This window comes from Paraburkholderia lacunae (assembly GCF_003353175.1).
Taxonomy (GTDB): Bacteria; Pseudomonadota; Gammaproteobacteria; order Burkholderiales; family Burkholderiaceae; genus Paraburkholderia; species Paraburkholderia lacunae.
Genome location: NZ_QHKS01000011.1, coordinates 57006 through 169970 on the forward strand (window position 1 = coordinate 57006; position 112965 = coordinate 169970).

Here is a 112965-nt window from a genome sequence, read left to right on the forward strand (position 1 = left end):
GGGGCGAAGCTCAGGAAGATGTGGGATTGAGGGGCGGTTCCCGGTCCCCGCGTCATTCAAGGCCGTCTTGACGTGGCCTCCTGCACCCGGCAACCGCTGCGGCCGCGCTCAGTTGCAGCTGGCTATCCCAGCCGCCGTTAGCGCGACTGCCGTTGCTGCTGATGCGGCGCCGGGCGCGGCGGCACGAAGAAGTTGCGCAGCCACGCGGCGAGGCGCGAGAACACGTCATACGGTTCTTCGACAAAAATTTCCGGCTTCAGCAGGCGCAGATATTCCATGATCTGCTGCGCTTCCTGCTTCTGGAACGAGCCGTGCGAAATGCCCAGGCGCAGCAGCCCGCGCAGTTCGCCGAGCTTTTCGCGCGCGGTGCTGCCCACGCTCGTTTCGCACGCCACCTTGGCTTCGTAGACGCGCTGCCGCAGCGATTCCACCAGCCGCCAGGCCGGCGTCTGCATGATTTCCTCGAGCGCCTGAATGTCCTGCACCGCACCTTTGATCTGCGCTGCCAGCGGATCGATCAGCACGGCGTCGCCTTCCGCTTCCTTGACGATCGCGGCCGCCCACTCGCGGCACTGCTTGGCCAGCTCTTCCGGCGTCCATTCCGAACGCGCCGCAAAACCGAAGCCGAATTCGCCCGCCTGTTGCATCAGGATCGCGACGACGTCCGGGAATTCCTTGTCCAACGTGCGTTTCGCCCACGCGTATTGGCCGCCCTGCAACATCCGCTTCACCGCGTGTTCGGTCAGCGGCACCATATTGTCGAGCAGCTTGGCGCGCAAGAAATCCTCAAACGACGGCGTCGCGAACTGCGGGTCGAGCTTCAGCGATACCCGCAGAAAAGCGTCGAAGTCCTTGCGCAGCGTCGCAAGGGTTTCGTCTTTGAGCGTGAGGGTGATTTGACCCATGTGTTATCCCGTTTGGTCCTGCCGCGCTGCATCGTCATGCCGTCCGTTCGCACACGGACCCTGTGAGACGCGACGCCAATGCCGGCGCGGTTGACTCCTGCCTGTTGCCGCGTAACCAGCGGGACGCATCCCGACGAGCGGACCTCGACTCAATAACGGCGGATTCAGGGAAAACTTAAGGGTGCGCGGACGATCGGCGGCGGCTATGGCGGGATGCGCCACCCGCTGCACGCCTTTCGCGGCGGGTGGCGCCGATGCTGCCTTCGACGACGCCGTCGGCGCTCATTTAAGCACGACGCACTGCCAGACAAAAAAGACTGTCAGGCCGGCCGCGATGGTTAGCAGCGGCCGCCGCGTCAGCGCGCTGACCACGATGGCGGCCAGCGCGCCGACGAGTTGCGGATTGCGCCAGGTCAGCTCGGCACCGTTGCCGTGCGGCGAGACCGCCATCGGCACGATGATCGCGGTCAACACGGTGACGGGCACGAAGCCGAGCGCGGTGCGCACGAACGGCGAAAACGCTAGCCGGTCGCCGAGCACGAAAACGGCGGCCCGGATCACCCACGTGATGACCGCCATGCCGAGGATCAGAACGACATAGCTCATCGCGCCGCCTCCGCGGTTTTCCGCTGATGTCGTTGGCGGGACTCCGACATCGACAGCAGAACCCCGACCGCGACGCCCGCGAACACCGCGCCGAGCAGCCCGAGCTTGTATGGCCATGTCTGCCAGAGGAACGCCAGCGCGCCTGCCGTCACGGCGGCGGCGAGATAGCGCAGTGCGACGAGTTGCGGCACGACGATGGCGATGAAGGTTGCGACCATCGCGAAATCGAGCCCGAGCGATTGCAGGCCCGGAAAGGCCGCGCCGAACAGCAGGCCGGCGACGGTCCAGAGCTGCCAGTTCAGATACATGGCCAGACCCGCGCCGAAGAAATAGTGCGGGCCGACCGTGCCGGGCGTGCGATGCCGGTAGTGTTCCCACGCGACCGCGAAGACTTCGTCGGTGAGCAGCGCGCCGAGCGCCCAGCGCCAGCGTGCAGGCAGATGCGCGACGTGCGGCGCGAGTGTCGCGCTATATAGCACGTGGCGCAGATTGACGACCAGCGTGGTCGCCCAGATCACCGCAAAACTGGCGTGACCGGCGATCAGGCCGAGTGCGATGAACTGCGCGGAGCCGGCGAACACGACCAGCGACATCAACTGGCCATGCCATAGATGCAGCGGGCCGGACGCGACCAGCGTGCCGAAGATCACGCCGAACGGTGCCGCGCCGACCATCATCGGAATGATGTCGCGCGCGCCGGCGGTGAATTCTTTCAAGTGGCCTGAGCTCGCGGGCTGGCCCGAGATGGGATGAGTCAATCTTGCCTCCTGGATTCGGGAAGCATAGCGGGCAGGCCGGCGGCGGGGCTTGTACGTTCTTGCGGTGGCGAAACTGGATGTCTTATCGGGTGGCGCGGCAGCCGGTCGGGGCTCACGGACGACGGCGCTGCGGGAGGCGGGGAGGGGTGCTCATGTAGTGCGGCTAGAAGGAGCCGCCCACAGGCTTGGCCGTGGGGGGCATGGCTGGCCGGGTCAAAGGCGCGCGGCGACAAGTCTCGTCACGCCAGACGGTGTTGCCTCAGCTGCCCTGCCAGCGTCCCGGCGGCACGCCGAACATGCGCCGGAAATGCCGCGTGAAATGGCTCTGGTCCGTGAAGCCGCTGGCCGCGGCGATGTCCGTCACGGAAACGCCGGCGCGCAACGGCGCCAGCGCGCGTTGCAGGCGCACCTGATTGCGCCACGCATGCGGCGGCAGACCGGTGGTTTGGGTAAAAAGGCGGGCGGCGTGAAATGGCGACAGTCCCGCTGCGTGCGCGACTTCGGCCAGCGTGACTTGCGCCGTCAGATCGCCCGTCAGGCGCTCTTTCATGGTTGCGACGCGGGCGTCGTCAGCGGCGGCGCGCGACGGCTCCGGCTGCGTCTGCGAGTAGCGGACCAGCAGCGTGGACAAAGCGTCGAGCATCGCGGCTTCGGCGGCGAGCGGATCGTCGCCGGCTTCCAGCAGACGATGCGCGCGCGCAAGCCGCTGCGCCAGATCGGGATCGCGGATCACGCCCGGCGCGAACCACGGCAACGCTTGCGGCCGGCCGGCAACCTCATTGGCGAGCGCGTGGATGAAGTCGATCGGCGCATACATCACGCGGTACCGCCAGCCCGCTTCCACCGCCTTCGAGCCGGTATGCAACTCGCCGGGATTGATGATCGGCACGCTGCCCGCTTCGGCGACATAATCCGCGCCGCGATACCGATAGCCTTCAGCACCCGCGACGATCACGGGGATCGTGTACGCGTCGTGCCAATGCGCCGAGAACTCGTGATCGTGATATTCGGCCGTGAGCAGGTCCGCGCCGGGCAGGAGCGGCGTGCGCCAGTAGCGGGCGGAATCCTGGAAACGATGGGCGGTCATGGTCGAAGTCCGGCTGGGCCGCTCAGTTTAGCGCGCTGTGGCCGTTGCGGCGCGTTTTGTCAATGGGTTCGCCGGGCGCGTTACGCCGCAGGACGGCCATCACTTGACCGGAATCGTGGTGCCGGCCGGCATCGGCACGGCGGTGACGCTGTTTTTCGCACTGCCGGTGGCGATACGGTCGCTGTAGGTCAGGTAGACCAGCGTGTTGCGCTTCGCATCGACCACGCGCACCACATGCAGCGACTTGAAAATCAGCGACATGCTCACGGAGAACACATCGGATTGCTGTTTCATCGGACTCGTGAAGTGAATCGCGCCGACTTGCCGGCAGGCGATCGACGCCTCGGTCGGATCTTCGGCGATGCCGAGCGTGCCCTTGATGCCGCCGGTACGAGCCCGCGACACATAGCAGGTCACGCCTTGCACAAGCGGATCGTCATAGGCTTCGACGACCACGCGGTCGGAACCCGTCAAGTGGAAGTTGGTATTGACGCTGCCGACCTCTTCGCTGTGTGCGAGCGGCAGTAACAGGGCCCAGACGGTGACCGCGAGCGAGACACGCAATAAGGTGGATTTCATCGGATTGCCGGGAATGAGGGCAAGGTTGGGCGCGAGCGTTTAACACAGGAAGCGCGCGGAGAAACATCATCGTATAACGGTGTGCCGGTCAGAGGGCGAGGGCAAACGTCATAGACCGTTCGCCGGGCTTGCATCTGAACTGCGCGAGTGACTGTTTTCCGCAGGACGCGATCCGGCGAATCAAAACAAAAAGGCCCGCACGGATGCGGGCCTTCGAAATTTTGGCTCCTCGACCTGGGCTCGAACCAGGGACCTACGGATTAACAGTCCGGCGCTCTACCGACTGAGCTATCGAGGAACAGCAGTACAACTTGATCTACATAAAAAAGCCCGTCTTGGTTAACGGGCTTTTGCAATTCTTGGCTCCTCGACCTGGGCTCGAACCAGGGACCTACGGATTAACAGTCCGGCGCTCTACCGACTGAGCTATCGAGGAACAGAACAACAACAGCAGAGAAGCGAAATTGTAGGAGTAGCTTAAGCGCCTGTCAATACCCTGCGTTCATCTCGATTTGATTCGAATGCCACGGCGGGTGACGGCCGCGCAGGCTCAGCGTGCGAGCAGAGCCAGCTTTTCCTTCACGTCCTTGAATTCCTCGGCTTCCGGCAGCGGCGCCTTGGTCTTGGTGATGCTCGGCCAGTTCTTCGCCAGATCGGCATTCAGCTCGATGAAGTTCTGCTGGTCGCCCGGCACGTCTTCTTCGGCATAAATGGCGTTCACCGGGCATTCGGCCACGCACACAGCGCAGTCGATGCATTCATCGGGGTCGATCGCGAGGAAGTTGGGACCTTCGCGAAAGCAGTCCACCGGGCACACATCGACGCAGTCGGTATAGCGGCACTTGATGCAGCTTTCGGTCACAACGTGAGTCATTCAGGCAGCTCCTGCATGCGGAATCAGGGAAGGCGGAAACGCCAAAAGCGCTATTGTATCGTAACGTCAAGAGGCGCATGCGGCATCGGGCAGACGGTTTTATATGTTTTCGTGATTAGTTTATGACATCCGGCGCGACGGCCCACCGGTGCGCTGAATCCGGGCGCATTCGGGTAACATGCGTCAGTTCGGTGCGCACGGGGCGCGCCGCACGCGCGTGGGTTGAGTCAGGCCTTTTCGTTTTCCTGCAGTCCAGTTCGCACGATCATGATTATTACTTCGCTGCTCGACACCGATCTGTACAAGTTCACGATGATGCAAGTGGTGTTGCATCACTTTCCCGCGGCGAATGTCGAGTATCGGTTCCGCTGCCGCACGCCGAATGTCGATCTCGTGCCGTATATCGGCGAAATTCGCGATGAAGTGCGCAAGCTCTGCGAGCTGCGCTTTACCGACGGCGAGCTCGATTATCTGCGGCGGATGCGCTTTATCAAGGGCGACTTCATCGAGTTTCTCGCGCTGTTTCATCTGAACGAGAAATACATTTCGATCCTGCCTTCGCCGAAGGGCAATGGCGAGATCGACATCGAGATCAAAGGGCCGTGGCTGCACACGATCCTGTTCGAGATCCCGATGCTCGCGATCGTCAACGAGGTTTATTTCCGCAACACCCAGCAGACACCGGACTACAGCGAAGGGCGCGGGCGTCTCGTCGACAAGATGAAGCTGCTCGGCGCGCGTCCGGAATTCGCCGACTGCAAGATCGCGGACTACGGCACGCGCCGCCGCTTCTCGAAGCAGTGGCACGAGGAGGTGATCCTCACGCTGAAAGACGGCCTCCTCGAACAGTTCGCCGGCACCAGCAATGTCTTCTACGCGATGAAGCACAGCCTCACGCCGCTCGGCACCATGGCGCATGAATACCTGCAGGCGTGCCAGGCGCTCGGTCCGCGTTTGCGCGATTCGCAGACCTTCGGCTTCGAAATGTGGGCGAAGGAATATCGCGGCGACCTGGGTATTGCGCTGTCCGACGTGTACGGCATGCAGGCATTTCTGCGCGACTTCGACATGTACTTCTGCAAGCTGTTCGACGGCGCGCGTCACGATTCCGGCGATCCGTTCGACTGGGGCGAGCGCTTGCTCAAGCACTATGAAGCGAACCGCTGCGACCCGCGCACCAAGATCCTCGTGTTCTCGGACGCGCTCGACATTCCGAAGGTGCTGCAACTGTACGAGCGTTTTCGCGGCCGCTGCAAGCTGGCGTTCGGCGTGGGCACCAATCTGACCAACGACCTCGGTTATAACCCGTTGCAGATCGTCATCAAGATGGTTCGCTGCAATGGTCAGCCGGTGGCGAAACTCTCGGATTCGCCCGGCAAGAACATGTGCGACGACAAGGCGTATCTCGCGTATCTGCGCCAGGTGTTCGGCATCGCGCAACCCGAAGAAGAAGCTGGCAAGTAGGTAGAACATACGTCCCGCGCGCGGCAATCGGCCGTTCGGCCAGAGTGTTCGCATGCAGGGCGGCCGGTATAATCCTCGCCATTCGCACGGCTGTCGACACGAGGATTTCGCATATGGATACATCGATTGCCCGCCGCAACATCCTGGCGCGCATCCGCGCGGCGCAAGGGCGCGAACCCGAGCCGGCCGCTTCCGAGCGCGAGGCCGTTGCGGACTACCTGGCGCGCCATCCTGCCGGCCCGCGTCCGGAGATGCCGGCCGATCTGACAGGGCGCTTCGTCGAAGAAGCGCAGAAGATGGCGACCACTGTCGACACCGTCGAAACACTGAGCGACGTGCCTGCCGCCGCACATCGCTACCTCACGCAACAGGCGTTGCCCACCCAGGCGATTGCATGGCAAACGCTGCAAGATCTGCAATGGGCCGAAGCCGGTCTCACCGTCGAATTTCGCAAGCCTGAAGACGGCGACGTGGTCGGTCTCACCGGCTGCTTCTGCGCCACTGCCGAGACCGGCACGCTGGTGCTGTTGTCCGGCCCGCAAACCTATGCGTCGGCTGGTTTGCTGCCCGAAACGCACATTGCGATCGTGCCGGCTTCGCGAATCGTCGCCGGGCATGAAGAGGCGTTCAACCTGATTCGCAGCGAGTGCGGCGAATTCCCGCGTGCGGTCAATTTCGTCTCCGGGCCGTCGCGCACCGGCGATATCGAACAGACAATCGTGCTTGGCGCGCACGGGCCTTACCGGGTGCATGCGATCGTCGTACGTGGCGCCTGAGCGGGGCGAGCGGCGGCGTCTCACGCCTCACTGGCGTTGCATGTGCACGGCCGGCATCAATCACGGCTGGCATCGATAACAAGGACTGGCAGATATGAAAGGACATGCCGTGTCGGCGAGCATGGCGCTCGCCGCTGCGCTGGCGCTGGCGGGGTGGCCTCGACTGGCGTCGGCGGCTACGCTCGACGGCGCGACGCTATCGGCGCTGTGGGCTGTGCCGTTTGCCGGCGTGCTGCTGTCGATCGCGGCGTTTCCGTTGATCGCGCCGGCCTTCTGGCATCACCATTTCGGCAAGATCGCGGCGGCGTGGGCGCTGGTATTTCTGGTGCCGTTTGCACTGACATTCGGCGCGGGCGCCGCGTTCAGCACGCTGGTGCACGCGCTCCTCGAGGAATATTTGCCGTTCATCGTGATGCTGAGCGCGCTCTATACGGTAGCGGGAGGTATCTGCGTGCGCGGCAATCTGCATGGCACGCCGCGTTTGAACACGGCGATTCTCACGCTCGGCACGGTGCTCGCGAGCATCATGGGCACAACCGGTGCGGCGATGCTGCTGATCCGCCCGTTGCTGCGCGCCAACGACAACCGCAAGCACGTCGTGCATGTGGTGGTGTTCTTCATCTTTCTGGTGGCGAACGCGGGCGGCTCGCTCTCGCCGCTCGGCGACCCGCCGCTCTTTCTCGGCTTCCTGCAAGGCGTCGGCTTTTTCTGGACCACCACGCATCTGGCGCTACCGATGCTGTTCGTCTGCTGCGTGCTGCTCGCGGCGTTCTACGCGCTCGACTCGTATTACTTTCACCATCGCGAGGAAGAGCGCTCGCGCTTTCTCGATCCGACGCCGGATTCGCCGCCTCTCGGCATCGACGGCAAGATCAATTTCCTGTTTCTCGCCGCAGTGATCGCGCTGGTGCTGATGAGCGGACTCTGGAAACCGGGCATCGTATTCGACGTGTTCGGCACGCACATTGCCTTGCAGAATGCCGTGCGCGATGTCGCGCTGATCGGGCTCACGTTGCTCTCGCTGGTGTCGACACCGCGTGCGGCGCGCGCCGGCAATGATTTCAACTGGGCGCCGATCGAAGAGGTCGCCAAACTGTTCGCGGGCATCTTCGTGACGATCGCGCCGGTCATCGCGATTTTGCGCGCCGGCGAGGCGGGCGCGTTCGCCGGCATCGTCCATCTGGTCAACGACGCCGCCGGCCAGCCGCACGACACGATGTACTTCTGGGCGACCGGCCTGCTATCGTCGTTTCTCGACAATGCGCCGACCTACCTGGTGTTCTTCAACCTGGCCGGCGGCGACGCGCAGACACTGATGACCGCCGGCGCCACGACGCTCTCGGCGATTTCGGCCGGCGCGGTGTTCATGGGCGCGAACAGCTATATCGGCAATGCGCCGAACTTCATGGTGAAAGCGATTGCGGAATCGCGCGGCGTTCGCATGCCGGGCTTTTTTGCGTATCTTGGCTGGTCTGGTGCGGTGTTGATACCGCTCTTTCTCGTCACCGGCTGGCTGTTTTTTTGACGCTGACTTTGACGCCGAGGCAATCGAACTCGACGCGCTATACGGAGAATTGCAATGCAGAAGATCCTCGTCGCCCGGCCGATCTTTCCTGATGTGATCGAACGGCTCAAGCAGTATTTCGACGTCGACTGGAACCAGGGCGAGGTGCTGTCCGCACAAGAGTTGACGCGCCGTCTCGCGGATAAAGACGGCGCGCTGACCGCGGGCGATCCGGTCGGCCCGGCTGTGCTCGCGGCGGCGCCGCGTCTGCGGGTGGTGTCGAACATGGCGGTGGGCTACAACAACTTCGACATGGCTGCGTTCAACGCGGCGAACGTGCTCGGCACCAATACTCCCGACGTGCTGAACGAATCGACCGCCGACTTCGGCTGGGCGCTGATGATGGCGGCAGCACGCCGCATCGCCGAATCGGAGCATTGGCTGCGCGCGGGCCAATGGCGGAAGTGGACGTACGACGGTTTTCTCGGCACGGATCTGTACGGCTCGACGCTCGGCGTGCTCGGCATGGGCCGGATCGGCCAGGCGCTGGCACGGCGGGCGAAAGGCTTCAACATGCAGGTGATCTATCACAACCGTTCGCGTGTCGCGCCGGAGATCGAAGCGGAGCTGAACGCGCAATACGTGTCCAAACAGGATCTGTTGCGGCGCGCCGATCACGTGGTGCTCGTCTTGCCGTACACCAAGGAAAACCATCACACGATCGGCGCGGCCGAACTCGCGCAGATGAAGCCGACCGCGACGCTCACCAACATCGCGCGCGGCGGCATCGTCGACGACGCGGCGCTCGTCGAGGCGCTACGCACCGGGAAGATCGCTGCCGCCGGTCTCGATGTCTTTGAAGGCGAGCCGAATCTGAATCCCGCTTTGCTGACGGTGCCGAATGTCGTGCTGACGCCGCATATTGCCAGTGCGACCGAAGCGACGCGCCGCGCCATGGCGAACCTCGCCGCCGACAACCTGATTGCGGCGCTGGGCAAGGGGCCGCGCGCGGGACGTCCGCCGAATCCGATCAACCCCGAGGTGATCGGCAAGGCGCGTTCATGACAATGATTCTGGTGGCGGCCGTGGCAGTGCTGGCGGTCGCATTGGTCATCGCGTTGGCGTTGCTGATGCGCGGCAATAGCCGCGCCGACGATAGCGAGCAGTTCGAGATGCTCGGCGAGCGCATCGACGCCGCTGCGGCGGCCCAGTCGCTTGCCTACGAGCGGCTCGAACGGCAACTGCGCAATGACATTACCGAGACGGCGCGCGTGTCGCGTACCGAGTTGAGCAGCGGCTTTGCGCATTTTCAACAAACGCTGGCCTCGCAGTTCAGCAGTATGACGACGGTGCAAGGCGGCAAGATCGACGGCTTCGCGCAGCAGCTCGACGCGGTCCGGCACAGCCTGCAACAGCAGGCACAACAGGCGCGCGACGAGCAAGGCCGAACGCTCAAGCAGTTCGGCGAAACACTGAGCTTGCAGCTCGGACAGCTCACCGAGGCGAACGATCGCCGCTTTGCGGAAGTGCGCGCGACCATCGAGCAGCGGCTGAAAGACATCGAGGCGAACAATTCGACCAAGCTCGAAGAGATGCGCCGCACCGTCGACGAAAAGCTGCATGCAACGCTCGAACAGCGCCTTGGCGAATCGTTCAAGCTGGTGTCCGACCGGCTCGAGCAGGTGCATCGCGGCCTGGGCGAAATGCAGTCGCTGGCCGCCGGCGTCGGCGATCTGAAGAAGGTGCTGACCAACGTCAAGACGCGCGGCACTTGGGGCGAGGTGCAGCTCGAAGCGTTGCTCGAACAGCTGCTGACCGCGGACCAATACGCGAAGAACGTCGCGACCGTGCCGAAGAGCGCCGAGCGCGTCGAATTCGCGATCAAGCTGCCTGGCCGCATGGACCCGGGCGGCACGGCCACGCCGGTCTGGTTGCCGATCGACGCCAAGTTCCCGCGCGAAGACTACGAGCGTCTGATCGAAGCGCAGGAGCGCGCCGATCCGGCCGCGGTGGAGGAGGCGTCGCGCGCGCTCGAAGCGCGGATTCGCGCCGAGGCGCGCACGATTGCGGAGAAGTATGTGTCGCCGCCGCATACCACCGATTTCGCGCTGCTGTTTCTGCCGACCGAGGGCCTTTACGCCGAAATCCTGCGGCGACCCGGGCTGACGGATCTGCTGCAACGCGACTATCGCGTGACGATTGCCGGCCCGACCACACTCACCGCGTTGCTCAACAGTTTGCAGATGGGTTTCCGCACGCTGGCGATCGAGAAGCGTTCGAGCGAGGTGTGGCAAGTGCTCGGCGCGGTGAAGACGGAGTTTGGCAAATTCGGCGACGTGCTGGCCAAGACCAAGGCGCAACTGGAAACCGTCACGCGTTCGATCGAAGCCGCGCAAACGCGCACCCGTGTGCTGGACCGCAAGCTGCGCGACGTCGAGGCGTTGCCGGGTGAGGAGGCGAGCGGGGTGCTCGGCGATGCGCTCTCGGGCGCGGATCCTGACGAGCAGTAGCGCGGCCTGGTTCTGTGGCTTGGTTCGGTTGCTTAGCGCGGTTGCTTAGTTCGAGCCGGCGCTGTTGCCTGCCGCAGAGGCCGCGGCCAATTGTTCGAGCGCATCGCCCGTCAGACGCACGATGCGCCAATCCGGCATCACCGTCGCGCCCATCTTCTCGTAGAAGCCGATGGCTTGCTGGTTCCAGTCGAGCACAGTCCATTCAAAGCGCCCGCACTGCCGCTCGACTGCCAGCGCCGCCAGCCGGGCAAGCAGCGCCGTGCCGAGGCCGCTGCCGCGCTGACTCGGTTGCACGTAGACGTCCTCGAGATACAGCCCGCGTTTGCCGACGAAACTCGAGTAATTGTGGAAGAACAGTGCATAGCCGACGATGCGGCCTTCGTCTTCCGCAACCAGCGCTTCGATCGACGGCCGCGCGCCGAACAGCGCATCGCGCAGACCGTCTTCGGTCGCGACAAATACATGCGTGAGGCTTTCGAATTCGGCCAGCTCGTACGTCAGGGCGAAGATCGCGCCGGTGTCCGCGGGCGTCGCGGCGCGGATCGTCGCGGTCATTACGCTTCTTCCGGCGCGTCGGTCAGCTGGATTTCGATGCCGCCGAAGCGCGACGCGACCCAGTTGTACGCGTGGCACGCAATCCACAGCAGGACGAAGCCGAGGATCGCGTTCAGCAGCAGCGCGCTGAACACCGTGCTCAGTTCGACCGAACCATAGCGCACGAACGCGACCAGCACGCCAAGCAGCACGATCGGCACCGAGAACGTCAGGTAGACGAGGATGAGCGCTTTGGCCGTCTGTCCCGGCGCAATGAACGAGATCTGTTTTTTCATGTAAGTCAAACCCGTATGTCGTAGTCGTGATGGGGTAATGCGGAAAATGCGACGGAAAGTGCGCTGCAAATCAGGGGTCAGATAAGACCATCGAACAGCATGATATCGACCCGTTCGCCCTCGGCAATATCGGCTTCATCGTGCCCGAGTACGATGAAACAATTCGCTTCGCTCATCGAGCTCAGCACGCCGGAGCTTTGCGAGCCGGTTGGCGTGACGTGCCATTGACCGTTCGTGTCCCGTTCGGCTACGCCGCGCTGGTATTCGGTGCGGCCGGCGCGCTTGCGGATGGCCCGGCGGCTCGCCGCATGCAGGACCGGCAGCGCTTGCGGCGTCGCGCCGGACATTCGCAGCAGTGCCTCGCGCACGATTTGATAGAACGTCACCATGACGGCGACCGGATTGCCCGGCAAGCCGAAGAATAGCGCAGGCAGCCCGAGGCCCGGATGTTCGCCCGACCAGATGCGGCCGAAAGCGAGCGGCCGGCCCGGACGCATGGCCAGGCTCCAGAAGGCGACGTCGCCGAATGTCTGCAGCAATTGCCTCGTGAAATCCGCTTCGCCGACCGAGACGCCGCCGGAAGTCAGCACCACGTCCGCGCTGGCAGCGGCGCTGCGCAAGGCGGCCTCGAGCGCGGCGGGCTGATCGCGCACCACGCCCAGATCGAGCGTGTCCACGTTCAGGCGCCGGAGCATCGCAATCAGCGTGTAGCGATTGCTGTCGTACACCGAGCCTGGGTCGAGCGGCTCGCCGAGCGAACGTAATTCGTCTCCGGTCGAGAAGAAGGCGACGCGCAAGCGCCGCCGCACGCTGACTTCGCCGATGCCGAGCGACGCCAGCAAGCCGAGATCCGAGGCGCGCACGATCCGGCCGGCGCGCAACGCCGCATGGCCGCGCGCCAGGTCTTCGCCGGCCAGGCGCCGGTTGGCGCCCGGCAGCACGGCGTTGGCCGCGAAACGGATAGTCGTGGCGTCGCCGCTGCGCTCGACGAGTTCTTGCGGCACGACCGTGTCGCAATCGGCCGGCATGGAGGCGCCTGTCATCACGCGCACGCATTGCGTCACTTCGACGCGGCCCGCAAACGGATGGCCCGCCAGCGCCTTGCCGGCGATGGTCAGGTCGACCGTGGACGCGCCAGTTGCCAGCGCCGCGCGGTTGAACGCGTAGCCGTCCATGGCCGAGTTGTCGTGGGAGGGGACGTCGATCGGTGACACGATGTCGGCTGCCAGCACACGGTCGAGCGCGTCGCGCAGCGGCACGCGTTCGATTGCCGTGACCGGCGCGGCCCATTCGCGGACGATCGCCTGGGCGGCCGAAACAGGGAGCGCGTGAGGATCGTACTGCGCGACGCAGCGGGAAAATTCGTTAAGCGTGGTCATGAAGAGCTAGACGTCGCGACCGGAGGCGGGACCGGTATTTGCCGTGGGGCCGGAGCGGGATTTCAACCGGGGCCTCAACAACGGTCGAGGTCGGCGAGTTCTTGTAACGAATTGATATTGTAAAACGCGCGCTCGTCGGTAAAGGCGACTTCCACCGTCTTGTGGCGCGCGTACCACGCGCGAACCTTGCGTTCACCGGCGGCCAGAAAGGCCGCCAGGTCGTCGGCCAGACTCGTGCGCAGCAACGCGAACACCGGATGGAGCGAGACGTTGCCCTGCGCGTCGGCGGTGGTGACTGTGGCGAGGTCGGCCTGGTTCGAGTCCAGCGCGTGCGCGAGGCGGACGGCGAGGTCGGCGGGCAGTCCAGGTGTGTCGCACGGTGCGCTCAGAACGTACGCGGTGTCGGCCGCGCGCAGCCCGGCGAGCAAGCCTGCCAGAGGTCCCGGAAAGCCGGGCAGGGTATCGGCGACGACCTTGGCGTTGAACGGGGCGCCGAGTGTGGTGTAGACGTCGGCATGACGGTTGGCGCTGATGACGAGGGCGCCTGTTTGCGGCGCGATCCGCTTCAGGACGTGGGAAGCGAGCGGCTCGCCGTGCAGCATTTGCAAGCCTTTGTCGACGCCGCCCATACGCATGCCGCGCCCGCCCGCAAGGACCAGACCGGTGATGTGCTCGCGCGCTGGACTCATGCGCCTGGCCGCTCAGCCGCCGATGTACGACATTTCGACACGGCGGGCATCCTGCGCATGGGCTTGCGCCATGTTACTGCCGCGCAATTGCGAATAGCGATCGGTGCGCGCCTGCCAGATTTCGGCGACCGCGGTGGCGATCTCCGCGTCGTTCGCGCCGCCGCGCAGCAGGGCGCGCAGATCATGACCCGACGACGCGAACAGGCACAGATACAGCTTGCCCTCGGTCGACAGCCGCGCCCGCGTGCAACTGCCGCAAAAGGCACGCGTGACGCTCGAAATCACGCCGATTTCTCCGCCGCCGTCCACGTAACCCCAGCGCTGCGCGGTCTCGCCGGCGCTATGCGCTTCGAGCGGCACGAGCGGGAAATGCTCGGCGATGCGCGTCACCACATCGGCGGACGGCAGCACTTCAGTCATGTTCCAGCCGTTCGAGGTGCCGACGTCCATGTATTCGATAAAGCGCAATACCGCGCCCGAGCCTTTGAAATGGCGCGCCATCGGCACGATTTCGCTGTCGTTGGTGCCGCGCTTGACCACCATGTTGACCTTGATCGGCGCGAGTCCGGCTGCCTGGGCCGCGGCGATACCGTCCAGCACTTCGCCGACAGCGAAGTCGGCGTCGTTCATGCGGCGGAACAGGGTGTCATCCAGCGCGTCGAGGCTGACCGTAACGCGGTTCAAACCCGCGTCTTTCAGGCTGCGCGCCTTGCGTTCCAGCAGCGAGCCGTTGGTGGTCAGCGTCAGATCGAGCGGGCGGCCTTGCGGCGTGGTCAGTTGTGCGAGCCGCTCGATCAGGAATTCCAGATTCTTGCGCAGCAGCGGTTCACCGCCCGTCAGACGGATTTTCTCGACGCCGTGTGCGACGAAGAGCCGCGCCAACCGCTCGATTTCCTCGAAGCTCAATAGCGCGCTATGCGGCAAAAAGGCGTAGTCCTTGTCGAACACCGCGCGCGGCATGCAGTAGACGCAGCGGAAGTTGCAGCGATCCGTCACCGAGATGCGCAGGTCGCGCAGCGGGCGCGCCAGCGTGTCGTGCAGCACACCGCTGGGCGCTTGCACGGCGCCGGAGATGATCGGCACCGCGCTGAGATCGGCAACAGGGATAATGCGTCGGGACATGAATTGCTTCGATCGGGCTTGGACTGGAACCTGGATCTTCATTCTAGCGGAAATGCATTGCGCCGCCGCCGCGCCTCGCCGCTCTCCGGGTATACCGGGGCGGACATGAGGTCTCCAATGCCAACACCCAGAACACGGTATTCCTGCCCCATAAAAAAAGCCCGCCGGTGAGGGCGGGCTTCTTGCATGGCGACGGGCAGCTTACTGCGGATGCTTGCCCGTTTCCACCTGTTGCATCGGCGCGCTGTCGAGCGGCGGCAACGGTTTGCGTTCACGCACGACGCGAGCCGGCTTGACGGTTTGCGCAGCAGCTTCCTGCGCGGCCCGCAGCTTGTTGACGTCGGTGTTCACCCAGACGAGGCCGGCCTGCTCCAGCACCGGTTGCAGGGATTCCGCGGACGCGTAGCCAGGGCGCGGCGCTTGCGGCGCAGCGGCGGCAGGCACCGGCTCGACGACTGCCGGTTCTACGTGTTCGGCTACCGGCGCAACGGCTGCCACGACCGGCTGCGGCTCGGCGATCTCGGCTTGCGGCGCCGGCTGAACTGCCGGTACTTCGACCACGGGGGCCGGAGCCTCGACCGGAGCCGGTGCGGCCTGAGCTTCGACGACCGGAGCGGCGAGCGGGGCTTCAACTTGGGCTTCAACCGGTGCTCCAACGTGAGCCACCGGTTCGGCCAGCGAAACGGTCTCGCTGACAGCCGGCGCAGCCTGCACGGTTTCGACCGGCGCGGCAGCGGCATGCACCACAGGCTCGATTACAGCCGATGCTGCCGGCGTTGCTTCGCCCGGCACAGCCGTTTCCGTTTTGACAGCGTTCTCGACGGCCAAAGCCGGCGTTTCGGTTGCAGCGTGCAGTTCGGTGACCACAGCGGTTTCAGTCGCAACAGCTGCCACCGCCACTTCCACCGGCGTCACTGGTTTCGCTTCAGTGGCCTCGGCCTTGTGCTCGACCGGCTGGTGCGGCGCACGCACCGGTGCTTCGTCGGCGATGTTGTCGCCTTCGGCTTCCGCGACGTCCGCAGCCAGATTGCTGTTCACGCCTTCTTCCTCACGCTCGCGACGGCCACCGCGCCGTCCGCGACGGCGGCGACGGCGCTCTTCACCGTCGCGCGCCACTGCTTCCTGATCGACCGGCACACCGTTTTCGCCCAACGCAGCCTGGTTTTGCGCCAGTTCTTCCGCTTGCGCTTCATTTTGCGTCAACGCATCTGCGGCTTCCGGTTGCTGCTTGCGACGCTCGCCGCGTTCAGCGCGCTCGCCACGTTCACGGCGTTCGCCGCGTTCCTGACGCTCGCCCCGCTCGGCGCGCGCTGCGCCTTCCACGGTTTCAGCACGCTCATTGCCACGATTGTCACGGCCCTCGCGAACTTCGCGCGGCTCACGGCCCTCGCGCGGTTCGCGGCCTTCACGTGCTTCGCGCGGTTCGCGATTACCACGCGGTTCACGTGCTTCACGGCCCTCGCGTGCTTCGCGACTTTCACGCGGTTCGCGTTCTTCGCGACGCTGCGACGGCTGCTGCCCTTGAGCCTGACGGCCACCCGTGGCGCCTTCGCCACGGCCCGCTGCATCGCGGCCGGTTGCGCCGCCACGGCGATTGCGGTTGCGATCGCCGCCGCGTTCGCCGGTGCGCTCAGCGCGCTCCGTGCGTTCGCCGCGTTGCGGGCGCGCCTGCTTTTCGGTCGTAGCCGGTGCGACAGGCGCCGGTGCTGCCGGCTGCATGCCGAACAGATTCTTCAACCAGCCGATGAAGCCGCCGCCAGCCGACGTAACTGCCACCGGAGCCGGGGTTGCCGCCGGACGAACCGGTGCGCTCGGCGCCGGCTTCTCGGGCGTGATGCCCTTGACCGCCGCTTCCTGCTTCGGCTTCACTTCCTCGGTGCGCTTGCTGTAGCCGGTCTCCGATTCCAGTTCGCGAGCCGCTTCTTCGGCCATTTTCCACGAAGCGCGCGGATCGTCGAGGCGCGCGTCGTCGTGACGCAGACGCTCTAGCTTGTAGTGCGGCGTGTCGAGGTGCTTGTTCGGGATCAGGACGACATTGACCTTGAATCGCGATTCGATCTTGTTGATTTCGGCGCGCTTCTCGTTCAACAGGAAGGCGGTCACTTCGACCGGCACCTGGCAATGGATTGCCGCGGTGTTTTCCTTCATCGCTTCTTCCTGAATGATCCGCAGCACTTGCAGCGCGGACGATTCGGTGTCGCGGATGTGGCCCGTGCCGTTACAGCGCGGGCAGGTCACGTGGCTGCCTTCCGACAGAGCCGGACGCAGACGTTGACGCGACAGTTCCATCAGGCCGAAGCGCGAGATCTTGCCCATCTGGACGCGTGCACGGTCGTGCTTCAGCGCGTCTTTCAGGCGCTGTTCGACTTCGCGCTGGCTCTTGGCCGATTCCATATCGATGAAGTCGATCACGATCAGGCCGCCCAGGTCGCGCAGACGCAACTGACGGGCCACTTCGTCCGCGGCTTCGAGGTTGGTGCGCGCGGCGGTTTCCTCGATGTCGGCGCCCTTGGTGGCGCGCGCCGAGTTCACGTCGATCGCGACCAGCGCTTCCGTGTGGTCGATCACGATGGCGCCGCCCGACGGCAGCGGCACCGTGCGCGAGTAGGCGGTTTCGATCTGGTGTTCGATCTGGAAGCGCGAGAAGAGCGGCACGTCGTCGTGGTAGCGCTTCACCTTGCTGACGTTGTCCGGCATCACGATGTCCATGAAGGCGCGGGCCTGGTCATGGATTTCAGTGGTGTCGATCAGGATTTCGCCGATATCCGGCTGGAAATAGTCGCGAATCGCGCGAATCACCAGGCTCGATTCGAGATAAATCAGCATCGGCTGGCCGGCCGAGCCGCTTTGCGACGCGGCTTCGATCGCGCGCCACAGTTGCATCAGGTAGTTCAGGTCCCACTGCAGTTCTTCGGCGGAACGGCCGATGCCGGCCGTGCGCGCGATGATGCTCATGCCTTCCGGCAATTGCAGCTGCGCCATGGTTTCGCGCAGTTCCTGACGGTCGTCGCCTTCGATCCGGCGCGACACGCCGCCGCCGCGCGGGTTGTTCGGCATCAGGACCAGGTACCGGCCGGCGAGCGAGATGAAGGTGGTGAGGGCCGCGCCCTTGTTGCCGCGCTCTTCCTTTTCGACCTGAACGATCAGTTCCTGACCTTCTTTCAGGGCGTCCTGGATGCGCGCGGAGCGCATGTCGACGCCGTCGCGGAAATACTGGCGGGCGACTTCCTTGAACGGCAGAAAACCGTGGCGGTCTTCGCCGTAGTTGACGAAACAGGCTTCGAGCGAGGGCTCGATGCGGGTAATGATGCCCTTGTAAATATTGCCTTTGCGCTGTTCGCGCCCGGCGGTTTCGATGTCGATATCGATGAGTTTTTGCCCATCGACGATGGCGACGCGCAGTTCTTCCTGCTGCGTCGCATTAAACAACATGCGTTTCATTGAACGGCTCCAGAGCGGCTTTGCTCGGCCCCTGGCTGCGCGATTGTCAGTCGCGAGAGCGTAGAGGGCAGCGGCATGCCGCGCTTTATTGTGTTTTCACAAGCACGCTGGAGCGGGAAAATTGGCGGGAGAATTGCCTGAGAGGGCCCGGTCCGGTCAAAAGGACACGGTGCCGCAGGGCACATGCGAACACGGCTTCAAATAACGACCCGACACGCCGCGGGTTCTGCCGGCCGACCTTCATTCGCCTTCATCCACTCGCGCCGGTGCGCCAACTGGGCGCGTGACCGGAGGGTCGAAGGCTGTGGTCATGCCGCAGCGGGAAGTTCGCGCAAGGGGCGCGTCTTTTCTCGCCGGGGGTGTCTCGCCTCATTTTGACGTCGCCATGTCTTGTACTTTCTACAAGACGCCTTGGGCGCACGCCGTATTTTCGCAACCGGCAGCTTCGTACAACAGGCGTCAGACCGCCCGATACCGAAGCTGAAAGCTAAATTCTTTTTTACCAAAATTCCGTTACCGTCGAAGCCGACCTTGACCGAACGCGCCTGTGGGCGCCGTCCCTGCCGGGCACTGACTTCGTGCGTGCAACTTGTTGCATCTCATTTTCAGGGTGAGCAACCAGACCCCGGCGCAAGTAAAATAACGGTTTATCGCTTGCACCTGCGCAATCCGCCCGAATTCCGGACACTGCGCCGGCCGCCGCAGACTGCTGGGCAAATTATATTCAGAATGAAAGAGTTAGGCAAAATATCCCAGAAATCGGTCGCAAGTGATCAGGTCTCGATCATTGAGATCGATGACAGTGCGGCCGGACAGCGCATTGATAACTTCCTGTTGCGCGTCTGTAAGGGCGTACCGAAAAGCCATATTTACCGCATCCTGCGAAGCGGGGAAGTACGCGTAAATAAGGGTCGGGTCGATGCGCAGCATCGTCTCGAGCTTGGCGATCTAGTGCGCGTGCCGCCAATCCGCGTCGCTCAACCGAACGAGGCGATTGCCCAGGCGCCGGTGCCGACCGCCCATTTCAAGATCATTTTTGAAGACGAGCACCTGCTCGTCATCGACAAACCGGCCGGCGTGGCGGTCCACGGCGGCAGCGGCGTCGCGTTCGGCGTCATCGAGCAGATGCGGGAAGCGCGGCCGCAGGCGAAATTCCTCGAATTGGTGCATCGGCTCGACCGCGAGACCTCCGGCATCCTGATGCTCGCCAAGAAGCGCGCCGCGCTGGTCAATCTGCATGAGCAGATCCGCGAGAACAAGATGGATAAGCGCTACTATGCGTGCGTCCACGGCGAATGGGCCAGTGACTGGGGCCGCCGCCGCGCGGTCAAGGAACCGCTGCACAAGTATCTGACCGCGGACGGCGAACGCCGCGTGCGCGTGCAGCCGGATGGCCTTGCGTCGCATACGATATTCAACCTGATCGACCGCTGGCCGGAGTACGCGCTGCTCGAGGCGGAACTGAAGACCGGTCGCACGCATCAGATTCGCGTCCATTTGCAGCATCTGGAACTGCCGATCGTCGGCGACGCCAAATATGGTGACTTCGCGCTGAATAAAGCTTTGGCGCGCGCCAACGCGAAGCCTGGCCTGAAGCGTATGTTCCTGCACGCGTACCGGCTCAAGCTGACGCACCCGGCAACCGGCGCGCCGCTGCAGTTCGAGGCGCCGTTGCCGGACGAATGCCGCAGTTTCATCGCGCAGCTCAACGAATTACGAAATGGGTCACACCCGGAGACGACACCGCATGGCTAGAGAGCAATTTGATCTGATCGTCTTCGATTGGGACGGAACGCTGATGGATTCGACCGCGCACATCACGCGCAGCATCCAGGCGGCGTGCCGCGATCTGGGGCTGCCGGTGCCCGCCGACGAGGCCGCCAGTTACGTGATCGGCCTCGGCCTGCGCGATGCGCTGCAAATCGCCGCGCCCACGCTCGATCCGGCCGACTATCCGCGGCTCGCCGAGCGCTACCGTTTCCACTATTTAGTCAAGGATCAGACCACCGAGCTGTTCGCCGGCGTACGCGAGATGCTGCAGGAATTGCGCGATCTGGGATATCTGCTGGCGGTGGCAACGGGCAAGAGCCGGGTCGGCCTGAACCGCGCGCTCGACCAGTCGCGCCTGACAAGCCTGTTCGACGGCACCCGCTGCGCGGACGAGACGTTCTCGAAGCCCCATCCGGCCATGCTGCACGAATTGACGCGCGAACTGGGACAGGATCCCGCGCGCACCGTGATGGTCGGCGATACGACGCACGATCTGCAGATGGCGATCAACGCGGGTGTGGCGAGCATCGGCGTGACCTATGGCGCCCACCCAGCCGGTTCGTTGACCGCGCTGTCGCCGAAATTCGTCGCCTCGAGCGTTGGCGCGCTGTGCGGCTGGCTGCGCGAGAACGCATGAGCGCGCAGCCCATGAATGAGCACGTGACTGGGCACCCCGGCGGGGTGGCAGTTGAGCCGGTGCGGATTTGCGCGGCCGAGGATCTGATCGACGGCGGCGTCGGCGTGCGGCGCGCGGCGACGCTGGGCGGCTCGGAGGTAGTGGTGTTTTTCGTTCGTTATGATGGCCGCGCGTATGGCTATCTGAACCGCTGTGCCCACGTGCCGATGGAGCTGGACTGGGCCGAAGGGCAGTTCTTCGAATCCTCCGGTTTATACTTGATGTGCGCCACGCACGGCGCGATTTACGCGCCGGATACAGGCAAATGTGTCGGCGGTCCGTGCCGCGGCGCCAGGTTACGCCCCGTTCAGGTGGACGAGCGGGATACGCCCGAAGGCCGCGCCGTATTCTGGCTTCCCGACGGCGAACTGAGCCCGGCCAGCGCCTGATTTTCCCCTTCGACCTTTCCACTGCAACGCATGTCCGACAATTTGACTCCCGAACCGAAAGAACCGTCCCTGACAGGCCGCCCCCGCACGCCTGCCGACGAGCCGGGCTGGGAGCGCGCCGCGCTCGAGCGCATCGCCCTCGCGGCCATCAACGAACAGCGCGCCGCGCGGCGGTGGAAAATCTTCTTCCGCTTTGTGTTCCTGATCGTATTGCTGCTGGCGGTTTGGATCGCAATCGGTTTTTCCGGCGACAAGGTCGCGGCCACCGGCCGGCATACGGCGATGATCGCGCTTGACGGCGAAATCTCCACCGATACGAACGCGAACGCGGAAGATATCAACACGGCGCTGCGAAGCGCGTTCGACGACTCCGGCACCGTCGGGGTGATCCTGCGTTGCAATAGCCCGGGCGGCAGCCCGGTTCAAGCGGGCATCATCTATAGCGAGATTCACCGTTTGCGGGCCAAATATCCGTCGATCCCGCTGTACGTCGTGGTCGGCGATATGTGCGCGTCGGGTGGCTATTACGCAGCCGCGGCCGCAGACAAGATTTACGTGGACAAGGCGAGCATCGTCGGTTCGATTGGCGTGCTGATGGACAGCTTTGGCTTTACCGGCCTGATGGACAAGCTGGGGGTTCAGCGTCGTTTGCATACATCGGGTGAGAACAAGGGCTTTTTCGATCCGTTCTCGCCGGAAACGCCGAAGATGGACGAACATGCGCAAGACTTGCTCGACCAGATTCACGCGCAGTTCATCGACGCGGTTCGCCAAGGCCGCGGCAAAAGGCTGCACGAAACGCCGGATATGTTCTCCGGCCTGTTCTGGACGGGCCAGAAGAGCGTCGAACTCGGTCTGGCCGACGGTTTCGGCGATGCGAATTACGTCGCGCGCGACATCATCAAGGCGCCGGACATCGTCGATTACACGGTGAAGGAGAGCATTACAGACCGCGTTGCGCGCAAGTTCGGCGCAGCAGTCGGAAGCGGCGCCGTGCATGCGATGGCGCTCGGCGGGAAGTTCAATTTGCGTTGATTGCTCACAAAAAAGCCCCGTGTGGTCATTGCTCGACTGAACTGCACCCCAAATCGGTGGACGGATGTCCAACTTTTGGGCTGCAGTTCAGTCTGAACTGACCCCGCGAGGGGCTTTTTTGTTCTGCGGCGCAGGATCAGGCGGCGAGTATCAGGAAAATCGCCGGCCGCTTATGCAGATCGATGGCCGGTTTCTTCTTCCAGTCGGCCACCGTGCGGCTCGCGATGGTTTCCGTTTCCAGCGTCAGATCCACCGCGACGCACACCAGCGTCGACGGTGCGCAGCTCGCCAGCAACGTGTCGAGCAGTGCGCGATTCCGATAGGGCGTCTCGATGAAAATCTGCGTCTGCCTGGCCTTGCGTGATTGCTGTTCCAGATCACGCAGACGCTTGGCCCGTTCGGTGGCGTCCACCGGCAGATAGCCGTGGAAGGCGAAGCTCTGCCCATTCAGGCCCGAAGCCATCAAGGCCAGCAAAATCGAACTCGGCCCGACAAACGGCACGACTTTGACGCCGCGCTCATGCGCGCGGCGCACCAGCAGGGCGCCCGGATCCGCGACCGCCGGGCAGCCGGCTTCGGATACCAGGCCGGCATCCGTGCCGGCCAGCAAGGGGGCGAGCAGTTTGTCGATCTCGCCGGCCGGCGTGTTGACGTTCAGTTCGCGAATTTCGATTTCCTGGATCGGCCGGTCGGTGCCGACTTTCTTCAGGAACGCACGCGTGGTCTTCGCGTTTTCGCCGATGTAGTAGTGCAGCGACGCCGCACGGGCGCGCACTGGCGCGGGCAGGACGGCGTCGAGCGCGTCGGCGTCGCCTTCGCCTAGCGTATTCGGAATCAGATATAACGTGCCGCTCATTGCGCCCCCAGGAGTGGATAGCCGGCTGCGAGCAGCATGCGCGACAGGGCGATCAGCGGCAGCCCGACCAGCGCGGTCGGATCGTCCGAGTGGATGGCGTCGAGCAGCGCGATGCCGAGGCCTTCGGATTTGGCGCTGCCGGCGACGTCGTACGGCGTTTCGGCATGCAGATAGGCCTCCAGCGCGGCGTCCGGCAGATTGCGGAACAGCACGCGCGTGATGACGCCGACCGATTGCGCCGTGCCCGAGCGGCTGTCGAACAGGCACAGTGCACTATGAAACAGCACTTCGCGGCCGCGCATCGCCTGCAACTGGGCGAGCGCCTTGCCGTGCGTGCCGGGCTTGCCGATTTGCAGGCCGTCGTAGGTGGCGACCTGATCGGAGCCGATCACGAGCACGGCTTCGCCGGCGCCGAGGCTGGCGGCCGCTGCGCGGGCTTTCGCTTCGGCGAGCCGCAGCGCGGTCACTTCCGGCGTTTCGCCCGCGAGCGGCGTTTCGTCGATGGCCGGTACGACGACCTCGAATGGAATGCGCAGGCGCTCGAGTAATTCGCGACGATACGGCGAACTCGACGCCAGAATCAGGCGTGGCGGGCGATTGGGGGAATCTGGCATGGTCAACCAACGGCTAGGGAGGCGGGGCGTACAGGGTTGTGCGGCGCGCGCACGTGTACGGGCTTAAGTGTTTGACTCGAAAAGACAAAACGGATATGATTTCGGGCTTTTCACCGGTATGCTTGCGCTAAGCGGGCCTTCGTATTGCTATCCATACGGGTTTCGCGGGCCGCTTCGCAAACTGGTTTATCCCCGGCGAAATCCTTGCCGACGCAGGAGCGCACATGACTCAACATCCTGGCAACCCTGCTGGTCTTACCGACCCGCACGAGCTCGATCTGTTCGAATTTGCGCGGAGTGGGCGTCAGGCCGCGGGTGTCGTGCGCGTCTCGCAACTGCCGCGCATGTTAAACGAAGTCCCGGCAGAAGCGCCAGACCGCGATACCGCGTTCACCTGGCAAGCCGAAGGGGCGACGCAGCCGGAATTGCAGGACGACGGCACCGAGGGGCCACAGCCTTATTTGAGGATGGCGGTTCACGGCGCCGCATGGCTCGAATGCCAGCGCTGCATGGCGCCGTATTCGCAGACGTTCAACGTCGATGCAACTTACCGGATCGTCAGCACTGAGGCGGAAGCCGAAGAGTTTCCGCTTGACGAGGATGAAGTCGAAGTGATCGTGGGCTCGCGCCAGTTCGATCTCATCGACTTGATCGAAGAAGAGTTGCTGCTTTCCTTGCCGCTCGTGCCCAAGCACGAGGTCTGTCCGGAAGTGCACGAGAGCCTCGTCTCTGGTGTGGCCGGTGCGGAAGGCGAGGGCGACGAGGCTGCACTGGATGAGGCTGATGAGGGCGGCGAGCCCGAACGGCCCAATCCGTTCGCGGCGCTCGAAAGTCTCAAGCGCGGTGAGCCGGACGACAAGAAGCACTGAACAGTTGCGTGGGAGCGCGATGCGGGCGCATTGGCCATCCGGCCAGTGGCGGAGACCGGATCGGGCTGTGTTAGAATTCGGAAAATTTTTAGGAGTTAGTCATGGCAGTTCAACAAAATAAGAAGTCGCCGTCGAAGCGCGGCATGCACCGTTCGCACGATTTCCTGACGGCAGCGCCGCTGGCTGTGGAACCGAGCACGGGCGAAGTGCATCTGCGTCACCACGTTAGCCCGAACGGCTACTATCGCGGCAAGAAAGTCGTCAAGACGAAGAACGACTAATCGTTTCACTGCGTTGCGCCCCTTGGCGTTTCGCGTGGCGATCGGCTCGCTTGACATTTTCCCGGCTCGGCAAAAAGGCGGCATTCAACTGCCGCTTTTTTGTGTCGATCGCAGTTGGCGCTTTGGCGCCCACTGCGGTCCCATGCAGGGCGCCTGAAATTCGTCGCACTCCATGACAGTAAAGCTCACGATAGATTGCATGGGAGGCGACCACGGCCCGTCCGTGACCGTTCCCGCGGCCGTCAACTTCGTTCGTTCGCATCCTGACGCGCAGTTGCTGCTCGTCGGCATTGAAAGTGCGATTCGTGCGCAATTGAAGAAGTTGAAGGCTCAGGACCTGCCGGCGCTGACCGTCGTACCTGCGACGGAGATCGTCGCCATGGACGATCCGGTCGAAGTCGCGCTGCGCAAGAAAAAAGACTCGTCCATGCGCGTGGCGCTGAACCGCGTCAAGGAAGGCGAGGCACAAGCCTGCATTTCTGCCGGCAACACCGGCGCGCTGATGGCGGTCTCGCGGTATGTGCTGAAAACGCTGTCGGGCATCGAACGCCCGGCCATCGCGTTTGCTCTGCCCAACCCCAATGGCTACACGATGATGCTCGACCTGGGCGCCAACGTCGATTGCGAGCCGCAGCATCTGCTGCAGTTCGCCGAGATGGGGCACGCGCTCGTGTCCGCGCTCGAAGGCCGCGACCGGCCCACCATCGGTCTGCTCAACATCGGCGAAGAGGTCATCAAGGGTAACGACACCATCAAACGTGCCGGCGAACTGCTGCGCGCGAGTACACTTAACTTTCACGGCAACGTTGAAGGCGACGACATTTTCAAGGGCACGGTCGACGTGATCGTCTGCGACGGTTTCGTCGGCAATGTCGCGCTGAAGACGTCGGAAGGCCTCGCGCAGATGCTCTCCAACATCATCAAGGAAGAGTTCGGCCGTTCGTGGCTGACCAAGGTGATGGCGGTGCTCGCCTTGCCGGTATTGATGCGCTTCAAGAAACGCGTCGACCATCGGCAATATAACGGCGCCGCATTGCTCGGCCTGCGCGGACTGGTGATCAAAAGTCACGGTTCGGCGGATGCCTACGCGTTTGAGTGGGCTATCAAACGCGGGTATGATGCCGTCAAAAACGGCGTGCTGGAGCGCCTTGCGCGAGCGATGGAAGAGAACGCGGGTTCTCTCGAACAGGCGGCGCGCGACGCAAGCGGTGCGGGTCACGCAAGCCCGCTCGCAGGCCAGCCGGCCGAGCCCTACGCTGCGCAATCCTCGAAGGCATAATGGCTCAATCGACAATTTATTCCCGCGTGCTGGGCACCGGCAGCTACCTGCCGCCCGCGCGCGTCACCAATCAGGATCTGGCTGAGCGTCTCGCGAAGCAGGGCATCGAGACGAGCGACGAATGGATCATCGCCCGCACGGGCATCCATGCTCGCCACTTCGCTGAACCCGATGTCACCACCAGCGATCTGGCGCTGATCGCGTCACAGCGCGCGATCGAAGCAGCCAATATCGATCCGCAAACCATCGATCTGATCATCGTTGCAACCTCCACGCCGGACTTCGTGTTTCCGAGCACGGCGTGCCTGTTGCAGAACAAGCTCGGCATCAGGAACAACGGCGCGGCGTTCGACGTGCAGGCCGTCTGTTCCGGCTTTGCTTACGCGGTGGCGACAGCGGACAGCTTCATTCGCAGCGGCCAGCATCGCACGGCGCTCGTGATCGGCGCGGAAACCTTCTCGCGTATTCTCGATTTCAACGACCGCACCACCTGCGTGCTGTTCGGCGACGGCGCGGGCGCGGTGATCCTGTCGGCGTCCGAGGAGCCGGGCGTGCTCGCTAGCGCGTTGCATGCCGACGGCAGCTATTCGAACATCCTGTGCACGCCGGGCAACGTGAACGGCGGCGTGATCGCCGGCAGCGCCTTCCTGCATATGGACGGGCAGGCCGTGTTCAAGCTTGCCGTCAACGTGCTCGAAAAGGTCGCGGTCGAAGCGCTCGCAAAGGCCGATCTGGCGGCTGCGCAGATCGACTGGCTAATTCCGCACCAGGCCAATATCCGCATCATGCAGAGCACCTGCCGCAAGCTCGGCTTGCCGCAGGAACGCATGGTCGTCACAGTGGGCGAGCACGGCAATACGTCGGCTGCGTCCATTCCGCTCGCATTCGACGTCGCGGTGCGCGACGGCCGCATCCAGCGCGGCCAGAACGTGCTGATCGAAGGCGTCGGCGGCGGCTTTACGTGGGGTGCATCGGTTATCCGCTACTAGATAGCGGCGACGAGCCGGCGGGCGCTGTTTGCGGCGCCCCCGTACGCGCGGAAGCCGCATGGACGGCGCGCGCCACTCACATCTGACTAATTCGATTTTGGGGACGATATGAAATTTGCGTTCGTTTTTCCTGGGCAAGGCTCGCAGTCAGTCGGCATGCTCAACGCATTCGCCGATCATGCGGTCGTGCGTGAGACGGTTCAGGAAGCATCCGACGCGCTCAACCAGGACCTCGGCAAGCTGATCGCCGAAGGCCCCGCCGAAGATCTGAACCTCACTACCAACACCCAGCCGGTCATGCTGACGGCAGCCTACGCGATCTATCGCGCGTGGCAGCAGTCCGGCGGCCTGAAGCCGGCGATTGTTGCCGGCCACAGCCTCGGTGAATATACCGCGCTGGTCGCGGCGGGCGCAATCGCATTCCGCGACGCTGTGCCGCTTGTGCGTTTTCGCGCGCAGGCGATGCAAACGGCGGTGCCGGTTGGTGAAGGCGGCATGGCTGCGATTCTCGGCCTCGACGACGAGACTGTGCGGGCGGTGTGCGCGGAAGCGTCGGTTGCAGGTATCGTCGAAGCGGTCAATTTCAATGCGCCTGCGCAAGTCGTGATCGCTGGCCACAAGGCCGCGGTCGAAAAGGCCTGCGAAGTCGCGAAGGCGAAGGGCGCGAAGCGCGCGTTGCCGCTGCCGGTTTCGGCGCCGTTCCACTCGTCGCTGCTCAAGCCGGCATCGGATCAGCTGCGCGAATACCTGGCGAGCGTCGACGTTCAGGTGCCTTCCATTCCGGTGATCAACAATGTCGACGTCGCGGTCGTCAACGAGCCGGCAAAGATCAAGGACGCGCTGGTGCGCCAGGCGGCCGGTGCGGTGCGCTGGGTCGAAAGCGTGCAGGCGATGGCTGGGCAAGGCGCCACGCACGTGATCGAATGCGGTCCGGGCAAGGTCCTTGCGGGTTTGACCAAGCGTATCGACGGCAACCTGGTCGGCGCCTCGGTGTTCGATCCGGCTTCGCTCGAAGAAACGCTCAAGCTTGTTACCGCAGGCTGAACTCCCCCGTGTAAGCGCCGGGCATCGGCGGCAAAAATCGGCATCAGGAATCAATCAGCCCTCCGAAGGGCATCCGGACTGACAGATGGAAAAGACTCTCGACAAGCAGATCGCAATCGTGACGGGCGCTTCGCGCGGCATCGGCCGTGCGATCGCACTGGAACTGGCGCGCCAGGGCGCGACGGTGATCGGCACGGCGACCAGCGAAAGCGGCGCAACGGCAATCACTGAAGCGTTTAGCGCGGCAGGCGTGAACGGCCGCGGCGCGGTGCTCAACGTCAACGACGCGGCCGCGGCAGAAGCGCTGATCGACGGCACGGTGAAGGAGTTCGGCGCGCTGCACGTACTCGTGAACAACGCCGGCATCACGCAAGACCAGCTGGCCATGCGTATGAAGGACGACGACTGGGACGCGGTGATCGACACCAATCTCAAGTCGGTGTTCCGTCTGTCGCGTGCGGTGCTGCGCCCGATGATGAAGGCCCGTGGCGGCCGCATCATCAATATCACGTCGGTGGTCGGCTCGGCCGGCAATGCGGGGCAAGCCAACTACGCCGCCGCGAAAGCGGGCGTGGCGGGCATGACGCGAGCGCTCGCACGTGAGATCGGCAGCCGCGGCATCACCGTGAATTGTGTCGCGCCGGGCTTTATCGATACCGACATGACCAGGACCCTGCCGGAAGAGCAGCAAACCGCGCTGAAGACGCAGATTCCGCTAGGCCGCCTCGGCAGCCCGGAAGATATTGCGCACGCCGTCGCGTTTCTCGCGTCGCCGCAAGCGGGTTATATCACCGGCACGACGCTGCATGTGAACGGCGGAATGTACATGTCGTAACCAATTTCGGTTACTATCCGCGCCTTGATGCGTTTGCAAATGCGTAAGGCGCATGCCTTGACAGCAACCGGATGCGCCGCTTTTTTGCCGGGTCAAACCTGATAAAATGCGCGCACCTGTATTTTTGAACTTCTTTTCCCTTGGAGGGGTAATGGACAATATCGAACAGCGCGTCAAGAAGATCGTCGCAGAACAACTGGGCGTTGCAGAAGCTGAAATCAAGAACGAGGCTTCATTCGTGAACGACCTGGGCGCTGACTCGCTTGACACCGTCGAACTCGTGATGGCCCTCGAAGACGAATTCGGCATGGAAATTCCGGATGAAGAAGCCGAGAAGATCACGACCGTTCAGCAAGCGATCGATTACGCTCGCGCGAACGTCAAGGCCTAAAGTCATTCGCGCCTGCGTTTCAGCGTTGGCGGCGTATGACGCCCTGCCGTGTCGGTTGCCGACGCCAGCGGGGCTGGTGTTTTTTGCCGTGCAGGAGCCAGCGATGTTGACAGCGCAATTTTCCGCGCGATTGCCGACTTAACAGCCACAGGGCATACAGGGCAGATTCCTGTAGCCGCTGTGGCTTTTGCTTTTGTCATCTATGAAAAAGGGGTTACCGTGAGCCGCCGTCGTGTTGTTGTTACAGGCCTGGGGCTGATTTCGCCTGTTGGCAATAATGTTGCCGACGGCTGGGCCAATCTGGTCGCCGGCAAGTCGGGTATTGCCAATATCACGAAGTTCGACGCGTCGAACTTTTCGACTCGTTTCGCCGGCGAGGTGAAGGGCTTCAATATCGAGGACTACATCCCCGGCAAGGAAGCGCGCCACATGGATACGTTCATCCATTACGGCGTGGCTGCGGGCATCCAGGCGATGCAGGACAGCGGCCTCGAAGTCACTGATGAGAATTCGGAGCGCATCGGCGTGGTGGTCGGTTCGGGCATTGGCGGCTTGCCGATGATCGAGGTGACGCAAACCGAGTTGCTGAATCGCGGTCCGCGCCGCATTTCGCCGTTCTTCGTGCCGGCTTCGATCATCAACATGATCTCCGGCCATCTGTCGATCAAGTTCGGCATCAAAGGCCCGAATCTCGCGATCGTTACCGCGTGTACCACGGGGCTGCACTGTATTGGCGAGGCTTCGCGCCTGATCGAATACGGCGACGCCGACGTGATGATCGCCGGCGGCGCGGAATCGACCGTGTCGCCGCTCGGTATCGGCGGCTTTGCGGCGGCGCGTGCGCTGTCGCAACGCAACGACGATCCGGCAACGGCGAGCCGTCCGTGGGACAAGGATCGCGACGGTTTCGTGCTGGGCGAGGGCGCCGGGGTGATGGTGCTCGAAGAGTACGAACACGCGAAGGCGCGCGGCGCGAAGATTTACGCCGAAGTCGGCGGCTATGGGATGAGCGGCGACGCCTATCACATGACCGCGCCGCTGGAAGACGGCGACGGCGCACGCCGCTGCATGCTGGCCGCTCTGAAGAACGCGGGTGTCAACTCCGATCAGGTGAATTACCTGAACGCGCACGGCACGTCCACGCCGCTCGGCGACCTGGCCGAAACCACCGGCATCAAGCGCGCTTTCGGCGACCACGCCAAAGACATGGTCGTGAATTCGACCAAGTCGATGACGGGCCACCTGCTGGGCGGCGCCGGTGGTCTGGAGTCCGTGTTCACTGTGCTGGCTGTGCATCATCAGGTGTCGCCACCGACGATCAACATCTTCAACCAGGATCCGGCCTGTGATCTCGATTACTGCGCGAACACTGCGCGGGAGATGAAGATCGACGTCGCGCTGAAGAACTCGTTCGGGTTCGGCGGCACGAACGGCACGCTGGTTTTCAAGCGCGCCTGACCATCTGATCGCCGGGTGACGCGCCAGTCGACGACGCCGGCTCAGCCGGCAGCTTCCCCCGAATCGGCAACGCCGAACGGAGCGCCGCAACGAATTGCGTTGCGGCGCTCCATCGCCATGCGCGCCGCCTTGGGCGTTTTCGTTCTGACCGCCGCGCTGGCTGTCCATACCTGCCTCGCGTCGCGTCTGGGCGCGTGGCAGGCGCTTCCGTTGTCGCTCGCCGGGTTGGCGTTGCTGGCGCTGTGCGCAGCGAGATATGAGCGCGCGCAGCCTGTCGCGCTCAACCTCGGGCCGGACGGATTGTCTGCGTGGGATCGCGCGGGGAACCTGCTGGCGCAGGGCCGCATTGCCGGCTGTTCGCAATGGAGCGGCCGTCTGCTCGTTCTGGCCCTGGCGCCGGATCATGGGCGCCCCCGTACGCTATTGGTCGCCGCCGACGCACTCACAGCACCTGTCTTCCGGGAACTGGCGGTGCGGGGCCGGCGCGGCGCAGGTGCGTGACTGTAACGACTGTAACCGCTGTTACCGTAGTAACGTGCCGTGATGAGGGGGACGCTACAATGGTGCCCCGCCATGCGCCCTATAGTTAACGGATTTATCAGGTGAGCGAAAAAGAAATTGATCAGGTGCTGGTCGAGCGCGTCCAGAAGGGCGACAAGGCCGCGTTCGAGCTTCTGGTCTCCAAATACCACCGCAAGATTCTCCGGCTGATCTCGCGCCTCGTGCGGGACCCCGCCGAAGTAGAAGACGTCGCTCAGGACGCCTTTATCAAGGCGTACCGGGCATTACCGCAGTTTCGCGGCGAATCGGCGTTTTATACGTGGTTGTACCGGATTGCGGTCAATACGGCAAAGAACTACCTTGCGACCCAGGGGCGGCGCGCACCGACATCGACCGAAGCGGATGCTGAAGAAGCTGAAACTTTCTCGGACGCCGACCAACTAAGGGATATCAACACGCCTGAGTCGATGTTGATGAGCAAGCAGATCGCTGAGACGGTCAATGCTGCGATGGCGGTTTTACCGGAAGAGTTGCGCACCGCCATTACTCTTCGTGAAATTGAGGGTTTGAGCTACGAGGAAATCGCTGACATGATGGGTTGCCCAATTGGCACCGTCAGATCACGAATTTTCCGCGCTCGCGAAGCCATTGCGGCAAAATTGCGTCCGTTGCTTGACACACCTGAAGGCAAGCGCTGGTAATCGACCAGCCGGCAGGACGGGGGCGTGGGTGCAATATCTGAGTTAGTGGTGTCACTACGGGGTGTTTGTAAGATGGGGAGCATCATGGGGTCGGTCTCGATGCAATCGCAAGCCAGCTCGCGCAGCGAGCGTCTGTCCGCTTTTGTCGACGGTGAGCTGTTCGGTGAAGAGCATCTGAATCTGAACAAGTTTTTGTCCGAACTGGACCGCGAAGATCGTGCCGCCTGGTCGAGCTATCACCTGATCGGCGACGCTCTGCGTTCCGACGATCTGGCGGTCAGCCCGGCGGCGAGCAGCGCGTTCCTGAGCGGTTTTGCCGCGCGCTTCGAAAACGAGCCGCACGTGCTCGCGCCTGCCCCGATGCCTGTCGCGCGTCGTCTGCTGGCTTTGCGCCGCCGCGTTGTACCGGCTTTTGCCGTCGCCGCCGCCGCCGCTACCCTGACGTGGATCGTCGTGCCGCAACTGCAGGGCGTGCCGGGCGGTCCGGGTGTTACGCAAGTCGCGTCGGTCCAGGCGCGTGGCGATGCGCTGCAACGTGTGGCCATGGCTTCCGTGCCGGCCGCGACCGTTGCGCCGATCGCACCAGACGCCAATATCATTCGTGATGCAAGTCTCGACCAGTATCTGGAAGCTCACCAGCAATTCGCGCAACAACCGGTCATGCCGGGGTCGATGCCGCTGATCCGCGCTGCCGCCGTCTCTACGCAAGGCCAATAGTTTGATGCAGACTCCGCGGTTGAACAAAACGACTATCTGGGGGCGGCTGCCGGCACTTCTGTTCTGCGCAGCCGTATTGTTGTCCGCTACACCGCGGGTCTTTGCACAAACCGACGATCCGCTCGTTGCCCATCGCACGGCTGCGGATCTGCTTGACCGCATCCATCAGGCCGCGCAGCAGCAGAACTACGAGGGCGCCTTCGTCTATCAGCGTGGCAATTATGTGCAGACGTCGCGGATCGCGCACTACGCGACCCGCGCGGACGGCGAATTCGAGCAGCTCGAAAGCCTCGACGGCAAGCCGCGCAAAATGCTGCGCCATAATGAAGAGCTTTACACCTTCGTGCCGGAGCGGCATCTGTGCGTGGTCGAGAAGCGCCAGAACAAAGATTCGTTCCCGGCACTGCTGGCAGTGAGCGGCGAACAGGTGCTGTCGGTTTACGAGCCGAAACTGCTCGGCGACGACCGCGTCGCGGGCGTCGACAGCCAGGTGATCGAACTCGATCCGAAAGATGCCTATCGCTTTGCGTACAAGCTGTGGGCCGACAAGAAGACCGGCTTGCTGCTGCGTGCCCAGACGCTCGACCCGAACGGCCAGGTGCTCGAGCAATTGTCGTTTTCCCAGATTCGCATTGGCGTGCCGGTCGACAAGGCCGCGATCGTCAGCGGAATTCGTAATACGGCTGGCTGGACTGTCGTGCGTCCGCCGGTCGAGCCCGTCGATATGCAAGCGCAAGGTTGGCAGATCGCGCCGACAGTACCGGGCTTCCGCAAGATTCGCGAATTGCGCCGCCCAATGGCCGCACGCGACGCGGGCCAACCTACCATTCCGGTCGACCAGGCCGTGTTCTCCGACGGTCTCGCTGCCATTTCTGTGTTCGTCGAGCCGGTCGAAAACAACACCCGCAAGGAAGGCGCCGGCAGTAGCGGGGCGACGCATGTGCTGGTCAAGCGGCGCGGCGACTTCTGGATTACCCTGCTCGGTGAAGTGCCCCAGAGCACATTGCAGCAATTCGCGTCTGCCATAGAATACAAAGCTCCGAAGTAACTTTCTGAATCCTCGAATCCCTCGGCTCGCTACGATATGACGACTTTCTCGGTGCGCAAATTCCTCGCGGCCGCGGTGGTAGCGGCGTGTTTGCCGCTTTTGCCGCATATGGCGTCTGCGGCTCCCGCAGCCAATCTGCCCGATTTCACCGATCTGGTCGACAAGGTCGGCCCAGCCGTCGTCAACATCCGCACAACTACGCGTGTGTCGAGCAGCGGCGCGCGCGGCGGTCTCCCTCCGGGCATGGACGACGGCGATATGTCCGAATTTTTCCGCCGCTTCTTCGGCATCCCGTTGCCGCAATCGCCGCAAACGCCCGGTACGCCGCGCGGCGGTGATAACGGCGGCAGCGGCGGCAGCCAGGACGCCCCGGATAGCAGCGATGCCGAACAGAACAGTGGCGTCGGCTCCGGTTTCATCCTGTCGGCCGACGGCTACGTGATGACCAACGCGCACGTCATCGACGATGCCGACACCATTTACGTCACGCTCACTGACAAGCGCGAATTCAAGGCGAAGCTGATCGGCGTGGACGATCGGACGGACGTTGCCGTCGTCAAGATCAGCGCCGCCAATCTGCCGACCATCACGATTGGCGACTCCAACAAGGTGCGCGTGGGCGAGTGGGTGGTCGCGATCGGCTCGCCGTTCGGTCTCGAAAACACCGTGACCGCCGGCATCGTCAGCGCCAAGGGGCGCGACACGGGCGATTACCTGCCGTTCATCCAGACCGACGTGGCCGTCAATCCGGGCAACTCAGGCGGTCCGCTGATCAATATGCAGGGCGAAGTGATCGGCATCAACTCGCAGATCTACAGCCGCACCGGCGGTTTCATGGGTATTTCGTTCGCGATTCCGATTGACGAAGCGATGCGCGTGGCCGATCAGCTGAAAGCGTCGGGTAAGGTCGTGCGCGGGCGCATCGCGGTGGCGATCGGCGAAGTGACCAAAGACGTGGCCGATTCGCTCGGTTTGCCGAAGGCGCAAGGCGCGCTGGTCAGCAGCGTCGAGCCGGGCGGTCCGGCCGACAAGGCCGGCGTGCAGCCGGGCGACATCATCCTGAAGTTCAACGGCCATTCGGTCGACACTGCAACGGACTTGCCGCGCATGGTCGGCGATACGAAGCCGGGCACCAAATCGACGATCACGGTCTGGCGCAAGGGCCAGACGCGCGAGCTGCCGGTCACGATTGCGGAGATGCAGCCGGACAAGACCGCCAAAGCGGATGCGAAGAAGCCGCCCGCGCCGAAGCAGCGTGCGACGAACGTGTTGGGCCTGGCGGTCAGCGATATCCCCGCCGATCAGTTGAAGGCGCTGAAACTGCGCAACGGCGTGCAGATCGACGCGGTGGACGGTCCGGCAGCGCGCGTGGGTCTGCAAAAGGGCGACATCGTGCTGCGCGTCGGCGATACGGATATCACGAGCGCAAAGCAGTTCGACGACGTGACCTCGCACCTCGATCCGCAGAAAATGGTCGCGCTGCTGGTTCGCCGCGGCGAGAACACGCAGTTCGTGCCGATTCGTCCGCGCAGCGCGCAGAAGTAAACGGTGGTGCTGCTCACCCTGTACGGGCGCGCGTGGTGCCACTTGTGCGACGACATGCGCGTCGCGCTCGAGCCGCTGCTGGCCGAGTTCGGCGCGCATGTCGAGGTGGTCGACGTCGACTCCGATCCCCTGCTGGAAGCCCGTTACAACGAACTGGTACCGGTTCTGGCCTGCGACGGCGTCGAACTATGTCACTATCACCTCGATGCGGCGCGGGTCCGTACCGCGCTCGCCGCGCGCGTCGCGGCGGCGCCTTGAGCGATTCAGCGGCATAAACGCCTGCGCCGTCCGTCCCAGGTTTCACGCCTCTCCTGAGCCGTCTTTTCCGCCCGGTCCTTGTAAGATGCGCCGGGCGGTAGCCTTTTCGGCTAAAATAGATAGGTTTTTCACCTACTTACAAGGCGTGCTCCGCTATTGTCCGAGCGCGCCTTTTTTGCTTGATCGGCACTGAATGGATCATATTCGTAACTTCTCGATCATTGCGCACATCGACCATGGCAAGTCGACGCTCGCCGATCGCATCATCCAGATCTGCGGCGGCTTGTCCGACCGCGAGATGGAATCTCAAGTGCTCGACTCGATGGATCTCGAGCGCGAGCGCGGCATCACCATCAAGGCGCAAACCGCCGCACTGACGTATAAGGCTCGTGACGGACAGGTCTACAACCTGAACATGATCGACACGCCGGGCCACGTCGACTTCTCGTACGAAGTCAGCCGTTCGCTGTCCGCATGTGAAGGCGCGCTGCTCGTCGTCGACGCGAGCCAGGGCGTCGAGGCGCAAACGGTGGCCAACTGCTACACGGCGATCGAACTGGGCGTCGACGTGATTCCGGTGCTCAACAAGATCGACTTGCCGGCCGCGAACCCCGAAAACGCGATCTCCGAAATCGAAGACGTGATCGGCATCGACGCAACCGACGCCACGCATTGCAGCGCGAAGACCGGCCTGGGCGTCGAAGACGTGCTCGAAGCGCTGATCGCCAAAGTGCCGCCGCCGAAGGGCGATCCGGAAGCACCGCTGCAAGCGCTGATCATCGACTCGTGGTTCGACAACTACGTCGGCGTCGTGATGCTGGTGCGTCTCGTCAACGGCACGCTGCGTCCAAAAGACAAGATCCGCATGATGGCCACCGGCGCACAGTATCCGGTCGAGCACGTCGGCGTGTTCACACCGAAGTCGAAGAACCTCGAATCGTTGTCCGCGGGGCAGGTGGGCTTCATCATCGCCGGCATCAAGGAATTGGCCGCGGCGAAAGTGGGCGATACCGTCACGCTGGTGAACCGGCCGGCAACCGCGCCGCTGCCAGGCTTCAAGGAAGTGAAGCCTCAGGTGTTCGCGGGGCTCTACCCAGTTGAAGCCAACCAGTACGACGCGCTGCGTGAGTCGCTGGAAAAGCTCAAGCTCAACGACGCTTCGCTGCAATACGAGCCGGAAGTATCGCAGGCGCTCGGTTTTGGTTTCCGTTGCGGCTTCCTCGGTCTTTTGCACATGGAGATCGTGCAGGAGCGGCTCGAACGCGAGTTCGACATGGACCTGATCACCACGGCGCCGACCGTGGTGTACGAGGTCCTGCAGCGCGACGGCACGACCATCATGGTCGAGAATCCGGCCAAGATGCCGGAGCCGTCGAAGATCGAGGAAGTGCGCGAGCCGATCGTCACCGTGAATCTGTACATGCCGCAGGACTATGTCGGCGCGGTGATCACGCTGTGTACGCAAAAGCGCGGGACGCAGATCAACATGCAGTACCACGGCCGCCAGGTTCAGCTGACCTACGAAATCCCAATGGGCGAAGTGGTGCTCGACTTCTTCGACCGTCTGAAATCGCTGTCGCGCGGTTATGCGTCGATGGATTACGAGTTCAAGGAATATCGCGCGGCTGATGTCGTGAAAGTCGACATGCTGATCAACGGCGACAAGGTCGATGCGTTGTCGGTGATCGTGCACCGTTCGCAAAGCCAGTATCGCGGCCGGGAAGTGGCGGCAAAAATGCGCGAACTGATTCCGCGCCAGATGTACGACGTCGCGATTCAGGCCACCATCGGCTCGAACATTATCGCGCGCGAAAACATTAAAGCGTTGCGTAAGAACGTGCTGGCAAAATGCTACGGCGGCGATATTACGCGTAAGAAGAAGCTGCTGGAAAAGCAAAAGGCAGGCAAGAAGCGAATGAAGCAGGTCGGGTCCGTCGAGATTCCGCAAGAGGCTTTCCTCGCGATCCTGCGTGTCGAAGACAAATAAGACGAACAACGGAACCCTATGAATTTTGCGCTGATTCTTTTTGTGCTCGTCATATTGACGGGCGTCGCATGGGTCGCAGATAAACTGGTTTTCATGCCGCAACGGCGGCTCGCGGCGCAAGCGGCGGTCGCCGAGTTCGACCGTCAGCAAGCACGCGTCGGCGAGCGTTTCGCCGACGAAAACGCGGCGCAAACGCGCGCCCGTCTGCATGACGACAAGCTGCGTCAACCGTGGTGGCTCGAGTATTCAGCGAGCTTCTTCCCGGTGATTCTGGTGGTATTCGTGGTGCGCTCGTTTGTGGTCGAGCCGTTCAAGATTCCGTCGGGTTCGATGGTGCCGACGCTGCTGGTGGGCGACTTCATCCTCGTCAATAAATTCGACTACGGCATCCGTCTGCCGATCAGCAACACGAAGATCACGCAAGGCCGTCCGCTCGAACGCGGCGATGTGGTGGTGTTCCGCTACCCGAAAGACGAATCGGTCGACTACATCAAGCGCGTGATCGGCTTGCCGGGCGACACCGTCGCGTATCAGGACAAGAAACTGACGATCAACGGCAAACCGGTGCCGGAAACGGTGCTGCCGGATTACCTCGACGAAGAGCGCCTCGGTTACGCGAAGCAGTTCGAAGAAGATATCGGCGGCCGCAAGAACGCGATTCTGAACAATCCGGCTGTGCCGCCGTTCATCGTCGGCGCGGAAGATTATCCTTATCGCGACAACTGCACGTACAACGCACGCGGCGTGATCTGCAAAGTGCCAGCGGGCAATTACTTCATGATGGGCGACAACCGCGATAACAGCGCCGATAGCCGTTATTGGGGCTTCGCGCCGGACAAGAATATCGTCGGCCGCGCGTTTTTCATCTGGATGAACTTCAGCAATCTGAAACGCATCGGCTCTTTCAACTGAGCACGCATGCATTGATTGCACGACACGCTGCGCAAATGGCCGAGAGGTCACGTCAGTCGCAGCGTGTTGTCACGCTACTTTAAGAACCTGCGGTAACGTCGCTTCACTACGCTTTTTCCGCTGGCCGTCCCGCGTTTTCGCCGGGGCAGGCGCCCGCGTTATACTCTGCCCATGCCCTTATCTCCGTTGGAAAGCCGTTTGCGCTACGAATTTCGCAATGCGGAATTGTTGCGCCAGGCTTTAACGCACCGCAGTCATAGCGCCACGCATAACGAACGGCTCGAGTTTCTCGGCGACTCCGTTCTGAATTGCGCGGTGGCTGCGCTTTTGTTCCAACGGTTCGGCAAACTGGACGAAGGCGATCTGTCACGCGTCCGTGCCAATCTGGTCAAACAGCAGTCGCTGTACGAGATTGCTCAGGCCCTGAATATTTCGGAAGGCCTGCGGCTTGGCGAAGGCGAACTGCGCAGCGGTGGCTTCCGCCGGCCGTCCATCCTCGCTGATACGCTCGAGGCGGTGCTGGGTGCAGTGTTCCTCGACGGTGGCTTCGAGGCCGCCCAGACGGTCATTAAGCGCCTCTATGTGCCGATTCTCGATCACATCGACCCGCGCACGCTCGGCAAAGACGCCAAGACCCTTCTGCAGGAATATTTGCAGGGTCACAAGATCGCGCTGCCAACCTACACGGTCGTCGCGACTCATGGTGCGGCGCACAATCAGCAGTTCGAAGTCGAATGCACGGTGCCGAAACTGGATGTGAAAGTGTCCGGTTCGGGCGCAAGCCGCCGCGCGGCCGAGCAGGCCGCGGCCAAGAAAGCGCTCGACGAAGTGATGGCTGCGGCGCCTGCAGTCGTCGCCAAGCACAAGCGCTCGAAAAGCGCCCGTGCGGCGAAGCATACCGAGCCGGAGATCGTGCCCGGTGTGACCGGTGTACAGGCCGCGCTCGATTTGCGCAGCCCGGATCGCAAGAACGAACGCGGCGCGGGACGTGGCGAGAGCCGCGCTGTCGCCGCCGCTGGGTCGGCCGCCGCAGCGGAATCCACGGCCGACCGGCCAACGCTGGCCGCCACACCCGCGCCGCTGGCGGTGATTCGTGCGGCGCACGTGGAGTACAGCGGACAGGACAAGCCCGAGCGCACTGAGAAGGCTGAAAAGGCGGACAAAGCGACCACCCACGCAAGCGAAAAGCCCGCAGACAAGGCCGCGGCGGATAAGGCGGCTGAGAAGCCGGACTTGAAGCCCGTGGACGCCAAACCGGTGGACGTCAAGCCGGTGGACGTCAAGCCGGTGGACTCAAAGCCGGTGGACGCCAAATCCGCCGATGCCAAGCCCGAAGGCGCCTCCGTCCGCAGCGTCGACAAACATCGCAGCCGCGACGTCACACCCGGCGCAGCAGGCGCAGCCGTGCCCACGTCCAACGCGCCGGCGCAAACTGAACCCGAACCCGGTGTAGCCGACGCGGTGCAAACGCGCGTCGCCGACGCGGGCCATTGATTGCTATCGGCACGCGGCCTCCGCGTGTCGTTCTGAACTTGCCGTAGCCCGAATATGAACGCTCCCACTCCCACTGGTTTTCGCTGCGGCATGGTCGCGATCGTCGGCCGTCCGAATGTCGGCAAGTCCACGCTGATGAACGCGCTGGTCGGCCAGAAAGTCAGTATCACGTCGCGCAAGGCGCAGACCACGCGCCACCGCATCACCGGCATTCACACGCTCGAGGACGCCCAGTACATCTTCGTCGATACACCGGGTTTTCAGACCAAGCATAGCGGCGCGCTGAACCGGTCGCTAAATCGCGCGGTCACGTCCACGCTAACTTCGGTCGACGCGATCCTGTTCGTAATCGAAGCGGGCCGCTTCGGCGCGGACGATCAGAAGGTGCTCGATCTGATTCCGCCGTCGGTGCCCACGCTGCTGATCGCGAACAAGCTCGATCGTGTGTCGGATAAGGATTCGCTGTTTCCGTTCATGCAACAGGTGAGCGCGCTGCGCGAGTTCAACGAGATCGTGCCGCTGTCGGCGAAGAATCCGGACGACATCAAACGATTGATGGCGACGGTCAAGCCGTTCCTGCCGGAAGGTGCGCCGATCTATGGCGAAGATGACCTGACCGATCGCAGCGAGCGCTTTCTTGCCGCCGAGATCCTGCGCGAAAAGGTGTTCCGCTGGACTGGCGACGAACTGCCGTACACCAGCACCGTGCTGATCGACAAGTTCGAAACCGAAGGGCGCCTGCGTCGCATTTTCGCGACCATCATGGTCGAGCGCGACACGCACAAGGCGATGATCATCGGACAGAAGGGCGCGAAGCTGAAGCAGATCAGCACGGAAGCGCGTCTCGACATGGAAAAGCTGTTCGATGGTCCGGTCTATCTCGAAACCTTCATCAAGGTGAAGAGCGGCTGGGCCGACAACGAAGCGGGACTTCGCGCGTATGGGTACGAATGACGCGTGGATGACGCTGAATTCCGACGCTGACCCGGACGACCCGGAGCCGGCCGCGCCGGCGCGCGAGCCGTCCAGACCCGCCCGCACCACCCGAAAATCCGCCAGTAAAAGCGCACCGGGCGCCGAAGGCGAGCCGCGCCAAGCGCCGCCACGCCGCGCACCCCGCACCTCCGCGTCCGAGTACCGGATCGCGGAGCAACCCGCTTTCGTCCTGCACAGCTATCCGTATCGCGAAACCAGTCTGATCATCGACGTGCTCTCGCGCGATTACGGCCGCCTTGCGCTCGTCGCGAAAGGCGCGAAGCGTCCGCACTCGGCGTTGCGCGGCGTGCTGCAGACGTTTCAGCCACTCGCGTTGTCGTGGTCGGGCAAATCCGAAGTGCGCACGCTGACCGGCGCCGAATGGGTCGGCGGGATGTTGCCTTTGACGGGCGACGCGTTGCTGTGCGGCTTCTACGTCAACGAACTGCTGGTCAAATTCTGCGCGCGTGAAGATCCGCATCCGCAACTGTTCCATCATTACGTCGTGACCATGACGCGACTCGCGCACGACGAGCCGCCCGTGCAGGTGCTGCGCTCGTTCGAGCGCGTACTGCTGCGGGAAACCGGCTACGCGATGGCGCTCGACCGCACCGTCGCGCGAAAAGCCGTACAAGCGGATGGCCGCTACGTGTTCGATCCCGAGCGCGGCGTGCGCGAAGCGTCTGACGACCTGCCTGCGCAATGGCCGGTGATCTCCGGACAAACCTTGCTCGACATGGAACAGGACGATTACCATCGAGCGCAGACGGTGGCGCAAAGCAAAACGCTGATGCGCTTTCTGCTCAACACTTACCTTGGCGGCACGCCGCTCGCGACGCGCCAGATCCTGATCGACTTGCAGAACTTATGAGCTTCTTTCTTACGTCGCCGAATGTGATTGACCTGGGCGTGAACATCGACCACGTCGCCACGCTGCGCAACGCGCGCGGCACGACTTATCCCGATCCGATCCGCGCCGCTTTGCAGGCAGAAGAAGCCGGCGCCGACGTGATTACGCTGCACCTGCGTGAAGACCGCCGCCATATCGTCGACGCCGACGTGCGCACGCTGCGTCCGCTGCTCAAGACGCGGATGAATCTCGAATGCGCGGTTACGCAGGAGATGCTCGACATCGCGTGCGAAGTGCAACCGCACGACGTTTGCCTCGTGCCGGAAAAGCGCCAGGAACTGACGACCGAAGGCGGGCTGGACGTTGCCGGCCAGTTCGAGGCCGTGCGCGCCGCGTGCAAGCAGCTCGCGGCAGCGAATTCGCGCGTGTCGCTCTTCATCGATCCGGACGAAACGCAAATTCGTGCGGCGCACGAAGCCGGCGCGCCGGTGATCGAACTGCACACGGGCCGTTACGCAGAAGCGCACGATCCCGCCGAACAGCAGCGCGAATACGAGCGGGTGGTGCGCGCCGTCGAATTCGGCGCGACGCTTGGCATCAAGGTGAATGCGGGTCATGGTCTGCATTACACCAACGTCCAGCAGATCGCCGCGATCGAAGGCATTGTCGAGCTGAATATCGGCCACGCGATCGTCGCGCATGCGATCTTCGCCGGCTGGGACAACGCGGTGCGCGAGATGAAGGCGATCATGGTCGCCGCGCGTCTCGGCGCGTGCGCCTAACGCCACGGCGCCCCGCATGGCGATCTACGGTATCGGCACGGACGTCGTTCAGGTCAGCCGCGTGGCCGCGGTGATGACGCGTACCAACGGGCGTTTCGCCGAAAAGGTGCTCGGCCCGGACGAATTGCGCATCTATCACGCGCGCCAGGCCCGTTCGGCGGCGCGCGGTCTCGCGTTTCTCGCCACGCGCTTCTCGGCCAAAGAAGCGTTCTCGAAAGCGATCGGCCTCGGCATGCACTGGCCGATGACCTGGCGCGCGCTGCAAACGCTCAACAAGCCGAGCGGCGAGCCGATGGTGGTCGCCTCGGGCGAACTCGCCGAATGGCTCGATGCGCGCGGCATCACCGCGCGCGTGACGATCAGCGATGAGCGCGACTACGCGGTGTCGTTCGTGATCGCGGAAACAGGGGCGTCGGCGCGAGGGCCGGACTCCCCTTATGCGCCCGCCAGCGACGAATAAAAATACTTTGAACGCGGCGCACGCCGGCTGCGTCTCTCCTTGCCTCGAGCTTTTTTCTAGCGGAATTCAATGAAAACCATTCCCGGACCGGTGATGCTCGACGTGGTCGGCACAACGCTGAACGACGACGACAAGCGCCGCCTTGCCCATCCGATGACCGGCGGCGTGATCCTGTTCGCGCGCCACTACGAAAGCCGCGCGCAATTGATCGCGCTGACCGATTCGATCCGCGCGGTCCGTGCGGATATTTTGATTGCCGTCGATCACGAAGGCGGCCGCGTGCAGCGCTTTCGGAGCGACGGTTTCACGGTGCTGCCGGCGATGGGCAAGCTCGGCGCGCTGTGGGACAGCGACGTGCTGCACGCCACCAAAGTGACGACGGCCGTCGGCTACATCCTTGCGTCGGAGTTGCGCGCGTGCGGCATCGATATGAGTTTTACGCCGGTGCTCGATCTGAACTACGGTCAGTCGCAAGTGATCGGCGATCGCTCGTTTCACCGCGATCCGCGCGTCGTGACCTTGCTGGCGAAGAGCCTCAATCACGGTCTCGCGCTGGCGGGCATGAGCAATTGCGGCAAGCACTTCCCGGGACACGGCTTCGCACAGGCGGACTCGCACGTCGCGATGCCGGTCGACGACAGAACGCTGGACGAAATCCTGCGCGACGACGTGGCGCCGTATGACTGGTTAGGTTTGTCGCTGGGATCGGTGATTCCGGCGCACGTGATCTACCCGCAAGTCGACTCGAAGCCAGCCGGTTTCTCGCGCGTCTGGCTGCAGGACATTCTGCGCAACAAGCTGCGCTTCGAAGGCGCGATTTTCAGCGACGATCTGTCGATGGAAGCAGCGCGGCAAGGCGGTACGCTGACCGAAGGCGCGAGCGCCGCGTTGCAGGCCGGTTGCGACATGGTGCTGATCTGCAATCAGCCGGACGAAGCGGAGAAGGTGCTCGATGCGTTGCGTTTCACGCCGTCGAAGGATTCGCAGCGGCGTCTCAAGCGCATGCGTCCGCGCGGCAAGGCGCTCACCTGGGGCAAGCTGGTGGCCGATCCGCAATATCAGCAAGCACAGGCATTGCTGCGTAGCGTGTTTGCGTGACGCGCTGGCTCACGCAATTGCGTCAGGCGACAGAGTCGGACTAAAAACACGGCGCCTTTGAACTGCACCCCAAAAGTTGGACACTGATCCAACTTTGGGGTGTTTTTCATTCAAGCTCTACTGCACAGCCGGCAGCGCTCAGTTCAACCGCATCCGCTGCAGCTTGTTGTAAAGCGTCTTCGGACTGATCCCCAACAGCGACGCTGCACGATGCCGCGTACCGCCGACCGCATCGAGCGTCGCGCGAATCAGCATTTCTTCGACATCGGCGAGCGGTGTGCCGACCGTCACCTGCACGCGGCTGCCGCTGAGATCGCGGCCGTTGACCGAACCCGCCTCGTCGGCGCGCAGCGATTCGAGTACGTCGCCCGACGCGTGATAAGCGCGCCGCACGCGGTCCTGCAATTCGCGCACGTTGCCCGGCCATTCATAGGCGAGGCACTCGCGCAGGAAATTCGGCCCAATCTGCTTGGCGACTTCCGCCGTGCCGCGCACGGCCGCTTCATGATTCAACTCGTCAACGACGGCTTGCGCGATCAAGGCAGCGTCGTCGGCACGTTCGCGCAGCGGCGGCAGCGTCACCGCCGCGGCTTCGAGGCGCAATGCGAGATCCTCGTGCAGGCTGCCGTCGGCGACTGCCGTACGCGGCACCTTGCGGGTCGACGCGATCAGCCGGAAGTCCGTCACCACCTGATGCGTGCCGCCGACCCGTATGAAGGTCTGCGAATCGAGCGCGCGCAGCAGCGCTTCCTGTTGCACACGCGGCAGTTCGGCGATTTCGTCGATGAACAGCGTGCCCCCACTCGCCTGCTCGAAGAGACCTGGTTCGCGCTGGTCGGCGCCGCCGAAGGCGCCGTGCTCGTGGCCGAACATCAGGCTGTCGAGCGGACGGTGCGCAGCGACGCTGCCCGCGGTACGGCAATCAAAGGTGACGAACGGACCTTTGCGGCGCCGGCTCATGTCGTGCAGCGTGCGCGCGGCGACATGCTTGCCGGTGCCGGTTTCGCCGGCGATCAGTACGGCGGCTTCGGTCGGCGCGAGATGTTCGATCGTGTCGTAGACATGCTGCATCGCGCCGCTTCTGCCGAGCATCGCACCGAAGCGCCCGAGCTGACGCAGCGCCGCGCGCAGCGTCTGCACTTCCTCGGTCAGTTCGTACGGACGCGGAATACGCGCAAGCAGGCTGCGCAGGCGCGGAATGTTGACCGGCTTGAGCAGATAGTCCCAGATGCCGTGCCGCAAGCCTTCGATCGCGCTCTCGACCGTTGCGTTGCCGGTCATCACGATCACAGGCAAGGCGCCGCCGGGCGGATGCGCGGGCAGATGCTGCAACAGATCGAGCCCGCTGCCGTCCGGCAGATTCAGGTCGACCAGCACGACGTCGGGAATGAAGCGTGTCAGCGCGGCCCGGGCCTCGGCGATCGTCGTCGCGATGTCGACGGAGAAGCCGTCGGCAGAGAGGATGGCGGACAGGCCCGACAGGCTATTGGGATCGTCTTCAACAATCAGGGCATGTGGCATAGCGAGCGCAATTTTTTAAATGGATGGAATACCCGCGTTGCACCGCCGGGACTTCGGCGTGCGGCACGGGCGCGATGGCTGGCCGGTATGAACGGTCAAATGGCCGGTCGAGCGCTGGGCCGCTCGAGCGGCGTCCGCCAAGGCGGCGCGGCAGCAACCGGGCAATGGAGATGAGCGCGACGTGATGCGTGCGACGGCGATTCGACTCATGTAGTTCTGGTCCTTTGCAATTCGGTCAGGTGCCTCGATTTCTATAACGTATGGCAGGGGGCCTGTATTTCCTTCATTCGACCGGCCAGATATCCCGGTTTCTGTCGACGAAGCGTCGTACCTCAAGATCCGCCTGCTCGCGGGTCCTGCCGTAACGCTCCTGGATCGACGCGGCGAGTTTGTCGGCGCGGCCTTTCGCTTTGGTCAATTCGTCATCCGTCAGCTCGCCCCTTGCAGTCTTCGTGTCGCCACGCATGTGTTTCCACTCGCCTTCAGCGATGTCGATATTCATGTCGCATCTCCGGACTTGAGGAAAATAAAGCGGTGCAGGCCTACGACTCAGAGGGAGCATGGACCGTGCCACAACCATTTACTTAAACTTATCAATGGTTTGAAGGATACAGAACGGCAGCGCGAGGATGTCGGGCAAGCATATTCGAGAAGGTTGCCGGTAAAGTTTTCCTCAACCATACACGGCAGCACAGAAAAGAAAAAGCGCCCAAAGTGGGCGCTTTTTTTTGTCGCATTTTTTTCGGCGCCGGTGTTGCTCCAGCGCAGGGTTCCGTCCGCGGGCGCTTAAGCGCGGCTGCGGTACTCGTGCGTACGCGTGTCGATTTCGATCTTGTCGCCGATGTTGCAGAAAAGCGGCACTTGTAGTTCGAAACCGGTGTTCAGCTTGGCGTTCTTCAACACCTTGCCCGACGACGTATCGCCCTTGACAGCCGGTTCCGTGTAGATGATCTCGCGGACCAGCGTGGTGGGCAGCTCGACCGAGATGGCCTTCTCGTTGTAGAACACGACTTCGCAAGCCATGCCGTCTTCGAGGTAATGAAGGGCATCGCCCATCATTTCGTTTTCGACTTCGAACTGGTTGTAGTCGGCGTCCATGAACACGTACATCGGGTCAGCGAAGTACGAGTACGTCACTTCCTTGCGCTCCAGCACGACGACGTCGAACTTGTCGTCCGCCTTGTACACGCTTTCCATGCCTGCGCCGGTCAGCAGGTTCTTGAATTTCATCTTGACGACGGCGGAGTTGCGGCCCGATTTGTTGTATTCGGCCTTCTGCACGACCATCGCGTCTGCGCCGATCATCACTACGTTGCCGGTGCGGAGTTCCTGTGCGGTCTTCATAAAACTGTCCTGTACGAAATAAGTAGCTTCAACTTTTGCTCAACGGCATACGGCGCAAGCGGCTTCGCCGCTTCTCGCACTCCGGCGCCGCACCGCATGGAAGCGGCTGGGCCGGGGTAGTGCGTGAAGCGTGGCCGGCTTGCCGCGGCTACCCGCGGCGGATCGCAGGGCAATACCTGCGATTCCTGCATTCCCTGCAATCCGTTACCTGCTTTTACCCTGTGCGGGCGTTACACGAGTGGCGCCGATTCGCAGCATGCGTCCCTTTTTTGACATTTCTGCGGCCTCATCTGCTGCTCAGCTGCCGTTTAGAGCAGATGATATGCCGGTAAATGTGGGGTTCGCTGTTACGATCGGGCCGCGCTTGCGTCGTCGGCCGTTGGATAACCGCTTATTTTAACTGACTTTTTGCGAACAAGGCCAGATTTCCGGCAAGGTCGCCCACCTGTGCCAATTCGCGCGCCCATTCGGCCGCGCGTTGCTTCAGGGCGGCGCGGTGACGCTGGAAATCCGCCCAGTCCGGCTGACCGGCGCCGTTCCATGCGTGCCAGAAGCGCGCGAGCGCGTCGCGCGCGTCGGCGGGCAAGGTGCGGGCGTAGTGGGCGAGTGCGGCGTCGAGCTTCGGCAGATGGGCGTCATCGGCTTGCGGGTAGATATGCCAGACGAAGGGCTTCGCGGCCCATTGCGCCCGCACGAACGAATCCTCGCCGCGCACGAAATTGACGTCGCTGGCCCACTGCAGCGCGTCGTAGCCGGGCTGCCCGGTAAAGGCGAGCGCGTGGGCGCTGAGGCTGCCGCGCTCGGCGTATGCGCCGGCGGCAAACGACGGCAACCCGAAAAAGCGTGCGACCGCGCCCGAGATCCGGCCTTCCGGCACGAGCAGCACGACCGGTTCGGCGCTATCGCGCCACTGTTCGAGCAGGCTGTCGACGGCGGGGTTCTCATAGGCGAACAGCGAGATGACGGTGGCCGCGGCGGGCGGCGGCGGGCGGCCGGCGGTTTTCAGCCACCAGGCTTCGCGGGCTGGCTGCGAGGCTTCGAAGGCCGCCCGCGCGGCGTCCAGATGCCGTTCCTTCAGCACGCCGCCGGTGCCCGGGCCCAACCCTGGGAAAAAGAACGTCTTCGTCAACGCATAGCGCGGGTGGGGCGACGGCCGAAGATGGAAATCCGCGACCCAGTCTTCGGCGCTCAGATATTCGAGGTTCAGCCACACCGGCGCGCGCTCGCGCCGCGCCATCGCGGCTACGTAGATCGGCGGCAGCTCGCACGCGAACGCCTCGATCACCACGTCAGCGACTTCGAGCGTCTCGCCCGCGTGCGCCGGCTCGTGCCAGTGTTCGACGATGATGCCGTCGATCGCCTGGCGCGCGCGATCGAGCGTGAGCGACGGGCAGAGCTTCTGAAATGTATGCAGGTCGTCGACGAGCACGCGCACTTGCCAGCCGTGCTCACTCGCCAATTGGCGCGCGAGGCGCCAGCACACGCCGATGTCGCCGAAATTGTCGATCACCGCGCAAAAGATATCGCAGGCGATCGCCGTGGGCGCGGTGGCCGGTTGTTCGGGAAGGGGCGTGGCGGAAGACATGGTGGCCTGGGTCGCGGGTTCGAGCGGGCGCGTGGTTGGATCGTGCAGTGCGCGGTTTAGTTGGGCGATTTCGTTGCTTTGCTTGGTTGCGTAACCTAGTTGCGTAACTTGGCCGCGCAACTTGGTCGCGCAGCCTGATCGGGCATTTGAGCCGCGCAGTTGGGTTCAGCCGCCGGCCCATGCCGTTGAGTTGGGCCATTCGATGCAGCAGGGCTCGAACCCGCGCGGAATGTTCTAAACTTGCGATTCTAAAGCACTCGTTCGCGGTCCCGCGCGCAAGCGCGTACTCAAGTGAGCAACGCGAGCGCGCAGCACTTGGGCCGAGGCTTCGCGACACTGTTCCTTCCAACCGATCCTGCATGACCGAACCCGAAGCAACCGACGCTTTCGAGCCGAAAAAAGTGCTTGCCCAATTGCCGCATCTGCCCGGCGTCTATCGCTATTACGATACGCAGGGCGCGGTGCTCTACGTGGGCAAGGCGCGTGACCTCAAGAAGCGCGTCTCGAGCTACTTCACGAAAACCCTGCTGTCGCCGCGTATCGCGATGATGGTGACGCGCATTGTGCGCATCGAAACCACCGTGACGCGCTCCGAGGCCGAAGCGCTATTGCTCGAAAACAATCTGATCAAGGCACTCGCGCCGCGCTACAACATCCTGTTTCGCGACGACAAATCGTATCCGTACCTGAAGCTGACCGGCCACAAGTTTCCGCGCATGGCGTATTACCGCGGCTCGGTGGATCGCAGGAATCAGTACTTCGGACCGTTCCCGAGCGCATGGGCCGTTCGCGAGAGCATTCAGATCCTGCAGCGCGTCTTCCAGTTGCGCACGTGCGAAGACTCCGTGTTCAACAACCGCACGCGGCCCTGTCTGCTGCATCAGATCGGCCGTTGTACGGCGCCGTGCGTTGGAGCCATCGGCGCAGAGGATTACGCACGCGATGTCGCCAACGCATCGCGCTTTCTGCTCGGCCGGCAGGGCGAGGTGATGAAAGAGCTCGAGCAGAAAATGCACGCATTCGCGAGCGAGCTGAAGTTCGAGCAGGCGGCGGCGGTGCGTAACCAGATGAGTTCGCTGTCGACGGTGCTGCATCAGCAGGCAATCGAAGTCGGCAGCGACAGCGACGTCGATATTCTCGCGGTGGTCGCACTCGGCGGACGCGTGTGCGTGAATCTCGCGATGGTGCGCGGCGGACGGCATCTGGGTGACAAGGCGTACTTCCCGGCGCATGTGGAAAGCGCGCTGACGGCAGAGGAGGGCGGCCTCGAAACGGGCGGCGAGGGGCTGTCCGACGCCGCGGCCGAGCCGGGTTCGACGTTAAACGAAGCGCCGTCCGCTTCTGCAGGCAGCGCGGCCGAATCGTCCGATGCCGCCGACGCCTTCGCTATCGCGCAAGAGCTGCCGCAGGACGATGACGCCGAAGATGCCGAAGATGCCGAAGACACCGCCGTGGACGTGGAAGCCGAAGGCGAGACGGATGTGGGCGCTCCCTCGAAGCCGCGCAAAGGCAGCGCCGCCGGCGGCATCGAGTCCGAAGTTCTCGAAGCGTTCATTGCGCAGCACTACCTGGGCAATCGCGTGCCGCCGGTGCTGGTGGTCAGCCATGCGCCGGCCACGCGCGAGCTGGTCGACGTGCTGATCGAGCAGGCCGGCCACAAGGTGACCGTGCTGCGTCAGCCGCAAGGTCAGCGGCGTGCATGGCTCGCGATGGCCGAGCAGAACGCCCGGCTCGCGCTCGCCCGCCTGCTGTCCGAACAAGGCTCGCAGCAGTCGCGCACGCGCGCGCTCACCGACACGCTCGGCATGGAGTGCGACGATCTCGCGCATCTGCGTATCGAATGCTTCGACATCAGCCATACGATGGGTGAGGCGACGCAGGCGTCGTGCGTGGTGTATCACCATCACAAGATGCAGTCGTCCGAGTACCGCCGCTACAACATCACCGGCATCACGCCTGGCGACGACTACGCGGCGATGCGTCAGGTGCTCACGCGCCGCTACGAGAGGATGGTCGAGCAAGCCGCCGCGAATGTCGCCGCGAATGTCGCCGATGAAGCCGCCGCCGAAGCCGCTGAGTCGCAAACGGCCGCGACGGCCGATCCGTCAATCACGCCCGATGCGGCGGAGCCGGCAGCCGCGGGCGGCATTTTGCCGACCATTGTGCTGATCGATGGGGGCAAGGGCCAGGTCGAGATCGCGCGCCAGGTCTTCACGGAACTGGGTCTCGATACGGGCATGCTGGTCGGCGTCGCCAAGGGCGAAGGGCGCAAGGTCGGTCTCGAGACGCTGATTTTCGCCGACGGCCGCGCGCCGCTCGAACTCGGCAAGGAAAGCGCGGCGCTGATGCTGGTCGCGCAGATCCGCGATGAAGCGCATCGCTTCGCCATCACCGGAATGCGTGCGAAGCGCGGCAAGACGCGGCAGACCTCGCGGCTCGAGGAACTCGAAGGTGTGGGTGCGAAGCGGCGCCAGCGGCTGCTGGCGCGCTTTGGCGGACTGCGTGGCGTAGTCGCGGCAAGCGTCGAGGATCTCGCGAGCGTCGAGGGGATTTCGCAGGCGCTCGCCGAGCAGATCTATCGGCAATTGCACTGACCCTGATGCGATGGGGCTGCCCGGTGCGTGGCCGCGACGCAGCGTCAGGCAGCGCCTCGAAGGGATTGTGAAGGGTGATAAGCGGCGCGCGGGCCAAGCCCCGCGCGCCGCTTTGCTTGTGGCAGGCCCTATGACACGGCACAATTGCATCTCCCTTGTCAGACGCCGCGCCTGCCCATGCCGTTTAACTTTCCGATTTTCCTGACCTGGCTGCGAATCGTGCTGATTCCGCTCGTCGTCGGGGTGTTTTATCTGCCGGACATGATGATGAGCCTCGCGCACCGCAACCTGGCTGCCGCGACGATCTTCGTTCTGGCGGCGCTCACCGACTGGTTCGACGGCTATCTGGCACGCAAATGGAATCAGACCTCGGCGTTCGGCGCTTTTCTCGACCCGGTCGCCGACAAGCTGATGGTGACGGCCGCGCTGTTGGTGCTGGTGCAACTCGCGCGGCTCGATTCGGCGATCGCGCTGGTGATCGTCGGACGTGAAATCGCGATTTCGGCGCTGCGCGAATGGATGGCGCAGATCGGCGCGTCGAAGAGCGTCGCGGTGAATTCTCTCGGCAAGTTCAAGACCGCGTGCCAGATGGTCGCGATTCCGATGCTGCTGTTCTACGGTCCGCTGTCATTCGGCGGCGTCTCTGTCGACACGCGCGTGTGGGGATTGTGGCTGATCTATCTGGCCGCCTTCCTGACGATCTGGTCGATGCTCTATTACATGAAGCTCGCGTGGCCGCAGATCCGCGAGCGGGGCGGCGTTGCCTGAGGGAATCTGATTGCGGCCTGAATTCCAGGGGCTCGAAGCCCGGCTGCGGCGTGACGAAATCGTGAGTGAAATCTGTTCAGTTAAAGACATTCGCAAAAGGGGTTGACACGTTTCAGCCGTTTCTCCATAATCTCGTTTCTCCGATGCACGCAGTTCGAAACGTCGGTGGCAGTAAGAGTGAAGTAGCGGTAACTAAGGCAGTAGTTAGCAGTAATACGCGGGAGTAGCTCAGTTGGTAGAGCGCAACCTTGCCAAGGTTGAGGTCGCGAGTTCGAGCCTCGTCTCCCGCTCCAGATTTCGAAGCAACGCGTTGTTTGGCGAAGTAAAAATGCAAGGCGTTGTGAAGCAGTGCCATGCGGGAGTAGCTCAGTTGGTAGAGCGCAACCTTGCCAAGGTTGAGGTCGCGAGTTCGAGCCTCGTCTCCCGCTCCACACATTAGGGGAAGCAAGGCTTCCCTTTTTGTTTGGTGGTCCGGTCGTGCTGATCGGTCATCAGACAAATCTGTGAATCTGCAGCTAGGTTCCAGTCCGCTTGCGGCGCGATAGCAAAGCGGTTATGCAGCGGCCTGCAAAGCCGTTTAGGCCGGTTCGACTCCGGCTCGCGCCTCCAGTAGTTGATGAAGAGAAAAGCCCCGCCGTGTCGGGGCTTTTCTTTTTGTGCGCCTCATTTTGCTCATCGCTCATCACGCCTTTCGCCTTCATCGCGCTTCCCGTTCAAGGTCGCCTGTCACTGCATTGCCTTGCACTTGTCCGCACGCTTTGCTGCTCACGCCGCTATAGTGCGCAGACGCCCAAGCCCGGCACTCCGACACCGACATGCGCATCCACGATACTGAACGCCGCTCTTTCTACCTGCGCGTGATCTACGCTCTATGCCTCGTCGGCGCCACCTGGACGCACCTGCACGCACCTGCACGTGGCCTTCGCCCACGGCCTCTGGTGGGACTACGGCGGCGTTGAGTCCGGTACGCGAATCTACTGGACCTCGCTGCTCTTCATCGATCCATTGACGGCGCTGCTCCTGCTGCTACGCCCGCGACCCGGACTGATCCTCTGCATGGCGGTCATCGTGACGGATGTGGCGCACAATTCGTGGTTCGCACTCCATCACCCGATCCGGATGGACCTGTACCTTTCGCAACTCGTGTTTCTGCTGTTCGTTGCACTTACGGTGCGTACAGCGTGGCGTGGCGCCGTTCGTCGACGCACCGCGCCGTGCCTTGCCGATTGAATTGTTTAGCTGTCCAATCGCCTGCTTGCCCGCCAATCCCGAGACCGCATGTATCTACAACTCACCGGCACCAACGTACGCCTGCTTGGCTCGATGCATCTATTCCCTGCGACGAACCGACGGACGCCGCCATGGATTGCCGAGGCCTATGATTGGGCCGAGGAACTGGTCTTCGAATCCGATCCGCCGACCATCCTGCCGTTTCTGAAGGCGCATTGGCGAAGCAGTGCGGATCAACTGCGTCCTTTGCTCTGCGCCGACGCCTGGAATCAGCTCCAGGCCGTATGGCCTGTCGACGGCCCGCTGGCGCCGCTCGCCGATTTGCGGCCGTGGGCCGCGCTAATCGTCGCGCCGACGCTGTTTCAACAGGTCGTCGAAGGCGTCGAGCCGCGCATGCTGCGTTCGGCGATCGCGCAAGGCAAACCGTATCGGTATCTCGAGACTGCGGAGGAAGTGGCGGCGTCGCTCGAGTCGATTCCGCTGGAAGCCGTCTCCGCCGCGCTGGGCTTGCTGATCTCCGATCTGAAGGAGCCGCAGCGCACGCTCGAACGCATGCACGCGGCCTGGCTGCATGGCGATCTGCAAGCTGTGCACGAGATTGCTGTCGAGTCGCCGATGTTCAACCTGCCCGGTATTCGCCACGCGATTCTCGATGCGCGCAATCACGCGTGGGCGGAGCGTGTGACGGCGATGCTCGGGCGGCCTGAGCGGACGCTGGTGGTCGTCGGCGCGCTGCATTTGTGCGGTCCTGGCAATCTGATCGAGCGTCTCGCGCGCCCCGTCGAGCCTGCTTTCCTGGGCGCATAGTGGATTGGCTATGGGCAGGCGCACGAGCCGAACCTGGCGAAAAGCACACTGAATACACGCGACGTGCGGGACGAGGGCGATCTCCGGCCGTGGCGGCTGCGCGCCACCGAAGCCAGGCCGCGCGTTGCAAGCAATGCACCGCGTCGTTCCGCGAGATTGGCGCGGCGTAGCCTGACCCACGAGATGGGGGCGGCGTAGCCTAAGCCGCTCTGGCGCGGCATAATTCCGCATCGCCGCCGCCCCGGTGCTCCCTTTTGAGCCTTCTCATGACCGAACCGCAGCCCACTGCCGCCACGCCGCTGGCGCAGCTCGAATGGCACTGGAAAGCCTTCGACGACCTTACCACCGCCGAAGTCTATGCAATGCTGGCCGCTCGCAGCGCGGTGTTCGTCGTCGAGCAGAACTGCCTTTATGCCGATATCGACGGGCTCGACACGCAGGCCTGGCACCTGTTCGCCTTCGGTCCCGGCGAGCGCCGTCCGCCGCTGGCAGGTTATCTCCGCGTGCTGGTGCCGGACGCGGCAGATCCCGATATCCGCATCGGCCGCGTGCTGACGACGGCGGAGTTCCGCGGCATCGGACTCGGTAACGCGATGCTCGAGCGCGCGCTGGCTCACATCCGGGTCCAGTGGCCCGGCACGCCGATCCGTTTGCATGCGCAGGCGCATCTGCAGGCTTTCTATGGCGCTTTCGGCTTTGCGCCGATCTCGGACATTCACGAAGAGGACGGCATCCCGCACGTGTGGATGCGTTCGGTCTAAGCTTCGACGAAGCCCGGCGCAGCCGCGCCGGCCGCATTCAACGCTTTGAAAGTTCCAGCGTCAGCGTTGCGCGCTGGCGGCCACCGAGGGAGCTTGCGTCAGGCGGCGCGCCGGCGCCGCGTTCGCCACGCAGGCGTCCGCGCGCCGATAGCCGCATCCAGTGACGCAAGGCGAGTAGGGCGCCGATGACGCTCATCATCGAACCCGGAATCCACAGCAGCAGTCCGCCGATCTGCTGATCGCGCATCGGGCTCAGCCACGTAAAGGCGCGTCCGCAGATCGAATAGATCGGATATAGCTCGCGCGGCGAAAAGAAAATGAATGCGCCGAGGATGATCTGCGGCGGAATCGCGGCGATCACCACCAGCACGCGCTTGCCGGGCGACAGCCGCGCTGGCGGCGCCGGGCGCGGATCGAGCACGAGCCACCAGAACAGCAGGCCGTCGATCACCATGCTCCAGTTCATCACGCGGTAGAGCCGCCAGTCGAGCATCGCTACGAAGTGAATCGGCGACATCAGCCAGAAATAAATCAGTCCAACGAACAATGTGACTGCAACCACCGGATGCATCACCAGGTCGAGCACCTTGCGCACCACGCGGGTTTGCAACGCGGGCCGCACGAAGCGTTGGCGCCAGCTGAACGGAATGCCCGCACGCAATGCGGCGCCCGGATACGACAGCGCGATGAAGAAAGGGCCAAGATGATGTAGCACCAGATGCTGCGCGCGATGCATGAAGAACTCATGCTCGAAGAAGTAATCGAGCCGCGTATGCAGCGCGACATACAACGCGGCCAGCCCGAACCAGAAGGAAACGCGCCGGGCGATCGATACCTTCGCTTTGCGTGCGCCACGCACAAACAGGATCGCGGGCACCAGCAATGCGATCACGACGATCGGCGAGAACTCCCAGGGATCGAGCCAGTAGAGCGGGTTCATCGTGCGTCGTTGCTGTTACTTGGTCTGTGCGGGCGATTTGACGGCGAACGGCGTGTCGAGCGTTTCGCCGTCGGAGAACTTCAGCGTCAGATGCACGGTGTCGCCCGGCTTCACCTTATGCTTCGCGTCTTCGAGCATCACGTGGTAGCCGCCTGGCGCAATCGCGACCTGGCCATGCGCGGGCACCGTCAGCTTGTCGACCATCACCATCTTTTGCGTCGAGCCGTTCGACACGGTTTGATGCAGCATCGCGTCACCATAGTCGTTACTGGAAATATCGACGAGGTCGATCGGCTTATCGCTCGCGTTCACCAGCGTCACGTAGCCCGCGGCGGGCAGATTGTTCGGCAGCCAGCGAACCCACGCCTCCCTGGCGCTGATCGCGTGCGCGCCGGCCGCTTGCGCGCCTGGGGCGAAACCGAACGAAAGGGCGGAAAGGGCGAAGGCGCAACTCAATGCGGCGAACGTCTTGATCTTGATCGACATGGGTGGACTCGGGAAAGGTCAGGAGCGGTCTTCAATGATACGGCGCAGGTCTTGTGCGATCGCATCGGGTGTGTCGTGATCGGTGGCCAGCAGGCGCGCATGGCCTTGCGGGTCGAACACGTAGACGGCGGAGCTATGCGTGACTTCGTAGTTGCCGTTGGGGTCGCGCTTTTCCATCTGATAGGCGACCCGGTAACGCTTGGCGAGCGATTCGATTTGCCAGTCGGTGCCGCTCAGCCCTTCGGCGTGCTGCGAGTCGAAGGCGTCGACGTAGTCGTGCAAGGCCTTGGGCGTGTCGCGTGCCGGATCGACGGTGACGAACAGGATGCGCACCTTTTGCGCGTCCGCGCCGAGCTTGCCGAGCACCTGCATCAAACGGCCCATGGTCTCCGGGCAGACATCCGGGCAATGCGTGTAGCCGAAGTAGACGAGCGACGTGCGGCCCTTGAATGACTCACTGCTGACGGGGCGGCCGTCGTCGCCGGTCAGCGAGAAGTCCAGATCCGGCAAGTGGCCGGTCACGTTGGTCAACTGCCACGGTTCGGCGCGATGCGTGCAGCCGCTTAGCGCGGCCAGCGCGCCCACCATGACCGTCAACGCGACCACGCGCTTCGACCACGCGCGATGTGGCGATGCAAAGTCTGGTTGCCGGCGTCGGGATGAGATGGGCGGGAACAAAGCAGGTATCAATGACTCGATTGAAGAGCGGTACACGAACTGGCGCGCGCAGGTCACGCACGAGGCGATGGGGCAGCGCGCAAGCACGCCTCGCGCAAGGCGCACGGATCGCCATAGTGTGCAAATATGGCCGTAACCGGAATGGGCTGCGTGGCTGCGACTGTATCGCAAAAAGCCCGGTGGCGTCGCGCAGCGCCTGCTGGCGGGCGGTTTGCGAGGCAATTTGACGCAGGCGGCTGAAAGCTCGATGAAGCCAGATTGTTCTCTTTTTGAACGCAATCCGCGGTGGCCGCGGCTCGCACGCCTCCGCCGGGCTTGTGTCCTCGCTTACTTTCTCGAAAAATGGGTGGATGCGCGGTAAGATGCGCACACTTTTCCGGCCGCAGAGGGCTGAAAGGCAAAACTAACCGATGCAAGCACTTCCGGCAGTTCTGTCTCCGAGCGAGACGGCATTTTTCTTCGACTTCGACGGCACGCTCGTCGAACTCGCGCCCACGCCGGATGGCGTGCTGGTGCGACCCAAGGTCATCGTGCTGCTGACTGAATTGCGGCGTCTGACGAACGGCGCGGTCGCGATCGTGTCGGGGCGCGGCATCGATAGTATCGATGCTTTCCTCGGCATGCCCGATCTGCCGATCGCCGGCCTGCACGGCGCCGAGCGGCGCGACGCGAACGGCGACACACAGCGTATTGGCTTTCACGACGAACGTTTGCTGCGCATGGAGCAGGTGCTCGCGCAGGTCGTCAATTCGAATCCCGGCATGCTGCTGGAGATCAAGGGCGCGGCGCTCGCGCTGCACTATCGCAATGCGCCGGACCGCGAGCCGGTGGCGCGCGAGGCAACCGAGCGGCTGGTCGCCGATTATGCCGGCTCTTATGTATTGCAGCCCGGCAAGATGGTCTATGAGATCAAACCCAAGGACGTCGACAAGGGCCGCGCGCTGCGCGCGTTTCTCGAGGAACCGCCGTTCGTCAGCCGCTTTGCGGTGTTTGCCGGCGACGATCTGACCGACGAGAAAGGCTTTGCCGTCGTCAACGATCGCGGCGGCCTGTCGATCAAGGTCGGCGCGGGCGACACGATGGCGCATACGCGCATCGAGTCGGTCTCCGCCTTGCTCGAATGGCTCGAGTCGATTGTCGCGGCGGCGCGCGGAGCATGATGACTGCGCCGTCTCGTCCAACATATCGCTCAACCTGCATAACGCACTGCATCGGGAGTCGCGCTTCATGAGCCGACTGATCATCGTATCGAACCGGGTCGCGCCGATCTCGGAAGGCGGCCCGGCGGCCGGTGGGCTGGCGGTCGGCGTGTACGACGCGCTGAAGGAAACCGGCGGCATGTGGTTCGGCTGGAGCGGCGACGTGCTGAGCTCGGGCCAGCCACAGATCAAGGTCGAAGAGCGCGGGCCGGTGACCTTCGCGACCATCGCGCTGATGCGGCGCGACTACGATCAGTATTACCGCGGCTTCTCGAACGCTACGCTATGGCCCGCGTTCCACTATCGCGCTGATCTGCTGCATTACGATCGTCACGACTTCGAGGGCTACTGCCGCGTCAATGCATGGCTCGCGCAGCAACTCGTGCCGCTCTTGCGCGAGGACGACGTGATCTGGGTCCACGACTACCACCTGATTCCATTTGCGCAAGCGTTGCGTGCGGCCGGTGTGAAGAATCGCATTGGCTTCTTTCTGCATATTCCGTTTCCGGCTTCGCAGGTTCTGCTTGCGGTGCCGCCGCATCGCGAACTGGTCGAAGCGCTGTGTTCGTTCGATCTGCTCGGCTTCCAGACCGCGCCGGATCTGCGCGCGTTCGGCGATTACATCGTCAACGAGGCGAACGGCACTGTCGATGTGTCGGCGCGTGGCCCGTTGACCGTTCACGCGTTCGGCCGCACGCTGCGCGCGGCGGCTTACCCGATCGGCGTGTATCCGGACGAGATAGCCGAGCTCGCGAAAGCGGGCGAGCGTGGCAAACCGGTGCGTACGATGAAGGCGACGCTGCATTCGCGCAAGCTGATCATGAGCGTGGACCGGCTCGATTATTCGAAGGGGCTGGTCGAGCGTTTCCGCGCGTTCGAGCGCCTGCTCGAACACGCGACCGCGCAGCGCAACAAGGTGTCGTTCCTGCAAATCGCACCGCCGACGCGCGCCGACATGAACGCCTACCAGGACATCCGCCTGCAGCTCGAAGGCGAGTCGGGCCGCATCAACGGCCGCTTTGCCGAGCTCGACTGGACGCCGATTCTCTACATCCACAAGCAGTACGAGCGTTCGGTGCTGGCCGCGCTGTTCCGCACCGCGCACGTCGGCTACGTCACGCCGTTGCGCGACGGCATGAACCTCGTTGCGAAGGAGTACGTGTCGGCGCAGGATCCCGACAATCCCGGCGTGCTGGTGCTGTCGCGCTTTGCGGGTGCGGCGCAGGAGCTGGACGGCGCGCTGATCGTCAATCCGGTCGATATCGACGGCATGGCCGACGCGCTGGCCACGGCGCTGGAGATGCCGCTCGCGGAGCGCCAGGCGCGTCACCGCGACATGATGGTGCAGTTGCGCGAGAACAATGTGTCGGTGTGGCGCGATAACTTCATGCGCGACCTGCAGAGCGTTAACGGTGCAAAGAGCACGAGAACCGTGAAGGTGCGGGCTGGATCAGGCAAGAAAGCGGTGCGCGAAACGTTGGCCGGGTAAGCCGCTATGAAGGCCGTTCGCGGCTACGTCGGAAAACAAAAAGCCGCTTGAAAAGCGGCTTTTTGTTGGCGATGCGTGTCGTATGCGTGTCGTACAAACGGCTGCGCAAATGGACGCACAAAACGGCGCTGCGCAGTTCAAACCACGTGCTGTTCGTCGACCTTCTTGCCGCCGATATGCAGCGTCGTGCCCTTGCCATATTGCTTCGCAAGCAGGTCGCGATACAGACCCGGGCGCGTACGCAGCTCTTCCGGGCTGCCGTCGTCGATGACTTTGCCCGAGCTCATCACGATGATCCGGTCGAAGTTGTTCAGCGTCGACAGCCGGTGCGCGATTGCAATCACCGTGCGGCCCACCATCAGCCGGTCGAGCGCCTTCTGGATCGCTTCTTCCGACGCGCTGTCGAGCGCCGAGGTGGCTTCGTCGAGCAGCAGGATCGGTGCGTTTTTCAGAATCGCCCTCGCAATCGCGATCCGCTGGCGCTGACCGCCGGACAGCTTGACGCCGCGATCGCCGACGATCGTATCGAAACCTTCCGGCATCGCTTCGATGAAATCCGCGCAGCGGGCTTCGCGCGCGGCCGCCACCACCTCTTCGCGGGTCGCCTCGGGCCGGCCGTAGGCGATGTTCTCGTACACCGTGCGATGGAACAGCGAGATATCCTGCGGCACCAGCGCGATCGCATGACGCAAGCTGTCCTGGGTGATCGAGGCGATGTCCTGGCCGTCGATCCTGATCGCGCCCCCCTGCGTTTCGTAGAAGCGTTGCAGCAAGGCGAGCACGGTGGATTTGCCTGCGCCCGACTTGCCGATCAGGCCCACCCGTTGGCCCGGTTCGATATGCAGATCGAAGTGGTCGAGAATCGGCCGGCGGTGCGGATAGGCGAACGTCACACCTTCAAAATCGACCCGGCCGCCTTGCGGGACGAGTTCGGCCGCGTCATTGCGGTCCGGCATGCCGTGCGGTTCGAGCAGCGTGCGCACCGCTTCTGCGAGCCGTGCGACGTGTTGCGTCACGTCGACGAGCGCCACGGCCAGATCGCGCGTGCCGTGCAAAATCGTAAAGCCGAGCGAGCTGACCAGAACGATGTCGCCGGAGGTCGCCTTGCCGTGATCCCACAGCCACAGCGCCCACCCCAACAAGCCGGCCGACAGCAGCGCGGTGATCACCGCGTGCAGCAGGCGCAGCTTTTCCAGATACAGCAGGCTCTGCTGGCGCGCCTCCATCTCCGCCTTGACCGTCGCGCCGAAACGCTGCTGTTCGCGAAACGTCATGCCGAAGGCCCGCACGAGGCCCATGTTGCTGATCACGTCGACCAGCTCGCCGTCCACCGACGCCGCTTTGGTCGCGAAGTGGTGATGCCGTGCCGAGCCGCGTCCGGCGAGCTTGTAAAGCACGACCGACAGAATGGCCGAACACAGCATCAGGCCGGCCGCCATCAGCGGATTCACTACGATGATCATCACGATCGCGCCGAGCACGGCGATACAAGGCGGCAGCACGTTCCACGCGGTAGTGTTCTCGGCGGTGTACACCGCGTTCGAGGTTGCCGTAATGCGGCTTGCGAGCATGCCCGGCTGCTTCTCGGCGTAGTAGGTAGGCGAATGGCCGCTCAAATACTGGAAGAGATCGCGCCGCAAGTCGCCCGTAACGGCGACGAAGGTATGCGCGGCGAACCAGCCGCCGACCCGCCACAGCAGGTTGTCGGCGCCGATCAGACCGACGAGGATGGCGAACGCCCCCCAAAGCGGACCGGGATGATGCCGGCCTTCGCCGAGCACGTCGATCAGATGTTTGATCGCGTATTGCGAACCGAGCGCACAGCCCACGGCTGCAATCACGCTGCACAGGACAATCGCATGCGCGAGCGGGTGGCGGCGGATGAAGCGGAAAAGAAACGCAAGCGGCCGATGCGCATAGCTCGCAAGCTTTGCGTTCTGGGCATTACGCTGGGCGACGGTTGAGTGTTCCAATTGATCGTGAGGTCGGAGTGTTTCGGGTTGTGCATGCAAAGCATGGGCCACGGCGAATAGCTCGCCGCGAAGCCGATGCTTCGCATTGTAAACATGCAAAAGCGATTGCGCCTTGGGTATCCGGCGTGCCGACGCGACTGATTGCGCGATAGACCACCGCGACCTGTTATGGCTCGACCCGTCAACGGGCAGGTGGTTCACGCAGGCTGCGGAATATTTCGGGATATAATTACAAGTTGCATACAACTTTGCCGACGCATTTCTTCAATGCTTGCCGGCAAAGTTGACGCAAGAGCTTACAGAGCCGCGTTCGAAGTTCCGCGTTGCAAGCCAGTGGCTACTCTAGAACTGGCTTATAAAACAAGGGTTTGTAAAGTGTTTCGCCTTTGTAACAACGTAAAGACTTTGAAATGTTATGGTGCAGCGCAAATTCCGGCACCGATAATGCGTGCTCTGTTGGCCCAGCGAAATATCTGACAGTTTGTCAACGTAGGTGCCGTGCGTGCGTTTACCGGCACATGCGCAGACGTTGACGACATCGATCTGGGCTCACTACCCAAGCGATCCATCGCAGGATTTCTCGAAAGAAACAGGCCCGTGCCGGGATCAACCGGCCAGACTGCCCTGGCGAGCAAGCGAGTCGCTTTTAACCAAACGCAGTACCTTTGCCTGATTTTTTACGAGGAGTTCCCCATTATGCGAATCGCTCAAATCGCTCCGTTGCACGAGGCGGTTCCTCCCAAGCTGTATGGCGGCACGGAACGCGTGGTGTCCTACCTGACCGAAGCGCTGGTCGAGCAGGGCCATGACGTGACGCTTTTTGCGAGCGGCGATTCACAGACCTCGGCGAAACTCGAAGCATTCTGGCCGCAAGCGCTGCGCCTCGACCCGACGATCCGCGACGTGATGGCGCCGCACATGTTGCTGCTCGAAGAAGTGCGCCGCCGCGCGGACGAATTCGACGTGCTGCATTTCCACATCGACTACTACCCGTTCTCGCTGTTCGCCCGTCAACCGGTGCCGTTCCTGACCACGTTGCACGGCCGCCTGGATCTGCCGGAACTGCAGCCCATCTTCAATACGTTCAGCGACGTGCCGGTGGTGTCGATTTCGGACAATCAGCGCATCCCGCTGCATCAGGCCAACTGGCTGCAAACCGTCTATCACGGCCTGCCGGAAAACCTGCTCACGCCGATCAAGGACGTGAAGCCGAGCTACCTCGCGTTCCTCGGCCGTATTTCGCCGGAAAAGCGCCTGGACACGGCGATCCGCATCGCCGAGCAGGCCGGTATGCCGATCAAGGTTGCCGCCAAGCTCGACAAGGCCGACCGCGCGTATTACGACGAAGTGATCAAGCCGCTGATGTCGCTGCCGCACGTCGAATACATCGGCGAAATCAGCGAAGCCGAAAAGACCGAGTTCCTCGGCAATGCGCATGCGCTGCTGTTCCCGATTGACTGGCCGGAGCCCTTTGGTCTGGTGATGATCGAGGCCATGGCTTGCGGTACGCCGGTGATCGCGTTCAATCGCGGTTCGGTGCCGGAAGTGATCGAAAACGGCGTGTCGGGCTTTGTCGTCGAAGACGAAATCAGTGCGGTCGCCGCCGTGAAGCGTCTGCACACGCTGCCGCGCGCCAAGGTGCGCCAGGCGTTCGAATCGCGCTTCTCGTCGAAGGTCATGGCGCAGAACTACGTCGCCACCTATGAAGAGCTGCTGCGTCAGAAGCACCGCACGGTGCTGCGCGAAGTCAACGCCGGCTAATCGACGCGGGCGAATCGACGCTACGTCTAGCCAATGGCTTAGTCGGTCAAAGCAGCAGAAGCCGGCTTGCGGAGCGCTTCCGGGCGACGCCGCCAGCCGCCAGCAACGCCCCGCGTGCGTCATGCACGCGGGGCGTTGTTGCATGCGCGCCGCGTTTTTCCCCGCGAGCGGTAGAAAGTGCGGTTTTCGGGCCGGCAAGCATGAGCCGCGCTCAGTAATATCCCTATAATGGCCCTGCCGCAAATCTGGCTGCGGCGCCGCCGACGAAAGGAGGATGCCTTGGCGAGAACGAAAGAGACGCGTGCGAACGCGGCGCCCGGTGCCGGAACGATTTTCGCGCTGCGCGCCATCGGTCTCGTGCTCCTGGCTCGCTGGCTTTTTTCGATGGCGCAGATGGATCTGAGCGCGTCGCTGGTGGCGATGGTGTCGTCGCCGTGGGCGTGCATCAACCTCGTCTTCCTGTTCCTGCTGATCTTCCTGCCGGGCGCGCGCGCGGTGGCCGAGCGGCCGTTTCATCCGTTGCCGCAATGGCTGCGGCAGGCTCTGCGTCTGTTTGCTTTCCTGGGATTCCTGTTCGCGGCCTGGTCGGTCGGCGCCTTTGCGGCGAGCGCGGGCTGGCGGCACGCCGCGCAAGCGGTGGCGGCCACCAATGGCTGGCTGCTGGCTGCACCGGCGTTGTACGCAGCGGTCGTGTGGATTTGCCGGCCGCGCGCGCTGTGGCGCACCAATATCGCCGCGCGGCGCTTCGCGATTGGCCGCTATGCGGTCGCGCTCGATCCGGCGACGCGCACGGTGGTCGTATGGGCCGAGCGCCGCAAGGTCGGTCAGTACGATGCACGCGAGTTGTCCGTGCGTTGGCCGTCGGGGCAGGGCATGACAAGCCCGCCGACACCGACGCCCGCGGTGGCGTTCGGCGCTGCCGGCAAGCCGGGCACGGCCGCGGTGCCGGCCAGGACGGTTGCCGCGGCTTCACTTGCGCGCGACAGTTTCGGCCGGCGGCCGAAAATCGAATTGCTGTGGGATTCGCCGGCTGCGGCGGGTCACAACCGGCAAACCGTGTTCCGTGCCGCGCTCGCTACCGAAGGCGACCGGGTCGCCGCTCGGGCGCTCGATACATCGCTGCGGCAAGTCTGAATCCGACGCTGCAGGCGATCGGCCGCGCCTGCGGCCGAGGCATGCGCAGCGTCGTGGGCCCATGCTGGGCATCAATGAGGCAACACCGCCTGGCGAACGCCGGCGAGTGAGAATACATCGATCGTGTCGCGTCGTTTTACGGGAGTCGCTATGCTGGTTCGCTGGTTGCTTGCCGCTATTCACCTGCTTGCTTACGGCCTTGCGCTTGCGTCGATTCTCCGGCGCACGTGGGCGTTGCGCCGTGCAACCGTGCCTGCCGCGTTGCGCTCGGTATTTCGCGCCGACACAGGGTGGGGCATCTCTGCGCTATTTCTGATCGTAACCGGATTGATGCGCGCGTTCGGCGGCTTCGAGAAGGGCACGGATTACTACCTGCATGAGCCGCTCTTTCACGTCAAAATGACGCTGCTCGTGCTTATCCTCCTGCTCGAAATCGCGCCGATGCTCGCGCTGATGCGTTGGCGTGCCGCACTCCGCAAAGGCAGTCCGCCGGATCTTCGGCGAGCGCGTAGGTACGCGCACATCTGCGTGATCCAGACGGTGCTGTTGATTGCGATGGTGTTCGCCGCATCCGGGATGGCGCGCGGCATCGGGTTGCCGACGGGCGTGGTCTAGAACTGTGATGGTGCGCAACGCACGACGTCCCGCCCAATTAAAGCGATTGACTTCCCTACCAGCAACGTCGAATCGTCTATCCGATTCGCCTTCACATCTGACTGCGCAACGATGCCTGCTGCGCGCAGGCGATGTCCTCGCCGTCGATCGTGATCCTGGCTGCCGAGATGTCGTAAAGCCGCTGGATCAGCTTGATGAACGTCGTCTTGTCTGAGTCGGAATGCCCGATCAGCCACACGCGTTCGCCAGGCGCAATGCGCACGGAGAAATCGCCATGGAGCGGCGTGCGGTTCGCGGCATAGTGGAAGGTGACATGTTGAAGCGGATATCGCCCTTGTATCAGTACGCTGAAGCGGTCGCAATTGTACGAAGGTGCGCTTTTGACTTCGAACTGAGGCGCTGCGCTCGCGTTGCTACGTGCCGATGTGATCGCCGCGACAAGGGATGCGCGAACGTGCAAAAAGCGCGCAAAAAGAAAAGGGCTCACGTATTTCTACGTAAGCCCTTTATTCTTCGGTGATCGACACACCAAGATTCTGGTGGGTAGTACTGGGATCGAACCAGTGACCCCTGCCGTGTGAAGGCAGTGCTCTACCGCTGAGCTAACCACCCGAAGAGAGCCGAATTATGTCAGGGATTTTTCCACCCGTCCAGTATTTTTTAAGCAGTTTGCTCATCCGCGGGCGGCGCGGGTTCGAGGCGCCATACGCTCGTGCCCTTGACCGCTTTGTCGAGGCCGTCAAGTACAGCCTGGTGCGCGGCGAGTTCGTCGTCGCTGGCGGCAATCACCACGAGATCCAGCGAGTCGAGCGCGACGCGCGGCGCGTATGCATTGCCACCAGCGTGCGTGTCGCCGAGCATGTCGATGACGAGGCTTTCCTGGCCGCGCGTCATCGCCAGATAGACTTCCGCGAGCAGCTCCGAGTCGAGCAACGCGCCGTGCAGCGTACGGTGCGCATTGCTGATGCCGAAGCGATCGCACAGTGCGTCGAGTGAATTGCGCTTGCCAGGGAACATCTGCTTGGCGCGCGCGAGCGTGTCGATGATTTCGCCGCAATAGGTGCTGACCGGCGGCAAGCCCAGCAGCGCGAATTCGACGTCGAGAAAGCCGATGTCGAACGGCGCGTTGTGAATGATCAGGTCCGCGCCCTGGATGAAGTCGCGAAACTGGTCGGCGATTTCCGCGAACTTCGGTTTGTCGCTGAGGAACTCCGTGGTCAGCCCGTGGACGGCCAATGCGCCTGGATCGCTGTCGCGTTCCGGGTTGATGTAGAAGTGCAGGTTGTTGCCCGTGAGCCGGCGGTTCACCAGTTCGACGCAACCGAGTTCGAGGATCCGGTCGCCGGTGCGTGCATTGAGTCCGGTGGTTTCGGTATCGAGGATGAGTTGACGCATGTCGGATTAGCCTGCTTCGAAAAAATCAGCGGAAAAGAAAGGCGGGCGTGTGTGCCGCGCCGCGTGCATGGAGGCGGGCATCACATCTCTGCAAGCGATGCGACGCCGCGATTGGCCAGTTGATCCGCACGCTCGTTTTCCGGATGACCGCTGTGGCCGCGCACCCAGCGCCATTCGACTTCGTGTTGCGCGACCAGCGCGTCGAGCCGTTTCCACAGGTCGGCATTCTTCACCGGCGTCTTCGCGGCGGTCATCCAGCCTTTCTTTTTCCAGCCGTGAATCCACTCGCTGATGCCTTTTTGCACGTATTGCGAGTCGGTATGGACGACGACTTTGCATGGGCGCTTCAGCGCTTCGAGCGCGGCGATCACGCCCATCAGTTCCATACGGTTGTTGGTGGTGTTGGCTTCGCCGCCGAACAGTTCTTTTTCCTGGGCGCCGAAGCGCAGCAGCGCGCCCCAGCCGCCGGGGCCGGGGTTGCCCTTGCAGGCGCCGTCGGTATAAATATCGATGAGATCGGAAGTCATTGGGTGTGGTTGCGTGTATTCGGTGTGGCAGCGGGCGCAAGGCCCGCGGCAAGGACGGGTTTTTTCACTTTCAGCGGGCCGACGAGGCGCATGCCGCGCACGCGCTTGATCGCCTTGATCATGTAGGTGGCGCCGAAAATCGGCCACCAGCGGTCGCCGGCGGCTTCCATGAAGCCGTAACGCGAGAGCCACTGATCGCTGCCAAGCGGCGGACGATAGCAGCCGAAGCGCCCGCGTTCAAGGTCGAAACCGAGCAGCTTGATCCAGTCCTTCAGGCGCGTGAACGCAATCAGATCGACCGCCGCGGGCACGAACGGCCGGCCGGTCATCTTGCCGACCGACTGCCGCGCGCCCCACAGCGACAGCGAATTGAAGCCGAGAATGATCAGCTGCCCTTCGGGCATCAGCACGCGCTCCGCTTCGCGCAATAGCCGGTGCGGATCGCTAGTGAATTCCAGCGTGTGCGGCATGACGATCAGATCGACGCTTTGTGCTTCGAACGGCAAGTCGAGCAGATCGCACCAGACTGCGCTGCGCCCGGCCGGCGCGGGCAAATCCGCGGGTGAACCTTGCCCGGCGCCGTTGCCGAGGCCATTGCCCGCCTGCGCCGGGCCGCGCGGAAAAGCGTAGGGCGCGCTGGCGCCGCTCGCGGCGTCGAGCACGAGGCCGCGGCATGGCATGCGGTTCTCGCGCAAGGCGTCGAGCTGCGGCAGGCCGAGTTGCAGCGCATGGTAACCGAACACGTCCGACACCACACGGTCGAGCTGGGTCTGTTCCCAGTCGAGCACGTAGCGGCCGGGGGGCGAATCGGTCCACGCGGGCCAGTCTATAATCGATCGATCAGTCATATCAAAATGCGTCGCCTATGAATGCGCTCGAGTACGTACCGGTCCCGGCGTTTGAAGACAATTACATCTGGCTCGTGTCCGACGGACACCACGCGGTGGTCGTCGATCCGGGTGAGGCCGCGCCTGTTCGCGCTTATCTGGCGAAAAGGGGTTGGCGGCTGAGCGCTATTTTACTCACGCACCATCATCAAGACCACGTCGGCGGGGTGGCCGATCTGCTGAACGGCCAGCCGGTGCCGGTGTACGGCCCCGCAGGTGAAGCGATCGAGCATCTCACGCAGCGCCTCGGAAATGGCGATCGCGTGAAGATTGAGGCGCCCGCGCTCGAATTCAGCGTGCTCGACGTACCGGGGCATACGAGCGGTCACATTGCCTATTTTCAGGCGGCCGATCCGCGCGGCACGCCGCACGTGTTTTGCGGCGACACGCTGTTCGCGTGCGGCTGCGGCCGGCTTTTCGAGGGCACGCCCGCGCAGATGCTCGCATCGCTCGATTCGCTCGCTGCGCTGCCTGGCGCCACCGAGGTCCACTGCGCGCACGAATACACGCTGTCGAACATTCGCTTCGCGCTGGCGTGCGAACCGGGCAACGCCGAACTGCAGGCATGGCGCGACGAGGCAAGCGCACTGCGCGCGCGTCAAGTGCCGACGCTGCCGACCACCATCGCCCACGAACGCGCGGTGAACCCGTTTTTGCGCGCCGACAAGCCGGCGATTCAAACGACCTTGCAGGAGCAGTTGCACGAACAAGTGCCTGACCGGTTGACCGCATTCACGCTGATGCGCGAATGGAAGAATCGCTTCCGTTGACCGGATTGGCATAAGGGTATTGCTCACGCGAAGAATCGAGAAAATTCGCCAAGCCTAAGATTTACTTGGTTTTTTCGTAATTTTCCGATTGACGTAAACGTTGCCGTTTCGTACTATCGGCTGCAAATTCCAGCCCTTGTGGAAGCCGAGACGTTCATGAGATTTATCTTCAGTGCGTTGTTGGTTCTGATGCTCGCCGCTTGCGCGAGCCAGGGACCAGCTACGAATAGCCCAACCACCGCAACAAACTCCGCCAGTCAGCAAGCCGTAGCCGACGCCCTTCGCAAGACAGCCACCGCCAAAGAGACGATTGACGTCGACCAGGGCTCGGTCGCGCAACTGACGAGCGCGGACGCCGACCTGTGGGGCCGTATTCGCCGTGGTTTTCAAATGCCGGACCTGCAAACCGACCTCGTCGACATGCAGGTCAACTGGTATGCGCAGCGCCCCGATTACGTGCAGCGCATGACGGAGCGCTCGCAGAAGTACCTGTATCACATCGTCGAGGAGCTCGAGGCGCGCCATATGCCGACCGAGCTCGCGCTGCTGCCGTTCATCGAATCGGCGTATAGCCCGCAGGCGTTGTCGGTGGCGAAGGCGGCCGGCATGTGGCAGTTCATGCCGGGCACCGGCCGCACGTACAACCTCAAGCAGAACATGTGGCAGGACGAGCGCCGCGACGTGCTGGCTTCGACCAGTGCCGCGCTCGACTATCTGTCGCGCCTGCATGACATGTTCGGTGACTGGCAGCTGGCGCTCGCCGCGTACAACTGGGGCGAAGGCAACGTGCAGCGCGCGATCGCGCGCAACGAAGCGGCGGGTCTGCCCACCGACTATCTCAGCCTGCGCATGCCGAACGAGACGCGTAACTACGTGCCGAAGCTGCAGGCGGTGAAGAACATCGTGATGAACCCGCAGATGTACGGGCTCGCGCTGCCGTCGATTCCGAACCACCCATATTTCGTGACGGTGACCACCTCGCACGACATCGACGTGGAAATGGCGGCGAAGCTCGCCAATCTTTCGCTCGACGAATTTCGTTCGCTGAATCCGTCGTTCAGGAAGCCGGTGATTCTCGGCGCCACGCAGCCGCAAATCCTGCTGCCGTTCGACAACGCGAGTGCCTTCGAGCGCAATCTGAAAACTTACTCCGGTTCGCTGTCGTCCTGGACCACTTACACGGTCACGGAGCGTTCGGCCCCGGCGGCGATTGCGCAAAAGATCGGCGTCGACGCCGACACGTTGATGGAAGTGAACAAGATTCCGGCCGGCATGCGGCTGAAGCCGGGTTCGACGATCGTCGTGCCGCGCGCTTCGGACGACGACGAGGACATCAGCGCGGACGTCGCCGAAAGTGCCGTGCTGGCGATGGAGCCCGACGTCCCCGATACCCGCAAGATGCTGATCCGCGTGCGCCGCAATCAGACCATGGCGGCTATCGCCGTGCGCTACGGCGTCTCGGTCGGTCAGCTGAAGGCGTGGAATCGCACGCATCGCGATCAGGTCTCGCGTGGCCAGGTGATCGTGCTGCACGTGCCGGTCGGCAAGGCGATGCCGAGCGAACCCGGCCCCGAGCGCATCGCGACGGACGTGCAGGGTGGCGGCGTCGAGAAGATCGGCACCCGCGTCGCAGACACAAGAAACGATTCACGCTACGATAGGAAGAAGGGGCGTGGCCGGTCCGCCGTGGTGAAGGTATCCGAACCGGTGGGCAAAGCCAGCAAGTCGACAGCATCGGGCGCCAGCAAGGGCAAGGTGACGAAGGTGTCGGCTTCCACGTCCGGCAAGGCGTCGAAGGCCGCGGCAGACAGCCGCCCGAAGACCGCGGCCAACGCGAAGAAGGGCCAGTAGACCAAAAAGCGGCTCCCACGGGAGTGACCACATGCGCTGCGGGGGCAGCGCGTGAATTGCGCTCCGATCACACCGTGTTTTTTCCAACGCCGTCACCTGTGGTGACGGCGTTTTTCATGTGCAGATTATTTCCGGCGAATTTGGCCGGTTTGCTTTATCTTTCGTGCTTCGGCCAGACCGGCAGTCCATTCTCCGTCTATGTCGTCGACCCAGCTTCGCGTTTTTCTGCTCTTTTCCGCCGCTTACTTCGTCTCGTACGTGTTTCGCGGTGTCAATCTAGGCTTTGCGCCCGTCATCACGCGCGATCTCGGCTTGTCGGCCGCCGACCTCGGTTTGCTGACCAGTCTGTACTTTCTTGGCTTCGCGGGCGCGCAAATTCCCGCCGGCGTGCTGCTCGATCATTTCGGCGCGCGCCGGGTGACGGCCGCCACGCTGTTGTTTGCCGCGGCGGGGATAGGAGTGTTCGGCGCGGCGCACAGCGTCGGCGTGATGATGCTCGGGCGCCTGCTGATTGGCGTCGGCGTATCGGTGTGTCTTGGCGCCGCCTTCAAGGCGTTGGCACAGCATTTTGCGCCGGCTCGCTTGCCGCTGATGAACGGGCTGGTGATGGCGGTGGGCGGCCTGGGCGGTGTGATGGTCGGCTCGCCGCTCACCTGGGTGCTGACCTTCGCGAGTTGGCGCGCGGTCTGCGTCGGGCTGGGCCTCCTGACCGTGCGGGTCGCGGCGGCACTGTGGGCGCTCGCGCCGGAGACGAGGGAAACCCACCATCAGGCGAGCGTCGGCACTCAGTTCAAAGGCACCTTGCACATCCTGAGAAGCGCGGCGTTCTGGAAGATCGCATCGTTTTCGGTTGTCACTCAAGGAGTGTTCTACGCGATGCAGTCGCTGTGGGTCGGCGCCTGGCTGCGCGACGTGCAGGGTTTCGAGCCGCGTGAAGCGGCTGCGCTGGTATCGATTCTCGGCTTCGCAATGATGGCCGGCTGCGTCGGCTTCGGCGCGGCGGCGCGCAGTCTCGAGCGGCGCGGGGTGTCGCTGTACGCGTTCTGCGGCATGGGCATGGCGCTCTTCGTTCTCACGCAGTTGTTGATCATGTTCGGCGCGCCGCTGCCTGCCGGGCTGCTGTGGGCGGCGTACGGAATTTTCGGCGGGACCGGCATTCTCAGCTACGCGGTGATGGCGCGGCATTTCCAGGCGCAGATGATCGGCCGGGCCAACACCACGCTGACGCTGATCATTTTTTTGCTGATTTTCGGATTTCAGATCGGGGTCGGCGCCGTGTTGTCGAACTGGCCGGCGAGCGGCAGCCACTATCCGGCGGCCGCGCATCTGAGCGCCTGGGGCGTTCTGGTGGCGCTGCAAGTGTTGAGCGCGATCTGGTACGTATTGCCCGGCCGCACGCAGATTCATCCGGCGCACGTGCACGCGGAACGCCAGTCCTGAGCAAGCTGTTCGCGGTAATCAGGTCGGGGCGTCGCCGACGTAACGTCTGTGTCCCGTCTGCGTCCCGTTTGCCGCGCCTATCCTGATTCCGGCTCGTGCAAATTCCCTCAGACAGCTTGCGCGGCAAGCGCAGCAAGGCTTTGACAGGAATCAGGAAGCGCCTGTCCGCGTCCGCCAGCCGTCTCGGATTTGGAAGGAAGGGTAGTTTCAGGCTATAATTTCAAGGTTTGAGCTTATCAACCCGCACCCTAGCGCCTACCTCTCCCATACCGTTCATCCGCCGCGCGCCGCCAGCGTAGCAAGGGCCCCGCACCCAGCCGATCCGTCTACACAATAGACCCATCGCGCCCCTTGCAGCGTAGGCAGCAGACCGCGAGCGAGCCTGCGCGCGCATCTTCGCCGATGCGCCTTGCTGCGGCTAGCAGTCGGATAGACAGGTCGGCAACAGGGTGTTCCCCAAGGAGTCTCCCGTGTTGCCGTCATTTTCTCCCGCTCTGCTCGCGCTCGCCGACGGCACGGTCTTTCGTGGTTACTCGATCGGCGCCCCAGGGCATACGATCGGCGAAGTCGTGTTCAACACCGCTATCACCGGCTATCAGGAAATCCTGACTGACCCGAGCTACGCGCGCCAGATCGTGACCCTCACGTATCCGCACATCGGCAACGTCGGTGTGAATGCCGAAGACGTCGAAGCCACCAAAGTCCATGCCGCCGGCCTGATCATTCGCGATCTGCCGGTTCTCGCCTCGAACTTCCGCATGGAGCGTACGCTTCCTCAATACCTGCAGGATGAAGGCGTGGTCGCCATCGCCGGGCTCGATACGCGCAAGCTGACCCGCGTGCTGCGCGACAAGGGTGCGCAGAACGGCGCCATTCTGGCTGGCTCGGATGACGAAGCGAAGGCAATCGAACTTGCGCGCTCGTTCCCCGGCCTGTCGGGCATGGACCTCGCGAAAGTCGTGTCGACGCAGGCAACCTACGAATGGACCCAGACCGAATGGCGTCTGGGCGAGGGCTACGGCAAGCAGAACGCGCCGAAGTACCGTGTGGTCGCATTCGATTACGGCGTCAAGTACAACATCCTGCGCATGCTGGCTGAACGCGGCTGCCACGTTACCGTGCTGCCGGCGCAAGCCAGCGCGGCCGACGCGCTCGCGTTCAACCCGGACGGCATCTTCCTGTCGAATGGCCCGGGCGACCCGGAACCGTGCGACTACGCGATCGCGGCCACGAGGGAACTGATCGAGCGCGGCATCCCGACCTTCGGCATCTGCCTTGGCCACCAGATCATGGGCCTCGCGGTCGGCGCCAAAACCATGAAGATGAAGACCGGCCATCATGGCGCGAACCATCCGGTAAAGGATCTGGACGACGGGCGCGTGGTCATCACGTCGCAGAATCACGGCTTCGCGGTCGACGCCGACACGCTGCCGGCCAACGCCAAGGTCACCCATGTATCGCTGTTCGACGGCACGCTGCAAGGCTTCGCGCTGACCGACAAGCCGGCGTTCTGCTTCCAGGGTCACCCGGAAGCGTCGCCCGGCCCGCACGACATCGCCTATCTGTTCGACCGCTTCACCGCGTTGATGGATGCGAAGAAGGCCGGCAAGTCCGCAGCGGCATAAAGGCCTCGGCAGCGCGCGGCTCGCCACAGCCTTGGGGGCGTCGCGGAGCCGCACACAACAGAGCGCGCGCAACGTAAAACGACGCGCGCCGACAGAAAGAATTCAGGAATACATTAGCGAGAGCGTTATGCCCAAGCGGACAGACATCAAGAGCATCCTCATCATCGGCGCGGGTCCGATCATCATCGGCCAGGCGTGCGAGTTCGACTACTCGGGCGCGCAGGCATGCAAGGCGCTGCGTGAGGAAGGCTACAAGGTCATTCTCGTCAACAGCAATCCGGCGACGATCATGACCGACCCGAACACGGCCGACGTGACCTACATCGAGCCGATCACATGGGAAGTGGTCGAGCGCATCATCGCCAAGGAGCGCCCGGACGCGATCCTGCCGACGATGGGCGGCCAGACCGCGCTGAACTGCGCGCTGGATCTGCACGCGCACGGCGTGCTGGACAAGTACAAGGTCGAGCTGATCGGTGCGTCGCCGGAAGCGATCGACAAGGCGGAAGACCGCCAGAAGTTCAAGGACGCGATGACCAGGATCGGCCTCGGTTCGGCCAAGTCGGGCACCGCGCATTCGATGGAAGAAGCGCTGCAGGTGCAGGCGAAGATCGCGGCGGAAACCGGCAGCGGCGGCTATCCCGTCGTGATCCGTCCGTCGTTCACGCTGGGCGGCTCGGGCGGCGGCATCGCGTACAACCGTGACGAATTCGAAGAGATCTGCAAGCGCGGCCTCGATCTGTCGCCCACGCGCGAACTGCTGATCGAAGAATCGCTGCTCGGCTGGAAAGAGTACGAGATGGAAGTGGTCCGCGACAAGAAGGACAACTGCATCATCGTTTGCTCGATCGAAAACCTGGACCCGATGGGCATCCACACCGGCGACTCGATTACCGTCGCGCCGGCGCAAACGCTCACCGACAAGGAATATCAGGTGCTGCGTAACGCGTCGCTCGCGGTGCTGCGCGAGATCGGCGTGGACACGGGCGGCTCGAACGTGCAGTTCTCGATCAATCCGAAAGACGGCCGGATGATCGTGATCGAAATGAACCCGCGCGTGTCGCGTTCGTCGGCATTGGCGTCGAAGGCCACCGGCTTCCCGATCGCGAAGGTCGCGGCGAAGCTCGCCGTCGGCTACACGCTGGACGAGTTGAAAAACGAAATCACCGGCGGCCAGACTCCGGCGTCGTTCGAACCGACCATCGACTACGTCGTCACCAAGATCCCGCGTTTCGCGTTCGAGAAATTCCGCGAAGCCGATTCGCGCCTGACCACCCAGATGAAGTCGGTCGGCGAAGTGATGGCGATCGGCCGCACCTTTCAGGAATCGTTCCAGAAGGCGTTGCGCGGTCTCGAAGTCGGCGTCGACGGTCTGGACGAAAAGACCGCCAACCGCGACGAGATCATCCGTGAGATCGGCGAAGCCGGTCCGGATCGCATCTGGTATGTCGGCGACGCGTTCCGTGTCGGCATGAGCGCGCAGGAAATCTTCGAAGAAACCTCGATCGATCCGTGGTTCCTCGCGCAGATCGAACAGATCATCCTGAAGGAAAAGGCGTTGCAGGGCCGCACGCTGGCGAGCCTGTCGAAGGAAGAACTCAAGTACCTGAAGCAAAGCGGCTTCTCGGATCGACGCCTCGCGAAGCTGCTCGGCGCGAAACCGGCGGAAGTGCGTCAGCGTCGTATCGAACTGAACGTGCGCCCGGTCTACAAGCGCGTCGACACCTGCGCTGCCGAGTTCGCGACGAAAACCGCATACATGTACTCGACCTACGAGGAGGAGTGCGAAGCGAACCCGACCAACAACAAGAAGATCATGGTGCTGGGCGGCGGCCCGAACCGGATCGGCCAGGGCATCGAGTTCGACTACTGCTGCGTGCACGCCGCGCTCGCCATGCGCGAAGACGGCTATGAAACGATCATGGTCAACTGCAACCCTGAAACCGTTTCGACCGACTACGACACATCCGATCGTCTGTACTTCGAATCGCTGACGCTCGAAGACGTGCTCGAAATTGTCGACAAGGAAAAGCCGGTCGGCGTGATCGTGCAGTACGGCGGTCAAACTCCGCTGAAGCTCGCACTCGATCTCGAAGCGAACGGCGTGCCGATTATCGGCACGTCGCCGGACATGATCGACGCCGCCGAAGATCGCGAGCGTTTCCAGAAGCTGCTGCAGGACCTCGGTCTGCGCCAGCCGCCGAACCGCACGGCGCGCGCCGAAGACGAAGCGCTGAAGCTCGCCGACGAAATCGGCTATCCGCTGGTGGTGCGCCCGTCGTACGTGCTGGGTGGTCGCGCGATGGAAATCGTCCACGAGCCGCGCGACCTCGAGCGCTACATGCGCGAGGCAGTGAAGGTGTCGAACGATTCGCCGGTGCTGCTCGACCGCTTCCTGAACGATGCGATCGAATGCGATGTCGATTGCATCTCCGATGGCGAAGCCGTGTTCATCGGCGGCGTGATGGAGCACATCGAACAGGCGGGTGTGCACTCGGGCGACTCGGCTTGCTCGCTGCCGCCGTACTCGCTGTCGAAGGAAACCGTTGCTGAGTTGAAACGCCAAACCGGCGCAATGGCCAAGGCGCTGAACGTAGTCGGTTTGATGAACGTGCAGTTCGCGATCCAGCAAGTGCCGCAGGCAGACGGTTCGAAGGAAGACATCATCTACGTGCTGGAGGTGAACCCGCGTGCGTCGCGTACGGTGCCGTACGTGTCGAAGGCGACCAGCCTGCCGCTGGCGAAGATCGCGGCCCGTGCGATGGTCGGCCAGAAGCTCGCGCAGCAGGGCGTGACGAAGGAAATCGAGCCGCCGTACTTCAGCGTGAAGGAAGCCGTGTTCCCGTTCGTCAAATTCCCGGCAGTCGACCCTGTGCTCGGACCGGAAATGCGTTCGACCGGTGAGGTGATGGGCGTGGGGCAGACGTTCGGCGAGGCGCTCTTCAAGTCGCAGCTCGCAGCGGGGTCGCGTCTGCCGGAGTCGGGCACGGTGCTGTTGACGGTGATGGATGCCGACAAGCCGAAGGCCGTCGAAGTCGCGCGCATGCTGCACGAGCTCGGCTATCCGATCGTCGCGACCAAGGGCACGGCTGCCGCGATCGAAGCGGCCGGCGTGCCGGTCAAGGTCGTCAACAAGGTGAAGGACGGCCGTCCGCACATCGTCGACATGATCAAGAACGGCGAGATCGCGCTGGTCTTCACGACCGTCGACGAAACCCGCGCCGCGATTGCCGATTCGCGCTCGATCCGCATGAGCGCGCAGGCGAACAAGGTCACGTACTACACGACGATGTCCGGCGCGCGGGCCGCAGTGGAAGGTTTGCGCTATTTGAAGAACCTGGAAGTCTATGATTTACAAGGACTCCACGCTCGCCTAAACTAAGGCTTCGAATATCTGTCCAGGATGTAAGTGCCGCGGTTAAGCGGCGTTCCGCAAGTGCTCGAGCCGGGGTCCTCTCCGACGCTCTGGCCCCCGTGGAATGCACTTAACCGCGGTGATTTTTTTTATGGCCGTTTTTTAGCCTCTAGAGTTGTTTATGAGCACTATTCCATTGACGAAGCGCGGCGCAGAAATGTTGCGCGATGAATTGCAGCGCCTGAAATCGGTTGAACGTCCCTCGGTGATCAACTCGATCGCGGAAGCGCGTGCCCAGGGCGATCTGTCGGAAAACGCGGAATACGACGCGGCGAAGGAAAAGCAGGGCTTTATTGAAGGCCGCATTGCCGAAATCGAATCGAAACTGGCGGGTGCGCAGGTCATCGACCCGTCCAAGGTGGACGCGGACGGCCGCGTGGTATTCGGTGCGACGGTGGAACTGGAAGACCTCGATTCGGGCGCCGCGGTCAAATACCAGATCGTCGGCGACGACGAGGCGGACATCGATCACGGGCTGATTTCGATCAGCTCGCCGATCGCGCGCGCCTTGATCGGCAAGTCGGAAGGCGACGTTGCATCAGTCCAGGCGCCGGGTGGCGTGCGCGAATACGAAGTCATCGCGGTGAGCTACGTTTGAAGGTGGCCCCGGTGTCCTTGATGCCGCATCGCCTGTTCCGTTTGCTGACCGTGTTGTGGGTCGGCAGTTTGCTGACAATCGGCTATGCGGTCGCGCCGGTGCTGTTCACCTCGCTGGACCGGGTAACGGCGGGTGCGGTCGCGGGGCAATTGTTCCGTATCGAAGGTGTGCTGGGTGCGGTATGCGGCATCTTGCTGCTTGGACTGGCCAACGTGCTGGTTCGCCGCGGCAGCGACGCATATCGCCGCTTGCGCTGGCTGGTCGCCTGCATGCTCGTCTGCGTGCTGGTGGGTTACTTCGCGTTGCAGCCTTTCATGAATGCCATGCGCATTGCCGCACTCGAAGCAGGCAGCGACGTCGGGCATTCGGCTTATGCAACGCGCTTTGGCATTCTGCACGGCGTGTCGAGTCTGTTCTATCTGATCGAGAGCCTGCTGGGCCTGGCGCTGGTGTGGAAGCTGCCGGTGGGTGCCGGCGTAGCGGCGGCCGAGCAGGGCGCGCGAGCTTCCGCGGGGAAAGTGGCCGGCTGAGGCTGAGTGAGGCTAGGCGGCGCCGCATGCGCCGCTTCCGGTTTGCCCTGGCGGCACACGTCGAGGTGCGGACCTGCCCGCACCGTCATCACTCGCTTACTTCGACGACTGATGCGCGCGCTTCGCGCTGGTTTGGCGCTTCTTGGCCCGCTTGATGTTGCCGCCTTGCGTGACGCGTTCATTGCCGCGCACCACGACGGCCTTCGCCTTCGGCTTGCGCATCGGGATCTCACTGGGCTTCACAACCGTGACCACGCGAGGCGCGCGGCCTTTGCCCGGTTTGGCATCGACCGCGGCTTCGCGGGCGCTCGGCAGGGCGCCGCGCCGCGCCTTCACGGCCGGTTGCGCGGCTTCCGGCTTCCAGATCACCAGCAGCTTGCCGATATGCTGGATCGGCGCGGCGTTGAGCGTGTCGCAGATTTGTTCGTAGATGGCGATCCGTTCCTCGCGTTCGTCGCCGAACACGCGGATTTTGATCAGCTGATGCGCGCCCAGGTGGACCTTGATTTCGGCGAGCACAGCGTCGGTCAACCCTTCGGCTCCGACGAGCACAACCGGTTTGAGCGCATGTGCCTGGGAGCGCAACTCGGCGCGTTGGTCGGAAGAGACTTTGAGGGCTGGCATGGAAAGTGGGAGACTCGACTAAAATGGCGGCACCTGCATTTCCGAGAGATTCGGCATTTCGCGCAGGGCGGCGCGTCAGAACAACAGAATCGCGGATGACTGCCAGTTTTGGCGGTGGCCGCGCGAATTAACCGCGTATTATCCCCTAAAGCGCGACATCACGCAGCAAGAGTTCAACGTTTAATGGCAAAAAACAAGTTCAATACGGCGTGGTTGCACGATCACATCAACGACCCGTACGTAAAAATGGCGCAACGGGAGGGTTATCGCGCCCGCGCAGCCTACAAGCTCAAGGAAATCGACGAGCAGGACAAGCTGATCCGGCCCGGCCAGGTGATCGTCGACCTCGGCTCGGTGCCGGGCAGCTGGAGCCAGTACGTCCGCAACAAACTCGCCAAGGGCTCGCAACGCGACGCCGAACGTGAGGGCGGCATCGACGGCACCATCATCGCGCTGGACATCCTGCCGATGGAGCCGATCGCCGACGTCCATTTCATTCAAGGCGACTTCCGCGAAGACTCGGTGCTGGTCCAACTGGAAGAATTAGTCGGCGAGCGCCAGGTTGATCTTGTAATTTCGGATATGGCGCCCAACCTGTCGGGAGTGGCGGTGGCGGATGCCGCGCGGATCGAGCATTTGTGCGATCTCGCGCTGGAATTCTCGCAAAATCACTTGAAGCCGGATGGTGCCCTTTTAGTCAAATGCTTTCACGGCAGCGGTTACAGCCAGATTGTCGAAAAGTTCAAGCATCAGTTCAAGGTGGTGGCGGCCCGCAAGCCGAAAGCGTCGCGGGACAAATCGTCAGAAACGTTTATTTTGGGTAAGCATCTGAAGCGGCCAGCATAAAGGGGCGCTGCAGGACAGTTCCGCATGGGCCGATAAGGGCTCCGTGGCGCAGGAAAATCGCGCTGCAACGACCCGCTACGCTATTTCTGTGGTAGTGAAACCTTATGGCAGGGGTCTGCGGACTGGATTAGAATGCTTTCGTGGTGCCGCAAGGCAAATGTAGGCGCCCGTCTAAGTGAAGGAGTGGTGCTTTGAACAACAATATGTTTTCGAAGGCAGCAGTGTGGCTGGTTATCGCACTGGTGCTGTTTACGGTGTTCAAGCAGTTCGACAAGCCCCGTGTCCAGGAAGGCGTTTCCTATTCGCAGTTCATGGACGACGCGAAGAACGGCAAAGTCAAGACTGTCATCGTTCAGGGGCGGAACCTCACGGTCACTCCAGCAGACGGCCAGAAGTACCAGATCGTGTCGCCGGGCGACATCTGGATGGTCGGCGATCTGATGAAGTATGGCGTTCAGGTGAGCGGCAAGGCTGATGACGAACCGAATGCGCTGGTGTCCGCGCTGTACTACCTCGGGCCGACGATCCTGATCATCGGTTTCTGGTTCTACATGATGCGACAGATGCAGGGGGGCGGGAAAGGCGGTGCGTTCTCGTTCGGCAAATCCCGTGCGCGTCTGATCGACGAAAACAACAACGCAATCAATTTCACCGACGTCGCCGGCTGCGACGAAGCCAAGGAAGAAGTCTCTGAACTGGTCGACTTCCTGCGCGATCCGCAGAAGTTCCAGAAGCTCGGTGGTCGCATTCCGCGCGGCGTGCTGCTGGTCGGCCCGCCGGGAACCGGTAAGACGCTGCTGGCGCGCGCTATCGCCGGCGAAGCGAAGGTGCCGTTCTTCAGCATCTCGGGTTCGGACTTCGTCGAAATGTTCGTCGGCGTCGGCGCGGCCCGCGTGCGCGACATGTTCGAGCAGGCGAAGAAGCACGCGCCGTGTATCGTGTTCATCGACGAAATCGACGCGGTCGGCCGTCATCGTGGTGCCGGCATGGGCGGCGGTAACGACGAACGCGAGCAGACCTTGAACCAGATGCTGGTCGAGATGGACGGCTTCGAGGCGAACTCGGGCGTGATCGTGATCGCTGCAACGAACCGTTCGGACGTGCTCGACAAGGCGCTGCTGCGTCCGGGCCGATTCGACCGCCAGGTGTACGTCGGTCTGCCGGACATCCGCGGCCGCGAACACATCATGAAGGTTCACCTGCGTAAGGTGCCAATCTCGAACGACGTCGACGCCGCTGTGATCGCGCGCGGCACGCCGGGCTTCTCGGGGGCCGATCTGGCGAACCTCGTGAACGAAGCAGCATTGTTCGCGGCGCGCCGCGGCAAGCGCATCGTCGAAATGACGGACTTCGAAGACGCGAAAGACAAGATATTCATGGGGCCGGAGCGCAAGTCGGCCGTGATCCGCGAAGAATCGAAGCGCGCCACGGCGTATCACGAGTCGGGTCACGCGGTGATCGCCAAGCTGTTGCCGAAAGCCGATCCGGTGCACAAGGTCACGATCATTCCGCGCGGCCGTGCGCTGGGCGTCACGTGGCAGTTGCCGGAGCATGACAACGAAACGTATTCGAAAGACTACCTGCTGGATCGTCTCGCGATCCTGTTCGGCGGTCGTGTCGCGGAAGAACTGTTTCTGAACCTGCTCAGCACCGGCGCATCGGACGACTTCAACAAGGCGACGCAGACGGCTCGCGCCATGGTGGCTCGCTTCGGTATGACGGACGCGCTCGGACCGATGGTGTACGTCGACGACGAAAACGACGCAACGCCGTTCGGCCGTGGCTTCACGCGGACCATTTCGGAAGCGACGCAGCAGAAGGTCGATGCGGAAATCCGCCGCGTGCTGGACGAGCAGTACAATCTCGCGAAGCGCCTGCTGGACGAGAACCGCGACAAGGTCGAAGCCATGACCGCCGCCCTGATGGAGTGGGAAACGATCGACGCCGATCAGATCAACGACATCATGGCAGGCCGTCCGCCGCGTTCGCCGAAGAGTTCGCCGCCGTCGGCAACCGACGCCTCGTCGGGCGGCAGCCCGGGCACCGAGGTCAAGCCGGGCAGCGCAACAGCGCCGGCCTGATAGGCGACAGGAAGAAAGTGCGGGCCGGTGTGATCCACACCGGCCCGTTTTGCATTTATCTGTTTTATCCGAATGGCCCGCTACGTGTCGAACGTGTTGAACGCTGAATTTCCCGTTTTTCCCATGCCCGAGCCGCTGCAGTGCGGCCGCTTCAAACTGACCTTTGAACGCCCGTTGGTGATGGGCATCCTGAACGTCACACCTGATTCCTTCTCCGACGGCGGCAAGTACGCGATGCGCGGCGACGCGCTGCGCCAGGCAGAACGCATGCTGCTCGATGGTGCCGACATCATCGACATCGGCGGCGAGTCGACGCGCCCGGGTGCGCCGCCGGTGCCGCTCGACGAGGAGTTGGAACGGGTGATTCCACTGGTCGAGCAACTGCGCGGCGCGAATGTGCCGCTGTCGGTCGATACATACAAGCCGGAAGTCATGCGCCACGCATTGAGCGCGGGCGCCGACCTGATCAACGATATCTGGGGGTTCCGGATGCCCGGCGCGATCGACGCGGTGCGCGACAGTCGATGCGCTCTGTGCGTGATGCATATGCTCGGTGAACCGCAAACCATGCAGCTCGGCGAGCCTGCCTATGAGGATGTGGTGGCCGAAGTCCGTGGCTTTCTCGAAGCGCGCGTGACGACGTTGATGCAAGCCGGTATCGCCCGCGCGCGTATCAGCGTCGATCCGGGATTCGGCTTCGGCAAGGCGGTGGTCGAACATAATTACGCGCTGCTCGCGCATCTGCCGGACACGGCGCCGCATGCGAAGCCGCCGTTCCCGATCCTCGCGGGCATGTCGCGCAAGTCGATGGTCGGTGCGGTGGTCGGGCGTCCGGCGCCGGAGCGCGTCGCGGGCAGCATTGCCGCCGCGGTGTGCGCCGCCGAGCGGGGTGCCGCAATCCTGCGCGTGCATGACGTCGCGCAAACAGTAGATGCATTGAAAGTATGGGCAGCCATGCGCGACGCGGCGAATCGCGGCCGTGTGCGCCGCTGAGCCCGCAAGCAAGGAGGAACATAAAATATGGCACGTCGTTATTTCGGAACCGACGGGATTCGGGGCAAGGTTGGCGAGGGACCCATCACGCCGGAATTTGTATTGCGGCTCGGCTATGCAGCCGGCAAGGTGCTCGCGGGCGCGGATCGCTGGGCCAGGACGGGCGCGCGGCCCACGGTGCTGATCGGCAAGGACACCCGCGTCTCGGGCTACATGCTCGAAGCCGCGCTCGAAGCGGGATTTTCCGCAGCAGGCGTCGACGTGATGCTGGCCGGCCCGATGCCGACACCGGGCATCGCCTATCTGACGCGCGCGCTGCGGCTTGCCGCGGGCGTGGTGATCAGCGCGTCGCACAATCCGTATTACGACAACGGCATCAAGTTCTTCTCCGCCGACGGCAACAAGCTGCCGGACGAAGTGGAATCGCAGATCGAAGAGCAACTCGATCTGCCGCTCGCGTGCGCGGCGTCCGAACAACTCGGCAAGGCCCGGCGTCTCGACGACGCCGCCGGCCGCTACATCGAGTTCTGCAAGAGCACATTCCCGGCTGCGTTCGACCTGCGCGGCCTGAAACTGGTGGTGGACTGCGCGCACGGCGCTGCGTACGACATCGCGCCGCACGTGTTCCATGAACTCGGCGCCGACGTGATCCCGATCGGCGTCGCGCCAAACGGCTTCAACATCAACGACGGTGTGGGCGCGACCGCGCCGGACGCGCTGGTGCGCGCGGTGCGGGCAAACCACGCGCACGTCGGCATCGCGCTCGACGGCGATGCCGACCGTTTGCAGGTCGTGGACGCCGCCGGCCGCCTGTATAACGGCGACGAACTGCTGTACGTGCTGGTGAAAGACCGGATTGCGACCGACGGCAAGGTGGAAGGCGCGGTTGGCACCTTGATGACCAACATGGCAGTCGAAGTCGCGTTGCAGAAAGCCGGTGTGAAGTTCGTCCGCGCGGCCGTGGGCGACCGCTACGTGCTCGAACAGCTGCGCGAGCACGGCTGGCAATTGGGCGCCGAAGGCTCCGGCCATATTCTTTCCCTTGACCGCCATTCGACCGGCGACGGCATCGTGTCGGCATTGCTGGTGCTGGCGGCAATGAAGCGCAGCGACAAGACGCTCGCCGAATTGATCGAGGGCGTCACACTGTTCCCGCAGAAGCTGATCAATGTGCGGATGCAACCGGGCGCCGACTGGAAGGGCAGCGATGCGATCCGTCGTGCGATCAGCAACGCCGAGGGTGCGCTAAAGGGTCGCGGCCGCGTGCTGATCCGCGCATCGGGCACCGAGCCGGTGCTGCGCGTGATGGTCGAGGCGGAGCACGTCAATGACGCCGTTCGCCATGCCGAAGCGATCGCTAACGCTGTGAAGCTGGCTACGGCTTAAGCGAGCACGTCGGTCAGGCGGCCGGTAGCGGACGATCACCCGATGGTCCGTAACCGGCACGTCCGCAACCGGCACGTCCGCAACCGGCACGTCCGCAACCGGCACGTCCGCAACCGGCAAGTCCGCAACCGGCAAGTCCGCAACCGGCAAGTCCGCAACCGGCACGTCCGCAACCGGCACGTCCGTAACCGGCACGTCCGCAACCGGCATGTCCGCAACCGGCGCCCGCCCAACCCCCAAAATCCCGCGTCATGCCCCGTTCGTGGCACACAAAGGCTCACGCAAACGTTCGCGCCCCATCTTCTTCGCATAATCTCTACAGTTACACCGGCAACATCGTAAAAACGCCGATTCAGCCGTCAAAACGCCTTTCACATTCGTAATCCGGTTGTCACATACGTTTCACGGTTAGTCACGTTACTGTCACAAAGAGACCCTAAGCTTCGCGGTGTTCGTGTCATCCGCTCACACCCTTGGAGGTCTCATGAAATTGATGCAAACCGTGTTCGCTGGCGTCGCTGGCGCGCTTTTCGCGATCGCAGCGCACGCCGCAGACATCACCGGCGCGGGCAGCACCTTCGCAGCACCGATCTACACGAAGTGGGCAGACGCCTACCAGAAGTCCGGCGGCGGCAAGGTTAACTACCAGGGTATCGGTTCGTCGGGCGGCGTGAAGCAGATCGTCGCCAAGACGGTCGACTTCGCCGGTTCGGACGCTCCGCTGAAGGACGACGAGCTCGCCAAGGAAGGTCTGTTCCAGTTCCCGACGGTGGTCGGCGGCGTGGTGCCGGTCGTGAATGTGCCGGGTGTGAAGCCGTCTGAACTGACGCTGTCGGGCGAAGTGCTCGGCGACATCTACCTGGGCAAGATCAAGAAGTGGAACGATCCGGCGATCGTTGCACTGAACCCGAAGATCAAGCTGCCGGATACCGACATCGCGGTGGTGCGCCGCGCCGATGGTTCGGGCACCAGCTTCATCTGGACGAACTATCTGTCGAAGGTCAACGCAGACTGGAAGTCGAAGGTTGGTGAAGGTTCGACGGTCAACTGGCCGACCGGTACGGGCGGCAAGGGCAACGACGGCGTCGCAGCTTTCGTGCAACGTCTGCCGGGCGCAATCGGCTACGTGGAATGGGCGTACGCGAAGCAGAACCACATGACGTATGTCGCGCTGAAGAACTCGACGGGCACGGTGGTCGAGCCGAAGACGGAAACGTTCAAGGCAGCGGCAGCGGGCGCGGACTGGTCGAAGTCGTTCTACCAGATCCTGACGAACGAGCCGGGCAAGAACGCATGGCCGATCGTCGGCGCGACGTTCGTGCTGCTGCACACGACCCAGGAGAAGGCTCCGCAAGGCGCCGAAACGCTGAAGTTCTTCGACTGGGCGTTCAAGAACGGCACGCAAGCCGCAAACGACCTGGACTACATCTCGCTGCCGGATTCGGTTGTGTCGGAAATCCGCACGCAATGGAAGTCGAAGGTGAAGGACGCTTCGGGCAAGTCGCTCGCGGAATAAGCGAAGCCGTAAGCAGTCGCATCTCGTAAGACGTTGGCCGTCCTCATGCGAGGACGGCTAGTGGCATTACCGGCCGCACGATACATGTCATCCGACAACTGGAAACAGGTCCATCAGGCTCTCATGTCCGATATCCATTTAGCGTCTGGCGCGAACAGGTCGACGCCGCCCGGCAGTTCGGCGCAGCAGAAAGCGCCCAGCCGTGCCGGCGACGTTATCTTTGGCGGCCTCGCACGCCTCGCCGCCATTGTTACGCTGCTGCTGCTCGGCGGCATCATCGTCTCGCTGATCGTCGCGTCCATGCCGTCGATCAAGCAATTCGGCCTCAGCTTCCTGTGGACCGCCGACTGGGATCCACCCAGCAAGCAATTCGGCGCATTGGTGCCGATCTACGGCACGATTGCCACCTCGCTCATTGCACTCATCATCGCGGTGCCCGTCAGCTTCGGCATCGCGCTTTTCCTGACCGAACTCTCGCCCGCCTGGCTGCGCCGTCCGCTCGGCATCGCGATCGAACTGCTCGCCGCGATTCCGTCGATCGTCTACGGCATGTGGGGCCTGCTGGTGTTCGCGCCGATCTTCGCGACGTGGTTCGAAAAGCCGCTCGGCGCGGTGCTCGGCGGCATTCCGATCGTCGGCAAGCTGTTTCAGGGCGCGCCCATCGGCATCGGCATTCTGTGCGCGGGTGTGATTCTCGCGATCATGATCATTCCGTACATCGCTTCGGTCATGCGCGACGTGTTCGAAGTCACGCCGGTCCTGCTGAAGGAATCGGCATACGGCATCGGCTGCACGACCTGGGAAGTGATGTGGAAGATCGTGCTGCCCTTCACCAAGAGCGGTGTGATCGGCGGCGTGATGCTCGGCCTCGGCCGCGCGCTCGGCGAGACGATGGCGGTCACTTTCGTGATCGGCAACACCAATCTGCTCGACAACGTGTCGCTGTTTTCGCCGGGCAACAGCATTACCTCGGCGCTCGCCAACGAGTTCGCCGAAGCTGAGCCGGGCCTGCATACGTCGGCGCTGATGGAACTCGGCCTGATCCTGTTTGTGATTACTTTCATCGTGCTGGCGATCTCGAAAGTCATGCTGCTTCGCCTCGAAAAAGGGGAGGGCGCGAAATGAGCCAGCCCACCTTGAACATGCCGGGTTCGAACGACGCCGCCGCGCTCGAAGCGATGCGCTTGCGTCTGCAAGGCCGGCGCCGCCTGAAAAATGCCGTCGCGCTGACACTGTCGCTCGGGGCGATGGCCTTCGGTCTCATCTGGCTCGTGTGGATTCTCTATACGACGCTGCGTCTCGGTATCGGCGGCCTGTCGATCGAATTGTTCACGCAATCCACGCCCCCGCCGAACACCGATGGCGGCGGTCTCGCCAACGCGATCGTCGGCAGCCTGATGCTGGTCGCGCTCGCGACGTTCGTGGGCACGCCGATCGGCATCCTCGCCGGCGTGTATCTGGCCGAGTACGGTCACAAAGGCTGGCTCGCGAGCATCACGCGTTTTATCAACGACATCCTGTTGTCGGCGCCCTCGATCGTGGTGGGTCTGTTCGTCTACGCGCTGGTCGTCGCGAAGTTGGGCCACTTCAGCGGCTGGGCCGGCGTGTTCGCGCTCGCGCTGCTGCAGATTCCGATCGTGATCCGCACCACGGAAAACATGCTGAAGCTGGTGCCGAACGCGCTGCGTGAAGCTGCTTTCGCGCTTGGCACGCCGAAGTGGAAAATGGTGCTGTCGATCACGCTGAAGGCCTCCATTGCCGGTATTGTCACAGGCGTGCTGCTCGGCGTCGCACGGATCGCCGGCGAAACCGCGCCGCTGCTCTTCACGGCGCTGTCTAACCAGTTTTTCTCGTTCGACATGGGCCAGCCGGTCGCGAACCTGCCGGTCACGATCTACAAGTTCGCGATGAGCCCGTTCGCGCAATGGCAATCGCTCGCGTGGGCCGGCGTTTTCCTGATCACGCTCGCGGTGCTGGGACTGAACATCCTCGCGCGTACGATCTTTTCGAATAAGTAAGGGCGGAGTGTAATCCGATGAATATGGCAGAAACTCAAATCAATCCGATCGCGCGCACGACTGCACCCGCCGGTTTCGATCCCGCCCAAAGCGGCCAGGCACAAACGCCGTCGCGTCCGAAGATCGAGGTCAACGACCTGAACTTCTTCTACGGCAAGTATCACGCGCTGAAGAACATCAATTTGCACATTCCCGAAGGCAAGGTGACCGCGTTCATCGGCCCGTCGGGTTGCGGCAAGTCCACGCTGCTGCGCACCTTCAACAAGATGTACGCGCTCTATCCGGAGCAGCGCGCCGAAGGCGAGATCCTGATGGACGGCGAAAACCTGCTGACTTCCAAGCGCGATATTTCGCTGCTGCGCGCGCGGATCGGCATGGTGTTCCAGAAGCCGACGCCGTTTCCGATGTCGATTTACGACAACATCGCGTTCGGCGTGAAGATGTTCGAAACGCTGCCGCGTTCGGAAATGGACGACCGCGTGGAATGGGCGTTGACCAAGGCCGCGCTGTGGAACGAGGTCAAGGACAAGCTGGGCCAGAGCGGCTACGGTTTGTCGGGCGGCCAGCAACAGCGCCTGTGTATTGCCCGCGGCATTGCGATCCGTCCTGAAGTGCTGCTGCTCGACGAGCCGTGCTCCGCACTCGACCCGATTTCGACGGGCCGTATCGAAGAGCTGATCGCCGAATTGAAGAGCGATTACACGGTGGTGATCGTGACCCACAACATGCAGCAGGCGGCCCGCTGTTCGGACTACACTGCCTATATGTACCTCGGCGAACTGATCGAATTCGGCGACACCGAAAAGATCTTCATCAAGCCGGTCCGCAAGGAAACCGAGGACTACATCACCGGTCGCTTCGGCTAAGCCGACGAGCAAAATAACGGAGTACGACATGTCCGATAAACACCTGTCCAGCCAGTTCGACGCCGACCTGAATCTCGTTTCGTCGAAGGTCCTCGAAATGGGCGGTCTCGTCGAGTCGCAGATCGTCAACGCGATGCAGGCGCTCAACGAATTCAATCTCGACATCGCCGAGCAGGTGATCGCCGCGGAAGATCACCTGAACCAGATGGAAGTCGATATCGACGAAGAGTGCAGCAACATCATCGCGCGCCGTCAGCCGGCCGCGCGTGACCTGCGCCTCCTGCTCGCGATTTCGAAGACCATCACGAATCTCGAGCGCGCCGGCGACGAAGCCGAAAAGATCGCCAAGCGCACCAAGCGTCTGATGGAAGACGGCGCGTCGCGCACCATCAATATTGCCGAGATCAAGTTGTCGGGCGAGATGGCGGTGTCGATTCTGCGCCGCGCGCTGGACGCGTTCGCGCGCCTCGACACGGTGGCCGCCGCGCAGATCGTGCGCGACGACAAGGCGATCGACGAGGAATTCCGCGCGTTCGTACGCAAGCTGATTTCCTACATGACTGAAGATCCGCGCTCGATCTCGGTGGGCCTCGACTTCCTGTTCATCGCCAAGGCGATCGAGCGGATCGGCGACCACGCGAAGAACATTGCCGAATTCATCATCTACATCGTCAAGGGTACCGACGTGCGGCACAAATCGCGCGACGCGCTCGAACGCGAAGCCCTCAGCTAACTCTGGAAAAAGGTCAAAGAGGTGCCGATGCCCAGTAGCATTCTCGTCATTGAAGATGAGCCCGCCATTTCCGAACTGATTTCGGTCAATCTTCAACACGCCGGACACTGCCCGATTCGCGCGTACAACGCGGAGCAGGCGCAGAACCTGATCAGCGATGTGTTGCCCGACCTCGTCCTGCTCGACTGGATGTTGCCGGGCAAGTCGGGCATCGCGTTCGCGCGCGATCTGCGCAACAACGAACGCACCAAGCACATACCGATCATCATGCTGACCGCGCGCGGCGATGAGCAGGACAAGGTGCTGGGCCTCGAAATCGGCGCCGACGACTACGTCACCAAGCCGTTTTCGCCGAAGGAACTGATGGCGCGCATCAAGGCGGTGTTGCGCCGCCGCGCGCCGCAGCTGACCGAAGACGTCGTCGCGATCAACGGTCTGAAGCTCGACCCGGCAACGCACCGGGTGGCCGCGCATGCCGAAGGCAGCGAGATCAAGCTCGATCTCGGCCCGACCGAATTCCGTCTGCTGCACTTCTTCATGACGCATCCGGAGCGCGTGCACAGCCGCACGCAACTACTCGACCAGGTGTGGGGCGATCATGTGTTCGTCGAAGAACGCACGGTGGATGTGCACATCAAGCGTCTGCGCGCGGCGCTCAAGCCGGCCGGGTGCGATGCTATGATTGAGACGGTGCGCGGCAGCGGTTACCGGCTCGCGAAGAGCGCCTGACTTCTTTCGGTCACGCCGAAAGTTTCGAAAGCCCTGGTAACGGCGCTCACGCCACCTGCGTCACGAACGTGACGAATTGACGTCGCGATCCCGGATCACGGCGTGTACGGTTTTCTCTTCGATCGCTAGAACATGAACATCATCTGGGCGCGCTCCCTCGTGTCGGTCGTGCTGCTGGCTGTTCTGTGCGCAGTGGTCGGCGCACTCGTGAACGTCAAGGCAGGATTGGTCCTCGCGATCGTTTTGCTGCTCGCACAGAGCCTCTTCGGCACTTTTCACAAGCAGCGCCTATGGCGTTTGCTCGACGCGCCGGTCTATGGCGAAGTGCCGAGCGCGCCCGGCGTCTGGGGCGAAATCTACTACCGTCTGCATAAGCTCGCGAAGCGCTGGCATGCGCAGGTACGTCAGGTCGAGCAGCAGCACTCGCGTTTCATCCAGGCGATCCAGGCGTCGCCGAACGGCGTCGCGATGCTCGACGATCACGACCAGATCGAGTGGTGTAACGCGATCTCGGAACTCCATTTCGGGCTCGACGCGAAACGCGATCTGCGCCAGCACATCACGCACCTGGTGCGCCAGCCCGACTTCGTCCGCTATCTGAATTCGCATCGTTACGAAGAGATGCTGATCATGCGCGGGATGGGCGACAAGCGCCAGAACGTGCTGTCGGTACAGGTCTTTCCGTACGGCGAAAACCGCAAGCTGGTGCTCTCGCAAGACATCACCGAGCTGGAGCGCACGGACGCGATGCGGCGTGACTTCGTCGCCAATGTCTCGCATGAGCTGAAGACGCCGCTTACCGTGCTCTCGGGTTTTCTGGAGACGATGCGCGAGTTGCCGTTGAGCGAAGCAGAACGCTCGCGCTATCTCGATCTGATGGAGCAGCAGGCCTCGCGCATGCGGCACATCGTCAACGATCTGCTGGTGCTCGCCAAACTGGAAGGCGACAACAAGCCGCCAAGCGATCAGATGATCGACATGCGCGCGGTGCTGCGGCATCTGAAAGACGACGCGGAGAACCTGTCGAGCGACCATCACAAGATTCTCTTCGAAGCCGACGAAGGGCTCACGGTCACGGGTGTCGAAACAGAAATTCTCAGCGCGCTCGGCAACCTCGTGACCAACGCGATCCGCTACACGCCGGATGGCGGTTTGATCCAGGTGGGCTGGCACGCGAGCGGCGGAAGTGCGGTGTTTTCGGTCACCGACAGCGGCTTGGGGATTCCGGCGGCGGACATTCCGCGGCTCACCGAGCGCTTCTATCGTGTCGACCGCAGCCGTTCGCGCGATACCGGCGGTACCGGCCTCGGGCTCGCGATCGTCAAGCATGTGCTGCAACGGCACGATGCACAACTCGAGGTGAAGAGCGAAGAGGGGCGCGGCAGCACGTTCACCGTGCGCTTCCCGGTGTATCGCACGGCGCGCAGGCAACCGGCGCCGGCTTGAAGAGCGTCGACCCGAAAAAAAGCCCGCCTTGAATCAAATCAAGGCGGGCTTTTTTTGCGAGCCTGGCTGGCCGATTCGCTCATGAACAGAATTTGCTCAGCAAGCTCATCTGCGCATTGCGCGACGACTTGCCCGGCCGGCGCCGGCGATAGTGTCCGTCGCTTTGCATCAGCCACGCGGACTGGTTGTCGCCGAGAAACGCCGACAGGCCTTCGGCAATCACACGCCGCTTCAAACGACGGTTGTTGACCGGGAACGCCACTTCCACGCGCCGGAAGAAGTTGCGGTCCATCCAGTCGGCGCTCGACAGATACACCTGCTCCTTGCCGCCGTCGTAGAAATAGAAGATGCGATGATGTTCCAGAAAGCGCCCGACAATCGAGCGCACCGTGATGTTCTCCGACAGGCCGGGCACGCCCGGTTGCAGCGAGCACACGCCGCGCACGATCAGATCGATCTTCACGCCCGCTTGCGACGCTTCGTATAACTCGGCGATCACGGTCGGTTCGAGCAGCGCATTCATCTTCGCGACGATGCGCGCTTTCCTGCCGGCGCGCGCATGTTCGGCTTCCGCGCGGATCGCTTCGACCAGTTTCGGATGCAGCGTGAACGGCGATTGCCAGAACTCATGCAGCCGCAATTCGCCGCCGATGCCGGTCAGTTGCTGGAACACGTGGTGGACGTCTTCGCAGATTTTCTGATCGGCGGTCATCACGCCGAAGTCGGTGTAAAGCCGTGCGGTGCGCGGATGATAGTTGCCGGTGCCGAGGTGCGCATAACGCTTGAGCGAAGTCTTGCCGCCCGCCGACACGCGCCGCACGATCAGCATCATCTTCGCGTGGCACTTGTGACCCACCACGCCGTACACCACGTGTGCGCCCACCGCTTCGAGCTGCGACGCCCAGTTGATGTTGGTTTCTTCGTCGAAGCGCGCGAGCAGTTCGACCACTACCGTGACTTCCTTGCCGTTGCGGGCGGCTTGCATCAGTGCGTCCATCAGCGGCGAATCGGTGCCGGTGCGATAGATCGTCTGTTTGATGGCCACCACGTTCGGATCTTTGGCCGCTTGCAACAGCAGTTCGAGCACCGGCTGAAAGCTCTCATACGGATGATGCAGCAGCACGTCGTCCTGATCGATCACATCGAACAGGTTGGTGCTGTTGGAGACTCGCGGCGGTATGGCGGGGATGTGCGGCACGAACTTCAGGTCGGGCCGGTCTACCATCTCCGGCAGTTGCATCAGACGCACCAGATTGACGGGGCCGTCGGCGTAATAGCAGTCCTTGTCCGACAGATTGCTTTCGTCGAGCAGGCGCCGCACGACGTGCACGGGCGTATCCGCCGACACTTCCAGCCGCACCGCATTGCCCAGATGCCGCGCCGGCAATTCGCCCTGCAACGCGACGCGCAGATTGGTGATTTCGTCTTCGTCGACGAACAGTTCGCTATTGCGGGTGATGCGAAACTGATTGCAGCTGCGCACCACCAGATTCGGGAACAGCTCGCCCACAAAGCGCTGCAACAGCGAGCTCAGCAGCACGAAGCCGTGCGGATAACCCGACAGCTCCTGCGGCATCCGCACGAGGCGCGGCAACGCGCGCGGCGCCTGGACGATGCCCATCATCGCCTGGCGTCCGAAGGCGTCCTTGCCTTCCAGTTCGACGACGAAGTTCAGGCTCTTGTTGAGCACGCGTGGGAAGGGATGCGCCGGGTCGAGTCCGATCGGCGTGAGTACAGGCAGCAGTTCGTCGAAGAAGTAGTTGCGCGCCCATTCGGTTTGCGCTTCGTTCCACGCTTCAGTGCCGTGAAAGTAAATGCCTTCCGCTTCGAGCGCCGTGAACACCGTGTCGTTCAGCATCGTGTACTGACGATGCACGAGCCGCTGCGCGCGTTCGACGACGAGGTCGTACACATGCTGGAGAGACATGCCGTCGGGCGACAGCGCGCCCGGGTTGTCGCGCATCTGTTCCTGCAGTCCGGCCATGCGGACTTCGAAGAATTCGTCGAGGTTGCTACTGGTGATGCAGATAAAACGGAGTCGCTCGAGCAAAGGGACGGCGGGGTCGGCAGCTTGTGCCAACACACGCTCGTTGAAACCCAGAATGCCCAGCTCGCGATTCAATAACGGGTAGCGGATGGACATCGGCAGCGAGAATGGAATGTCAGGAAGAGAGGCAGAAAGACGCTCGGAAATTCTCACAGTATGATTACATTCTTATGACGTTCTGAATGTCTCAAATTCTACGCCGCATTTGCCGCGTGTCGTCAATATGACGCAGTGTTTATGGGACCATGGCGCACACCAAACACTGCAAGGTGACACCGTGAGGTCCGGTACGCTTAAAATGGCGTCTTTCAACAGCGCGGCTGGCCACAAGGCGCATACGGCGCCCAAGGGACGTTCGGTGTCTTCCACGTCCTCGGCCGCCGCGCTCGCGCGCATGGAGTCCGCTCAATCGATGGTCAATACTCCACAACTCCTCGCCGCCGTAGACCTCGGCTCCAACAGCTTCCGCCTGATCGTGGGCCGGGTCGAGGAAACCGACGCGGGTAGCCAGATTTATCAGGTGGATGCGTTGCGCGAACCGGTGCGTCTCGCTGCCGGTCTGTCGCGCGACAAGATGCTCGATCGCGCCTCGCAGGTGCGCGGCTGGGACGCGCTCAAGCGCTTCGGCGAACGGCTGCGCGACTTTCATCCCGATCACGTTCGCGCGGTCGCCACCAACACGCTGCGCATCGCCAAGAACGCCAACGAATTTCTCGGCGAGGCGCAGGCCGCGCTCGGCTTCCCGATCGAAGTGATCGCCGGCCGTGAAGAAGCGCGCCTGATCTACGCCGGGGCCGCACACTCGGTGCCCGCGAGCTCGGGCAAGCGGCTGGTGGTGGACATCGGCGGCGGTTCGACGGAATTCATCATTGGCTCGCACTACACGCCGATCAAGATGGAAAGCCTGTATATCGGCTGCGTGAGCCATAGCCGAGCGTTCTTTCCGGCGGGCAATGTCGACGAATACACGATGCGCCAGGCCGAACTCGCCGCGAGACGTGAAATCCAGATCATTTCCGCCGAGTACAAGAAGACCGGCTGGGAGCAGGCGATCGGCTCGTCGGGCACCGCGCGTGCGCTGGCCGAACTGGTCGAGGCGAACGGTTTCAACGATCCGGGCATCACACACGGCATTTCGCGCGGCGGGCTCGAACGGCTCAAGCGTGCATTGATCAAGGCGGAGAACGTCAATCGCCTGAAGCTCGTCGCGTTGAAGGCCGACCGGATCCCGGTGCTGGCGGGCGGTCTGTCGATCATGATCGCGGTGTTCGACGAACTCGGCGTCGATTACGTCGATACGACGGACGGCGCATTGCGTCTGGGCGTGCTGTACGACCTGCTGGGCCGTTCGCAGCACGAAGACATGCGTACGGTCACTGCCGAGGGCTTCATGCGCCGCTATGGCGTCGATCGTGCGCAGGCCGGGCGCATCGGCGATCTGGCGGTGAGTTTCTACGATCAGTTCGATGAGCCGGACGAAGAACGCCGGTTGGAAAACCGCATGTTCCTCGGTTGGGCGGCGGCGTTGCATGAAATCGGGCTGTCGATTTCGCACAGCGCGTATCACAAGCATTCGGCCTATATCGCGAGCAATGCGGACATGCCGGGTTTTTCGCGCACCGATCAGGCGCGACTCGCCGCGCTGGTGCTTGGCCACGCGGGCAAACTCGGCAAGCTGTCGCAAACGCGCGAAGTGGAATGGCCACTGCTGTTCTGCTTGCGGCTCGCGGCGCTGCTGTGCCGGCGGCGTGCCGATGTCGGTTTGCCCGGCATCGCAGTCGAGCAGGTGAACGGCGGCTATGACGTGCGCTTGCCGAACGAATGGGTGGCGAATAATCCGCTCACCGATTACAGCCTGATTCAGGAAGCCGCGGAATGGGAGAAGGTGGGCATCCCGTATCGCGTGGTTTATACGGGCGAGTAAAAAACGTCTGTTGAAAGAAGCCCGCCTTGAACTGACCCTGCAAAGTTGGACACCGGTCCAACCTTTTGGGGTGCTGTTCAAGGCGGGCTTTTTTATGCGCGTCGTGGACCTGTCGCGGACCCAGCGCAGACGCGTTTTTCGGACGCGTCGGTCGCGTTCGAGTCAATCAGCGCGGCAGCGCGTCGCCCAAAAAGTGACGCGCATAGCGTGCGTTGATATCCGATAGGCGGAACAGCGTCAGGAAGTCGGCCGTGTTGAAGTCGGGATCCCAGGCCGGTGCGCCGCAAATTTTTGCGCCAAGGCGCAGATAGCCCTTCACCAGCGGCGGCGGTGCGACGTCCGCACCCGTTTGCAGCTCGTCGACCGGCAGCGGCGTATGCGGAAACGCGCGATATTCCGGCGCCGTCAGCGCGTTGTCGCGCAGCGAGCAATACAGATTCGCCGCGTAGTGACCGCCGTCGACCATCGCGACGCTGGCGCAGCCGAGCATCGTCTCGTAGCCATTGTGCTTCATGTAGGCGGCGAGCCCAGCCCACAGCGACATGATCACCGAGCCGCTGCGGTAGTCGGGGTGCACGCACGAACGGCCCACTTCGACCATCTTGGCGCGCAGGTGGGTGAGACGCGAGACGTCGAATTCGCTCTCGGCATACAGGCGGCCGATGCGCGCGGCCTGATGCGGCGGCAGCGCGCGATACGTGCCGACCACCTTCAGCGTGTCGAGGTCGCGCACCAGCAGATGATCGCAATACGCATCGAACGAATCGACGTCGAGGCCGGCCGGGCCCGTCAGGCGCGCGCCCATTTCATCGGCGAACACCCGGTAGCGCAGCCGCTGGGCCTCGCGCAGTTCTTCGTCGGTGCGTGCCCATGTGACTTGCAGGCGATGCTGGGCGGTGACCGTCTCTTCGGCGCGCGGCAGGCGGCGCAACTCGAAGATCGAAGCGAGGGGCAGGGTGGGCGTCGGCAGTTCTCGCATGTGGCGTCCTGGTCGAAAAAAGGGAGATTGCTTTTTTCGCCAATGTAGTAACGCCTGGTGACGTTCGCATGGCAAAGCTGTGACGATTGGATGACTGCCCGTAAGCTGGGCGTCCGCGGCTTGTCGTATAGCGGGGATGTGTTGTTGCGGCGCGACCGTCCGCGGCGGCGCTCGACGCCTCGCCGCGTGGGCTCAGACCAGATCGGGGCCGATTGCCGCGCGCAGCACGGCCTGTTCGTCGCCGTTTCGCTCGCGGTTGGAGATCCACCACACGCCTGCCTTCTTCAGGGGCCAGCTCGCTTCGCTGTTGGCGAGCAGCAGCGCGGCGACATGGCCAAGGGTCGGCTGATGGCCGACGATCACGACGGTTTGCGCAATGCCTTCGGGCCAGCCGGCGGCGGTGAGCACGTCGTTGGCGCCGGCGTTGGGCGCGAGCTCACGCACCACGCGATACTGGTCGCTCAAGGTCTCGGCGGTCTGGACGGTGCGCACCGCGGGGCTCGCGAGAATCACGGCGTCGTCGGGCAGGCGGGCGCGCAGCCATTTGGCGACGTTCTGTGCCTGCTTGCGGCCCCGTGTGGTCAGCGCTCGCGCGAGATCGCTCGAGGCGAAATCTTCGGCTTCGGCATGACGCCACAGGATCAGATTCATGTTGAGCTCCTTGTCTCCGGGGAGGCGGTGGGGAGGGCTGCACCGCTTTGTACCACTGTCGCATGACGGTACGCGTGACGGCAAGACGGGCGATTCGGAGCGAACGGATCCACCGAACGGATGCACCAATAGAAAAAGGGGTTATGAGTAAAAACTCATAACCCCTTGATTCTGTGGTCGGAGCGATAGGATTCGAACCTACGACCCTCTGATCCCAAATCAGATGCGCTACCAGGCTGCGCTACGCTCCGACGAATCCGAGATTCTACGTGGCATTAGGTGCCAGAGTCAATCTCGAATTGCATCGCGCTGAAAATGAAGCAGACACGCATGTCTGCATCTCAGTCGGCAAGCGCAGTGTCTCGCTAGATAGCCGGACCGTGCGCCAAGCGCACGAGCGGACCGCTCTCTCTCAATGCCGGCGACGCATCCAGTCCGGCAGGTGTTGATGAGCCAGCCAGTGATGCACCATGCCTTCGCCGCCGTGTTCGCGCCGGTAGGTTTTCGATTCGAAAATCGACAAGGCGAGCAGTACGAGCAAACCTATTCCGAGTCCGACCAGACCCGCGATCGATTCAGCGTCCATGGCAGTCTCCTTTGATGAGGCGGTCATGCCTTCATAGTAGGACACGCGTAACGAAATGGGAGGGGGACGCTGCGCGCGGGGCCGTCGTGCAAAGCGCTTTGCAGGTAGACTCTTGGCGCTTCGCCGCCGATATTCATTCCGTCTAGAGAGTCTATGAATCGCGTTCTACTGATTGCGCTCCTGCTGGCCGCCGGCCTGACCGGCTGCGCCAATGATTCCTCCGCCCATCATGGCGGACCGCCGCCGAAAGATCCGAGCGACTATCACGGCGTGCCCACCGACGACCGGCCGCCTTCGATGGTGCCCCCGCCGGCCGCCCTTTGAGCGGATGTAAAAGCGGCCAGGTGGTGTGCCTCGCCGTCCACATCGAGGATGGATGTGATGGCCGCACTCGCTGCGTCGCGCAGCAATCGAAAGGCGAAGCGCCGGTGCGGGCACGCCGGCGCTTCTGACCCGTGCAGACTGTTCGCGCGGAGAGCACGGGCTCCAGGCATTCTAGGGCGAGCGGTGCGCCGTATAGGTATGCGCTTGTTTCAAGCCGTAACCGCATACTGCACAAAGGTTAAATGGGCACGCCCGGCGCTTCTGGCACGGCGCGCGCGACACCCGGCAAGAACCGCGCGAGCGTTGCGCCGCGCGCGGCCATGAAGATCAACAGCGCGGCCCACAGACCGTGGTTGCCGTACAGCGTCATCAATGCCCACGACGCAGCGGCAAACATCGCAAACGACAACACCATCGACACCATCAATTCACGCGTGCGGGTCGCGCCGATGAACACGCCGTCGAGCAGAAAGCCCCACACGGAAATCACCGGCGACAGCGCGGCCCACGGCAAATAAGTTTCAGCAGTGGCGCGCACCGTGGCCTGATCGGTCAGACACTCGACGATCCATGTCCCCGCGCCCCAATACACCAGCGAGAAGCCGACGGCGCCGAGTGCGGACCATAGCGCCGTTACCTTGACCGCCTGCCGGAACGCGTGCCGGTCGCGTGCGCCGATCGCGGCGCCGACCAGCGCCTCGGCGGCGTGCGCGAAGCCGTCGAGTCCATACGCCATGAAGGTCTGAAAATTGAGCAGCAGCGCGTTAGCGGCGAGCGTGGCGTCGCCCTGTTGCGCGCCGAGATGTGCGAACCAGCCGAACGACGCGAGCAGACACAGCGTACGCACGAAAATGTCGCGATTCAAAGCCACCAGACGCTTGAGCGCCGCCGCGTCGAACAATGCCGCGCGGTTCAGCGCGGGCAGGCCGCGCGGCCGCCCATGCCACAACAAGGCGGCGCCGAGCACGAAGCCAAGTGCATCGGCGGTGGCGGTGGCCGCGCCGATGCCGGCCACACCCCAATCGAATACGTACACATACAGCAGCACCGCCGCAATGTTCACGCTGTTGATGAACACCTGCGACAGCAGCGCAAGCCGCACCTGCTGCGTGCCGAGCAGCCAGCCGAGCACGACGTAATTGGCGAGCGCGAGCGGCGCGGCCCAGATACGCGCATGGCAGTAAATTTGCGCGTGGCGTTGCACTGCGTCGCTGCCGCCGAGCACGCGCAACGCGTAGCCGATCAGCGGTGCTTGCAGCAGGAGCACCATTGCGCCGATCGCCGCCGCCAGCAGCAGCGCGCGCACGATGTTGTTGCGCAATCCTGTCTGATCGTCCGCGCCATGCGCTTGCGCGACGAGCCCGGTGGTGCCCATGCGCAGGAAGCCGAAGCCCCAGAACACGAAGTTGAAGAACAGGCCGCCGAGCGCGACGCCGCCGAGATACGACGCACCGTTCAGATGCCCGGCGACTGCCGTATCGACCGCGCCGAGGATCGGTTGCGTCAGATTGGCGAGGACGATCGGAAACGCCAGCGCCAGCACGCGCCGATGCCAGCGCACGGGTAGCGCGGCCACGGCGGGCGTTGCCGCGTCGAGTGTCTGCGGGCCGGGTGCGCTTTCGCTCAATGGCGTTCCTGCACGCAGACCCACGGCGACACGACTACCGCCCACAGATCGGGATCGCGCGCGGCGAAATCGGCGGCGGTCTCCGCCTGCACGCGCTCGACAAGGCCGGACGACAGCCATTGCGTGACTTGCGCGGTGTCGTCGCTGGCGATGGCTTCTGCGACGCTCACCAGATCGAGGTCGCGCGCGACGCGCAGCAGCATGCCCCGCGCAAAAAAGCGTTCGAGCTCGGTCCAGCCGATTTTGGCGGTTTCCGCAAGCAGCTTGGCGTACAGCGGGCTATGGGGGGCGTCGTTAGAAGTCATGGTGGGCGGGGGCTCTGGGGGCCGTTACTATAAACCATCGGCGCTCGACCGCCACGGCGGCGTGCATTCCGGTACGCTTGAGGTCTTTCGGTTTTTATTCTCCACTCATTCTCCGTTTACATGTCACTGGATTCAACGGCGCCGGCTTCGGGCGCGCAAGCTCAGGTCGTGAACGGCGCGACGCTCACGCGCGCCGACGTGGAGCGCCTCGTCGCGCTCAGTAACGAGCCGCTGCATTTCACCGACTGCGATTTCGAAGGCGTCGATCTGTCGCGACTCGATTTGCGCGGCGCCGAGTTTCATCGCTGCACGATCGTCGAAACGTTGTTTTTCGGCGCGACGCTGTCGCATAGCCGCTGGGTGCGTTGCCGCGGCCGCGAGGCGGATTTCGCGTCGGCGGATCTGGTCGACGCGGCGTTCCAGTCGAGTGATCTGAACAACACCAGTTGGCGCCGCGCGAAGCTCGCATCGGCGTCGTTTCACAGCTGCAAGCTGACCGGCGCGAACTTCGAGGGCTGCGCGGCGCTGGGCTTGAGCTTTGTCGAAACCTTGCTGGTGGGCGCGCATTTACGCGGACTGTCGTTTCGCAAGACGACGCTGCAACAACTCGATTTCTCGGACGCCGATCTCGCCGGAGTCGATTTCCGCGAGGCGGTTTTCGAGGGCGGCAGTCTGAAGGACGCGCATCTGAAGGGCGCGCGCTTTGACGGCGCCGACCTGCGCGAGGCCGATCTCAGCGGCGTGCGGCTCGTCGACGCCGCGCTCTTCAAAGGCGCGACGATCTCACATCAACAGGCAGCCGTGCTGGTAACCGAGCTCGGTTTGCGAGTGATGTAAGCACCCGTTTTCAGCCGGCGGTTGCAGTCGTTCGGCCTGCTTGAGCGAATCGCGGCAATCGCCGGCAATACCGCGATTCATTTCATCGAATGAATAAAATCAGTCGATTCGATGATGCGGGATTTGTCAGCGGATTTGAGATTTTCAAATATATTCGCTTTTCTCGAATTTAATGTGATGAAAGCGGCGGCTGATTATCTGCGTTAGGCTGTCGATTAATGGTCCCGTATAGTGCGTTGGCGCACCAAAGGCACGCTGCATGCAGGGCGCCCGCGTCGTCGCGAGCGGGTTAGTGGAAATCGGCCAAATGCTTTCCGTCGGATTTATTGGGGGGATCTCGGCGGATGCTTGCTGTATAAGGCTTTGCCCGCTGACTGCGGATTTTTTGTGATGATTTAATGGCGTATTGCATCGCGGGATTTTTACCCATTTATTCTGCGTACTTTTGTGATTTCAGATTAACATAATGCGGACTCCGTGCGCCGCATCACATTACCTGCGAAATTAATAGATTGCGTGCGCATAAGCGGATCGTTAGATTTACTTCTGGCGCATGGTGAACCGGTCCTTTGCCGATATGCGCCGAACCCCCGTTAGCCCGGCCTCGTGCCGGGCTTTTTTTTATCCGCGCGTCACTTTCGATTCACACCCAGCCCTGATCATCGAAGATTGCTTTTTCTCTACACCGATGTGCGGAGCGCAGACATAGGCGCCATGACCCGGCCGATCATTTTTCCCCGCTATCCGGCCGCTCATGCCCGGTGTGCCGATCGCCTTCGCCGCGCGCGTCAATCCGCGCTCCGGACGCTGGCGCCGCCGTTAGCTCGCGTCGCGCCACGCGGCGCGTCGAGGCGCCGTCACTGTTTGCAGCGAATCACCATCGACCGGTTCTTCACGTTCGCACCGAAGATTCCGCCGATCGAGCCACCCGAGGTGGCGCCGTTGTCGACGTCCTTCGAAACGACGTCATAGCCGTAGTTGCCGCAGACTTCGCCGGCGCGCTTGTAGCACTCTCCCCAGCTCGAACTGGCGTCGCTCCCGCTGCAGTTGATCGCGAAGCCGGTGTCGCCGCTCGGCAGATAGGTCATCGTGGTGGTGCTGGAGCAGCCGCCGAGGCTGCCGAGCGTCAGCACGCCGAGGCCAACCGCCGCGGCCATTGCCACTGACGCAAATGCGCTCTTCATTGCAAATTCCTTACAAATGACGGGGCGACGTGGCGGTGGACCACGTCGCGTGTCGGATTGAGCGTTTTATAGCACGCCGGGTTCCCTCAGCCGCGGTGACTGCACGCGCGGGCGGCGCGGCCTGGTGAGCCGCGAGCGTGCGGCTAACGGGTGATTACCGGACGGCTAACGGGCAGGTAGTGCCTGCGACGGGTCGATCGAGCGGCCCTGATAGCGCAATTCGAAGTGCAGCATCACCCGGTCGGTATCGGTATCGCCCATTTCGGCGATCTTATCGCCGCGCGCGACCGTCTGACCTTCCTTCACCAGCAGCGCGCGGTTGTGCGCGTAGGCCGTCAGATACTCGGCGTTGTGCTTGATGATCAGCAGGTTGCCGTAGCCGCGCAGGCCGTTGCCGGCATAGACCACGGTGCCGGCCGCGGCGGCCACGACCGGGGTTCCGGGCGCCGCCGAGATATCGATGCCCTTCGAATTGGCGCCGTCGAAACGCCGGATCACCGTGCCGTCGGCCGGCCATACCAGCGAGATCGACGAAGCCGGCGCGGACGGCGGCGCACTGTCGGCGGGTGCCGGGCGCGACGAGGGTGGCGTGGCCGTTGCGCTCCCGCCGCCGTTGCTGCGCACGGCACCGGTCGTCGACGCCGCGTTGCCGGGGGGCGCCACGCGCAACACCTGACCGACCTCGATGCTGTCCGGGTTCGGCAGATTGTTCCAGCGCACGATGTTTTGCATCGACTGCCGGTTGCTGCGCGCGATTTTCGAAAGCGTATCGCCGCGTTCGACGCGGTAGAACCCCGGACCCACCGGCGCGGACCCGCACGCGGCGAGCACCGCTAATAACGACGTGCAGACCAGCCGCTTCATCATTCTTGTTGTGTCAAACATTGGACCTCGCAAAGCACTGCCACGCGCCGATCCCGATCACGCGGCAGATAGATGCAAAAGCGTCCGATTCTAACGGTTTTGCGCTGCAGCACCCGAAAACGGGTTGCGGCGAGGCGAGGCACCGCCGGTGAGGGCGGTGCGGAAGCGGGCGCTCGCTGTGCCGGCGGAAGGCGCTGAGCGAAGGGCGAAAAGCGGCAACACTCCGCCATCAGCTCAGCGCGCCGACGTTGATGCGCAGTGCGGCCGTCTCGCTTTGACCCGGTTCGAGCCAGCGCAAGCCCATGCCGTTGTGAATCGCGTCCGGTAGACCGAGCCACGGCTCGACGCAGTAGAAATCCGACCCGGGGGCTTCGGTCCATGTCGTCACGGCGTACCAGGGCACCGAGTCCGGACGTTGCAGGTCGATCGTGACGACCCGGTTCAGGCCCGGCGCGACGATGCGCACAGGCCGTTGCGGCGCGCCGTCGAGGCAATGGAAGCGGTCGAGGATGCGCGCCTCGTCGAGCGTATAGCACGGCTCGCCCGGCTCAGCTGCGCTGATCGAGCCGTCGTCCTGCTGGTAGCGCCGTTCGGTGCGCGGCAGTTCCAACGACGTCTCGCCGCGCTGCGTATGCGGCAGCGTGAAGTAGAAGTGGTGGCCGGCGTAGTAGGGCAGCGGCGCATCGCCGGTGTTGGCGGTGCTCAGCGTGACCTCGAGCGTGTGCGCATCGACGAGGCAGTACGCCGCCTCGAAACGGAAGCCGAAAGGATAGCCGCCACGGGTCGCGTCGCTGTCGGTCAGGATCATGCGCAGACCGGCGCCGTGCACGTCCGCGTGCGCCTCGAAGGGCAGGTCGCGTGCGAAGCCGTGCATCGGCAGCGCGCGCACCGTGCCTTCGGTGTCACGCCAGTAGCCGATCTTGCCGTCGACGCGATGTCGTCCGAGAAATGGGAACAGCAGCGGATTGCCGCCGCGGATCCTGGCGGGCTGGCGCCAGTCGGCGTGCTCGGGCCAATGGATCACCGGTTCGCCGTCGACGATCCACGACAGCAGCCGGCCGCCGGCCTGCGGCGAGAAGCGGAGCACGGAGGCGTCCTGGGCGATCTCGAGAATGTCCTGTTGCGGGGAGAGGGGCATGGTCGATGGGTCTGATGGGTTACGGTTGGTCAAGACGGTTGGTCGAGGTTGATCACGGTTGCCAGGGATTGCACGCGCCGGGATGCATGAAAACCTGACACGGGCTCGCTGGCGGACCCGGCTCGCGGCCGGAGCCGGCGGACCGCGCCGACTTCGACGCCGACGCCGCACGGCGTGGCGCGCGAGGAGATTCTGCGCTGCTTTGCGCTACGGGGAAACCCTTCTGGGGAAATTGCGGGTGTCGGAGAAGCGCCGTCCTTGCGGATAATCCGTCTGACCGCTCGGTGTCGTCGACTGCCGGGCCAGACCGGCTCAGGAGGCGTTATGGATCTCGCAATGGCAATGGCTGTCACTTTGTTCGGCATGTTCGCGGCCAGCACGGTCTATTTTTTCTACAAGCTCGAACGCTGATCCCGTTGTCCTGCTTCGCCGGCCGCTGGTTCGTTCATTGCGGGCCGGGCGCCTGAGCGCACTGAATTCCGCATCATCGCAGGGCCGCTGCCACGACGGCCCTGTTTCTTTGTCTGCCGCGTAACAATGGTTTCAAGTTGTGACGCGGCGCATCAAAATTTCCCCAACCGCGGCTCAAATGCTTGGCGCTGACAATGCAGCCCGGCATAATCGGTGCGCTTTGACGCGTCGACGCTTTCCCATCGCGGCGCGCTGTTCCCCGACATTTTCCTAACAGAGAGGATCGCCGCGTGAACCTGTCGTTTCTGATTTTCCTGAGCGTGTTGCAAGGCGTCACGGAGCTCTTTCCGGTTAGCAGCCTCGGCCACACCCTGCTCGTGCCGGCTCTGTTCGGTATGCACATCGACAAGCACGCGCCGCAATTGCTGCCGTTCCTCGTCGCGTTGCACCTCGGCACGGCCCTCGCGTTGCTGTGGTACTTCCGCAAGCGCTGGGTCGCGCTGGTGCGCGGCTTCTTCGCGTCGTTCGGCGGCGGCCACAACGACGATGCGCACATGATGTGGGCGCTCATCATCGGCACGATTCCGGCCGGTCTGGTCGGACTGCTGCTGGAAAAGCGGCTCGAGCGGCTCTTCCACGATCTGCGCATCGTCGCCATCGCGCTGATCATCAATGGCGTGCTGCTGTGGTTCGGCGACCGTCTGCAACGCTCGCGCGCGCATCGGCCGCCGGAGAAGCTGACGTTCCGCCAGGCGTTTCTGGTCGGGCTGGCGCAGATCGGCGCGCTGATTCCGGGCTTTTCGCGCAGCGGTCTGACGATGATCGCCGGCAACGCGGCCGGCCTGACGGCGGAGAAGGCCGCTGAGTTTTCGTTCCTGCTCGGCACGCCGATCATCTTCGCGGCGGGCGTCCTCGAATTGCCGAAGCTGTTCCATGCGCCGGGCCAACTTGCCGATGCGCTGCTGGGCGGCGTGCTGACCGCGATCGCCGCTTATCTCAGCGTGCGCTTCCTGATGCGCTATTTCGAAGGCCGCGGACGTCTGGGCTCGTTCGGCCTGTACTGCGTGATCGCGGGGATTGTGTTCCTGGGCTGGTTCATGTTGCATGCGCAGCCGGTCTGATTGCCTTCGATTTGCCGCCTGCGCCCATTCGGCGGTGGCGGGTGGGAAGCGATCGGTTATATAATCCGGGCCCGGCTCAAGCTGCCGGGCCCGTTTGTTTTGGTGGCGTGGCGACGGCCGCCGGACAGGGTCGAGATTTCAAGTCCCGGTGCGGTCGGATACAATTTCGGTATCGCACAAACCACGAACCCTGTGGCGCGCGCTATCGCGTAGGGCACAGGCTCCCGACGCCCGGGAGGGGGTTCTCAATTGCGGGTGATGCTCGTTGTACGGTCGTTGTACGTTTAGCATCGCCTCTCTTCATTACGGCAGTAGCTCAGCTGGATAGAGCATCGGCCTTCTAAGCCGAGGGTGGGGGGTTCGAGTCCCTCCTGCCGTACTTCAATTGCTCGCGCCGCGGCTTGCGGCGCTTCAGCGCCTTCTTCTCCTGAGCGTGCGTGTTCCCGCGATCGGCTTGATGCCGACGGCTTCACGCTGCCGATTGCACGTCGATGGAATCGACGCGATCCGGATAGAACGCCAGATGCTGCACAATCTCCTTGACCGCCGCATAGGGCGACTCGTACGTCCACACCGCATTCACAGCGCGCTCGCCGCCCACGGGAATGCTGTAATACGCGCAGTCGCCTTTATACGGGCAATAGGTCGCGTGATCGGTGCGTTGCAGCAGCGCCATCTCGACATCCTTGCGCGGAATGTAATACACGGCCGGATACGACGCTTCGCGCAGGATCAGCGCATCGCGTGTGTCGGCGATCACGTGGCCGGCCACGGTCACGACCACGCGCACTTTGCCCGGTTCGACCGAGATCGGATGAGCGGGGCCGGGGACCTTGATGGTTTTTTCAGTCATGTGTCGAACTCCTTGGTGAGTGGGCCAAGCCTGCAACACGCTGTTCGAGGTTTCGAGCCGCAGTCGGCGGGAACGACCGCGTCTTTGGCGAAGCATACGCCGGTCACGGCGGCGCGTTTGCGCCGCCGCTTGTGTCCCTGCTCTCGTCATGGCTTATGCCGGGCACGAGCGCCGCACTCCGTACTTCGCGCCACGATGAAAACAAAAAAGGCAGCCGAAGCTGCCCTGTCGAGGTCGCGCCAGCAGGCGCACTGTTGCGTGGCGATTATTGCTTGACGTTCAGCGCGGCCGTCAGGTCGCCCATCGGCTTGCCGCCGTTGCTGACCAGCGCGGCGTCGCGAGCCGAGATGCCCGGCAGCGTGGGCAGCCCGAAGCGGTGCGTGATGAAGCGCAGGATCGAAGTCGTGTCGTACTGCGTGTGATCGACGAAACCCTTCTTCGCATACGGCGAAACGATCAGCGCCGGAATCCGCGTACCTGGGCCCCAGCGATCGCCCTTCGGCGGCGCGACGTGATCCCAGAAGCCGCCGTTTTCGTCGTACGTGACGACCACCAGCATGTTGTTCCACTGCGGGCTGTTCTGCAGATGCGAGATCACGTCGGCGATATGCTGGTCGCCCGACGCGACGTCGGTGTAACCCGGGTGCTCGTTCAGGTTGCCCTGCGGCTTGTAGAACGACACTTGCGGCAGTGTGCCGGCATCGATTGCCTTGATGAACTCCGAGCCGCCGAGGCCGCCGTCGAGCAGATGCTGCGTGCGGTTCGCGGTGCCCGGGGCGAGATCGGCGAAGTAGTTGAACGGCTGGTGGTGCGGCTGGAAGTTCGGTGCCGTCAGATTCTGGCCGTAGATCACGTTCGACGTGCCGGTTTGCACCGCCGAGAGTGCCGCGCCCCACGCGCCGCCGTACCATGCCCACGACACGTTCGCGTTGTTGAGCAGGTCGCCGATGTTCTGCTGCGTCTGCGCCGGCAACGTGGTGGCGGCGCTCGGGTCGGCCAGCGTGGCGTCGCCGCCCGAAGCCGGTTTGTTGCCGCTCGGCTGATACGGCGGCTGCATCGTGTTGATCGCGTAGAAGTCAGGCGTCAGGTTGCCTGAGAGCACATATTTCGGCGGGCCGCTCAGCGCCGATGCCGGCGAATTGGACGCGACTTTCAGCGTCACGCCGTCGGCTTCCACTGCCGACACCGAGCCCGCCGCCGGGCTCTTGTCCGCGTTCGGATAGGTCGGCGTGCACGCGCACACCAGCCACTGGTGGTTCAGGAACGAGCCGCCGAACGCACCCATGAAGAAGTTGTCCGCCAGCGTGTATTGCTGGGCGATCTTCCACAGCGGCAGCTTGTCGGCGTTCTGCGTGTAGTGGCCCATCACGAGGCCGCCGGAGTCCGCCCATGCGGCGAACTTGTCGTTCTTGCCGCCGTCGATCTGCATCTGATTCTCGTAAAACCGGTGGTACAGGTCGCGGGTCGTGGCGGTGATCGGCGTGTTGAAACCATTCGGGTCGTCGATCGCGAACGGGCTGTTCGGCAGGTTGGCGGTCATTGCCTGCGTGACCACCGGCGTCACGCCGGTTTGCGTCAGACCGTTCCATACCTGCGGCAGCGTCGCGAGCGACGCGCCATTCCGGTCGACCTGAGTTGCGCTCGCCCCGGTCACGTTCTGCAAGCCATTGGCACCCGGGAAATTGCCGTACAGATTGTCGAAGCTGCGGTTTTCCGCGTAAATCACCACGACCGTCTTGATCGACGTGATGTCCGGCTGCGTAACTTCGTTGCCGCCGCATGCATATAGGCTCAGCGCTGCTGCGATCGCGATGGGCGTCGCGCAGATCAGTTTCTTGTTCATGTCGTGTCGTTCTCTCTGGCGTTGGGGACCGGCCACGGCCCTGCTTGCACGGAGGGCCGGCCGCGAAAGTTTCGCAAGGGAATTTGACAGAGAGATGTAATTAATTACGAATGCATTCGTTCAAGGTTTTTTAGTCGGCTATATGTCATTTAAACGACATGTCGATGAAATACGCTCGCGCTCTTCAATATCGAAAGCATTCACATCGTTCTTATGCGGCTTGGTCTGACGGGGATTCGTGGAAGGGCGCTTCGGCTGGCGGCGCGGCGGCTAGTGTGGCCGGTTGGCGTGGCGCTGGCGATGACTACGGCATTGGCCGCCTGCGATTCACAGGCGCCAACGGCCGGCGGGGCGGCGGGTAGGGAGGTGGCCTCAAGCGCGCCGCTCGCCTCGGTATCGGCGGTGGCGGCCGCGCCGGCGGCGGCCTCGGTGGTGCAAGCGGCGGCACATGACGCCGGCCAGACCCGCGCGCAAGTCTACGAATCGGTGCGCCAGATGACAGCGCTCGGCAAGCAGTTGTTCTTCGACGCGTCGCTATCCGGCTCGGGCAAACTGGCGTGCGCGTCGTGCCATAGCCCCGATCACGCGTTTTCGCCGGCCAATTCGCTGTCCGTGCAACTCGGCGGCAACGACATGCACCGCTCAGGCATGCGCGCCGCGCCCACGCTCAAGTACCTGCAATCGGTGCCGGCGTTCGCCGAGCATTATCACGAGTCCGATGACGAAGGCGACGAGAGCGTCGATGCCGGGCCGACCGGCGGCTTGACGTGGGATGGCCGGGTCGACCGCGGCTCGGACCAGGCGCGGATTCCGCTATTGTCGTCGTTCGAAATGGGCAGCACGCCGCAGAAAGTCACGGCCGCCGTGAAGGCCGCGCCGTATGCCGACGCGTTCCGTGCGGCGTTCGGCGAGCACATTTTCGACAACGACGACGCCACCTTCAAAGCCGTGTTGCAAGCGCTGGAAACCTTCGAGCAAACGCCCGAACTGTTCTATCCGTACACCAGCAAATACGACGCGTATCTGGCAGGCAAGGCGCAACTGACTCAGGCCGAACTGCGCGGTCTGCAGGTCTTCAACGACGAAAAGAAAGGCAATTGCGCGAGCTGCCATATCAGTCAGCGCAGCAAGGACGGCGCGCCGCCGCAGTTCAGCGATTTCGGTTTGATCGCGATCGGCGTGCCGCGTAACCGGGCGCTGCCGGTCAATCGCGATCCGCATTTCTATGACCTCGGTGCTTGCGGGCCCGAGCGTGCCGATCTGGAGGGACGCGCCGAATTTTGCGGCATCTTCCGCACGCCGACACTGCGTAACGTCGCGTTGAAGAAGAGCTTCTTCCACAACGGTATTTATCATTCGCTGGCCGAGGTGCTGCGCTTTTATGCCCAGCGCGATACGAATCCGGAGAAGTTCTATCCGGTCTCGAAGGGGAAAGTGCAGAAGTTCGACGATTTGCCGCAGCGTTACTGGGCCAATCTGAATACCGAGCCGCCGTTCGATCGCAAGCCGGGCGACAGGCCGGCGCTCGACGAGGTCGAGATCAAGGACGTGGTGGCGTTTTTGAATACGCTGACCGATGGCTACAAGCCGGCCGCGCAGTGAGTGAATCCGAAGCGCTCGAGCGGCGACCCAGGCCGCGCTCAGTGGCCTGGGCCGGCAAGGATCAGATAGCAGCCGGCCAGCAGCAGCGCGAACGAAACCAGCAGGCAGGCGAGACCGGCGCGTGTCAGCAGATCGGGCCAGCGTGCGCCGGGTAATCCGTTCATACGTACGATGCGCCGCGCGAGACCCGGATCGTGGCGGATGGCGACTGGCACGAGCGCCACGCAAAGCAGCGCGAGGCCGACGGCGAAACTTTGAAGGGTGGGAAAGATGGGCATGATGAGTGGCTTGAAGCCGGATCTGCGCTGAAACGCGCCAGGCCATCTTAAGTAGACCTTTCCTGTGACGATATGAGACACGTCCGAAAAAAGTTGAGCCACCTGCTCTGGCTTTGCAGCGATTGGCCGCCGCGGACTCGCGCGGCCGCTTGCGGCATGGCGCCATGCTATGCTTTTGGGTCCAGATCACGAGTGGCGGCTGGCGTGTTCATTACCGCCCGAATCACTCTTCGAGGAGAACCCTTCATGTCGATGCGAACCCGTGCTCTCTTTCACCTGACTGTCGGCGGCCTGCTGCTGGGTGGCGCAGTTGGCGCACAAGCGGCGAACCTCGATTTTCTGAATGACACCCCCGCCAGCTGGATGAAACAGCGCCACGTCGACTCGATCAAGGCGGCCGTGATCGCCGCGCTGAACAGCAAGCAGGGCAGCGGCGACTGGCAGTTGCAGAAAAAGAGCTGAGCGTGCGGGACGCTATGACGAAGCGCGCAGCGCTGCGGCGATGAGCGCGCGGGTGGTGTCGTGCGGCATCGTGCTGCTCGATCCGCACGGGCGGGTGCTGCTGGCACACGCCACCGAAACTTCGCACTGGGATATTCCGAAGGGGCACGGAGAAGAGGGTGAGGCGCCGCACGTCACCGCGCTGCGCGAGATGGTCGAGGAGACCGGTATCGCGATTGCGGCCGAGCGCCTGAAAGACCTCGGGCTGTTCGTTTACCGGCGCGACAAGGATCTGCATCTGTTCGCCGCGCGCGCCATCGCCAGCGAACTGGATCTGTCTTCGTGCACTTGCACGTCGCTGTTTCCGCGCCGCTCCGACGGCACGCTGATTCCCGAAATGGATGCCTACCGCTGGAGCGCACCGGACGAAGTCGAACGGTATGCGAGCCGCAGTCTCACGCGGCTCTTTCAGACCACGCTTTCGCTCGCGGAACTGCATCGTTCGCTGTAATGGCAGCCCCGCGGGCGGCCTGACGCCTCGATGCCTCGGCGTGCCGGCGCCTCAGTCGAGCGCCTGGTCGTTGGGATGCGCGAACAGCGTGCGGTTCTGCTCCGACAGCGGAAAATTCAGATTGATGCCGTGCGGCGGAATCGGCTGCGTGAACCATAGCTTGTACAGACGTTCCGCTTCGCCGGATGTCTGGCCGCGCGCGATCACCCCGTTGATGAGATTGCGGAACGGCTCGTCGCCCTTGCGGAACATGCAGGCATAGACTTCGTAGCCGAGCGGCGTGCCGGTCACCACGAAGTCCTCGGGGCGCGAGTCGGTCGATTTGAAACCGTAGACGATCGGCTCGTCCATCACGAAGGCCACCGCCCGGTCGTCCTTGAGTGCGGCGAAGGCTTCCTGATGATCGCGTGCGCTGGTGATGCGCATGTTCAGATGCTTGTCGGTGTTCAGGCGGCGCAGCAGACGTTCGTCGGAGGTGCCCGCGGTCGTCACGACCATCTTGCCGGCCAGATCCTGAAAATCCGTGATGCCGCTGCTCTTGCGCGCGATCATGCGCACGGCGTACTGAAAGAAGCTGTTCGAGAAAGCGGCCACATTTTCGCGCTCGACTGTATGCGTGGTCGAGCCGCACTCCAGATCGATCTGATTGTTCAGCAGCATCGGCGTGCGGTTCGACGAGGTCACGGTGACTTCGTGCACCTTCAGCTGCGGCATGCCGAGCGTTTTCTTGATTTCATCGACGATCTGTAGCGCGATGGTTTGCGAGTAGCCGACCGTGCGCTTGCCGTCGAAGTACGAGAAGGGGATCGACGCTTCGCGCACGCCGAGCACGACCACACCGTCGTCGTGGATTTTCTTCAGCGTGCCGGTCAGCTCTTGCGCGCGCGCCGTGCATGAGAACGAGGCCGCGCCGCACAGGAGCAGCGCGACGAGGACGCCATGTGCTCCATGTGCCATGGATGCGAAATGTACGGAGGGAACGCTGCGCGCGTGGCGTAGGCCCCACGCGCTCGCCCCGCGGCGGGCTGCAACTTTCATCGGAACTCCCGGACGGCGCTTGCACATATGCCGCGCTGCCTCTGTCGTTGGAACGTGACGCAACGAAACGGCGTGCACCTCGCTCGCGAGATGCACGCCGTGTTCGACTCTGGAACTACGAACGAGAAGCCGCTCCAGCTTACGCCGGCTTGCCCCAACTGTCGCGCAGACTGACGATGCGATTGAATACGGGCCTACCCGGTTTCGAATCGACGCGGTCGGCGACGAAGTAACCGTGACGCTCGAACTGATAGCGCTGTTCCGGCTGCGCGTGACGCGCACCCGGTTCCAGGTAGGCGTTGACCACGCGCTTCGAATCCGGATTCAGCGCTTCGAGGAAGTCGCGTCCTCCCGCGTCCGGTTGCGGCTCCTTGAACAGCCGGTCGTAAATGCGCACTTCCGCCGGATACGCATCCGCGGCGCTGACCCAATGAATATTGCCCTTGACCTTGTAGTTGTTCGCGCCTTCGGTGCCCGATTTGCTGTCCGGGAAATAGTTGCAGTGGACCGCGACGATGTTGCCGTTTTCGTCCTTGTCCGCGCCCGTGCATTCGATCACGTAGCCGTAGCGCAAACGCACCTTGTTGCCCGGGAACAGGCGGAAGTAGCCCTTCGGCGGCGTTTCGTTGTAGTCCTCGCGCTCGATCCACAGTTCGCGCGAGATCGGGAACTCGCGTACGCCCTGTTCCGGATGATGCGGGTGCACCGGTGCGCTGCACGGCTCGGTGAGGCCTTCGGGGAAGTTGTCGATGATCAGCTTGAGCGGATCGAGCACGGCCGCCGTGCGCGGCGCCTTCTCATCCAGGTCGTCGCGCAGCGCGCCTTCGAACACGCTCATGTCGATCCACGAATCGACCTTGGTGACGCCGATGCGCTCGCAGAACAGCTGGATGCCCTCAGGC

General features: G+C 63.1%; 106 protein-coding genes, 8 tRNA genes and 2 pseudogenes (2 of these 116 running past the window's edge). 71 read left to right on the forward strand and 45 right to left on the reverse strand.

Annotation, left to right across the window (positions count from 1 at the left end):
- Positions 1–30: the 3' portion of an ATP-dependent helicase gene (locus tag DLM46_RS18050; protein WP_208866297.1), read on the forward strand. The gene continues 2106 nt to the left of window position 1, outside the view; only the last 30 of its 2136 coding nucleotides appear in the window; the start codon falls outside the window, past its left edge; its stop codon occupies positions 28–30.
- Between the two features lie 107 nt (positions 31–137).
- Here the strand turns inward: DLM46_RS18050 and DLM46_RS18055 are convergent, their stop codons facing one another.
- From DLM46_RS18055 to fdxA, 8 genes are all read right to left on the reverse strand, one after another.
- Positions 138–905: a DUF4088 family protein gene (locus tag DLM46_RS18055; RefSeq protein WP_115102220.1), complete on the reverse strand. Its 768-nt coding sequence runs from the start codon at positions 903–905 to the stop codon at positions 138–140.
- Positions 906–1187: 282 nt separating this feature from the next.
- Positions 1188–1511, reverse strand: a complete 324-nt coding sequence (locus DLM46_RS18060) for an AzlD domain-containing protein (protein ID WP_115102221.1) — start codon at positions 1509–1511, stop codon at positions 1188–1190.
- The gene (locus DLM46_RS18065) at positions 1508–2269 is read right to left on the reverse strand and encodes an AzlC family ABC transporter permease (RefSeq protein WP_115102222.1); all 762 of its coding nucleotides are present in this window, start codon (positions 2267–2269) and stop codon (positions 1508–1510) included. Before DLM46_RS18065 ends, DLM46_RS18060 begins: the two co-directional genes overlap by 4 nt.
- A 259-nt stretch (positions 2270–2528) precedes the next feature.
- On the reverse strand, positions 2529–3356 hold the full coding sequence (locus DLM46_RS18070) for a helix-turn-helix transcriptional regulator (RefSeq protein WP_115102223.1): 828 nt from the start codon (positions 3354–3356) through the stop codon (positions 2529–2531).
- A gap of 99 nt (positions 3357–3455) precedes the next feature.
- Positions 3456–3935 (reverse strand): CreA family protein, encoded by a 480-nt coding sequence (locus DLM46_RS18075; RefSeq protein ID WP_115102224.1) that lies wholly within the window; start codon positions 3933–3935, stop codon positions 3456–3458.
- Between the two features lie 222 nt (positions 3936–4157).
- Positions 4158–4233 (reverse strand) — tRNA-Asn (locus tag DLM46_RS18080).
- A 62-nt stretch (positions 4234–4295) separates the two neighbouring features.
- Positions 4296–4371 (reverse strand) — tRNA-Asn (locus DLM46_RS18085).
- Positions 4372–4485: 114 nt separating this feature from the next.
- The gene (gene fdxA, locus DLM46_RS18090) at positions 4486–4809 is read right to left on the reverse strand and encodes a ferredoxin FdxA (RefSeq protein WP_115102225.1); all 324 of its coding nucleotides are present in this window, start codon (positions 4807–4809) and stop codon (positions 4486–4488) included.
- A gap of 267 nt (positions 4810–5076) precedes the next feature.
- On the opposite strand from fdxA, the gene pncB reads away from it, so the two are divergent.
- The 5 genes from pncB to DLM46_RS18115 all read left to right on the forward strand — a co-directional run bounded on the left by pncB (position 5077) and on the right by DLM46_RS18115 (position 11063).
- Positions 5077–6273 carry a nicotinate phosphoribosyltransferase gene (gene pncB / locus DLM46_RS18095; RefSeq protein WP_115102226.1) on the forward strand — a complete coding sequence of 399 codons (1197 nt, stop codon included), beginning with the start codon at positions 5077–5079 and terminating at the stop codon, positions 6271–6273.
- Positions 6274–6386: 113 nt separating this feature from the next.
- Positions 6387–7049: a LutC/YkgG family protein gene (locus tag DLM46_RS18100; protein ID WP_115102227.1), complete on the forward strand. Its 663-nt coding sequence runs from the start codon at positions 6387–6389 to the stop codon at positions 7047–7049.
- Positions 7050–7143: 94 nt separating this feature from the next.
- Positions 7144–8574, forward strand: a complete 1431-nt coding sequence (locus tag DLM46_RS18105; RefSeq protein WP_115102228.1) for a sodium:proton antiporter — start codon at positions 7144–7146, stop codon at positions 8572–8574.
- Positions 8575–8628: 54 nt separating this feature from the next.
- Positions 8629–9618: a 2-hydroxyacid dehydrogenase gene (locus DLM46_RS18110; RefSeq protein WP_115102229.1), complete on the forward strand. Its 990-nt coding sequence runs from the start codon at positions 8629–8631 to the stop codon at positions 9616–9618.
- Positions 9615–11063: a DNA recombination protein RmuC gene (locus tag DLM46_RS18115; protein WP_115102230.1), complete on the forward strand. Its 1449-nt coding sequence runs from the start codon at positions 9615–9617 to the stop codon at positions 11061–11063. Before DLM46_RS18110 ends, DLM46_RS18115 begins: the two co-directional genes overlap by 4 nt.
- Positions 11064–11108: 45 nt before the next feature.
- Here DLM46_RS18115 and DLM46_RS18120 read toward each other — a convergent pair whose 3' ends face one another.
- From DLM46_RS18120 to DLM46_RS18145, 6 genes are all read right to left on the reverse strand, one after another.
- A complete protein-coding gene (locus tag DLM46_RS18120) occupies positions 11109–11618 on the reverse strand; it encodes a GNAT family N-acetyltransferase (protein ID WP_115102231.1) in 510 nt (169 codons plus the stop codon).
- Positions 11618–11893 carry a hypothetical protein gene (locus DLM46_RS18125; protein WP_091792546.1) on the reverse strand — a complete coding sequence of 92 codons (276 nt, stop codon included), beginning with the start codon at positions 11891–11893 and terminating at the stop codon, positions 11618–11620. Before DLM46_RS18125 ends, DLM46_RS18120 begins: the two co-directional genes overlap by 1 nt.
- A 77-nt stretch (positions 11894–11970) precedes the next feature.
- Complete coding sequence (gene moeA, locus DLM46_RS18130) at positions 11971–13272, reverse strand: molybdopterin molybdotransferase MoeA (RefSeq protein WP_115102232.1); 1302 nt, start codon at positions 13270–13272, stop codon at positions 11971–11973.
- Between the two features lie 74 nt (positions 13273–13346).
- Complete coding sequence (gene mobA, locus DLM46_RS18135) at positions 13347–13961, reverse strand: molybdenum cofactor guanylyltransferase MobA (protein WP_115102233.1); 615 nt, start codon at positions 13959–13961, stop codon at positions 13347–13349.
- Positions 13962–13973: 12 nt separating this feature from the next.
- Positions 13974–15083: a GTP 3',8-cyclase MoaA gene (gene moaA / locus DLM46_RS18140; RefSeq protein WP_115102553.1), complete on the reverse strand. Its 1110-nt coding sequence runs from the start codon at positions 15081–15083 to the stop codon at positions 13974–13976.
- 201 nt (positions 15084–15284) lie between these two features.
- Positions 15285–18524 carry an Rne/Rng family ribonuclease gene (locus tag DLM46_RS18145; protein ID WP_115102234.1) on the reverse strand — a complete coding sequence of 1080 codons (3240 nt, stop codon included), beginning with the start codon at positions 18522–18524 and terminating at the stop codon, positions 15285–15287.
- Between the two features lie 729 nt (positions 18525–19253).
- Between DLM46_RS18145 and DLM46_RS18150 the strand changes: the two genes are divergently transcribed.
- The 4 genes from DLM46_RS18150 to DLM46_RS18165 are packed head-to-tail and all read left to right on the forward strand — an operon-like array spanning position 19254 to position 22394.
- Positions 19254–20279 carry an RluA family pseudouridine synthase gene (locus DLM46_RS18150; RefSeq protein ID WP_115102235.1) on the forward strand — a complete coding sequence of 342 codons (1026 nt, stop codon included), beginning with the start codon at positions 19254–19256 and terminating at the stop codon, positions 20277–20279.
- Positions 20272–20931: an HAD-IA family hydrolase gene (locus DLM46_RS18155; protein ID WP_115102236.1), complete on the forward strand. Its 660-nt coding sequence runs from the start codon at positions 20272–20274 to the stop codon at positions 20929–20931. Before DLM46_RS18150 ends, DLM46_RS18155 begins: the two co-directional genes overlap by 8 nt.
- Positions 20928–21359: a Rieske (2Fe-2S) protein gene (locus DLM46_RS18160; protein ID WP_425273995.1), complete on the forward strand. Its 432-nt coding sequence runs from the start codon at positions 20928–20930 to the stop codon at positions 21357–21359. Before DLM46_RS18155 ends, DLM46_RS18160 begins: the two co-directional genes overlap by 4 nt.
- Before the next feature lie 30 nt (positions 21360–21389).
- Positions 21390–22394 (forward strand): S49 family peptidase, encoded by a 1005-nt coding sequence (locus tag DLM46_RS18165; protein ID WP_115102237.1) that lies wholly within the window; start codon positions 21390–21392, stop codon positions 22392–22394.
- A gap of 136 nt (positions 22395–22530) precedes the next feature.
- Here the strand turns inward: DLM46_RS18165 and DLM46_RS18170 are convergent, their stop codons facing one another.
- Together DLM46_RS18170 and DLM46_RS18175 are read right to left on the reverse strand one after the other, a co-directional pair.
- Positions 22531–23250 carry an SAM-dependent methyltransferase gene (locus DLM46_RS18170; protein WP_115102238.1) on the reverse strand — a complete coding sequence of 240 codons (720 nt, stop codon included), beginning with the start codon at positions 23248–23250 and terminating at the stop codon, positions 22531–22533.
- Positions 23247–23864 carry a Maf-like protein gene (locus tag DLM46_RS18175; RefSeq protein WP_115102239.1) on the reverse strand — a complete coding sequence of 206 codons (618 nt, stop codon included), beginning with the start codon at positions 23862–23864 and terminating at the stop codon, positions 23247–23249. Before DLM46_RS18175 ends, DLM46_RS18170 begins: the two co-directional genes overlap by 4 nt.
- A 224-nt stretch (positions 23865–24088) precedes the next feature.
- Here DLM46_RS18175 and DLM46_RS18180 point away from each other — a divergent pair, with 224 nt between their 5' ends.
- From DLM46_RS18180 to nagZ, 22 genes are all read left to right on the forward strand, one after another.
- A complete protein-coding gene (locus DLM46_RS18180) occupies positions 24089–24733 on the forward strand; it encodes a DUF177 domain-containing protein (protein WP_115102240.1) in 645 nt (214 codons plus the stop codon).
- A 101-nt stretch (positions 24734–24834) separates the two neighbouring features.
- Positions 24835–25014: a 50S ribosomal protein L32 gene (gene rpmF, locus DLM46_RS18185; protein WP_006051932.1), complete on the forward strand. Its 180-nt coding sequence runs from the start codon at positions 24835–24837 to the stop codon at positions 25012–25014.
- A 172-nt stretch (positions 25015–25186) separates the two neighbouring features.
- Positions 25187–26293 (forward strand): phosphate acyltransferase PlsX, encoded by a 1107-nt coding sequence (gene plsX, locus DLM46_RS18195; protein ID WP_115102241.1) that lies wholly within the window; start codon positions 25187–25189, stop codon positions 26291–26293.
- Positions 26293–27282, forward strand: coding sequence for a beta-ketoacyl-ACP synthase III (locus tag DLM46_RS18200; protein ID WP_115102242.1), 990 nt, complete (start codon positions 26293–26295; stop codon positions 27280–27282). The genes plsX and DLM46_RS18200 overlap by 1 nt, the downstream gene beginning before the upstream one ends.
- A 108-nt stretch (positions 27283–27390) precedes the next feature.
- Positions 27391–28326, forward strand: coding sequence for an ACP S-malonyltransferase (gene fabD, locus DLM46_RS18205; protein ID WP_115102243.1), 936 nt, complete (start codon positions 27391–27393; stop codon positions 28324–28326).
- A gap of 85 nt (positions 28327–28411) precedes the next feature.
- Complete coding sequence (gene fabG / locus DLM46_RS18210; protein ID WP_115102244.1) at positions 28412–29161, forward strand: 3-oxoacyl-ACP reductase FabG; 750 nt, start codon at positions 28412–28414, stop codon at positions 29159–29161.
- Between the two features lie 151 nt (positions 29162–29312).
- Positions 29313–29552: an acyl carrier protein gene (acpP, locus tag DLM46_RS18215; protein ID WP_004197638.1), complete on the forward strand. Its 240-nt coding sequence runs from the start codon at positions 29313–29315 to the stop codon at positions 29550–29552.
- Between the two features lie 219 nt (positions 29553–29771).
- Positions 29772–31010, forward strand: coding sequence for a beta-ketoacyl-ACP synthase II (gene fabF / locus DLM46_RS18220; RefSeq protein WP_115102559.1), 1239 nt, complete (start codon positions 29772–29774; stop codon positions 31008–31010).
- Between the two features lie 117 nt (positions 31011–31127).
- A complete protein-coding gene (locus tag DLM46_RS18225; protein ID WP_115102245.1) occupies positions 31128–31511 on the forward strand; it encodes a hypothetical protein in 384 nt (127 codons plus the stop codon).
- A gap of 101 nt (positions 31512–31612) precedes the next feature.
- Positions 31613–32212: an RNA polymerase sigma factor RpoE gene (rpoE, locus tag DLM46_RS18230; RefSeq protein WP_115102246.1), complete on the forward strand. Its 600-nt coding sequence runs from the start codon at positions 31613–31615 to the stop codon at positions 32210–32212.
- A gap of 84 nt (positions 32213–32296) precedes the next feature.
- On the forward strand, positions 32297–32929 hold the full coding sequence (locus tag DLM46_RS18235) for a sigma-E factor negative regulatory protein (RefSeq protein ID WP_115102247.1): 633 nt from the start codon (positions 32297–32299) through the stop codon (positions 32927–32929).
- A gap of 4 nt (positions 32930–32933) precedes the next feature.
- Positions 32934–33977, forward strand: coding sequence for a MucB/RseB C-terminal domain-containing protein (locus tag DLM46_RS18240; protein ID WP_115102561.1), 1044 nt, complete (start codon positions 32934–32936; stop codon positions 33975–33977).
- 36 nt (positions 33978–34013) lie between these two features.
- A complete protein-coding gene (locus tag DLM46_RS18245; RefSeq protein WP_115102248.1) occupies positions 34014–35522 on the forward strand; it encodes a DegQ family serine endoprotease in 1509 nt (502 codons plus the stop codon).
- Positions 35523–35525: 3 nt separating this feature from the next.
- Positions 35526–35780, forward strand: coding sequence for a glutaredoxin family protein (locus tag DLM46_RS18250; protein ID WP_425273996.1), 255 nt, complete (start codon positions 35526–35528; stop codon positions 35778–35780).
- A gap of 193 nt (positions 35781–35973) precedes the next feature.
- Positions 35974–37767: a translation elongation factor 4 gene (gene lepA, locus DLM46_RS18255; RefSeq protein ID WP_115102249.1), complete on the forward strand. Its 1794-nt coding sequence runs from the start codon at positions 35974–35976 to the stop codon at positions 37765–37767.
- 18 nt (positions 37768–37785) lie between these two features.
- Entirely contained in the window at positions 37786–38679 is an 894-nt protein-coding gene (lepB, locus tag DLM46_RS18260; protein WP_115102250.1) for a signal peptidase I, read from the forward strand.
- Between the two features lie 171 nt (positions 38680–38850).
- The gene (gene rnc, locus DLM46_RS18265) at positions 38851–40173 is read left to right on the forward strand and encodes a ribonuclease III (RefSeq protein ID WP_115102251.1); all 1323 of its coding nucleotides are present in this window, start codon (positions 38851–38853) and stop codon (positions 40171–40173) included.
- Positions 40174–40227: 54 nt separating this feature from the next.
- Positions 40228–41127 (forward strand): GTPase Era, encoded by a 900-nt coding sequence (era, locus tag DLM46_RS18270; protein ID WP_115102252.1) that lies wholly within the window; start codon positions 40228–40230, stop codon positions 41125–41127.
- Complete coding sequence (recO, locus tag DLM46_RS18275; protein WP_115102253.1) at positions 41114–42019, forward strand: DNA repair protein RecO; 906 nt, start codon at positions 41114–41116, stop codon at positions 42017–42019. Before era ends, recO begins: the two co-directional genes overlap by 14 nt.
- Positions 42016–42780, forward strand: coding sequence for a pyridoxine 5'-phosphate synthase (pdxJ, locus tag DLM46_RS18280; protein WP_115102254.1), 765 nt, complete (start codon positions 42016–42018; stop codon positions 42778–42780). The genes recO and pdxJ overlap by 4 nt, the downstream gene beginning before the upstream one ends.
- Positions 42781–42796: 16 nt before the next feature.
- Entirely contained in the window at positions 42797–43240 is a 444-nt protein-coding gene (acpS, locus tag DLM46_RS18285; protein WP_115102255.1) for a holo-ACP synthase, read from the forward strand.
- A gap of 69 nt (positions 43241–43309) precedes the next feature.
- Positions 43310–44338 carry a beta-N-acetylhexosaminidase gene (nagZ, locus tag DLM46_RS18290; protein ID WP_115102256.1) on the forward strand — a complete coding sequence of 343 codons (1029 nt, stop codon included), beginning with the start codon at positions 43310–43312 and terminating at the stop codon, positions 44336–44338.
- Between the two features lie 138 nt (positions 44339–44476).
- On the opposite strand, the gene DLM46_RS18295 is transcribed toward nagZ, so the two are convergent.
- From DLM46_RS18295 to earP, 4 genes are all read right to left on the reverse strand, one after another.
- Entirely contained in the window at positions 44477–45859 is a 1383-nt protein-coding gene (locus tag DLM46_RS18295) for a sigma-54-dependent transcriptional regulator (RefSeq protein ID WP_115102257.1), read from the reverse strand.
- A gap of 283 nt (positions 45860–46142) precedes the next feature.
- The gene (locus DLM46_RS18300) at positions 46143–46361 is read right to left on the reverse strand and encodes a CsbD family protein (RefSeq protein ID WP_115102258.1); all 219 of its coding nucleotides are present in this window, start codon (positions 46359–46361) and stop codon (positions 46143–46145) included.
- 284 nt (positions 46362–46645) lie between these two features.
- Positions 46646–47203 carry an elongation factor P gene (efp, locus tag DLM46_RS18305; protein WP_115102259.1) on the reverse strand — a complete coding sequence of 186 codons (558 nt, stop codon included), beginning with the start codon at positions 47201–47203 and terminating at the stop codon, positions 46646–46648.
- Between the two features lie 391 nt (positions 47204–47594).
- On the reverse strand, positions 47595–48788 hold the full coding sequence (earP, locus tag DLM46_RS18310; RefSeq protein ID WP_115102566.1) for an elongation factor P maturation arginine rhamnosyltransferase EarP: 1194 nt from the start codon (positions 48786–48788) through the stop codon (positions 47595–47597).
- A gap of 359 nt (positions 48789–49147) precedes the next feature.
- Here earP and uvrC point away from each other — a divergent pair, with 359 nt between their 5' ends.
- The 8 genes from uvrC (at position 49148) to DLM46_RS18350 (ending at position 54948) form a co-directional block, all read left to right on the forward strand.
- Positions 49148–51382 carry an excinuclease ABC subunit UvrC gene (gene uvrC, locus DLM46_RS18315; RefSeq protein ID WP_115102260.1) on the forward strand — a complete coding sequence of 745 codons (2235 nt, stop codon included), beginning with the start codon at positions 49148–49150 and terminating at the stop codon, positions 51380–51382.
- 177 nt (positions 51383–51559) lie between these two features.
- The gene (pgsA, locus tag DLM46_RS18320; RefSeq protein ID WP_115102261.1) at positions 51560–52150 is read left to right on the forward strand and encodes a CDP-diacylglycerol--glycerol-3-phosphate 3-phosphatidyltransferase; all 591 of its coding nucleotides are present in this window, start codon (positions 51560–51562) and stop codon (positions 52148–52150) included.
- A gap of 217 nt (positions 52151–52367) precedes the next feature.
- A tRNA-Gly gene (locus DLM46_RS18325) sits at positions 52368–52443 on the forward strand.
- A 62-nt stretch (positions 52444–52505) separates the two neighbouring features.
- A tRNA-Gly gene (locus DLM46_RS18330) sits at positions 52506–52581 on the forward strand.
- A gap of 104 nt (positions 52582–52685) precedes the next feature.
- Positions 52686–52759: transfer RNA gene (locus tag DLM46_RS18335), tRNA-Cys, on the forward strand.
- 306 nt (positions 52760–53065) lie between these two features.
- The gene (locus tag DLM46_RS18340; RefSeq protein ID WP_208866298.1) at positions 53066–53380 is read left to right on the forward strand and encodes a hypothetical protein; all 315 of its coding nucleotides are present in this window, start codon (positions 53066–53068) and stop codon (positions 53378–53380) included.
- Between the two features lie 48 nt (positions 53381–53428).
- On the forward strand, positions 53429–54187 hold the full coding sequence (locus tag DLM46_RS18345; RefSeq protein WP_115102262.1) for a TraB/GumN family protein: 759 nt from the start codon (positions 53429–53431) through the stop codon (positions 54185–54187).
- Positions 54188–54453: 266 nt separating this feature from the next.
- Complete coding sequence (locus DLM46_RS18350; protein WP_115102263.1) at positions 54454–54948, forward strand: GNAT family N-acetyltransferase; 495 nt, start codon at positions 54454–54456, stop codon at positions 54946–54948.
- Between the two features lie 37 nt (positions 54949–54985).
- Here the strand turns inward: DLM46_RS18350 and DLM46_RS18355 are convergent, their stop codons facing one another.
- Genes DLM46_RS18355 through DLM46_RS18365 form a run of 3 tightly spaced genes read right to left on the reverse strand, consistent with a single transcriptional unit; the run spans position 54986 to position 56962 of the window.
- Positions 54986–55888 (reverse strand): cytochrome c oxidase assembly protein, encoded by a 903-nt coding sequence (locus DLM46_RS18355; RefSeq protein WP_244306286.1) that lies wholly within the window; start codon positions 55886–55888, stop codon positions 54986–54988.
- Between the two features lie 15 nt (positions 55889–55903).
- Positions 55904–56374, reverse strand: coding sequence for a copper chaperone PCu(A)C (locus tag DLM46_RS18360; protein ID WP_115102264.1), 471 nt, complete (start codon positions 56372–56374; stop codon positions 55904–55906).
- A gap of 18 nt (positions 56375–56392) precedes the next feature.
- A complete protein-coding gene (locus DLM46_RS18365; protein ID WP_115102568.1) occupies positions 56393–56962 on the reverse strand; it encodes an SCO family protein in 570 nt (189 codons plus the stop codon).
- A gap of 500 nt (positions 56963–57462) precedes the next feature.
- Here DLM46_RS18365 and otsB point away from each other — a divergent pair, with 500 nt between their 5' ends.
- Together otsB and otsA are read left to right on the forward strand one after the other, a co-directional pair.
- Positions 57463–58212: a trehalose-phosphatase gene (otsB, locus tag DLM46_RS18370; RefSeq protein ID WP_115102266.1), complete on the forward strand. Its 750-nt coding sequence runs from the start codon at positions 57463–57465 to the stop codon at positions 58210–58212.
- Between the two features lie 67 nt (positions 58213–58279).
- Positions 58280–59740: an alpha,alpha-trehalose-phosphate synthase (UDP-forming) gene (gene otsA, locus DLM46_RS18375; protein ID WP_115102570.1), complete on the forward strand. Its 1461-nt coding sequence runs from the start codon at positions 58280–58282 to the stop codon at positions 59738–59740.
- Positions 59741–59877: 137 nt separating this feature from the next.
- Here the strand turns inward: otsA and DLM46_RS18380 are convergent, their stop codons facing one another.
- Complete coding sequence (locus DLM46_RS18380; RefSeq protein ID WP_115102572.1) at positions 59878–61713, reverse strand: ABC transporter ATP-binding protein; 1836 nt, start codon at positions 61711–61713, stop codon at positions 59878–59880.
- Between the two features lie 696 nt (positions 61714–62409).
- On the opposite strand from DLM46_RS18380, the gene DLM46_RS18385 reads away from it, so the two are divergent.
- From DLM46_RS18385 to DLM46_RS18395, 3 genes are all read left to right on the forward strand, one after another.
- Positions 62410–63474, forward strand: a complete 1065-nt coding sequence (locus DLM46_RS18385) for a glycosyltransferase family 4 protein (RefSeq protein WP_115102268.1) — start codon at positions 62410–62412, stop codon at positions 63472–63474.
- Positions 63475–63753: 279 nt separating this feature from the next.
- Complete coding sequence (locus DLM46_RS18390) at positions 63754–64608, forward strand: hypothetical protein (RefSeq protein ID WP_115102575.1); 855 nt, start codon at positions 63754–63756, stop codon at positions 64606–64608.
- 150 nt (positions 64609–64758) lie between these two features.
- Entirely contained in the window at positions 64759–65223 is a 465-nt protein-coding gene (locus DLM46_RS18395; protein WP_115102269.1) for a DUF2214 family protein, read from the forward strand.
- Positions 65224–65317: 94 nt separating this feature from the next.
- Here DLM46_RS18395 and DLM46_RS40365 read toward each other — a convergent pair.
- The 5 genes and pseudogenes from DLM46_RS40365 to DLM46_RS18420 all read right to left on the reverse strand — a co-directional run.
- A pseudogene (locus DLM46_RS40365) lies at positions 65318–65542 on the reverse strand (ATP-binding cassette domain-containing protein); the annotation flags it as partial.
- Between the two features lie 218 nt (positions 65543–65760).
- A tRNA-Val gene (locus tag DLM46_RS18405) sits at positions 65761–65835 on the reverse strand.
- A gap of 48 nt (positions 65836–65883) precedes the next feature.
- Positions 65884–66618, reverse strand: coding sequence for a DNA polymerase III subunit epsilon (dnaQ, locus tag DLM46_RS18410; RefSeq protein WP_115102273.1), 735 nt, complete (start codon positions 66616–66618; stop codon positions 65884–65886).
- Between the two features lie 80 nt (positions 66619–66698).
- Positions 66699–67145: a ribonuclease HI gene (gene rnhA / locus DLM46_RS18415; RefSeq protein ID WP_115102275.1), complete on the reverse strand. Its 447-nt coding sequence runs from the start codon at positions 67143–67145 to the stop codon at positions 66699–66701.
- Positions 67142–67993 (reverse strand): class I SAM-dependent methyltransferase, encoded by an 852-nt coding sequence (locus DLM46_RS18420; protein ID WP_115102278.1) that lies wholly within the window; start codon positions 67991–67993, stop codon positions 67142–67144. The genes rnhA and DLM46_RS18420 overlap by 4 nt, the downstream gene beginning before the upstream one ends.
- Positions 67994–68010: 17 nt before the next feature.
- Between DLM46_RS18420 and gloB the strand changes: the two genes are divergently transcribed.
- The 7 genes from gloB to DLM46_RS18455 all read left to right on the forward strand — a co-directional run bounded on the left by gloB (position 68011) and on the right by DLM46_RS18455 (position 78261).
- Complete coding sequence (gene gloB, locus DLM46_RS18425; protein ID WP_115102281.1) at positions 68011–68802, forward strand: hydroxyacylglutathione hydrolase; 792 nt, start codon at positions 68011–68013, stop codon at positions 68800–68802.
- Between the two features lie 156 nt (positions 68803–68958).
- On the forward strand, positions 68959–70653 hold the full coding sequence (locus DLM46_RS18430; RefSeq protein WP_115102578.1) for a transglycosylase SLT domain-containing protein: 1695 nt from the start codon (positions 68959–68961) through the stop codon (positions 70651–70653).
- 198 nt (positions 70654–70851) lie between these two features.
- A complete protein-coding gene (locus tag DLM46_RS18435; RefSeq protein WP_115102283.1) occupies positions 70852–72093 on the forward strand; it encodes an MFS transporter in 1242 nt (413 codons plus the stop codon).
- Between the two features lie 470 nt (positions 72094–72563).
- Positions 72564–73718 carry a glutamine-hydrolyzing carbamoyl-phosphate synthase small subunit gene (gene carA, locus DLM46_RS18440; protein WP_115102286.1) on the forward strand — a complete coding sequence of 385 codons (1155 nt, stop codon included), beginning with the start codon at positions 72564–72566 and terminating at the stop codon, positions 73716–73718.
- A 127-nt stretch (positions 73719–73845) separates the two neighbouring features.
- Entirely contained in the window at positions 73846–77100 is a 3255-nt protein-coding gene (gene carB, locus DLM46_RS18445; RefSeq protein ID WP_115102289.1) for a carbamoyl-phosphate synthase large subunit, read from the forward strand.
- A gap of 154 nt (positions 77101–77254) precedes the next feature.
- Complete coding sequence (greA, locus tag DLM46_RS18450) at positions 77255–77731, forward strand: transcription elongation factor GreA (RefSeq protein ID WP_115102291.1); 477 nt, start codon at positions 77255–77257, stop codon at positions 77729–77731.
- A gap of 20 nt (positions 77732–77751) precedes the next feature.
- Positions 77752–78261 carry a DUF4149 domain-containing protein gene (locus DLM46_RS18455; RefSeq protein ID WP_115102294.1) on the forward strand — a complete coding sequence of 170 codons (510 nt, stop codon included), beginning with the start codon at positions 77752–77754 and terminating at the stop codon, positions 78259–78261.
- Between the two features lie 96 nt (positions 78262–78357).
- On the opposite strand, the gene DLM46_RS18460 is transcribed toward DLM46_RS18455, so the two are convergent.
- Complete coding sequence (locus DLM46_RS18460) at positions 78358–78885, reverse strand: YhbY family RNA-binding protein (protein ID WP_115102296.1); 528 nt, start codon at positions 78883–78885, stop codon at positions 78358–78360.
- A gap of 183 nt (positions 78886–79068) precedes the next feature.
- On the opposite strand from DLM46_RS18460, the gene DLM46_RS18465 reads away from it, so the two are divergent.
- The 11 genes from DLM46_RS18465 (at position 79069) to phoR (ending at position 91499) form a co-directional block, all read left to right on the forward strand.
- On the forward strand, positions 79069–79731 hold the full coding sequence (locus DLM46_RS18465) for an RlmE family RNA methyltransferase (protein WP_115102299.1): 663 nt from the start codon (positions 79069–79071) through the stop codon (positions 79729–79731).
- 191 nt (positions 79732–79922) lie between these two features.
- On the forward strand, positions 79923–81812 hold the full coding sequence (ftsH, locus tag DLM46_RS18470) for an ATP-dependent zinc metalloprotease FtsH (RefSeq protein WP_115102302.1): 1890 nt from the start codon (positions 79923–79925) through the stop codon (positions 81810–81812).
- 72 nt (positions 81813–81884) lie between these two features.
- Positions 81885–82805, forward strand: a complete 921-nt coding sequence (folP, locus tag DLM46_RS18475; protein WP_482811935.1) for a dihydropteroate synthase — start codon at positions 81885–81887, stop codon at positions 82803–82805.
- 27 nt (positions 82806–82832) lie between these two features.
- Positions 82833–84191 carry a phosphoglucosamine mutase gene (gene glmM, locus DLM46_RS18480; protein ID WP_115102305.1) on the forward strand — a complete coding sequence of 453 codons (1359 nt, stop codon included), beginning with the start codon at positions 82833–82835 and terminating at the stop codon, positions 84189–84191.
- Positions 84192–84675: 484 nt separating this feature from the next.
- Positions 84676–85707, forward strand: a complete 1032-nt coding sequence (gene pstS, locus DLM46_RS18490) for a phosphate ABC transporter substrate-binding protein PstS (protein WP_115102309.1) — start codon at positions 84676–84678, stop codon at positions 85705–85707.
- 123 nt (positions 85708–85830) lie between these two features.
- The gene (gene pstC, locus DLM46_RS18495) at positions 85831–86832 is read left to right on the forward strand and encodes a phosphate ABC transporter permease PstC (protein WP_115102312.1); all 1002 of its coding nucleotides are present in this window, start codon (positions 85831–85833) and stop codon (positions 86830–86832) included.
- Complete coding sequence (gene pstA, locus DLM46_RS18500) at positions 86829–87725, forward strand: phosphate ABC transporter permease PstA (RefSeq protein ID WP_115102314.1); 897 nt, start codon at positions 86829–86831, stop codon at positions 87723–87725. The genes pstC and pstA overlap by 4 nt, the downstream gene beginning before the upstream one ends.
- A gap of 17 nt (positions 87726–87742) precedes the next feature.
- Complete coding sequence (pstB, locus tag DLM46_RS18505; protein ID WP_115102317.1) at positions 87743–88591, forward strand: phosphate ABC transporter ATP-binding protein PstB; 849 nt, start codon at positions 87743–87745, stop codon at positions 88589–88591.
- A 28-nt stretch (positions 88592–88619) separates the two neighbouring features.
- The gene (gene phoU, locus DLM46_RS18510; protein ID WP_115102319.1) at positions 88620–89324 is read left to right on the forward strand and encodes a phosphate signaling complex protein PhoU; all 705 of its coding nucleotides are present in this window, start codon (positions 88620–88622) and stop codon (positions 89322–89324) included.
- A gap of 27 nt (positions 89325–89351) precedes the next feature.
- The gene (gene phoB, locus DLM46_RS18515) at positions 89352–90053 is read left to right on the forward strand and encodes a phosphate regulon transcriptional regulator PhoB (RefSeq protein ID WP_006051991.1); all 702 of its coding nucleotides are present in this window, start codon (positions 89352–89354) and stop codon (positions 90051–90053) included.
- 132 nt (positions 90054–90185) lie between these two features.
- Entirely contained in the window at positions 90186–91499 is a 1314-nt protein-coding gene (gene phoR / locus DLM46_RS18520) for a phosphate regulon sensor histidine kinase PhoR (RefSeq protein ID WP_115102321.1), read from the forward strand.
- 79 nt (positions 91500–91578) lie between these two features.
- Here the strand turns inward: phoR and ppk1 are convergent, their stop codons facing one another.
- Positions 91579–93642: a polyphosphate kinase 1 gene (gene ppk1 / locus DLM46_RS18525; protein ID WP_115102324.1), complete on the reverse strand. Its 2064-nt coding sequence runs from the start codon at positions 93640–93642 to the stop codon at positions 91579–91581.
- Positions 93643–93844: 202 nt separating this feature from the next.
- Here ppk1 and ppx point away from each other — a divergent pair, with 202 nt between their 5' ends.
- Complete coding sequence (gene ppx / locus DLM46_RS18530) at positions 93845–95470, forward strand: exopolyphosphatase (protein WP_115102326.1); 1626 nt, start codon at positions 93845–93847, stop codon at positions 95468–95470.
- Between the two features lie 166 nt (positions 95471–95636).
- Here ppx and DLM46_RS18535 read toward each other — a convergent pair whose 3' ends face one another.
- The 4 genes from DLM46_RS18535 to DLM46_RS39485 form a co-directional block, all read right to left on the reverse strand.
- Positions 95637–96449, reverse strand: a complete 813-nt coding sequence (locus DLM46_RS18535) for a GNAT family N-acetyltransferase (protein ID WP_115102329.1) — start codon at positions 96447–96449, stop codon at positions 95637–95639.
- A 192-nt stretch (positions 96450–96641) separates the two neighbouring features.
- Complete coding sequence (locus DLM46_RS18540; protein ID WP_115102331.1) at positions 96642–97100, reverse strand: SixA phosphatase family protein; 459 nt, start codon at positions 97098–97100, stop codon at positions 96642–96644.
- A gap of 174 nt (positions 97101–97274) precedes the next feature.
- Positions 97275–97351 (reverse strand) — tRNA-Pro (locus DLM46_RS18545).
- Between the two features lie 161 nt (positions 97352–97512).
- The gene (locus tag DLM46_RS39485; protein ID WP_165848007.1) at positions 97513–97686 is read right to left on the reverse strand and encodes a hypothetical protein; all 174 of its coding nucleotides are present in this window, start codon (positions 97684–97686) and stop codon (positions 97513–97515) included.
- Between the two features lie 153 nt (positions 97687–97839).
- Here DLM46_RS39485 and DLM46_RS39490 point away from each other — a divergent pair, with 153 nt between their 5' ends.
- Positions 97840–98010 carry a hypothetical protein gene (locus tag DLM46_RS39490; protein ID WP_165848008.1) on the forward strand — a complete coding sequence of 57 codons (171 nt, stop codon included), beginning with the start codon at positions 97840–97842 and terminating at the stop codon, positions 98008–98010.
- A gap of 238 nt (positions 98011–98248) precedes the next feature.
- On the opposite strand, the gene DLM46_RS18550 is transcribed toward DLM46_RS39490, so the two are convergent.
- Together DLM46_RS18550 and DLM46_RS40370 are read right to left on the reverse strand one after the other, a co-directional pair.
- Positions 98249–99637, reverse strand: a complete 1389-nt coding sequence (locus DLM46_RS18550) for an MATE family efflux transporter (RefSeq protein ID WP_115102334.1) — start codon at positions 99635–99637, stop codon at positions 98249–98251.
- Complete coding sequence (locus tag DLM46_RS40370; protein WP_115102336.1) at positions 99634–99942, reverse strand: DUF2288 domain-containing protein; 309 nt, start codon at positions 99940–99942, stop codon at positions 99634–99636. The genes DLM46_RS18550 and DLM46_RS40370 overlap by 4 nt, the downstream gene beginning before the upstream one ends.
- Positions 99943–100062: 120 nt before the next feature.
- Here DLM46_RS40370 and DLM46_RS18560 point away from each other — a divergent pair, with 120 nt between their 5' ends.
- Positions 100063–100779 carry a pentapeptide repeat-containing protein gene (locus DLM46_RS18560; protein WP_115102339.1) on the forward strand — a complete coding sequence of 239 codons (717 nt, stop codon included), beginning with the start codon at positions 100063–100065 and terminating at the stop codon, positions 100777–100779.
- Between the two features lie 857 nt (positions 100780–101636).
- On the opposite strand, the gene DLM46_RS18565 is transcribed toward DLM46_RS18560, so the two are convergent.
- The 3 genes from DLM46_RS18565 to DLM46_RS18575 form a co-directional block, all read right to left on the reverse strand.
- Entirely contained in the window at positions 101637–101963 is a 327-nt protein-coding gene (locus tag DLM46_RS18565) for a hypothetical protein (protein WP_115102341.1), read from the reverse strand.
- A gap of 165 nt (positions 101964–102128) precedes the next feature.
- Positions 102129–102848, reverse strand: coding sequence for a peptidoglycan DD-metalloendopeptidase family protein (locus DLM46_RS18570; RefSeq protein ID WP_115102343.1), 720 nt, complete (start codon positions 102846–102848; stop codon positions 102129–102131).
- A gap of 208 nt (positions 102849–103056) precedes the next feature.
- On the reverse strand, positions 103057–103965 hold the full coding sequence (locus tag DLM46_RS18575) for an aldose epimerase family protein (protein WP_115102346.1): 909 nt from the start codon (positions 103963–103965) through the stop codon (positions 103057–103059).
- 701 nt (positions 103966–104666) lie between these two features.
- Here DLM46_RS18575 and DLM46_RS18580 point away from each other — a divergent pair.
- Positions 104667–105497 carry an undecaprenyl-diphosphate phosphatase gene (locus DLM46_RS18580; protein ID WP_115102348.1) on the forward strand — a complete coding sequence of 277 codons (831 nt, stop codon included), beginning with the start codon at positions 104667–104669 and terminating at the stop codon, positions 105495–105497.
- 305 nt (positions 105498–105802) lie between these two features.
- Positions 105803–105876, forward strand: a tRNA-Arg gene (locus DLM46_RS18585).
- Positions 105877–105966: 90 nt separating this feature from the next.
- Here DLM46_RS18585 and DLM46_RS18590 read toward each other — a convergent pair.
- Positions 105967–106350, reverse strand: coding sequence for a DUF427 domain-containing protein (locus tag DLM46_RS18590; protein WP_115102350.1), 384 nt, complete (start codon positions 106348–106350; stop codon positions 105967–105969).
- A 265-nt stretch (positions 106351–106615) separates the two neighbouring features.
- Complete coding sequence (locus DLM46_RS18595; RefSeq protein ID WP_115102353.1) at positions 106616–108193, reverse strand: acid phosphatase; 1578 nt, start codon at positions 108191–108193, stop codon at positions 106616–106618.
- 300 nt (positions 108194–108493) lie between these two features.
- On the opposite strand from DLM46_RS18595, the gene DLM46_RS18600 reads away from it, so the two are divergent.
- The gene (locus DLM46_RS18600; protein WP_244306287.1) at positions 108494–109795 is read left to right on the forward strand and encodes a cytochrome-c peroxidase; all 1302 of its coding nucleotides are present in this window, start codon (positions 108494–108496) and stop codon (positions 109793–109795) included.
- Between the two features lie 38 nt (positions 109796–109833).
- Here the strand turns inward: DLM46_RS18600 and DLM46_RS18605 are convergent, their stop codons facing one another.
- Positions 109834–110073: a hypothetical protein gene (locus tag DLM46_RS18605; RefSeq protein ID WP_115102358.1), complete on the reverse strand. Its 240-nt coding sequence runs from the start codon at positions 110071–110073 to the stop codon at positions 109834–109836.
- A gap of 246 nt (positions 110074–110319) precedes the next feature.
- Here DLM46_RS18605 and DLM46_RS18610 point away from each other — a divergent pair.
- Positions 110320–110499, forward strand: a pseudogene (locus DLM46_RS18610) (hypothetical protein); the annotation flags it as partial.
- A 76-nt stretch (positions 110500–110575) separates the two neighbouring features.
- Positions 110576–111025 carry an NUDIX hydrolase gene (locus DLM46_RS18615; protein WP_115102360.1) on the forward strand — a complete coding sequence of 150 codons (450 nt, stop codon included), beginning with the start codon at positions 110576–110578 and terminating at the stop codon, positions 111023–111025.
- A 51-nt stretch (positions 111026–111076) separates the two neighbouring features.
- Here DLM46_RS18615 and DLM46_RS18620 read toward each other — a convergent pair whose 3' ends face one another.
- Entirely contained in the window at positions 111077–112063 is a 987-nt protein-coding gene (locus tag DLM46_RS18620) for a transporter substrate-binding domain-containing protein (protein WP_425273998.1), read from the reverse strand.
- A gap of 139 nt (positions 112064–112202) precedes the next feature.
- Positions 112203–112965: the end of a glutamine--tRNA ligase/YqeY domain fusion protein gene (locus DLM46_RS18625; protein WP_115102365.1), read on the reverse strand. Its footprint extends 947 nt past the window's final position; 763 of the gene's 1710 nt are visible here — the last part of the coding sequence; its start codon lies beyond the right edge, outside the window — the gene reads right to left on this strand; it ends in the stop codon at positions 112203–112205.

Bases quoted from the DNA above. Each gene is read 5' to 3' on its own strand.
- DLM46_RS18225 (WP_115102245.1), top strand. From the start codon at position 31,128: ATGCGCGCCGCCTTGGGCGTTTTCGTTCTGACCGCCGCGCTGGCTGTC.
- DLM46_RS18170 (WP_115102238.1), bottom strand. From the start codon at position 23,250: ATGAGCGGCACGTTATATCTGATTCCGAATACGCTAGGCGAAGGCGAC.
- DLM46_RS18105 (WP_115102228.1), top strand. From the start codon at position 7,144: ATGAAAGGACATGCCGTGTCGGCGAGCATGGCGCTCGCCGCTGCGCTG.
- DLM46_RS18465 (WP_115102299.1), top strand. From the start codon at position 79,069: ATGGCAAAAAACAAGTTCAATACGGCGTGGTTGCACGATCACATCAAC.
- DLM46_RS18180 (WP_115102240.1), top strand. From the start codon at position 24,089: ATGACTCAACATCCTGGCAACCCTGCTGGTCTTACCGACCCGCACGAG.
- carB (WP_115102289.1), top strand. From the start codon at position 73,846: ATGCCCAAGCGGACAGACATCAAGAGCATCCTCATCATCGGCGCGGGT.
- DLM46_RS18125 (WP_091792546.1), bottom strand. From the start codon at position 11,893: ATGAAAAAACAGATCTCGTTCATTGCGCCGGGACAGACGGCCAAAGCG.
- phoU (WP_115102319.1), top strand. From the start codon at position 88,620: ATGTCCGATAAACACCTGTCCAGCCAGTTCGACGCCGACCTGAATCTC.
- pgsA (WP_115102261.1), top strand. From the start codon at position 51,560: ATGCCGTTTAACTTTCCGATTTTCCTGACCTGGCTGCGAATCGTGCTG.
- DLM46_RS18175 (WP_115102239.1), bottom strand. From the start codon at position 23,864: ATGCCAGATTCCCCCAATCGCCCGCCACGCCTGATTCTGGCGTCGAGT.
- DLM46_RS18365 (WP_115102568.1), bottom strand. From the start codon at position 56,962: ATGGTGGGCGCGCTGGCCGCGCTAAGCGGCTGCACGCATCGCGCCGAA.
- DLM46_RS18240 (WP_115102561.1), top strand. From the start codon at position 32,934: ATGCAGACTCCGCGGTTGAACAAAACGACTATCTGGGGGCGGCTGCCG.
- plsX (WP_115102241.1), top strand. From the start codon at position 25,187: ATGACAGTAAAGCTCACGATAGATTGCATGGGAGGCGACCACGGCCCG.
- DLM46_RS18150 (WP_115102235.1), top strand. From the start codon at position 19,254: ATGAAAGAGTTAGGCAAAATATCCCAGAAATCGGTCGCAAGTGATCAG.
- DLM46_RS18600 (WP_244306287.1), top strand. From the start codon at position 108,494: ATGACTACGGCATTGGCCGCCTGCGATTCACAGGCGCCAACGGCCGGC.
- fdxA (WP_115102225.1), bottom strand. From the start codon at position 4,809: ATGACTCACGTTGTGACCGAAAGCTGCATCAAGTGCCGCTATACCGAC.
- DLM46_RS18115 (WP_115102230.1), top strand. From the start codon at position 9,615: ATGACAATGATTCTGGTGGCGGCCGTGGCAGTGCTGGCGGTCGCATTG.
- acpS (WP_115102255.1), top strand. From the start codon at position 42,797: ATGGCGATCTACGGTATCGGCACGGACGTCGTTCAGGTCAGCCGCGTG.
- ppx (WP_115102326.1), top strand. From the start codon at position 93,845: ATGGCGTCTTTCAACAGCGCGGCTGGCCACAAGGCGCATACGGCGCCC.
- DLM46_RS18155 (WP_115102236.1), top strand. From the start codon at position 20,272: ATGGCTAGAGAGCAATTTGATCTGATCGTCTTCGATTGGGACGGAACG.
- DLM46_RS18560 (WP_115102339.1), top strand. From the start codon at position 100,063: ATGTCACTGGATTCAACGGCGCCGGCTTCGGGCGCGCAAGCTCAGGTC.
- DLM46_RS18075 (WP_115102224.1), bottom strand. From the start codon at position 3,935: ATGAAATCCACCTTATTGCGTGTCTCGCTCGCGGTCACCGTCTGGGCC.
- DLM46_RS18100 (WP_115102227.1), top strand. From the start codon at position 6,387: ATGGATACATCGATTGCCCGCCGCAACATCCTGGCGCGCATCCGCGCG.
- DLM46_RS18345 (WP_115102262.1), top strand. From the start codon at position 53,429: ATGTATCTACAACTCACCGGCACCAACGTACGCCTGCTTGGCTCGATG.
- DLM46_RS18620 (WP_425273998.1), bottom strand. From the start codon at position 112,063: ATGAAAGTTGCAGCCCGCCGCGGGGCGAGCGCGTGGGGCCTACGCCAC.
- DLM46_RS18055 (WP_115102220.1), bottom strand. From the start codon at position 905: ATGGGTCAAATCACCCTCACGCTCAAAGACGAAACCCTTGCGACGCTG.
- DLM46_RS18430 (WP_115102578.1), top strand. From the start codon at position 68,959: ATGAGATTTATCTTCAGTGCGTTGTTGGTTCTGATGCTCGCCGCTTGC.
- pdxJ (WP_115102254.1), top strand. From the start codon at position 42,016: ATGAGCTTCTTTCTTACGTCGCCGAATGTGATTGACCTGGGCGTGAAC.
- rnhA (WP_115102275.1), bottom strand. From the start codon at position 67,145: ATGACTTCCGATCTCATCGATATTTATACCGACGGCGCCTGCAAGGGC.
- nagZ (WP_115102256.1), top strand. From the start codon at position 43,310: ATGAAAACCATTCCCGGACCGGTGATGCTCGACGTGGTCGGCACAACG.
- DLM46_RS18350 (WP_115102263.1), top strand. From the start codon at position 54,454: ATGACCGAACCGCAGCCCACTGCCGCCACGCCGCTGGCGCAGCTCGAA.
- recO (WP_115102253.1), top strand. From the start codon at position 41,114: ATGGGTACGAATGACGCGTGGATGACGCTGAATTCCGACGCTGACCCG.
- gloB (WP_115102281.1), top strand. From the start codon at position 68,011: ATGAATGCGCTCGAGTACGTACCGGTCCCGGCGTTTGAAGACAATTAC.
- DLM46_RS18575 (WP_115102346.1), bottom strand. From the start codon at position 103,965: ATGCCCCTCTCCCCGCAACAGGACATTCTCGAGATCGCCCAGGACGCC.
- uvrC (WP_115102260.1), top strand. From the start codon at position 49,148: ATGACCGAACCCGAAGCAACCGACGCTTTCGAGCCGAAAAAAGTGCTT.
- lepB (WP_115102250.1), top strand. From the start codon at position 37,786: ATGAATTTTGCGCTGATTCTTTTTGTGCTCGTCATATTGACGGGCGTC.
- DLM46_RS18615 (WP_115102360.1), top strand. From the start codon at position 110,576: ATGAGCGCGCGGGTGGTGTCGTGCGGCATCGTGCTGCTCGATCCGCAC.
- rnc (WP_115102251.1), top strand. From the start codon at position 38,851: ATGCCCTTATCTCCGTTGGAAAGCCGTTTGCGCTACGAATTTCGCAAT.
- moaA (WP_115102553.1), bottom strand. From the start codon at position 15,083: ATGTCCCGACGCATTATCCCTGTTGCCGATCTCAGCGCGGTGCCGATC.
- pstC (WP_115102312.1), top strand. From the start codon at position 85,831: ATGTCCGATATCCATTTAGCGTCTGGCGCGAACAGGTCGACGCCGCCC.
- mobA (WP_115102233.1), bottom strand. From the start codon at position 13,961: ATGAGTCCAGCGCGCGAGCACATCACCGGTCTGGTCCTTGCGGGCGGG.
- dnaQ (WP_115102273.1), bottom strand. From the start codon at position 66,618: ATGCGTCAACTCATCCTCGATACCGAAACCACCGGACTCAATGCACGC.
- DLM46_RS18395 (WP_115102269.1), top strand. From the start codon at position 64,759: ATGCTGGTTCGCTGGTTGCTTGCCGCTATTCACCTGCTTGCTTACGGC.
- DLM46_RS18455 (WP_115102294.1), top strand. From the start codon at position 77,752: ATGCCGCATCGCCTGTTCCGTTTGCTGACCGTGTTGTGGGTCGGCAGT.
- era (WP_115102252.1), top strand. From the start codon at position 40,228: ATGAACGCTCCCACTCCCACTGGTTTTCGCTGCGGCATGGTCGCGATC.
- fabD (WP_115102243.1), top strand. From the start codon at position 27,391: ATGAAATTTGCGTTCGTTTTTCCTGGGCAAGGCTCGCAGTCAGTCGGC.
- DLM46_RS18110 (WP_115102229.1), top strand. From the start codon at position 8,629: ATGCAGAAGATCCTCGTCGCCCGGCCGATCTTTCCTGATGTGATCGAA.
- ppk1 (WP_115102324.1), bottom strand. From the start codon at position 93,642: ATGTCCATCCGCTACCCGTTATTGAATCGCGAGCTGGGCATTCTGGGT.
- DLM46_RS40370 (WP_115102336.1), bottom strand. From the start codon at position 99,942: ATGACTTCTAACGACGCCCCCCATAGCCCGCTGTACGCCAAGCTGCTT.
- DLM46_RS18120 (WP_115102231.1), bottom strand. From the start codon at position 11,618: ATGACCGCGACGATCCGCGCCGCGACGCCCGCGGACACCGGCGCGATC.
- efp (WP_115102259.1), bottom strand. From the start codon at position 47,203: ATGAAGACCGCACAGGAACTCCGCACCGGCAACGTAGTGATGATCGGC.
- DLM46_RS18565 (WP_115102341.1), bottom strand. From the start codon at position 101,963: ATGAAGAGCGCATTTGCGTCAGTGGCAATGGCCGCGGCGGTTGGCCTC.
- DLM46_RS18070 (WP_115102223.1), bottom strand. From the start codon at position 3,356: ATGACCGCCCATCGTTTCCAGGATTCCGCCCGCTACTGGCGCACGCCG.
- DLM46_RS18540 (WP_115102331.1), bottom strand. From the start codon at position 97,100: ATGAATCTGATCCTGTGGCGTCATGCCGAAGCCGAAGATTTCGCCTCG.
- DLM46_RS18200 (WP_115102242.1), top strand. From the start codon at position 26,293: ATGGCTCAATCGACAATTTATTCCCGCGTGCTGGGCACCGGCAGCTAC.
- rpmF (WP_006051932.1), top strand. From the start codon at position 24,835: ATGGCAGTTCAACAAAATAAGAAGTCGCCGTCGAAGCGCGGCATGCAC.
- DLM46_RS18460 (WP_115102296.1), bottom strand. From the start codon at position 78,885: ATGCCAGCCCTCAAAGTCTCTTCCGACCAACGCGCCGAGTTGCGCTCC.
- DLM46_RS18355 (WP_244306286.1), bottom strand. From the start codon at position 55,888: ATGAACCCGCTCTACTGGCTCGATCCCTGGGAGTTCTCGCCGATCGTC.
- DLM46_RS18295 (WP_115102257.1), bottom strand. From the start codon at position 45,859: ATGCCACATGCCCTGATTGTTGAAGACGATCCCAATAGCCTGTCGGGC.
- DLM46_RS18385 (WP_115102268.1), top strand. From the start codon at position 62,410: ATGCGAATCGCTCAAATCGCTCCGTTGCACGAGGCGGTTCCTCCCAAG.
- pstS (WP_115102309.1), top strand. From the start codon at position 84,676: ATGAAATTGATGCAAACCGTGTTCGCTGGCGTCGCTGGCGCGCTTTTC.
- DLM46_RS18300 (WP_115102258.1), bottom strand. From the start codon at position 46,361: ATGAATATCGACATCGCTGAAGGCGAGTGGAAACACATGCGTGGCGAC.
- DLM46_RS18235 (WP_115102247.1), top strand. From the start codon at position 32,297: ATGGGGTCGGTCTCGATGCAATCGCAAGCCAGCTCGCGCAGCGAGCGT.
- DLM46_RS18590 (WP_115102350.1), bottom strand. From the start codon at position 106,350: ATGACTGAAAAAACCATCAAGGTCCCCGGCCCCGCTCATCCGATCTCG.
- DLM46_RS39490 (WP_165848008.1), top strand. From the start codon at position 97,840: ATGAATCGCGTTCTACTGATTGCGCTCCTGCTGGCCGCCGGCCTGACC.
- folP (WP_482811935.1), top strand. From the start codon at position 81,885: ATGGCCCGCTACGTGTCGAACGTGTTGAACGCTGAATTTCCCGTTTTT.
- earP (WP_115102566.1), bottom strand. From the start codon at position 48,788: ATGTCTTCCGCCACGCCCCTTCCCGAACAACCGGCCACCGCGCCCACG.
- phoR (WP_115102321.1), top strand. From the start codon at position 90,186: ATGAACATCATCTGGGCGCGCTCCCTCGTGTCGGTCGTGCTGCTGGCT.
- DLM46_RS18245 (WP_115102248.1), top strand. From the start codon at position 34,014: ATGACGACTTTCTCGGTGCGCAAATTCCTCGCGGCCGCGGTGGTAGCG.
- DLM46_RS18535 (WP_115102329.1), bottom strand. From the start codon at position 96,449: ATGCGAGAACTGCCGACGCCCACCCTGCCCCTCGCTTCGATCTTCGAG.
- otsB (WP_115102266.1), top strand. From the start codon at position 57,463: ATGCAAGCACTTCCGGCAGTTCTGTCTCCGAGCGAGACGGCATTTTTC.
- pncB (WP_115102226.1), top strand. From the start codon at position 5,077: ATGATTATTACTTCGCTGCTCGACACCGATCTGTACAAGTTCACGATG.
- DLM46_RS39485 (WP_165848007.1), bottom strand. From the start codon at position 97,686: ATGGACGCTGAATCGATCGCGGGTCTGGTCGGACTCGGAATAGGTTTG.
- DLM46_RS18570 (WP_115102343.1), bottom strand. From the start codon at position 102,848: ATGTTTGACACAACAAGAATGATGAAGCGGCTGGTCTGCACGTCGTTA.
- fabG (WP_115102244.1), top strand. From the start codon at position 28,412: ATGGAAAAGACTCTCGACAAGCAGATCGCAATCGTGACGGGCGCTTCG.
- acpP (WP_004197638.1), top strand. From the start codon at position 29,313: ATGGACAATATCGAACAGCGCGTCAAGAAGATCGTCGCAGAACAACTG.
- glmM (WP_115102305.1), top strand. From the start codon at position 82,833: ATGGCACGTCGTTATTTCGGAACCGACGGGATTCGGGGCAAGGTTGGC.
- DLM46_RS18160 (WP_425273995.1), top strand. From the start codon at position 20,928: ATGAGCGCGCAGCCCATGAATGAGCACGTGACTGGGCACCCCGGCGGG.
- DLM46_RS18060 (WP_115102221.1), bottom strand. From the start codon at position 1,511: ATGAGCTATGTCGTTCTGATCCTCGGCATGGCGGTCATCACGTGGGTG.
- DLM46_RS18605 (WP_115102358.1), bottom strand. From the start codon at position 110,073: ATGCCCATCTTTCCCACCCTTCAAAGTTTCGCCGTCGGCCTCGCGCTG.
- DLM46_RS18435 (WP_115102283.1), top strand. From the start codon at position 70,852: ATGTCGTCGACCCAGCTTCGCGTTTTTCTGCTCTTTTCCGCCGCTTAC.
- lepA (WP_115102249.1), top strand. From the start codon at position 35,974: ATGGATCATATTCGTAACTTCTCGATCATTGCGCACATCGACCATGGC.
- DLM46_RS18145 (WP_115102234.1), bottom strand. From the start codon at position 18,524: ATGAAACGCATGTTGTTTAATGCGACGCAGCAGGAAGAACTGCGCGTC.
- DLM46_RS18595 (WP_115102353.1), bottom strand. From the start codon at position 108,193: ATGAACAAGAAACTGATCTGCGCGACGCCCATCGCGATCGCAGCAGCG.
- moeA (WP_115102232.1), bottom strand. From the start codon at position 13,272: ATGACCACGCTTAACGAATTTTCCCGCTGCGTCGCGCAGTACGATCCT.
- phoB (WP_006051991.1), top strand. From the start codon at position 89,352: ATGCCCAGTAGCATTCTCGTCATTGAAGATGAGCCCGCCATTTCCGAA.
- greA (WP_115102291.1), top strand. From the start codon at position 77,255: ATGAGCACTATTCCATTGACGAAGCGCGGCGCAGAAATGTTGCGCGAT.
- pstB (WP_115102317.1), top strand. From the start codon at position 87,743: ATGAATATGGCAGAAACTCAAATCAATCCGATCGCGCGCACGACTGCA.
- DLM46_RS18420 (WP_115102278.1), bottom strand. From the start codon at position 67,993: ATGACTGATCGATCGATTATAGACTGGCCCGCGTGGACCGATTCGCCC.
- otsA (WP_115102570.1), top strand. From the start codon at position 58,280: ATGAGCCGACTGATCATCGTATCGAACCGGGTCGCGCCGATCTCGGAA.
- DLM46_RS18165 (WP_115102237.1), top strand. From the start codon at position 21,390: ATGTCCGACAATTTGACTCCCGAACCGAAAGAACCGTCCCTGACAGGC.
- pstA (WP_115102314.1), top strand. From the start codon at position 86,829: ATGAGCCAGCCCACCTTGAACATGCCGGGTTCGAACGACGCCGCCGCG.
- DLM46_RS18360 (WP_115102264.1), bottom strand. From the start codon at position 56,374: ATGTCGATCAAGATCAAGACGTTCGCCGCATTGAGTTGCGCCTTCGCC.